Source organism: Acinetobacter sp. neg1, assembly GCF_000788125.1.
Lineage (GTDB): Bacteria > Pseudomonadota > Gammaproteobacteria > Pseudomonadales > Moraxellaceae > Acinetobacter > Acinetobacter vivianii.
The window spans coordinates 57,672-160,796 of the sequence record NZ_JSZD01000022.1; the positions used below are offsets into that span (position 1 = coordinate 57,672).

The 103,125-nt window shown below is 43.7% G+C and carries 101 protein-coding genes, 2 tRNA genes and 1 pseudogene (1 of these 104 cut by a window edge); 76 read left to right on the forward strand and 28 right to left on the reverse strand.

The genetic code is table 11. The annotated features are described in order from the left end of the window. On the reverse strand, nt 1-1,209 hold the 5' portion of the coding sequence (locus PJ15_RS17655) for a phosphomannomutase/phosphoglucomutase (RefSeq protein ID WP_047433176.1). The gene continues 162 nt to the left of window position 1, outside the view; only the first 1,209 of its 1,371 coding nucleotides appear in the window; its start codon is at nt 1,207-1,209; its stop codon lies off the left edge, out of view. Nucleotides 1,210-1,593: 384 nt separating this feature from the next. Here PJ15_RS17655 and lldP point away from each other — a divergent pair, with 384 nt between their 5' ends. The 4 genes from lldP to dld all read left to right on the forward strand — a co-directional run bounded on the left by lldP (nt 1,594) and on the right by dld (nt 7,143). Further along, on the forward strand, nt 1,594-3,261 hold the full coding sequence (gene lldP, locus PJ15_RS17660; protein WP_171067964.1) for an L-lactate permease: 1,668 nt from the start codon (nt 1,594-1,596) through the stop codon (nt 3,259-3,261). A 19-nt stretch (nt 3,262-3,280) separates the two neighbouring features. Beyond that, nucleotides 3,281-4,033, forward strand: coding sequence for a transcriptional regulator LldR (lldR, locus tag PJ15_RS17665; RefSeq protein ID WP_047433024.1), 753 nt, complete (start codon nt 3,281-3,283; stop codon nt 4,031-4,033). Continuing rightward, nucleotides 4,030-5,181, forward strand: a complete 1,152-nt coding sequence (gene lldD, locus PJ15_RS17670; RefSeq protein WP_047433027.1) for an FMN-dependent L-lactate dehydrogenase LldD — start codon at nt 4,030-4,032, stop codon at nt 5,179-5,181. The genes lldR and lldD overlap by 4 nt, the downstream gene beginning before the upstream one ends. Nucleotides 5,182-5,436: 255 nt before the next feature. Next, nucleotides 5,437-7,143 (forward strand): D-lactate dehydrogenase, encoded by a 1,707-nt coding sequence (gene dld / locus PJ15_RS17675; protein WP_047433030.1) that lies wholly within the window; start codon nt 5,437-5,439, stop codon nt 7,141-7,143. Between the two features lie 59 nt (nt 7,144-7,202). On the opposite strand, the gene PJ15_RS17680 is transcribed toward dld, so the two are convergent. Next, a complete protein-coding gene (locus tag PJ15_RS17680) occupies nt 7,203-8,417 on the reverse strand; it encodes an aromatic amino acid transaminase (RefSeq protein ID WP_005228320.1) in 1,215 nt (404 codons plus the stop codon). A 442-nt stretch (nt 8,418-8,859) separates the two neighbouring features. Between PJ15_RS17680 and PJ15_RS17685 the strand changes: the two genes are divergently transcribed. From PJ15_RS17685 to PJ15_RS17745, 15 genes are all read left to right on the forward strand, one after another. Next, nucleotides 8,860-9,570 (forward strand): GntR family transcriptional regulator, encoded by a 711-nt coding sequence (locus PJ15_RS17685; protein ID WP_005255772.1) that lies wholly within the window; start codon nt 8,860-8,862, stop codon nt 9,568-9,570. Beyond that, nucleotides 9,563-10,447 carry a methylisocitrate lyase gene (gene prpB / locus PJ15_RS17690; protein WP_047433033.1) on the forward strand — a complete coding sequence of 295 codons (885 nt, stop codon included), beginning with the start codon at nt 9,563-9,565 and terminating at the stop codon, nt 10,445-10,447. The genes PJ15_RS17685 and prpB overlap by 8 nt, the downstream gene beginning before the upstream one ends. A 62-nt stretch (nt 10,448-10,509) precedes the next feature. Then, on the forward strand, nt 10,510-10,650 hold the full coding sequence (locus PJ15_RS18555; RefSeq protein WP_155766468.1) for a hypothetical protein: 141 nt from the start codon (nt 10,510-10,512) through the stop codon (nt 10,648-10,650). Between the two features lie 66 nt (nt 10,651-10,716). Further along, nucleotides 10,717-11,874 (forward strand): 2-methylcitrate synthase, encoded by a 1,158-nt coding sequence (gene prpC, locus PJ15_RS17695; protein WP_004773356.1) that lies wholly within the window; start codon nt 10,717-10,719, stop codon nt 11,872-11,874. Next, on the forward strand, nt 11,874-14,480 hold the full coding sequence (gene acnD, locus PJ15_RS17700; protein ID WP_047433035.1) for a Fe/S-dependent 2-methylisocitrate dehydratase AcnD: 2,607 nt from the start codon (nt 11,874-11,876) through the stop codon (nt 14,478-14,480). The genes prpC and acnD overlap by 1 nt, the downstream gene beginning before the upstream one ends. Before the next feature lie 77 nt (nt 14,481-14,557). Further along, nucleotides 14,558-14,776, forward strand: coding sequence for a hypothetical protein (locus PJ15_RS17705; protein WP_047433037.1), 219 nt, complete (start codon nt 14,558-14,560; stop codon nt 14,774-14,776). A 73-nt stretch (nt 14,777-14,849) separates the two neighbouring features. Then, nucleotides 14,850-15,326 carry a hypothetical protein gene (locus PJ15_RS17710; protein WP_047433040.1) on the forward strand — a complete coding sequence of 159 codons (477 nt, stop codon included), beginning with the start codon at nt 14,850-14,852 and terminating at the stop codon, nt 15,324-15,326. A gap of 339 nt (nt 15,327-15,665) precedes the next feature. Further along, nucleotides 15,666-15,809: a zinc ribbon-containing protein gene (locus PJ15_RS18510; RefSeq protein ID WP_004637424.1), complete on the forward strand. Its 144-nt coding sequence runs from the start codon at nt 15,666-15,668 to the stop codon at nt 15,807-15,809. 127 nt (nt 15,810-15,936) lie between these two features. Then, nucleotides 15,937-16,512, forward strand: a complete 576-nt coding sequence (locus PJ15_RS17715) for a DUF4126 domain-containing protein (protein WP_047433042.1) — start codon at nt 15,937-15,939, stop codon at nt 16,510-16,512. 43 nt (nt 16,513-16,555) lie between these two features. Next, the gene (locus PJ15_RS17720; RefSeq protein ID WP_047433179.1) at nt 16,556-17,257 is read left to right on the forward strand and encodes a hypothetical protein; all 702 of its coding nucleotides are present in this window, start codon (nt 16,556-16,558) and stop codon (nt 17,255-17,257) included. Nucleotides 17,258-17,329: 72 nt separating this feature from the next. Next, on the forward strand, nt 17,330-18,217 hold the full coding sequence (locus tag PJ15_RS17725) for a DMT family transporter (RefSeq protein ID WP_047433044.1): 888 nt from the start codon (nt 17,330-17,332) through the stop codon (nt 18,215-18,217). A gap of 571 nt (nt 18,218-18,788) precedes the next feature. Next, nucleotides 18,789-19,241, forward strand: coding sequence for a hypothetical protein (locus tag PJ15_RS17730; protein WP_047433046.1), 453 nt, complete (start codon nt 18,789-18,791; stop codon nt 19,239-19,241). 102 nt (nt 19,242-19,343) lie between these two features. Further along, nucleotides 19,344-20,009 carry an RluA family pseudouridine synthase gene (locus PJ15_RS17735; RefSeq protein WP_047433049.1) on the forward strand — a complete coding sequence of 222 codons (666 nt, stop codon included), beginning with the start codon at nt 19,344-19,346 and terminating at the stop codon, nt 20,007-20,009. 25 nt (nt 20,010-20,034) lie between these two features. After that, nucleotides 20,035-20,517, forward strand: coding sequence for a GNAT family N-acetyltransferase (locus PJ15_RS17740; protein WP_047433052.1), 483 nt, complete (start codon nt 20,035-20,037; stop codon nt 20,515-20,517). 126 nt (nt 20,518-20,643) lie between these two features. Beyond that, nucleotides 20,644-21,012 (forward strand): ribonuclease E inhibitor RraB, encoded by a 369-nt coding sequence (locus tag PJ15_RS17745; protein WP_005255750.1) that lies wholly within the window; start codon nt 20,644-20,646, stop codon nt 21,010-21,012. A gap of 60 nt (nt 21,013-21,072) precedes the next feature. Here the strand turns inward: PJ15_RS17745 and PJ15_RS17750 are convergent, their stop codons facing one another. Next, on the reverse strand, nt 21,073-21,540 hold the full coding sequence (locus tag PJ15_RS17750; protein WP_004773316.1) for an Lrp/AsnC ligand binding domain-containing protein: 468 nt from the start codon (nt 21,538-21,540) through the stop codon (nt 21,073-21,075). Between the two features lie 139 nt (nt 21,541-21,679). Between PJ15_RS17750 and PJ15_RS17755 the strand changes: the two genes are divergently transcribed. From PJ15_RS17755 to PJ15_RS17770, 4 genes are all read left to right on the forward strand, one after another. Next, a complete protein-coding gene (locus PJ15_RS17755) occupies nt 21,680-22,936 on the forward strand; it encodes a D-amino acid dehydrogenase (RefSeq protein ID WP_047433055.1) in 1,257 nt (418 codons plus the stop codon). Between the two features lie 24 nt (nt 22,937-22,960). Next, the gene (alr, locus tag PJ15_RS17760) at nt 22,961-24,064 is read left to right on the forward strand and encodes an alanine racemase (protein ID WP_047433057.1); all 1,104 of its coding nucleotides are present in this window, start codon (nt 22,961-22,963) and stop codon (nt 24,062-24,064) included. Nucleotides 24,065-24,074: 10 nt separating this feature from the next. Then, nucleotides 24,075-24,434: a RidA family protein gene (locus PJ15_RS17765; RefSeq protein ID WP_005290913.1), complete on the forward strand. Its 360-nt coding sequence runs from the start codon at nt 24,075-24,077 to the stop codon at nt 24,432-24,434. 193 nt (nt 24,435-24,627) lie between these two features. Then, nucleotides 24,628-26,064: an amino acid permease gene (locus PJ15_RS17770; protein ID WP_005255738.1), complete on the forward strand. Its 1,437-nt coding sequence runs from the start codon at nt 24,628-24,630 to the stop codon at nt 26,062-26,064. A 66-nt stretch (nt 26,065-26,130) separates the two neighbouring features. On the opposite strand, the gene PJ15_RS17775 is transcribed toward PJ15_RS17770, so the two are convergent. Next, entirely contained in the window at nt 26,131-27,012 is an 882-nt protein-coding gene (locus tag PJ15_RS17775) for a LysR family transcriptional regulator (RefSeq protein WP_004773305.1), read from the reverse strand. 165 nt (nt 27,013-27,177) lie between these two features. Here PJ15_RS17775 and PJ15_RS17780 point away from each other — a divergent pair, with 165 nt between their 5' ends. From PJ15_RS17780 to PJ15_RS17810, 7 genes are all read left to right on the forward strand, one after another. Continuing rightward, nucleotides 27,178-28,695, forward strand: a complete 1,518-nt coding sequence (locus PJ15_RS17780) for a CoA-acylating methylmalonate-semialdehyde dehydrogenase (protein ID WP_047433061.1) — start codon at nt 27,178-27,180, stop codon at nt 28,693-28,695. Nucleotides 28,696-28,706: 11 nt separating this feature from the next. Next, nucleotides 28,707-29,597 carry a 3-hydroxyisobutyrate dehydrogenase gene (mmsB, locus tag PJ15_RS17785; RefSeq protein ID WP_047433064.1) on the forward strand — a complete coding sequence of 297 codons (891 nt, stop codon included), beginning with the start codon at nt 28,707-28,709 and terminating at the stop codon, nt 29,595-29,597. 81 nt (nt 29,598-29,678) lie between these two features. Further along, complete coding sequence (locus tag PJ15_RS17790) at nt 29,679-31,328, forward strand: AMP-binding protein (protein ID WP_047433068.1); 1,650 nt, start codon at nt 29,679-29,681, stop codon at nt 31,326-31,328. 10 nt (nt 31,329-31,338) lie between these two features. Next, nucleotides 31,339-32,466 (forward strand): acyl-CoA dehydrogenase family protein, encoded by a 1,128-nt coding sequence (locus PJ15_RS17795; protein ID WP_047433070.1) that lies wholly within the window; start codon nt 31,339-31,341, stop codon nt 32,464-32,466. Nucleotides 32,467-32,487: 21 nt separating this feature from the next. Next, complete coding sequence (locus PJ15_RS17800; RefSeq protein WP_047433072.1) at nt 32,488-33,261, forward strand: enoyl-CoA hydratase; 774 nt, start codon at nt 32,488-32,490, stop codon at nt 33,259-33,261. 12 nt (nt 33,262-33,273) lie between these two features. Then, a complete protein-coding gene (locus tag PJ15_RS17805; RefSeq protein ID WP_047433075.1) occupies nt 33,274-34,299 on the forward strand; it encodes an enoyl-CoA hydratase/isomerase family protein in 1,026 nt (341 codons plus the stop codon). 121 nt (nt 34,300-34,420) lie between these two features. Further along, nucleotides 34,421-35,776, forward strand: coding sequence for an MFS transporter (locus PJ15_RS17810; RefSeq protein ID WP_047433077.1), 1,356 nt, complete (start codon nt 34,421-34,423; stop codon nt 35,774-35,776). Between the two features lie 186 nt (nt 35,777-35,962). Here PJ15_RS17810 and PJ15_RS17815 read toward each other — a convergent pair. Both PJ15_RS17815 and PJ15_RS17820 read right to left on the reverse strand, forming a co-directional pair. Beyond that, nucleotides 35,963-36,038 (reverse strand) — tRNA-Gly (locus PJ15_RS17815). A 45-nt stretch (nt 36,039-36,083) separates the two neighbouring features. Then, nucleotides 36,084-36,159: transfer RNA gene (locus PJ15_RS17820), tRNA-Gly, on the reverse strand. 189 nt (nt 36,160-36,348) lie between these two features. On the opposite strand from PJ15_RS17820, the gene PJ15_RS17825 reads away from it, so the two are divergent. The 5 genes from PJ15_RS17825 to PJ15_RS17845 all read left to right on the forward strand — a co-directional run bounded on the left by PJ15_RS17825 (nt 36,349) and on the right by PJ15_RS17845 (nt 39,181). Then, the gene (locus PJ15_RS17825) at nt 36,349-36,657 is read left to right on the forward strand and encodes a BolA family protein (protein ID WP_004773293.1); all 309 of its coding nucleotides are present in this window, start codon (nt 36,349-36,351) and stop codon (nt 36,655-36,657) included. A gap of 9 nt (nt 36,658-36,666) precedes the next feature. After that, nucleotides 36,667-37,059 (forward strand): SirB2 family protein, encoded by a 393-nt coding sequence (locus PJ15_RS17830; RefSeq protein ID WP_047433080.1) that lies wholly within the window; start codon nt 36,667-36,669, stop codon nt 37,057-37,059. Nucleotides 37,060-37,139: 80 nt separating this feature from the next. Continuing rightward, nucleotides 37,140-37,982, forward strand: coding sequence for a ParA family protein (locus PJ15_RS17835; protein ID WP_004773290.1), 843 nt, complete (start codon nt 37,140-37,142; stop codon nt 37,980-37,982). Between the two features lie 9 nt (nt 37,983-37,991). Next, nucleotides 37,992-38,381: a hypothetical protein gene (locus tag PJ15_RS17840; protein ID WP_004773289.1), complete on the forward strand. Its 390-nt coding sequence runs from the start codon at nt 37,992-37,994 to the stop codon at nt 38,379-38,381. A gap of 209 nt (nt 38,382-38,590) precedes the next feature. Further along, on the forward strand, nt 38,591-39,181 hold the full coding sequence (locus PJ15_RS17845; RefSeq protein WP_047433081.1) for a LysE family translocator: 591 nt from the start codon (nt 38,591-38,593) through the stop codon (nt 39,179-39,181). A gap of 13 nt (nt 39,182-39,194) precedes the next feature. On the opposite strand, the gene PJ15_RS17850 is transcribed toward PJ15_RS17845, so the two are convergent. Continuing rightward, nucleotides 39,195-39,833, reverse strand: coding sequence for a DedA family protein (locus tag PJ15_RS17850; protein WP_004773285.1), 639 nt, complete (start codon nt 39,831-39,833; stop codon nt 39,195-39,197). Nucleotides 39,834-40,067: 234 nt separating this feature from the next. Between PJ15_RS17850 and PJ15_RS17855 the strand changes: the two genes are divergently transcribed. After that, nucleotides 40,068-40,484 (forward strand): DoxX family protein, encoded by a 417-nt coding sequence (locus PJ15_RS17855; protein ID WP_004773284.1) that lies wholly within the window; start codon nt 40,068-40,070, stop codon nt 40,482-40,484. Nucleotides 40,485-40,629: 145 nt separating this feature from the next. Next, on the forward strand, nt 40,630-40,998 hold the full coding sequence (locus PJ15_RS17860; protein ID WP_005255721.1) for a NirD/YgiW/YdeI family stress tolerance protein: 369 nt from the start codon (nt 40,630-40,632) through the stop codon (nt 40,996-40,998). Nucleotides 40,999-41,046: 48 nt separating this feature from the next. On the opposite strand, the gene PJ15_RS17865 is transcribed toward PJ15_RS17860, so the two are convergent. Further along, entirely contained in the window at nt 41,047-42,273 is a 1,227-nt protein-coding gene (locus PJ15_RS17865) for a DUF445 family protein (RefSeq protein ID WP_171062171.1), read from the reverse strand. 443 nt (nt 42,274-42,716) lie between these two features. Here PJ15_RS17865 and guaA point away from each other — a divergent pair, with 443 nt between their 5' ends. From guaA to PJ15_RS17885, 4 genes are all read left to right on the forward strand, one after another. Continuing rightward, nucleotides 42,717-44,285: a glutamine-hydrolyzing GMP synthase gene (gene guaA, locus PJ15_RS17870; protein WP_005255720.1), complete on the forward strand. Its 1,569-nt coding sequence runs from the start codon at nt 42,717-42,719 to the stop codon at nt 44,283-44,285. A gap of 71 nt (nt 44,286-44,356) precedes the next feature. After that, complete coding sequence (locus tag PJ15_RS17875) at nt 44,357-45,145, forward strand: ANT(3'')-II family aminoglycoside nucleotidyltransferase (RefSeq protein ID WP_047433083.1); 789 nt, start codon at nt 44,357-44,359, stop codon at nt 45,143-45,145. 120 nt (nt 45,146-45,265) lie between these two features. Next, nucleotides 45,266-46,195: a LysR family transcriptional regulator gene (locus PJ15_RS17880; protein ID WP_047433085.1), complete on the forward strand. Its 930-nt coding sequence runs from the start codon at nt 45,266-45,268 to the stop codon at nt 46,193-46,195. A gap of 296 nt (nt 46,196-46,491) precedes the next feature. Beyond that, nucleotides 46,492-47,949 carry an aldehyde dehydrogenase family protein gene (locus tag PJ15_RS17885; protein ID WP_047433087.1) on the forward strand — a complete coding sequence of 486 codons (1,458 nt, stop codon included), beginning with the start codon at nt 46,492-46,494 and terminating at the stop codon, nt 47,947-47,949. A 40-nt stretch (nt 47,950-47,989) separates the two neighbouring features. Here the strand turns inward: PJ15_RS17885 and PJ15_RS17890 are convergent, their stop codons facing one another. Further along, nucleotides 47,990-48,883, reverse strand: coding sequence for a LysR family transcriptional regulator (locus PJ15_RS17890; RefSeq protein WP_004773269.1), 894 nt, complete (start codon nt 48,881-48,883; stop codon nt 47,990-47,992). A gap of 154 nt (nt 48,884-49,037) precedes the next feature. Between PJ15_RS17890 and PJ15_RS17895 the strand changes: the two genes are divergently transcribed. The 11 genes and pseudogenes from PJ15_RS17895 to PJ15_RS17945 all read left to right on the forward strand — a co-directional run bounded on the left by PJ15_RS17895 (nt 49,038) and on the right by PJ15_RS17945 (nt 57,979). After that, nucleotides 49,038-50,129, forward strand: a complete 1,092-nt coding sequence (locus PJ15_RS17895) for a cupin domain-containing protein (RefSeq protein ID WP_047433091.1) — start codon at nt 49,038-49,040, stop codon at nt 50,127-50,129. Next, a complete protein-coding gene (gene maiA, locus PJ15_RS17900) occupies nt 50,126-50,761 on the forward strand; it encodes a maleylacetoacetate isomerase (RefSeq protein WP_047433095.1) in 636 nt (211 codons plus the stop codon). The genes PJ15_RS17895 and maiA overlap by 4 nt, the downstream gene beginning before the upstream one ends. A gap of 38 nt (nt 50,762-50,799) precedes the next feature. Beyond that, nucleotides 50,800-51,498, forward strand: a complete 699-nt coding sequence (locus PJ15_RS17905) for a fumarylacetoacetate hydrolase family protein (RefSeq protein WP_047433098.1) — start codon at nt 50,800-50,802, stop codon at nt 51,496-51,498. A 107-nt stretch (nt 51,499-51,605) separates the two neighbouring features. Then, nucleotides 51,606-52,949 carry an MFS transporter gene (locus PJ15_RS17910; protein ID WP_047433101.1) on the forward strand — a complete coding sequence of 448 codons (1,344 nt, stop codon included), beginning with the start codon at nt 51,606-51,608 and terminating at the stop codon, nt 52,947-52,949. 64 nt (nt 52,950-53,013) lie between these two features. Then, a pseudogene (locus tag PJ15_RS17915) lies at nt 53,014-54,282 on the forward strand (OprD family outer membrane porin). Nucleotides 54,283-54,476: 194 nt separating this feature from the next. Beyond that, nucleotides 54,477-55,004 carry a PadR family transcriptional regulator gene (locus tag PJ15_RS17920; RefSeq protein ID WP_005255696.1) on the forward strand — a complete coding sequence of 176 codons (528 nt, stop codon included), beginning with the start codon at nt 54,477-54,479 and terminating at the stop codon, nt 55,002-55,004. Between the two features lie 146 nt (nt 55,005-55,150). Further along, complete coding sequence (locus PJ15_RS17925) at nt 55,151-55,453, forward strand: DUF3861 domain-containing protein (protein WP_047433104.1); 303 nt, start codon at nt 55,151-55,153, stop codon at nt 55,451-55,453. Nucleotides 55,454-55,484: 31 nt separating this feature from the next. Beyond that, nucleotides 55,485-55,745: a DUF2798 domain-containing protein gene (locus PJ15_RS17930; protein ID WP_047433106.1), complete on the forward strand. Its 261-nt coding sequence runs from the start codon at nt 55,485-55,487 to the stop codon at nt 55,743-55,745. 139 nt (nt 55,746-55,884) lie between these two features. After that, entirely contained in the window at nt 55,885-56,832 is a 948-nt protein-coding gene (locus PJ15_RS17935; RefSeq protein WP_004773256.1) for a pirin family protein, read from the forward strand. After that, nucleotides 56,829-57,227 carry an OsmC family protein gene (locus tag PJ15_RS17940; protein WP_047433108.1) on the forward strand — a complete coding sequence of 133 codons (399 nt, stop codon included), beginning with the start codon at nt 56,829-56,831 and terminating at the stop codon, nt 57,225-57,227. The genes PJ15_RS17935 and PJ15_RS17940 overlap by 4 nt, the downstream gene beginning before the upstream one ends. A 98-nt stretch (nt 57,228-57,325) precedes the next feature. After that, nucleotides 57,326-57,979 carry a glutathione S-transferase family protein gene (locus PJ15_RS17945; RefSeq protein WP_047433111.1) on the forward strand — a complete coding sequence of 218 codons (654 nt, stop codon included), beginning with the start codon at nt 57,326-57,328 and terminating at the stop codon, nt 57,977-57,979. A gap of 53 nt (nt 57,980-58,032) precedes the next feature. Here PJ15_RS17945 and PJ15_RS17950 read toward each other — a convergent pair whose 3' ends face one another. The 3 genes from PJ15_RS17950 to PJ15_RS17960 all read right to left on the reverse strand — a co-directional run bounded on the left by PJ15_RS17950 (nt 58,033) and on the right by PJ15_RS17960 (nt 61,788). Then, the gene (locus tag PJ15_RS17950) at nt 58,033-58,641 is read right to left on the reverse strand and encodes an SPOR domain-containing protein (protein WP_047433113.1); all 609 of its coding nucleotides are present in this window, start codon (nt 58,639-58,641) and stop codon (nt 58,033-58,035) included. Nucleotides 58,642-58,902: 261 nt separating this feature from the next. Further along, nucleotides 58,903-60,693 (reverse strand): arginine--tRNA ligase, encoded by a 1,791-nt coding sequence (argS, locus tag PJ15_RS17955; protein ID WP_047433115.1) that lies wholly within the window; start codon nt 60,691-60,693, stop codon nt 58,903-58,905. A 174-nt stretch (nt 60,694-60,867) separates the two neighbouring features. Continuing rightward, on the reverse strand, nt 60,868-61,788 hold the full coding sequence (locus PJ15_RS17960) for a Dyp-type peroxidase (protein WP_004773248.1): 921 nt from the start codon (nt 61,786-61,788) through the stop codon (nt 60,868-60,870). Between the two features lie 157 nt (nt 61,789-61,945). Between PJ15_RS17960 and PJ15_RS17965 the strand changes: the two genes are divergently transcribed. Then, nucleotides 61,946-62,569 carry a LysE family transporter gene (locus PJ15_RS17965; RefSeq protein WP_047433118.1) on the forward strand — a complete coding sequence of 208 codons (624 nt, stop codon included), beginning with the start codon at nt 61,946-61,948 and terminating at the stop codon, nt 62,567-62,569. 7 nt (nt 62,570-62,576) lie between these two features. Here PJ15_RS17965 and znuB read toward each other — a convergent pair whose 3' ends face one another. The 3 genes from znuB to PJ15_RS17980 are packed head-to-tail and all read right to left on the reverse strand — an operon-like array spanning nt 62,577 to nt 64,648. Further along, on the reverse strand, nt 62,577-63,386 hold the full coding sequence (gene znuB / locus PJ15_RS17970; RefSeq protein ID WP_004773244.1) for a zinc ABC transporter permease subunit ZnuB: 810 nt from the start codon (nt 63,384-63,386) through the stop codon (nt 62,577-62,579). 3 nt (nt 63,387-63,389) lie between these two features. Then, nucleotides 63,390-64,178 carry a zinc ABC transporter ATP-binding protein ZnuC gene (znuC, locus tag PJ15_RS17975; RefSeq protein ID WP_004773242.1) on the reverse strand — a complete coding sequence of 263 codons (789 nt, stop codon included), beginning with the start codon at nt 64,176-64,178 and terminating at the stop codon, nt 63,390-63,392. Further along, nucleotides 64,151-64,648 (reverse strand): transcriptional repressor, encoded by a 498-nt coding sequence (locus tag PJ15_RS17980; RefSeq protein ID WP_004773240.1) that lies wholly within the window; start codon nt 64,646-64,648, stop codon nt 64,151-64,153. Before PJ15_RS17980 ends, znuC begins: the two co-directional genes overlap by 28 nt. Nucleotides 64,649-64,868: 220 nt before the next feature. Between PJ15_RS17980 and PJ15_RS17985 the strand changes: the two genes are divergently transcribed. From PJ15_RS17985 to PJ15_RS18035, 11 genes are all read left to right on the forward strand, one after another. Then, nucleotides 64,869-65,708, forward strand: coding sequence for a metal ABC transporter substrate-binding protein (locus PJ15_RS17985; protein ID WP_047433119.1), 840 nt, complete (start codon nt 64,869-64,871; stop codon nt 65,706-65,708). A 170-nt stretch (nt 65,709-65,878) separates the two neighbouring features. Further along, on the forward strand, nt 65,879-66,277 hold the full coding sequence (locus PJ15_RS17990; protein WP_004773236.1) for an ATP synthase subunit I: 399 nt from the start codon (nt 65,879-65,881) through the stop codon (nt 66,275-66,277). A gap of 99 nt (nt 66,278-66,376) precedes the next feature. Beyond that, a complete protein-coding gene (gene atpB, locus PJ15_RS17995; RefSeq protein ID WP_004773235.1) occupies nt 66,377-67,252 on the forward strand; it encodes a F0F1 ATP synthase subunit A in 876 nt (291 codons plus the stop codon). An 82-nt stretch (nt 67,253-67,334) separates the two neighbouring features. After that, entirely contained in the window at nt 67,335-67,580 is a 246-nt protein-coding gene (gene atpE / locus PJ15_RS18000) for a F0F1 ATP synthase subunit C (RefSeq protein ID WP_000424060.1), read from the forward strand. A gap of 39 nt (nt 67,581-67,619) precedes the next feature. Next, nucleotides 67,620-68,090 (forward strand): F0F1 ATP synthase subunit B, encoded by a 471-nt coding sequence (locus PJ15_RS18005; RefSeq protein WP_004773233.1) that lies wholly within the window; start codon nt 67,620-67,622, stop codon nt 68,088-68,090. A gap of 11 nt (nt 68,091-68,101) precedes the next feature. Next, entirely contained in the window at nt 68,102-68,638 is a 537-nt protein-coding gene (locus PJ15_RS18010; RefSeq protein WP_004773231.1) for a F0F1 ATP synthase subunit delta, read from the forward strand. 42 nt (nt 68,639-68,680) lie between these two features. Then, nucleotides 68,681-70,225: a F0F1 ATP synthase subunit alpha gene (gene atpA / locus PJ15_RS18015; protein WP_004773229.1), complete on the forward strand. Its 1,545-nt coding sequence runs from the start codon at nt 68,681-68,683 to the stop codon at nt 70,223-70,225. Nucleotides 70,226-70,302: 77 nt separating this feature from the next. Further along, on the forward strand, nt 70,303-71,172 hold the full coding sequence (gene atpG, locus PJ15_RS18020) for a F0F1 ATP synthase subunit gamma (RefSeq protein WP_004773227.1): 870 nt from the start codon (nt 70,303-70,305) through the stop codon (nt 71,170-71,172). Between the two features lie 30 nt (nt 71,173-71,202). Then, complete coding sequence (gene atpD, locus PJ15_RS18025; protein WP_004656517.1) at nt 71,203-72,597, forward strand: F0F1 ATP synthase subunit beta; 1,395 nt, start codon at nt 71,203-71,205, stop codon at nt 72,595-72,597. A 28-nt stretch (nt 72,598-72,625) separates the two neighbouring features. After that, nucleotides 72,626-73,045 carry a F0F1 ATP synthase subunit epsilon gene (locus PJ15_RS18030; RefSeq protein ID WP_004773226.1) on the forward strand — a complete coding sequence of 140 codons (420 nt, stop codon included), beginning with the start codon at nt 72,626-72,628 and terminating at the stop codon, nt 73,043-73,045. 132 nt (nt 73,046-73,177) lie between these two features. Next, on the forward strand, nt 73,178-73,663 hold the full coding sequence (locus tag PJ15_RS18035; protein ID WP_047433122.1) for a DUF2846 domain-containing protein: 486 nt from the start codon (nt 73,178-73,180) through the stop codon (nt 73,661-73,663). 62 nt (nt 73,664-73,725) lie between these two features. Here PJ15_RS18035 and PJ15_RS18040 read toward each other — a convergent pair whose 3' ends face one another. The 5 genes from PJ15_RS18040 to PJ15_RS18060 all read right to left on the reverse strand — a co-directional run bounded on the left by PJ15_RS18040 (nt 73,726) and on the right by PJ15_RS18060 (nt 78,705). Continuing rightward, on the reverse strand, nt 73,726-74,322 hold the full coding sequence (locus PJ15_RS18040; protein ID WP_047433125.1) for a hypothetical protein: 597 nt from the start codon (nt 74,320-74,322) through the stop codon (nt 73,726-73,728). Nucleotides 74,323-74,495: 173 nt separating this feature from the next. Further along, entirely contained in the window at nt 74,496-75,041 is a 546-nt protein-coding gene (locus PJ15_RS18045) for a glutathione peroxidase (RefSeq protein ID WP_005255677.1), read from the reverse strand. A gap of 117 nt (nt 75,042-75,158) precedes the next feature. Beyond that, on the reverse strand, nt 75,159-75,932 hold the full coding sequence (locus PJ15_RS18050) for an AraC family transcriptional regulator (protein WP_047433128.1): 774 nt from the start codon (nt 75,930-75,932) through the stop codon (nt 75,159-75,161). A gap of 16 nt (nt 75,933-75,948) precedes the next feature. Further along, a complete protein-coding gene (locus PJ15_RS18055) occupies nt 75,949-77,163 on the reverse strand; it encodes an MFS transporter (RefSeq protein ID WP_047433131.1) in 1,215 nt (404 codons plus the stop codon). 321 nt (nt 77,164-77,484) lie between these two features. Then, a complete protein-coding gene (locus PJ15_RS18060) occupies nt 77,485-78,705 on the reverse strand; it encodes an MFS transporter (protein ID WP_047433133.1) in 1,221 nt (406 codons plus the stop codon). A 136-nt stretch (nt 78,706-78,841) separates the two neighbouring features. On the opposite strand from PJ15_RS18060, the gene PJ15_RS18065 reads away from it, so the two are divergent. Both PJ15_RS18065 and PJ15_RS18070 read left to right on the forward strand, forming a co-directional pair. After that, nucleotides 78,842-79,495: a TetR/AcrR family transcriptional regulator gene (locus PJ15_RS18065; protein ID WP_171248630.1), complete on the forward strand. Its 654-nt coding sequence runs from the start codon at nt 78,842-78,844 to the stop codon at nt 79,493-79,495. Nucleotides 79,496-79,598: 103 nt separating this feature from the next. Then, nucleotides 79,599-80,519 (forward strand): DMT family transporter, encoded by a 921-nt coding sequence (locus tag PJ15_RS18070; RefSeq protein WP_047433140.1) that lies wholly within the window; start codon nt 79,599-79,601, stop codon nt 80,517-80,519. A 397-nt stretch (nt 80,520-80,916) separates the two neighbouring features. On the opposite strand, the gene PJ15_RS18075 is transcribed toward PJ15_RS18070, so the two are convergent. Genes PJ15_RS18075 through PJ15_RS18085 form a run of 3 tightly spaced genes read right to left on the reverse strand, consistent with a single transcriptional unit; the run spans nt 80,917 to nt 83,815 of the window. Further along, on the reverse strand, nt 80,917-81,486 hold the full coding sequence (locus PJ15_RS18075; protein WP_047433142.1) for an L-threonylcarbamoyladenylate synthase: 570 nt from the start codon (nt 81,484-81,486) through the stop codon (nt 80,917-80,919). Nucleotides 81,487-81,524: 38 nt separating this feature from the next. Beyond that, nucleotides 81,525-82,655 (reverse strand): DNA-processing protein DprA, encoded by a 1,131-nt coding sequence (gene dprA, locus PJ15_RS18080; RefSeq protein ID WP_047433145.1) that lies wholly within the window; start codon nt 82,653-82,655, stop codon nt 81,525-81,527. Between the two features lie 8 nt (nt 82,656-82,663). Next, on the reverse strand, nt 82,664-83,815 hold the full coding sequence (locus PJ15_RS18085; RefSeq protein WP_047433148.1) for a LysM peptidoglycan-binding domain-containing protein: 1,152 nt from the start codon (nt 83,813-83,815) through the stop codon (nt 82,664-82,666). Nucleotides 83,816-83,938: 123 nt separating this feature from the next. Between PJ15_RS18085 and def the strand changes: the two genes are divergently transcribed. The 3 genes from def to PJ15_RS18100 all read left to right on the forward strand — a co-directional run bounded on the left by def (nt 83,939) and on the right by PJ15_RS18100 (nt 87,119). Further along, nucleotides 83,939-84,469, forward strand: a complete 531-nt coding sequence (gene def, locus PJ15_RS18090) for a peptide deformylase (protein WP_004773212.1) — start codon at nt 83,939-83,941, stop codon at nt 84,467-84,469. Nucleotides 84,470-84,493: 24 nt separating this feature from the next. Continuing rightward, a complete protein-coding gene (locus PJ15_RS18095; protein WP_047433151.1) occupies nt 84,494-84,925 on the forward strand; it encodes a DUF2946 family protein in 432 nt (143 codons plus the stop codon). 73 nt (nt 84,926-84,998) lie between these two features. Further along, a complete protein-coding gene (locus tag PJ15_RS18100) occupies nt 84,999-87,119 on the forward strand; it encodes a TonB-dependent copper receptor (protein WP_047433154.1) in 2,121 nt (706 codons plus the stop codon). A 47-nt stretch (nt 87,120-87,166) separates the two neighbouring features. Here the strand turns inward: PJ15_RS18100 and PJ15_RS18105 are convergent, their stop codons facing one another. Continuing rightward, a complete protein-coding gene (locus PJ15_RS18105; protein ID WP_004773208.1) occupies nt 87,167-87,928 on the reverse strand; it encodes a hypothetical protein in 762 nt (253 codons plus the stop codon). Nucleotides 87,929-88,243: 315 nt separating this feature from the next. After that, nucleotides 88,244-91,738, reverse strand: a complete 3,495-nt coding sequence (locus PJ15_RS18110; protein ID WP_171248631.1) for a PAS domain-containing hybrid sensor histidine kinase/response regulator — start codon at nt 91,736-91,738, stop codon at nt 88,244-88,246. Nucleotides 91,739-91,922: 184 nt separating this feature from the next. Here PJ15_RS18110 and PJ15_RS18115 point away from each other — a divergent pair, with 184 nt between their 5' ends. Together PJ15_RS18115 and PJ15_RS18120 are read left to right on the forward strand one after the other, a co-directional pair. Continuing rightward, nucleotides 91,923-92,255 carry a DUF485 domain-containing protein gene (locus tag PJ15_RS18115; RefSeq protein ID WP_004773206.1) on the forward strand — a complete coding sequence of 111 codons (333 nt, stop codon included), beginning with the start codon at nt 91,923-91,925 and terminating at the stop codon, nt 92,253-92,255. Between the two features lies 1 nt (nt 92,256). Then, nucleotides 92,257-93,972, forward strand: coding sequence for a cation acetate symporter (locus PJ15_RS18120; RefSeq protein ID WP_047433161.1), 1,716 nt, complete (start codon nt 92,257-92,259; stop codon nt 93,970-93,972). A gap of 49 nt (nt 93,973-94,021) precedes the next feature. Here the strand turns inward: PJ15_RS18120 and PJ15_RS18125 are convergent, their stop codons facing one another. Continuing rightward, entirely contained in the window at nt 94,022-95,230 is a 1,209-nt protein-coding gene (locus PJ15_RS18125; RefSeq protein ID WP_047433164.1) for an oxygenase MpaB family protein, read from the reverse strand. A gap of 85 nt (nt 95,231-95,315) precedes the next feature. Here PJ15_RS18125 and PJ15_RS18130 point away from each other — a divergent pair, with 85 nt between their 5' ends. Next, nucleotides 95,316-95,912, forward strand: coding sequence for a TetR/AcrR family transcriptional regulator (locus tag PJ15_RS18130; RefSeq protein WP_004773202.1), 597 nt, complete (start codon nt 95,316-95,318; stop codon nt 95,910-95,912). 46 nt (nt 95,913-95,958) lie between these two features. After that, on the forward strand, nt 95,959-96,642 hold the full coding sequence (locus tag PJ15_RS18135) for an ion channel (protein ID WP_004773200.1): 684 nt from the start codon (nt 95,959-95,961) through the stop codon (nt 96,640-96,642). Here PJ15_RS18135 and PJ15_RS18140 read toward each other — a convergent pair. Then, the gene (locus tag PJ15_RS18140) at nt 96,636-97,592 is read right to left on the reverse strand and encodes a LysR substrate-binding domain-containing protein (RefSeq protein WP_047433167.1); all 957 of its coding nucleotides are present in this window, start codon (nt 97,590-97,592) and stop codon (nt 96,636-96,638) included. The genes PJ15_RS18135 and PJ15_RS18140 overlap by 7 nt on opposite strands. Before the next feature lie 227 nt (nt 97,593-97,819). On the opposite strand from PJ15_RS18140, the gene PJ15_RS18145 reads away from it, so the two are divergent. The 3 genes from PJ15_RS18145 to PJ15_RS18155 all read left to right on the forward strand — a co-directional run bounded on the left by PJ15_RS18145 (nt 97,820) and on the right by PJ15_RS18155 (nt 102,596). After that, nucleotides 97,820-99,028, forward strand: coding sequence for an acyl-CoA dehydrogenase (locus PJ15_RS18145; RefSeq protein ID WP_047433170.1), 1,209 nt, complete (start codon nt 97,820-97,822; stop codon nt 99,026-99,028). A gap of 135 nt (nt 99,029-99,163) precedes the next feature. Then, nucleotides 99,164-100,387 carry a CaiB/BaiF CoA transferase family protein gene (locus PJ15_RS18150; protein ID WP_047433172.1) on the forward strand — a complete coding sequence of 408 codons (1,224 nt, stop codon included), beginning with the start codon at nt 99,164-99,166 and terminating at the stop codon, nt 100,385-100,387. 232 nt (nt 100,388-100,619) lie between these two features. Further along, nucleotides 100,620-102,596 carry a BCCT family transporter gene (locus PJ15_RS18155; RefSeq protein WP_047433174.1) on the forward strand — a complete coding sequence of 659 codons (1,977 nt, stop codon included), beginning with the start codon at nt 100,620-100,622 and terminating at the stop codon, nt 102,594-102,596. A 334-nt stretch (nt 102,597-102,930) separates the two neighbouring features. Here PJ15_RS18155 and PJ15_RS18745 read toward each other — a convergent pair. Then, nucleotides 102,931-103,125, reverse strand: a 195-nt coding sequence (locus PJ15_RS18745; RefSeq protein ID WP_205620028.1) for a hypothetical protein, incomplete at its 5' end; no start/stop codon positions are given.

Below are 103,125 nucleotides of genomic sequence, written 5' to 3' on the forward strand. Positions count from 1 at the left end.
GTCTACCTGAGGATTCTGGTCAGCATAATGATCAAAGATTTTTTGTACTGTGGCTTGTGTGTCAGCCACTTTAAAGTTGATCTCGCCACTGCACGGGAATTTGGCAATCATGTTTTCAACCAGTGTTGAAAGCGATTGTCCTGTTTCTGAAAGCAATGCAATGGTGAGTAACCATGGAATCATACCGCTGTCACAATAGGCAAAATCGCGGAAATAATGGTGGGCGCTCATTTCACCGCCGTACACTGCATTGTGTTCACGCATCACGTCTTTAATGAAGGCGTGTCCTGATTTTGACTGTACTGCAATACCTTGATATTGATCGACGATATCAAAGGTATTCCAGACTAGACGTGGGTCATGCACGATTTTCTCACCTGATTGTTTGATCAGGAAGGCTTGTGCCAATAAACCGACGATGTAATAGCCCTCAATAAACTGACCTTTTTCATCAAACAAGAAGCAACGGTCAAAATCACCATCCCAGGCAATGCCCATATCAGCTTGATGTTGCAGTACTGCATCACGGGTACTGTCGCGGTTTTCAATTAAAATTGGGTTAGGAATACCATTTGGGAAGTTGCCATCAGCTTCATGATGAATTTTAATAAATTCCACAGGGATGTTGAGTTGCTGGAATTTTTGTTCAATGGCATCAATCACATGACCTGCTGCACCATTGCCCGCATTGACCACTAGCTTGAGCGGACGAATTTTTTGCGGATCGATATAAGTGAGTAGATGCTCGATGAACTCAGGCAAAATATTGTAGTTTTGCGTGGTGCCTTTATTCGCAACTTCAGTGAATTGCCCTGATTCAGCAAGTGCCTGAATTTCTTTTAAGCCTGTTTCCGCACTGATAGGACGAGCATTTTCACGCACCAGTTTCATGCCGTTGTAATCCATTGGATTGTGGCTGGCAGTCACTTCAATACCGCCTTGCACATCTAAGTGGAAGGCTGCGAAATAGACTTCTTCTGTGCCTGTCATACCCAAATCAAGCACATTGATGCCTGCATCATTCAAACCACGAATGGTTGCCTGTTTTAAGCCTTCGCTACTTAAACGGATATCACAACCAATCACTACAGTTTTAGGTTGATAGATCTGTCCATAGGCACGACCAATGTTATAAGCAATCTCTTCATTCAGTTCTGTGCCGAGTTTGCCGCGAATATCATAGGCTTTAAAACAAGTCAGTTGAGTCATATTGTTCAATTCATAGTGATGTGATTTGAGTTGTGAACACATTATACAGATATCGCCAAGAAGTCATATTTATAGTTCTTTATCGAGTGATTACGGTTGAGTTTAACTTCGTAGAGTTGCCGTAAAGACAACCCTTTCATAAGACTTTAGTCGAATGTGAAATAAGAAGATTGATAGAAAAGGGTTGATTTAGTTTAATTATTATTGGTCATACCAATTATTGTCGTTACAGTGGGGTTGATCCTGATAATTCATATAATTAAGATGCATAAAGATTGCAAATGGGTGGGATTTGCTTATTTATGGAATATTGGTCATACCAATATTGGAAAGATTCGTTAAATATCGAAGTGAAAACAAAATGACGCCCAGCATTTCAAGGAGATGAGAATGCTAAATGTGTGGCAACAAATTTATGACCCTTTAAATAATATCTGGCTATCCAGTGCGGTTGCGCTGATTCCGATTATTTTCTTCTTCTTAGCTTTGGCTGTATTTCGCTTAAAAGGCAGTGTTGCGGGAACCTGCACTGTGATTATTGCCATGCTGATTGCTTTATTCTTCTATCAAATGCCCGTTGAAATGGCATTTGCTTCTGTAGTTTATGGTTTTATTTACGGTTTATGGCCAATTTCCTGGATTATTATCGGTGCCGTTTTTCTGTATAAAATTTCAGTGAAAACAGGGCAGTTTGATGTCATTCGCTCCAGTATTTTATCGATTACTGAAGACCAGCGCTTACAAATGCTACTGGTCGGTTTCGCTTTTGGGACCTTCCTTGAAGGTGCGGCAGGTTTTGGTGCACCAGTTGCAATTACCGCGGCATTATTAGTCGGACTAGGCTTTAAACCACTTTATGCCGCAGGTCTTTGTTTGATTGTGAATACAGCACCTGTGGCCTTTGGGGCGATGGGGATTCCGATTATTGTGGCAGGGCAGGTATCTGGTGTAGATACCATGGAAATCAGCCAGATGGTGGGGCGCCAGTTGCCGTTTTTAACCATCATTGTGCTGTTCTGGATTATGGCGATCATGGATGGCTGGCGTGGCGTGAAAGAAACTTGGCCTGCGGTATTGGTCGGTGGTAGTGCTTTCGCCATTGCACAGTATCTAACCTCGAATTTTCTGGGGCCAGAACTGCCTGATATTACGGCTGCGATTGCCTCATTGGTCAGTCTCACCCTGTTATTCCGTGTCTGGAAGCCGAAGCATATTTTCCGTTTTGAGGGCGTAGATCCACAAAATACAAGCTCCGCAGAGCATACACCACAACGCTATAGCATTGCGCAGATTGCCAAAGCATGGTCTCCGTTTATGATTTTAACCGTGATGGTGACCATCTGGAGTATTCAACCGTTTAAAGCTTTGTTTGCTAAAGATGGTGCATTGGCGGACTGGATTTTTAAAATTGAAGTGCCGTATCTGCATAAGCTGGTAGAAAAAATGGCGCCGATCGTGCCAGAAACCACAGCCTATGAAGCGATCTATAAATTTGACTGGTTCTCTGCCACAGGTACAGCGATTTTTATTGCGGCCATCATTACCATCATTTTCCTGAAAATGAAAACGCGTGAGGCGGTCACTACCTTTGGCGAAACATTGAATGAATTAAAAACGCCAATTTATTCGATTGGGATGGTGTTGGCCTTTGCTTTTATTGCCAATTATTCAGGTCTTTCTGCGACTTTGGCTCTAGCATTATCACACACAGGTCATGCTTTTACTTTCTTCTCGCCATTCTTGGGTTGGCTGGGAGTATTCCTGACGGGTTCAGATACGTCATCAAATGCCTTGTTCTCGGCTTTACAAGCGACCACAGCCCAGCAAATTGGGATTCCAGAAGTATTGCTGGTGGCTGCCAATACCAGTGGCGGCGTAACGGGCAAGATGATTTCACCACAATCGATTGCGATTGCCTGTGCAGCAGTAGGTCTCGTTGGAAAAGAGTCAGACTTGTTCCGTTTCACGGTAAAACATAGCATCATATTTACTGTCTTTGTTGGCATCATCGTCACGGTTCAGGCTTATCTGGTGCCGTGGATGATTCCATAACTCGAGTAAAGGGAACGTGATGAGAATCTCCGATCAAGTGGTCATGAAATTACAGGCGCTCATTGAGCAGTGCCAGATGAAAAAAGGTGATCGTTTGCCAGCCGAGCGTCAGCTTGCAACCAGCTTGGGGGTGTCTCGTCCGTCCTTACGTGAAGCGATTCAGCAATTGAATAGTCAGGGCGTGCTCAGTAGCCGCCGTGGTGATGGGACCTATATTCAGCAATTGCCAGAACAATGGTCACAACAGTTGATTGTGAATCCGATTAGTAACCTGATTGAAGAAGATCCGCTGTACCGTTTTGATGTGCAAGAAGCCCGTTTGTTACTGGAAGGTGGAACAGCTTGGTATGCAGCATTGCGTTCAACGTCTGAAGATCGCGCCAAAATCCATCATTATTTTGATGAGATTAGCCGCCATCAAAATGCAGGGGATTCGGCTCAGGCCGCGGTTGCAGATGCAGAATTTCATTTGGCGATTGCTGAGGCCTCACACAATATTGTATTGATCCAGATGATGCGCGGCTTGTTTGACTTGTTGCAATACAACGTCTTACTGGGACGCAAGAAAGTTTATAACGATCCTGTTAATGGTGATTTGCTCAGTGAGCAGCATTTTCAGGTGATGGATGCGATTGATCGTAAAGATCCCGAAGCTGCACGCCAAGCGGTGTGTGGGCATATTGAATTTGTGATTAATCATGTACGTGCGCTGGACGAAGATGAAGCTCGCCAGAAACGTGCAACACGTTTAACAAGAGTTGACTCAAAATGATTATTTCTTCTGGCAATGATTATCGTGCTGCGGCACAACGTCGTTTACCGCCATTTTTATTTCATTACATCGACGGTGGTGCCTATTCGGAACATACCTTAAAACGCAATGTACAGGACCTTTCTGAAATTGCCTTGCGTCAACGGGTGCTGAACGATATGTCTACACTCAGTTTGGAAACCAAACTGTTTAATGAAACGCTTTCAATGCCGGTGGCTTTGGCACCTGTAGGTTTAACAGGTATGTATGCGCGTCGCGGTGAAGTTCAGGCGGCAGTGGCAGCGGATAAAAAGGGAATTCCATTTACTTTGTCGACGGTTTCGGTCTGTCCAATCGAAGAAGTGGCGCCTGCCATTAATCGTCCAATGTGGTTTCAGCTCTATGTTTTGCGTGACCGTGGCTTTATGCGTAATGCCTTGGAACGTGCCAAAGCCGCAGGGTGTTCAACACTGGTATTTACCGTGGATATGCCTGTGCCAGGGGCGCGTTATCGTGATGCTCATTCAGGCATGAGCGGTCCAAATGCGGCGATGCGTCGTTATATGCAATCAATGTTGCATCCGCATTGGGCATGGAATGTCGGCATGTGTGGCCGTCCCCATGATTTGGGCAATATCTCGAAATATCTGGGCAAACCGACAGGGCTTGAGGATTATATCGGCTGGCTAGGCTCTAACTTTGATCCGTCGATTTCTTGGAAAGATCTGGAGTGGATTCGTGAGTTCTGGGATGGCCCGATGGTGATTAAGGGGATTCTGGATCCTGAAGATGCCAAAGATGCAGTGCGCTTTGGTGCGGATGGCATTGTGGTATCCAATCATGGGGGGCGTCAACTGGATGGCGTGATGTCTTCTGCGCGAGCTTTGCCTGCGATTGCGGATGCGGTGAAGGGCGATCTGGCGATTCTGGCAGACTCTGGCATTCGTAATGGTTTGGATGTGGTACGGATGTTGGCACTTGGTGCGGATACGGTGTTATTGGGCCGTGCCTTTGTCTATGCCTTGGCGGCGGCAGGTGGGCAAGGGGTGTCGAATTTGCTGGATTTGATTGATAAGGAAATGCGGGTGGCGATGACGTTGACGGGTGCGAAGTCGATTCAGGAGATTAATGCAGATTGTTTGGTACAAGCCATTAAACAAGGTTTTTAAGAATTCTTTTCTAAGTTTAGTAGTAGGCACAGCCGCCAAGTTTGGTGACATGCTTATGTCTGAGGTAGAGGCATTTGTCACTTTTGAAGGATCAAAAGTAACCAAAAATCCTCTATTCCGATGACGGTACTTCCCTGCTACCGCATCGGAACAGGCGGCATCCTTGCCGCCAATCGCGATAGCAAAATGAGATGTTCTCAATTAGAAAAAGAGCGACCTAAGCTCTTGATAGTAAATTATGCCAAAGGAGCCATCATGCAAACATTTTCTCCCAAAGTGGTGATTGATCGTTTACAGCAGATTGTTGGACGTCAGCATGTACTGAGTGATGACCAAAGTACTCGCCAGTATCGTCAAGGTCATCGTTTTGGTGAGGGCAAAGTATTTGCAGTGGTCATCCCGGGTACCTTGCTGGAACAATGGCAGGTGCTGCAAGCGGCGATTGATGCAGATTGTATTGTCATTATGCAAGCCGCCAATACAGGACTAACGGGTGGTTCAACACCCTATGGCAATGATTATGATCGTCCTGTGTTGGTGATGAGTACGCGTCGTTTAAAGGGCATTCAGGTCATCCATGAGGGTAAGCAGGTGATTTGTTTGCCAGGGGCGACTTTGGACAATCTGGAACAATTGCTCAAAGGCTATGATCGGGAACCACATTCGGTGATTGGTTCTTCCTGTATTGGTGCTTCGGTATTGGGTGGGGTCTGTAATAACTCGGGTGGTGCACTGGTACGTCGTGGGCCTGCTTATACGGAACTAGCGCTGTATGCGCAGGTCAATGCACAAGGTCAGCTGGAATTGGTGAATCATCTCGGTGTGAACTTGGGCTCAACTCCTGAAGAAATCCTGACCCGTTTAGAGCAGCAGCAATACCAAGCGACAGATATTCTAGATGATGTTGAAAAGCAGGCATCCGATCAACGTTATGCGCAAGATGTCACACAAGTCGATGCCGATAGTCCTGCTCGTTTTAATGCTGATCCATCACGTTTGTTTGAAGCCTCAGGTTCAGCAGGAAAAGTCTGCGTGTTTGCGGTGCGTCTGGATACCTATGAGAAGGTAGAGAGCAGCGTTTTCTATATTGGTACAAATGATGCCAATGATCTAACCGCGATCCGTCGTTATTTACTCACGTCGTTGCCAAGCTTGCCAATTGCTGGGGAATATATTCATCGTGATGCTTACCATATTGGCGAAAAATACGGTAAAGATACCTTTCTATTTATTGAGAAATTTGGCACAGCCAATGTGCCGAAAGCCTTCGCGCTCAAGGATAAGGTCGATGGCTTTTTAGAAAGATTTAAAATCAAAGGGCTGACCGATCATATTTTACAAGCCATCACGTCCTTGTTACCGAGTCATCTACCGAAACGGATGACGGAATATCGCGATCGTTATGAGCATCATTTGATGTTACGCGTTGAAAATAACTGCAAAGCCCAGACCGAGCAATTTTTACAAGACTATTTTGCGGTGCATGCTTCGGGCAATTTCTTTCTCTGTGATGCGGATGAAGGGCGTAAAGCCTTTTTGCATCGTTTTGCGGTGGCAGGCGCAGCGATTCGTTATCGTGATACCCATCGGGATGAGGTTGAAGATATTGTGGCATTGGACATCGCTTTACGTCGCAATGACCGTGAATGGGTAGAGCAATTGCCTGCGGAGATGGAACAGCAAATCATTCATAAGCTTTATTATGGGCACTTTTTCTGTCATGTGTTTCATCAGGATTACATCATTAAAAAAGGCAATGATCCGTTAGCGATGGAACATCAAATGTGGCATTTGCTGGATGCACGCCGTGCTGAATATCCAGCCGAGCATAATGTCGGTCATCTGTATATTGCCAAGCCAGCATTGGCCAATTTCTATCAGAAACTTGATCCGAATAATTGTTTTAATGTCGGGATAGGGCAAACCTCTAAATTGAAGTATTGGGGCAGAGCCAAGCCCTAAATTCACATAAAACCAGCAATAAAAAAGGCGCTTTAAGCGCCTTTTTTATCTGTTACAACTTAAGCTGTTGCCGCAGATTTTGCTAAAACTTCAGCCACTGCTTTCGCAACTTTGTAAACATTATTCATGTTCAGACCCGCAACACAGATACGACCACTGCGTACCAAGTAGATTGCATATTCTTCACGAAGAATGTCCACTTGCTCAGCCGTTAAACCGGTGTAGCTAAACATGCCTTTTTGGTTCACAAGGTAGCTAAAGTCACGGTCAGGAAGGGCTTTAGTCAATTCATCTTTCAAGATGCTACGCATTTTGATAATACGCTCACGCATCTCTTTCACTTCGCCTTGCCATTGTTGATTGAGATCAGCGTCATTTAACACTTGATCAACCAACCATGCACCTGTTGTTGGTGGGCTAGAGTAGATACGACGTACTGTTGCTTTCAACTGACCGAATGTGCATTTTGCTGCTTCAGCATCGTCACATACGAAGGTCAAACCGCCAACACGCTCACCGTAAAGTGAGAAGATTTTAGAGAACGAGTTGCTGACAATAAAGTTCAGACCTGCTTGGTCTAAAGCACGAATTGCATAGGCATCCTGTTCCATACCATCGCCAAAACCTTGATACGCGATGTCGAGGAATGGAATGAGGTTACGTTCTTTTAATACCACAATCACTTGATCCCATTGTGCTGGGTTCAAGTCTGCACCTGTTGGGTTATGGCAGCATGGGTGTAATAACACAATGCTTTGTTCTGGCAATGTTTTTAAAGTAGACAACATACCGTCAAAATCAACGCCACGTGTTTCAGCATCGAAGTACGGGTAGAAGTTGCTCTTGATGCCTGCACCATTGAAGATCGCAACGTGGTTGTCCCAAGTTGGCTGACTTACCCAAACTTCTGAATTCGGGAAGTAGGTTTTTAAGAAGTCTGCCCCCACTTTTAACGCGCCAGAACCACCAAGCGTTTGAATTGTTGCAACACGACCTTGTTGAATTGCAGGGCTATTGGCACCAAACAATAACGCTTGAATCGCATCACGGTAAGGCTTGAAACCTTCCATTGGTAAATAAAGCTTGGTTTGCGTGTTTTTAGGAGCAATACGTTTTTGCGCTTCGATAATGGTATCAAGCTGAGGAACGATACTGTCTTCGTTATAGTACAAACCAATACTAAGGTTAACCTTTTCAGCACGCGAATCAGCATTGAACTGTTCCATTAATGAAAGGATCGGATCGCCTGCATAAGGTGGGATATGTTGAAACATTAACAATGTCCTTTTCTTCAACAAAGTGCATAGATGTCTGGGGAAGTTGCGCTTCATGAGCGGAACCTTCGATGCCCAATAATGTATCAATAAAGACTGCATGAAGCACGCTGTTATTTACATTTTGGTGCAGTATTTACTTACAAAATTTGTCGGGATTGCTCAATTATAAAGATTGTCTACAATCAAGCTGTCATACTATGGTCTTAGGATAAAAAGTAGCAGCTTTGAAAGGGCAGTGAAAAGACCTAAGATCTGATCCTGTATTTTGAATTTAAGTTATTGTTTTATATTTTATTTTAATAATTCTGCCAAGAGACAATATACGTGTGTCAAGGCCATTGGATTGACAGCATCAGTCTAATTTATTGTCGACAATCCTATTGCATTTTTTGTTATACCTCGTTATAAAATCATCAAAACTGTAGAGATTGTCGACAATATGCAAGATACCCTTGTTCCTCAAGCCATCAGCACCAGTCAGGGAATGACTCTGACGGAACACGTATTTAAGCAAATTCAGTCGGCAATTGTGTTGGGACAAATTCCTGCGGGCAGCAAGATTTCAGAACCTGAACTGGCACGTATTTATGGCATTAGCCGTGGCCCGCTACGTGAAGCCATTCACCGTCTGGAAGGGCAGAAACTGGTGGAGCGTACTGCCCATGTTGGTGCGCGTGTGGTGTCATTGTCACTGCAACAGTTTCAAGAGCTCTATCAAATTCGTGCATCATTAGAAGGCTTGGCCTGCAAACTAGCGGCCCAGCATATTGATAAAAAACAGATTCTGGCCCTGCGTGATGTATTGCGTATGCATGCCGAAGATGAAAATTTTAAAGCAGGTAAAGGCTATTATCTGCAAGAAGGTCAGGACGATTTCCATTACTGCATTATCAAAAGCAGTGGCAATAAAACCCTAGAAAAAATGTTATGCGATGAGCTGTATCACCTCATTCGTATGTATCGCATCCAGTTTTCAAATACCCCAGATCGTCCGAGCAAAGCTTGGGATGAACATATCCGCATTTTAGATGCGATTGCCGAAGGTGATGGTGAGCTGGCTGAAATGCTGATGCACCGTCATATCAATGCATCCTACAAAATTGTTGAGCAAACATTGCTACAAAATCAAGGAGAACAACAACATGGCTAAACAGTCTGCTGGTCAGCTATTCCGCGACGCGGTCGCAAATGAAAAACCATTACAAGTGGTGGGTGCGATCAATGCCAACCATGCTTTATTGGCAAAGCGTGCAGGTTATAAAGCGATCTACTTGTCTGGTGGTGGTGTTGCGGCAGGTTCTTTGGGTTTACCTGATTTGGGTATCAGTAACCTTGATGATGTATTGACCGATGTACGCCGTATTACCGATGTGTGTGATCTGCCATTGTTGGTCGATGTGGATACAGGTTTTGGGGCATCTGCGTTTAATATCGCACGTACCACCAAGTCGATGATCAAGTTCGGTGCTGCTGCGATGCATATCGAAGACCAGGTTGGCGCTAAACGTTGTGGTCATCGCCCAAATAAAGCCATCGTGACCCAGCAAGAAATGGTAGACCGTATCAAAGCCGCAGTCGATGCGCGTACCGACGACAGCTTTGTGATCATGGCACGTACCGATGCGCTTGCGGTTGAAGGCTTACAGGCTGCAATTGACCGTGCAGGTGCTTATATCGAAGCAGGTGCAGACATGCTGTTTCCAGAAGCAATCACTGAATTGGCAATGTATAAGCAATTTGCAAATGCGACCAAAGTGCCTGTTTTAGCCAATATCACTGAGTTTGGTTCTACGCCATTATTTACCACTGAAGAACTGGCTTCTGCCGATGTCAGCATTGCGCTCTATCCACTTTCTGCATTCCGTGCCATGAACAAGGCTGCAGAAAATGTCTATGAGACCTTGCGTAAAGAAGGCACGCAAAAGAATCTGGTCGATACCATGCAAACCCGCCAAGAATTGTATGAACGCATTAACTACCATGCGTTTGAGCAGTATCTTGATGGAACTTTTGCGAAGAATAAATAATTTTACCCCCTCCTAACCTCCCCCAGAGGGAGAGGGATTTCACGAATTTAAGACCTTCTTTTATGAAAGACTTAAGAATCGTGAAGGCGGCATGGATGCCGCCACGTTGGGCTGCGGTAGCAGGGACGTACCGTCAGGCCAACAAAGGATTTTTGCTTACTTTTGATCCATCAAAAGTAAGTCCAGCCGAAGGCTTATCCTAAAATAAGATGAGAGTTCGGTATGACACCGCTACGAAATTCACCTAAGGATATAAAAAGGACAATCTTATGAGCAGTAATGAAACAACAACAGGCTTCAAACCAAAAAAATCAGTTGCACTCAGCGGACAAGTGGCAGGCAACACTGCACTTTGTACCGTAGGACGCAGCGGCAACGACTTACACTACCGTGGCTATGACATTCTCGATCTTGCTGTCGGCAGCCAATTTGAAGAAGTGGCACACCTTCTGGTACACGGCAAACTTCCAAACAAAGCAGAACTCAAAGCCTATAAAGCAAAATTAAAAGCACTCCGTGGCTTACCAGCAGCATTGAAAACCGCACTTGAGCAACTCCCGCCGTCAGCACACCCAATGGATGTGATGCGTACAGGCGTATCTGTACTCGGTTGCTTAACACCAGAACATGAAGACCATAACGAAGCGGGCGCAAAAGACATTGCTGATAAATTAATGGCAAGCTTGGGCTCAATGCTGCTTTATTGGTACCACTTCAGCAACAACGGTCGTCGTATTGAAGTTGAAACCAATGACGATTCGATTGCTGCGCATTTCTTGCATTTACTGCATGGTGAAGCGCCATCGGAAGAGTGGATTCAAGCTATGCACACGTCTTTGATTCTGTATGCAGAGCATGAATTCAATGCCTCAACCTTTACCTCTCGTGTAGTCGCAGGGACAGGCTCAGACATGTACTCGGCAATTACGGGCGGTATCGGTGCGTTACGTGGCCCTAAACATGGTGGCGCGAACGAAGTTGCGTTTGTGATTCAACAACGTTATGACAACGCAGACGAAGCAGAAGCAGACATCCGTAGCCGTGTTGAGAAAAAAGAAGTGGTGATTGGTTTTGGTCACCCAGTCTATACCGTTTCTGATCCACGTAACGAAGTCATCAAGAAAGTGGCACACGACTTGGCGCAAGCACAAGACAACACCAAGATGTATTTGATCGCTGAGCGTTTAGAAGCCGTGATGAAAGAAGTGAAGAACATGTTCCCGAACCTCGACTGGTTCAGTGCGGTGAGCTATCACTTGATGGGCGTGCCAACAGCCATGTTTACGCCATTATTCGTGATTGCACGTACTGCGGGCTGGTCTGCGCACGTGATTGAACAACGTCAGGACGGCAAAATCATTCGTCCAAGTGCCAACTATACTGGCCCTGAAAATCTTGAATTTAAACCATTGGCGGAGCGTGGTTAATGAACACAAAATATCGTAAACCGCTGGCGGGTACCCAGCTCGAATACTATGACGTGCGTCAAGCCGTTGAAGATATTCAGCCAGGCGCATATGCAACTCTGCCGTACACATCGAAAGTGTTGGCTGAACAGCTGGTGCGTAAAGCTGATGCCGAGAATTTAACAGAATACTTAAAGCAATTGATCGAACGTCGCCAAGATACCGATTTTCCATGGTATCCAGCACGTGTAGTCTGTCACGACATCTTGGGTCAAACGGCACTGGTAGACCTTGCTGGTTTGCGTGATGCGATTGCCGATAAGGGCGGTGATCCTTCCAAAGTGAATCCTGTGGTGCCAACCCAGTTGATCGTCGATCACTCTTTGGCAGTGGAATACGGTGGTTTTGACCCTGATGCGTTTGAGAAAAACCGTGCAGTGGAAGACCGTCGTAATGAAGACCGTTTCCATTTTATTGAGTGGACCAAAACCGCTTTTAAAAATGTCGACGTGATTCCTGCGGGCAACGGCATCATGCATCAGATCAACTTGGAGAAAATGTCTCCAGTGATTCAAAATCGTGACGGCTTGGCATTCCCAGATACTTGTGTCGGTACAGATTCACATACGCCACATACCGATGCGCTTGGCGTGATTTCAGTCGGTGTCGGTGGCTTAGAAGCTGAAAATGTAATGCTCGGTCGTGCATCTTGGATGCGTTTACCTGACATCATTGGGGTTGAATTTGTTGGTCAACGTCAAGCAGGTATTACCGCAACCGATATCGTGTTGGCATTGACTGAGTTCTTACGTAAAGAGCGTGTTGTCGGTGCTTATTTAGAGTTCTTTGGTGAAGGCGCTGACAGCATGTCTGTGGGCGACCGTGCCACCATCTCAAATATGACCCCAGAATATGGCGCAACTGCTGCGATGTTCTATATCGACCAGAACACGATTGATTATTTACGTCTGACAGGTCGTGAAGATGCACAAGTGGCTTTGGTTGAACAATATGCCAAAGAAATTGGTCTTTGGGCATCAGATATGACCAAAGCTGAGTACCCACGTGTACTTCGCTTTGACCTTTCAACGGTGACTCGTAACATTGCAGGCCCATCAAATCCGCATGCGCGTGTGTCTACCGCTGACTTGAAAGAAAAAGGTATTGCGGGTGTAGTTGAGAACCGTACCGATGGTTTAATGCCAGATGGCGCGATTATCATTGCTGCCATCACCTCATGTACCAATACTTCAAACCCACGTAATACTGTTGCCGCAGGTCTGTTGGCACGTAAGGCCAATGAACTTGGCTTGGTGCGTAAACCTTGGGTGAAATCATCATTTGCACCAGGTTCAAAAGCGGCTGCGCTATATCTTGAAGAAGCGGGCGTACTTAAAGACCTTGAGAAACTTGGTTTTGGTATCGTGGCTTATGCATGTACTACGTGTAATGGTATGTCAGGTGCATTAGATCCCGTGATTCAACAAGAAATCATTGATCGTGACCTGTATGCGACTGCGGTACTTTCGGGTAACCGTAACTTCGATGGTCGTATCCATCCATATGCAAAACAGGCATTCCTTGCATCTCCGCCGTTGGTTGTGGCCTATGCAATTGCAGGAACCATTCGTTTTGATATCGAAAAAGATGCACTGGGTACAGACAAAGACGGTAACCCGATTTACCTGAAAGATATCTGGCCTTCAGATGCTGAAATTGATGCACTTGTGAAAGAAGTGGTGAAGCCTGAACAGTTCCGTAAAGTCTATATTCCAATGTTTGACTTGGGCGAATTTGAACAAGCTGAAAGTCCGTTATACGACTGGCGTCCGCAAAGTACCTATATCCGCCGCCCACCATACTGGGAAGGGGCACTGGCTGCACCACGTACCTTAGCCAATATGCGTCCGTTGGCAATCTTGGGTGACAACATCACCACCGATCACTTGTCGCCATCGAATGCGATTTTGATGGACTCGGCTGCGGGTGAATACCTACATAAAATGGGCGTACCTGAAGAAGACTTCAACTCTTACGCAACCCATCGTGGTGACCATTTGACGGCACAACGTGCAACCTTTGCGAATCCGAAACTGTTTAATGAAATGGTGGTTCGTTCAGACGGCAGCATTAAGCAAGGTTCAAAAGCGCGTGTCGAGCCTGAAGGCGAAGTGATGCGGATGTGGGAAGCGATTGAAACCTATATGAACCGTAAGCAACCGTTGATCATTGTGGCGGGTGCGGATTATGGTCAGGGTTCAAGCCGTGACTGGGCGGCGAAAGGTGTACGTCTTGCAGGTGTTGAAGCGATTGTGGCTGAAGGTTTTGAGCGTATTCACCGTACTAATTTAGTCGGTATGGGTGTTTTACCGCTTGAGTTTAAGCCAGGCGTTAACCGCAAAACTTTGAAGCTAGATGGTACTGAGCTATATAGCGTGATTGGTAATATTGCACCGCGTTCGACTTTAACGTTAGTGATTGAACGTGCCACAGCGGATGGTAAAGAAGAGATTGTTGAAGTGCCTGTGACCTGTCGTTTAGATACAGAAGAAGAAGTGTCTGTGTATGAAGCTGGTGGGGTATTACAGCGTTTTGCACAAGACTTTTTAGAAGGTCAGGTGGCGTAATACTTTGATCTGAAAATAATTGATTCTGTTTAATAAAAGCCCTACTTTAAAGTGGGGCTTTTATATTGAGAATAAGAATGGAAAAATATTTAGATTTAGATGGTGACTCTGGCATTTTTGCATATGAAATTGGTGATACGTATATAAGAGTGCAGTTTAATAGAACCTTTAAAATTTATACTTATAGTTATCGAAGTGCAGGAGCTAGCCGAGTTGAAGATATGAAACAACTAGCTAGAAATGGGGACGGTTTAAATCCTTATATTATGAGATATGCTAAAAATTTATATGAATAATTTAATTAATAGAATTCAATAAAATATTTAGGGTAATAGATTTTAAATATTAAATTTAATTTAAAGGTTAGCTATGTTAGATAAAAACATTTTTGAAAAAATTGAATTTTTAAATATGGCTGTAAGAGATTATTTTATAAAGCTAAATGAACATAGTATATGGTTATTTCTTTCAACTGTGGGATGGATAGGTATTCCTAATGACCAACATTCTATAAAGATATTAGCGTTAATAGGAATAGTTCTTTTCTTTTTTTACTATCTTTCAACTTCTAAGTTGTGGGAAGAGGCTGGGGGATTATGGGGAGATGGGGGAGGGAAATCATTTAAAGATGTGTTTTTAAAATATAAAAATGAAGTTGAGCAAACTGATCTGTCAGCAGATGATAAAAGTGAAGCCTTAAATAAGTTAGTTGAAATTGAAAATAGGTATTTCAATTTCAGGAAAAATGGAATTAAAATTATCTATAATAATTATTGTTTCTTTTTTACGATGGTTTTTTTTGCTTTAGTAGTTATTAATCAATATAGCGGGTTTCAAATATGGTAATACTAATACAATAAATACTTATAAGTAATAAAAAAGCCCAACATCCTGTTGGGCTTTTTCATATTTGGTTGCTAGATATGACTCCCGTCGTACCTCACGATCTGATGTTGGAACCTATTATTATTTTATGTCCCAGAACATCCTGTTCCTGTATGAACTCATCATAGGAAAAAAGTGGTAAGTGGCCAATCCGCATAATTCCTAACACGTGTATAGAAAAAATGTACACATTCCATTCTTCACCTTTCCGCCATCACCACTCGTCGGAAAGGTCAATAAATAATCAAAACTATCACGCTATAGTATATGTACCATTTCTAAAATCTATGGAGAGCAAAGATGGTAACTGCTGGCGAAAAACCTGGAACAGGCTTCTATTTTTGTGTTCAATGCGGACACCGCACCTATTTAGAAATTGGTACTGATCGTTTACCTCCGTGTACCAAATGCCTTGGCAATCAATTCAACAGTAAGAATGCCTAAGCCGCAAAATACCAAACAGTTACCCACTGTTTGAATAAAAGCCCTATCCCTTGATAGGGCTTTTTGTTACCTTAAAAATAAGATGTAAATAACAAGACCTGTCATAGGCATAGAAAGGTAATCCGTGATGGAAACAATTTTAGGACTCTGTATTGGCGTTGGACTTAGCGCAGCCTGTGGTTTTCGTGTTTTTGTTCCGCTATTGGCGATGAGCATTGCTACCCTCATGGGATGGTATCAACCTGCCCAAGGCTTTGAATGGCTGGCACTTCCATCGGTGTGTATGGCACTGGGTTTTGCCACGATCTGTGAAATTGCAGCTTACTATGTGCCTTGGGTAGATAACCTATTAGATACCATTGCGACACCTGCGGCTGTGGTGGCAGGTACGCTGACCACGATGGCGGTGAGCAGTGGTGAAATGTCCCAGTTTGCCACTTGGGCAGCGGCACTGATTGTCGGTGGTGGAACAGCAGGCGTGGTGCAAATGAGTACCGTAGCGGCACGGGGTGTCTCGACAGCAACCACAGGTGGACTGGGTAATTTTGTGGTTGCTACAGGTGAACTGATTGGCTCGATCTTATTGTCGATTCTGGCTTTTATCATGCCTGTGGTGATTACGGTTTTGGTGATTATTTTAGTGATCGTTACAGTACGCTGGATTCGTTCGAAACGCCAAGAGAAACTCAGCCATTCTATATAAATGTCATAACAGCAATAACAACCTGAATGAAGAATTAAAAATGATGATAAAAACACAATGCATTGCATTCATCTTGGCTTGTTCAAGCCTATCTGCACTGTCACAAGTCAGCTTTGCTCAACAACAACCAACAGCAGAAGAACTGAAACTGCGCAAAGATAAAGTCACCTATAAAGCCCATATCCCTGCGAAATATCAATTATTTCAAGCCATTGAAGGTGACCTCAATAAAGATGGTTTGAAGGATGTGGTGTTGATCGTCAAAGCCACTGATCCCAAAGCCTTTGTACATGATGAGTATCGTGGACATTTAGACCGCAACCGCCGTGGTGTAATCGTATTGCTGAATGAAAAAGGCAAATACAAAGCTATTGTCAGCAACCTCAGTTGTTTTAGCTCAGAAAATGAAGATGGTGGCGTCTATTTCCCACCTGAGTTATGGATGGAAATTAAAAATAATCTATTGAGTGTCTATTATTCGCATGGACGTTATGGTTATTGGCGTTATCTGTTTCGCTTAGAAGGCAATGATCTACGTCTGATTGGTTATGATGATTCAAGCAATCATGGTCCTCTCATTCAAAGCCAAACTAGTATTAACTTTTTAACAGGCAAAAAAGTGATACGGAAAAATATGAGTGAAGATGAAGAAGCGGAGCCAAGATTTAAAGAAACGTGGAGCAAAATCGATCAGGCACCGATCTATTTGTCCAAAGTGAAAGACTTTGATGATTTAAGTTTTTAAGAGCTGGCGACTATCGAAAAACCAGTCAGAACAGCGTAAATTAGCTTCACTTTTGATATTGCGTTCAAGCTTATGATGATCACTTGGATTCTGTTCACCCTGATGGCTGCATTTATGCAGGCTTGGCGCAATGCATTTCAAAAACAACTCAGTACCACCGTGGATGTCTATGGCACCACACTGGCCCGATTCATCTTTTCCCCCATCTTTGCCTTTAGTTATCTGGCCTTTCTCTATCTACATCAGCCCGTCACCGCATCCGTGCATTTTTCCGATAAATTCTGGTTCTATATCGTGATTGCAGGCATTAGCCAGATCTATGCGACTGCCTTGATGGTGAAACTGTTTCAACAAAAGAACTATGCGATTGGCGTGGGACTCGCCAAAAGTGAAGCGATCTTGGCTGCCTTGGTTGGGGTACTGTTCTTACAGGAACATCTCAGTACATGGGGCTGGGTCGGGGTCGTGATTGGGGCATTGGCAGTATTTTTACTTAGTAAAGGTAAGCAACAATCTGATTTGTCTTTAAAAACCTTGATGATTGGATTGGGCAGTGGGCTGTGCTTTGCCATTACTTCTTTATTGGTGCGTGAAGCCAGTTTAGAGTTGAGTATGTTGCCATTTCTACATCGTGCCGCTTGGGTGCTGTGCAGTCTGATCAGTTTTCAATGCATCGTATTACTGATCTATCTCGGATTTTTTAGTCGACCGACGCTGTATAAAATGTGGCAGCGTGTCGGGCTGACCTTGAGAGTGAGTATCTGTAGTTTTCTGGCTTCAGTCGGCTGGTTTAGTGCGATGAGTATGCAAACCGTGGCGATTGTCAAAACATTAGGGCAGGTGGAAATTCTATTCAGTCTATTGATTTCGGCCTTTTTCTTTAAAGAAAAGCTCGCCAAAACTGATCATTTGGGTCTGTGGCTGGTCATTGTCGCCGCGATAATGGTGATTTGGGCCTAAATTAGAAGTCTTATTTGAAAAAATACACATGTAAATTTGAATTTATCGAAATATAAATCGTAGTTTTTTACTGGAAGTGGGAAATATTTCAATATTTATCTTTTAGTATGCAAATTTATTTCATTGAGCGTTAAAAATAGCAGTTTTTAGGAAAACAATCCCACCGTGATCTGCCTAAACTATGTCTCAAGGGTGTGAAAGGGATCGAAAAGAGTAGCATGCACCGATGCTTACAAAGCAAGTGTGTACGTACCCAAAAGGTCTCGATTCGGCTTAGGACGCTATAGATCAAAAGTTTATAGGCAAAGGTTATGGCTTACAAAGTCATAGGTGTTGAAGTAAACAACCTCTGTTTTCCCTTGATACCCTAAAAAATTTAACCAAATAGAAAATAATAATTAGCGCTAAATAATAAAAACTGCATCAATAAAATCAAAAACGAATGTGACCTCCATCCTGTAATCCTGCCAATATGAAGATAAATCGATATTTTTATATTAAAAAACAAAATGATATAATTTTTCTATACCTAAAAATCAAAACATGATCACAGGAACAGGTCAATACAATAATGAATCAGTTTGAACTTAAAATTCGCTATCCACATCAGATGAATCGCAATGAAATTGATGCGCTAGGGACATTTGACCTGACCACGATTTTAAGCAAATTTGAAGAGATGAGCTGGCGTCAGCAACTGGTTCGTCAGTTACAGCTCAATGGTGCCGATACCAGTTTTATCGTGACCGATCTTGATACCGATCAAACCCTTGCAATTACGCTGGACGCTTATGCCAAATCACAACAACTGGAATTTAAGCTGGATAGTGATCTTGTGGTGATTGTCCCTAAAAAAGATGTCTTTGGATTGGTGACTCGTAAAACCAAAGATACCATTGCATTTAAACAGTTGAGTCTGGCGCGGGCAAAAGACTACCTGATTGCCTTTTTAAATCGGGACATTGCCATTCTGGAAGAGAAATATAAAGATAACTTAAGCAAAGGCATTAAAGCCCATTCTTAATTCCTCAACCGCCTTGCCTATAAAATAAGCCTGTTGCGAAACTGTTTTGCAGCACTATAATCGCTGCTCATTTTGTCCCTTTGTCTGCCTGCTTATTTTCTTATGCCTTTAAACGACAACTTTATTTATGCTCCTCCGCAACACGCTTTAGAAATCATTTATGAAGATGAGGACTTGATTGTGGTGAATAAGCCTGCGGGACTATTGTCAGTCATGGGGCGTTTACCCGAGCATCAAGACAGTGCCTATTTACGGGTTTTAGAACAGCATCCAGCTGCCAAAGTGACGCATCGTCTGGATATGGCGACCTCTGGGCTGTTGATGTTTGCCAAGCATCGAGAAGCAGAAGTGGCGGTCAGTAAAATGTTTCAGGCTCGAACCGTCAAAAAATACTATGAAGCACTGGTACAAGGTGAAATTCAGGCCGAGGGGAGTGTTGACGTTCCGCTAATTACCGATTGGGAAAACCGTCCACGTCAGATCGTCCATTTTGAGCTGGGCAAGCAAGCCAAAACCTTATTTCAACGCATCCACTATGATGCAGCAACTGATCAAAGCCGTGTTCGTTTGGAGCCAGTGACAGGTCGTTCACATCAACTGCGGGTGCATATGATGCACATTGGTCATCCGATCATGGGCGATAAGCTCTATCATCCTGAGCCTGCCAAGTTTCATTTAAAACGCATGGCACTACATGCTGCCTATCTAGCATTTCAGCATCCACTTAAGTTGCATGAAATTGAAATTCATTCTGAGGTAAAATTCTAAAAGACAACAATAAGTAGGCAGGCTGATGTATTCGATTCAACAGGTGCACTGGCAGACTTTGCTGCCTATGCAACAAGCACAACTCAAGACTTTGCTGCTCGAAGCCGATCCAGATTGGGCGCAAGTTTCAAGTTATCTGTTTCAATCGAATCTATTCCTCATGCTAGATGAGCAGGCACAGATCATTGCCCAGTTATGTTTACTGGAAACGAATGATCAAGCTGAAATTAAAAATCTGACTGTGGCTGAAAACCATCAAGGGCAGGGCTTGGCTAAAAGATTGATTCAACATGCAATTGAATCTGCCAAACAGATGCATATCCATACTTTATGGGTCAAGACGGGCAACTCCAGTCTGGATCAATTGGCACTTTATCAAAAATGTGGCTTTCGTATGTCGCACATAGAACGTGATGTGTTTAGAGATTATCCGGCGCCGATTTATGAAAATGGGATTCGTTGTTTAGATCAGGTGGTGTTGTGCTTGGACTGTATTGAAATACAGTAAGCCACGATATTTTGGGTTGATCATTTTTTGACTACAATATTCCTATTAACACGTATAAAAATTGAAATAAAAATCGGTTAACCTATAGCCAAATATCAACTCCAAAACACAACAAAGGATATGCATATGACACGTGACTATGACAAATTTCCAGATAATGATAACGGCAACGTACTGTGGCAAATGGTTGAAGATGGCAATGACCTGAATGAGCCACATGAAGTTGAATTTTCGATTGTTTTTGAGAAGCAGGAACAAATTGAAAAATGTGCTTTACACCTTTTGCATCAAGAACAGAAAATTTCCCTGTTTCAGGAAGAACAGCACTCGGACGGTTCTGATCTGTGGGTTCTGAATATTCACGTTAACATGACGCTGGAATACGAAGATATTGCGGATCTGGAAGAATGGATGACCCGTATCGCGCAGGAGTTTAATGGTGAATATGATGGCTGGGGTTGTATGAGCTATATTTATGATGAAGAAGATGAGTAATCTTACTGCTGTTTGAATAAAAGCCCTGAAAAGGGCTTTTTTATTGCTTATGGTTGGATGCTACACACCCATATCCAGATACAAAGATTCTTTCACTTCTTCCATCACCACATAGCTATGCGAAGAAGCAGAGGCTGGCAGTTTTTTCAGTAAATCCCCTAAGAGACGACGGTAGGCACTCATTTCTTTAAGACGCGCCTTCACCAGATAATCAAACTCCCCTGAAATCAGATGGCATTCCAATACTTCTGGGATATCCACCAAATCACGTGCGACCTGATCAAATACATCGCCTGATTTTGCTGACAGTTTAATTTCCAGAAACACTAACAGGTTACGATCGACATATTCAGGATTAAGTCGGGCGTAGTAGCCCATGATGATGCCTTCACGTTCTAAGCGCTTGACCCGTTCTGAACAAGGCGTGGTCGATAAGTTGACCCGTGAAGCCAGTTCACTAATCGCAATACGTCCTTCACGTTGCAAAATATCTAAAATCAGGCGATCAATACGGTCTAATTTACGCATCATATATTCCCTTTTATTTTAGTTTTTCCGTGACGAAAACATTAAATTACCTAGATTATACTCATAAAATCAGTGAAAAAAACTATTGATCCAAAAATATACTAGTTAAATAAACTAGTGTGTGCGTGAGGGAACGACAATGCGCGTAATCGTTTTAGGAAGTGGCGTCATTGGTGTGGCAAGTGCCTATTATCTTGCACAACAAGGTGCGCAAGTGACGGTGCTTGACCGTCAATCAGGACCTGCAAAAGAAACCAGCTTTGGTAACGCAGGCCAAATCTCCCCAGGATATTCAACGCCGTGGGCTGCTCCCGGTATTCCTTTTAAAGCCGTCAAGTGGATGTTCCAGCATCATGCACCGTTAGCCATTAATATTGATGGAAGCATGTGGCAGTTGCAGTGGATGGCACAGATGCTGAAAAACTGTAATCCACAAAGCTATGCGGTGAATAAAGAACGCATGATGCGTGTTGCAGAATATAGCCGTGACTGCTTACGTGACTTAAGAGCGAAAACAGGCATCAACTATGAAAACCGTGCCAAGGGTACGCTACAGGTGTTCCGTAGCGAAGCACAACTTGAAGCGGTGCAGCGTGATATTGAAGTACTCAAAGAGTGTGGCGTTGATTTCGATTTGTTGAACGCTCAAGAATTGGGTGCTGTCGAACCCGCTTTAGCCTTTACCGATAAACTGGTGGGTGGTTTACATTTGCCGAATGATGAAACAGGCGATTGTTACCTCTTTACCAATGCTTTAGCAAAATTGGCGCAAGACTTGGGCGTGGACTTCAAATTCGATCAAAATGTCGAGAATCTGGTTGTTGAAGGCGATCAGATCAAAGGTGTTGTGGTCAATGGTGAAGTCCTGACAGCCGATCGCTATGTCTTGGCATTTGGTAGTTATTCACGTGATTTCCTCAAGCCGCTTGAGCTGAATTTGCCTGTTTATCCAGTGAAAGGTTATTCACTGACTATTCCAATTGTAGAACCAAAATTTGCACCTCAATCAACGGTACTGGATGAAACCTATAAAGTTGCCTTAACGCGCTTTGACCAGCGTATCCGTGTCGGTGGTATGGCAGAACTGAGTGGTTTTAACCTAGGTCTGAAAGAAGATCGTCGTGCCACGCTGGAAATGGTGACTCAGGACTTGTTCCCGGGTGGCGACTTGACTCAGGCATCGTTCTGGACAGGCTTACGTCCGATGACCCCAGACAGTACCCCGATTATTGGTGCAACAAAATATAAGAATCTGTTCCTGAATACAGGTCACGGTACATTGGGTTGGACCATGGCATGTGGTTCTGGCAAATTGATCAGTGATCTGGTGATGAATCATCGCCCAGATATCAGTACAGATGGTTTATCTATTCAGCGTTATTCACACGCCGCATAAATATGGTTTACAAGGAAGTTTAGTATGCCTCGTCCGATTACTGCGGTGATCCATGCCCAAGCCTTACGCCAGAATCTGGCGGTGGTCAGGCAGTCTGTACCCGACAGCAAAGTCTTTGCTGTGGTCAAAGCCAATGCTTATGGGCATGGGATTGAACGGGTCTATGAATCTTTTAAAAGTGCCGATGGTTTTGCTTTACTCGATATCGAGGAAGCAAAACGTTTGCGCGCTTTAGGCTGGACAGGCCCGATTTTACTGCTTGAAGGAATTTTCTCTCCACAAGACCTGTTTGATTGTACACAGTACCAATTAAGTTTTACGGTGCATAGTGAGCAGCAAATGGTCTGGTTACAGCACCATCCGTATCCAGCGCAGTTTGATATTTTCCTGAAAATGAACAGTGGCATGAACCGTTTAGGTTTCAAGCCACAGCAATATCGTGAGATCTGGCAGCAACTTAGCCAATCAGACAAAATTGCCAGTATTACCCATATGATGCATTTCTCTGATGCGGATGGGGAGCGTTTTGGCCAGAAGGGCATTGACTATCAACTCAGCGAATTTGAAGCCACGATTCAGGATTTACCGGGCGAAAGGTCGGTCAGTAATAGTGCTGCAATCTTAAGATATCAGAATCAATTGCAATCGGATTACGTGCGTGGCGGCATCATGCTGTACGGCAGTTCTCCCGATTACCCCAAACACAGCATTCAGGACTGGGGCCTTGCACCGACCATGAGCTTGCGCAGCGAAATCATTGCTGTACAGCAGCTCAATGCCAATGAAAGTGTCGGTTATGGTTCCAGCTATGTGGCCGAACAACCAATCAGGATCGGTATTGTGGCGTGTGGTTATGCCGATGGTTACCAACGGATTTCAGCAACAGGTACGCCAGTACTGGTCAATGGAATTCGAACCCGAACCATTGGTCGTGTCAGCATGGATATGTTGGCGGTGGACTTGACCCCGATCAATGATGCGCAAGTGGGCAGTGAAGTAGTGCTATGGGGCCAATCCAGCACAGGAACAATTTTACCTATTGACGATGTCGCAGCGACCTCAGGCACGATCGGTTATGAACTGATGTGCGGCGTGACGGCACGTGTCAATTTTATCAATCAGGAATAAGGAAATAATCATGTCAAATTCAGATATTCAAAAGATCAATACCAATGAAGTGATGAGTGCTGTAACCGTATTCAATAAGGTGGTGTATTTGTCTGGTCAGGTGCCTAAAAATGCGGATCTGGATATTGAAGGACAAACCCGTGAAATCCTTGCAACGATCGAACAGTTACTTGCTTCAGCAGGGACAGATAAATCTCGCTTGCTATCTGCGCAACTGTTTTTAAAAGATCTTTCAGATTTCCCTGTGGTCAACACCATCTGGATTGACTGGTTAAAAGGTCATGTTGCGCCTTCACGTGCAACCATTCAGGCTGATCTGGTGAATCCAAAGTGGTTGATCGAAATTGCAGTTGTTGCAGCACAAAAATAAAGCGATCCGCTTTATTTTTGCTTAAAAAATATAAAAAAAGAAGAAAAGTAACGTATTTGCAGTAGATAAAACGTAGTGAGATACGTATTTTCTTGCAATTAAAAATGAGTCAGCCCGCAGGAATGGACGGCTAGCAATAGCACAACAATAACAGGCTGGCTCATGAGGGAATCGTAAAAAGGAACTTTTTGTTATGACGGTTACACATCAACAGTCAGAAGGCGAACAGTCGCCCCATGACTTGCAGCGCAAACTCTCTAACCGCCATTTGCAACTGATTGCAATTGGTGGTGCCATCGGTACGGGCCTGTTCATGGGCTCAGGAAAAACCATTTCACTTGCAGGCCCATCGATTCTGTTTATTTACATGATTATCGGTGGCATGTTTTTCTTTTTGATGCGTGCACTCGGCGAGTTGCTGCTGGCAAATTTACACTATAAATCTTTTGTGGACATGGCTCATGACCTGATTGGGCCTTGGGCTGGTTATTATCTAGGCTGGACTTACTGGTTGGGCTGGGTACTGGTCGGGATTGCCGATCTGGCCGCCGTGATCAATTATTTAACTTTCTGGTTGCCCGAAGGAACCATGTTTACCCCGATCGGGCAGGCCGCGATCAGTGCAGGCTGTGTCCTGTTTGTGCTGTTCTTAAACCTGCTGACGGTACGTTTGTTTGGTGAAGTTGAATTCTGGTTTGCCTTGATCAAGATTCTGGCGATCCTCGGTTTAATTGGCGTTGGCGGCTATATGATCTTTAGCCATTTTCAGGCTCCGCATGGGACGGTCGCATCGCTCAGTAATGTCTGGTCTCATGGCGGGATGTTCCCTAAAGGACTGGATGGTTTCTTGGCGGGTTTCCAGATCGCAGTCTTTGCCTTTGTCGGGGTAGAGCTGATTGGAACGACCGCGGCTGAAACCAAAGATCCGCATAAGAACTTGCCAAAAGCGATTAATGCGATTCCGATCCGTATTATTCTGTTTTACGTACTGGCTTTATTGGTGGTGATGTCGGTCACGCCATGGAATATTATTCGTGCGGACAAGAGTCCATTTGTGGAATTGTTCATGAATGCGGGGATTGTGACCTCGGCCATTATCATGAATCTGGTGGTGCTATCTTCGGTAATGTCTTCCATGAACAGTGGGGTATTCTCGACCAGCCGTATGTTGTTTGGTCTATCTAAAGATGGTCAGGCACCGAATGCATTTGGGCGATTATCAAAAAGTGCTGTACCTGCTAATGGTTTGATCTTTTCATGTGTGTTCATTATGGGTGGGGCAGTACTGCAATACTTTGTACCGAATACCCTTGAAGCCTTTACTTTGGCAAGCTCCCTCTGTGTGATTCTGTTCATTAGTGTCTGGAGTCTGATTATGGTGTGCTATATCCGCTACCGTAAGTTACGCCCAGAATTACATGCTCAATCGAAGTTTAAAATGCCAGGTGGTGTATTCATGTCCTATGTCGTGATTGCCTTCTTGCTGTTTGCACTGGTGATTTTGGCATTGGAACCAGATACTTTAAAAGCACTCTATGTCAGTCCATTATGGGTGATTTTGTTGGCGGTGACCTATCAGTTGCTGTATAAGCCAAGAATGAAAAAACTCGGTCGTGAACTGGTGCAATAAATCATAGCGAATTGATTAAAGGCCGATCTATAGAGATCGGCTTTTTTATGCTTTGCTTGAATGGGTTTAATCCACCAGTAACTGTTGGTATTGATCTGCCTGTTTGCGTAAATAATCCCAAACCAGCTTAATGCGCGGATCATGTTGTAGATCCACAAAAGTCAGCATCCAGAAGGTATGGGTAAAGCGCACTTGCTGTTCTAACACGGCTTCAAGCTCAGGTTTATCATCGGCCAGAAACTTGGGCAAAATGGCCAGTCCTGCGCCTGCACTCACTGCAATTTGTTGTGCCAGAATACTGCTGCTCCGGAAGTTGGCGGTTAGCTTCAAGGGTAAGCGTTCCAGACAATACAGCTCAGGGCTATACACCAGATCATCAATATAATTGACAAAACGATGTTGGGTTAAATCATCCAGCCCACGAATTGGCGGGTTTTGTGCCAGATAGTGCTGACTGCCATAAATCTTTAAACAATAATCAGAGAGTCTCGTAATAATATAAGGTCCCGATGTTGGACGCTCAATCGACACCACAATATCCGCTTCACGGTGCGACAACTTAATCATTTTCGGTACGGGAATCAGGTCAATGGTGAGCAATGGATATTGGATCGAAAACTCCGCCAGCAAACGGGCTAAAAATGCGGTACCAAAGCCTTCGGGTGTGCCAATTCGCACACGACCTTGTAAGGGCTGATGCGGTTTATCAATCTGTAGGAAGGCCTGTTCCATTTGCTCAACACGTGGGACTAGCGCCATACCTTCAAGGGTAAGCTCATACCCCGTTGCTTCACGTTTAAATAAAGTGGTGCCTAAAGCCTGTTCCAAAGCCTGAATGCGTCTGGCGACAGTACTATGTTCGACCCCAATCACGCGTGCTGCATTGGTCAAGGTCTTGGTTCTTGCCAAAACCAGAAAAAATTGTAGATGATCCCAATCCACTTTCATTGTTATTGTATTCCCTGTGCATATTTGCACAATAATCGTGCATGAATTTCCATTGGTGGTCAAAGCTTTCTTTGTTAGTCTCAGATAAAAGCCCAATCAGGAAAATACCACCAAAGTGTATTTCCGATGATTTAACACAATAAAAATACGACCTATGGAGAGGTTATGAATACAATCCAGAACATCCAGTTGGAAACCGCCAAATTACTCATTAACGGCAATTTTATCGAGTCTGAAACACAGCAATGGCAAGACATTGTCAACCCTGCGACTCAGGAAGTGATTGGTCGTGTACCCTTTGCAACGACTCAGGAAGTTGATGCGGCGATCCAGGCTGCACAAGACGCTTTTGCTTCATGGCGTCAAACCCCGATTCAGGCACGTATGCGTATCATGCTCAAACTGCAAGAACTGATTCGTGCCAACATGAAAGAAATTGCACAGGTACTGACTGCCGAACAAGGTAAAACGCTGGCGGATGCGGAAGGTGATATTCAACGCGGTTTAGAGGTGGTTGAACATGCCTGTTCAGTCGGAACCTTGCAAATGGGTGAATACGTCGAAGGTGTGGCGCGTGGTGTTGATACGTATACCTTGCAGCAGCCGTTGGGCGTGTGCGCGGGCATTACGCCGTTTAATTTCCCAGCCATGATTCCGTTGTGGATGTTCCCGATGGCGATCGTCTGTGGCAATACCTTTGTTTTAAAACCATCTGAACAAGATCCGCTGTCGACTATGATGCTGGTAGAACTGGCGATTCAGGCAGGCATTCCAGCGGGTGTGCTCAATGTTGTGCATGGCGGTAAAGAAGTGGTGGATCGCCTATGTACTCATACTGATATTAAAGCGATTTCATTTGTTGGTTCGACTGCGGTCGGCACACATGTCTATAACCTTGCAGGGCAACATGGCAAACGTGTGCAGTCGATGATGGGTGCCAAAAATCACGTCGCCGTGATGCCAGATGCCAATAAGGAACAAACCCTGAATGCTTTGGTCGGTGCGGCTTTTGGTGCAGCAGGGCAACGCTGTATGGCGTTGTCAGTTGCGGTGATGGTTGGTGATAGTAAACACTGGATTCCAGAATTGGTTGAAAAAGCCAAGACTTTAAAAGTGAATGCAGGGCATGAGCCAAATACCGATATTGGTCCAGTCATTTCAAAACGTGCCAAAGCCCGTGTACTGGATTTGATTCATAGCGGTGTCGAGCAAGGTGCAGAGCTGCTACTTGATGGTCGTGATGTTCAGGTGCAAGGCTATGAAGCCGGCAACTTTGTTGGGGCGACGATTTTTAGTGGCGTGAATACCGACATGCGTATTTATAAAGAAGAAATCTTTGGCCCAGTACTGTCGATTATTTGTGTTGATACGCTTGAAGAAGCAATTGCGTTGATCAATGCTAATCCATTTGGTAATGGCGTAGGATTATTCACGCAAAGTGGCGCGATTGCGCGTACTTTCCAGAACCTGATTGATATCGGTCAGGTCGGTATCAACATTCCAATTCCAGTGCCTGTACCCTTCTTTAGCTTTACCGGTTCCCGTGGTTCAAAACTTGGTGATTTGGGACCTTACGGCAAACAGGCAGTGCAGTTCTATACACAAACCAAAACCATTACCAGTCGCTGGTTTGAAGACAGCCACGAAGTGGGCACTGTAAACACGACCATTAGTTTACGTTAAGGGGATCACGGATGAATATCGCCTTTATCGGTCTAGGTAATATGGGCGGCAGAATGGCTCAAAACCTGCTCAAAGCCGGACTTACAGTATATGGTTATGACCTCAGCGAAGGGGCAATTCAGCACTTTGCCGAGGCGGGTGGTGTGGTTTGCGACAGCCCGCAAGCAGCAGCGAAACAAGCTGACGTGGTAATTAGCATGTTACCTGCGGCAAAGCATGTTAAAGAGGTGTATCTGGGCGAAGATGGCGTGCTGGAAGTGCTGAAAGCAGGCAGCTTATGCATTGATAGCAGTACCATTGACCCACAAACCATTAAAGACATTGCTGCCATTGCCCAAAGTAAAAATATTCATATTTGCGATGCGCCTGTTTCAGGTGGCACCATTGGTGCACAAGCGGGTACGCTGACCTTTATGGTCGGTGCAAATGATCAGACCTTTGATGAAGTGAAACCTGTACTCAGTCACATGGGCAAAAACGTGGTGCATTGTGGCGATGTCGGTGCAGGGCAGATTGCCAAAATCTGCAATAACCTGATTCTCGGGATTTCCATGGCTGCGGTGGCTGAAGGAATGGCATTGGGTGCCAAGCTTGGCATTGATCCACAAGCTTTGGCAGGCGTGATCAACACTTCAAGCGGTCGTTGCTGGAGTTCGGAAGTCTGTAACCCGTGGCCACATATCAGTGAAAATGCTCCTGCCTCTCGTGGCTATCAGGATGGTTTTGCCACGCAGTTAATGCTGAAAGATTTGGGGCTTGCAGTTGAAGCTGCAGGGCAGGTGAAGCAGCCTGTGGTATTAGGCGGAATGGTGCAGCAGCTGTATCAGCAAATGTGCATGCGTGGTCATGCGCATCTCGATTTTTCTAGCATTATTCAGCAATACCTGCCGCCAGAGGCATAAAAACTAAAGCCAAAGGATGGCTTTTATTCAGAAATTAAACCCTGTCATGAATAACAATGAATCCAGACTGAGGGAACACAGATGTTGAATTATAAAGAGACGGTACAGGCTTTCGATCTGGAAAGTACTGCAAAACAAATGCTATCAGGTTCAATGGATGCACTGAATGCCTGTTATGAATGTTGTGATCGACATGCGCAAGGCGACAAAATCGCGTTGTATTGGCAAGGCAAAGATGGTCGAAAAGAACAATATCCCTTTCGCCAGTTACAGCAATGGTCGAGTCAATTTGCCAACTTTTTAAAGTCGCAAGGTGTGGAAGCAGGTGATCGTATTTCAGGTCTATTGCCGAGAACGCCTGAACTGCTGGTGACGATTTTCGCGGCTTGGCGTATTGGCGCCGTATATCAGCCCTTATTTACAGCCTTTGGGCCCAAGGCAATTGAGCATCGTCTGCAACTGGCACAAAGTAAGCTGGTGGTAACCGATGTGGCGAACCGCAGCAAACTGGATGAGATCGAACATTGTCCAGCGATTGTCACGGTTGCTGATCCACAAGGTGCGCCGCTGAAGTCAGGTGATTTCAATTTTTGGGATGAAGTGAATCAGCAGTCTGATCAATGTGAATTGGTGATGCGAAGCATCCAGGATCCCTTTCTACTCATGTTTACCTCGGGCACCACAGGGCCTGCCAAACCGCTAGAAGTGCCGTTAAAAGCCTTGCTGGCTTTTGGTCGTTATATGCAAGATGCCATTGGTTTGAGAGAAGAAGATTCGTTTTGGAATATTGCCGATCCAGGTTGGGCTTATGGTTTGTATTACGCCATTACAGGGCCACTATTCTTGGGTCATGCCACCTTGTTCTACGAAGGGGGCTTTAGTACCGATAGCCTGTGTCAGATCGTAAAGGATTATCAGATTACCAATCTGGCTGGAGCGCCAACGGCTTATCGCATGATGATGGCGGCTGATCCTGCTCAGATGGCGCTGTTAAAAGGCCAGTTCCGTGTGGTTAGCAGTGCGGGCGAACCGTTGAATCCTGAAGTGATTCGCTGGTTTAAGCAGGTTCTGGATGCCCCAATTTATGACCATTATGGACAGACTGAGGTCGGCATGGTGGTGTGTAATCATCATGGTTTAACTCATGAGATTCGTGCAGGTTCGGCAGGTTTTGCGAGTGCGGGTTATCGCGTTGCGGTGGTCAATGAACAGGGTGAGGAGCTTCCAGCGGATACCCCAGGAATTCTAGCCGTGGATATTCGCCAGTCTCCAATGATGTGGTTTAGCGGCTATAAAGAAAGTCGTAAATCCCCTTTTGTTGGGCACTACTATCTCACAGGTGATACCGCCGAGTTACATGCGGATGGCAGCATGAGCTTTGTTGGTCGTAGTGATGACGTAATCACCACATCGGGTTATCGGATCGGGCCTTTTGATGTGGAAAGTGCTTTGCTGGAACATGATGCTGTAGTTGAAGCAGCCGTAATTGGTGTACCAGATCCTGACCGTACCGAAGTAGTGAAGGCTTTCGTGATTTTGGCTGCGGGTATTCAACCTTTGGAACAGTTGGCGGAAGAGCTGAGCCAATTTGTGAAAAAACGCTTATCAGCACATGCTTATCCACGATTGGTCGAGTTCGTGACTGAACTGCCGAAAACACCAAGTGGCAAAATTCAGCGCTTTTTATTACGTAATCAGGAAATTGCGAAACAGCAAGCAAAGGCAGGGTAAGGAACACAAGATGCAATTGACCGAAGAACAAGTCTTAATACGTGATATGGCGAAAAGTTTCGCCCAAGAACAGATTAAACCTAATGCCAGTGATTGGGATCGACATGGTACATTTCCAAAAGATGCACTTGCACAAATGGGGCAGCTCGGTTTTATGGGCATGTTGATTCCTGAGCAATGGGGCGGTTCTGACACAGGTAATTTGGCCTATGTGTTGGCACTTGAAGAAGTCGCTGCGGCAGATGGTGCGACCTCAACCATTATGAGTGTACATAACTCGGTGGGCTGTGTGCCGATTTTAAAATTTGGTACCGATGAGCAAAAAGAACGCTTTTTAAAACCATTGGCACAGGGTGAAATGATCGGTGCTTTTGCCCTGACTGAACCGCATACAGGTTCAGATGCGGCAGCCATTAAAACCCGCGCGGTGAAAGATGGCGATGACTACATTCTGAATGGTGCCAAGCAATTTATTACCTCGGGTGATAATGCAGGCGTGATTATCGTATTTGCCGTGACTGATCCAAGTGCGGGTAAAAAGGGCATCAGTGCCTTCCTTGTGCCACGCGAGACAGCGGGTTATGAAGTGATTCGGGTGGAAGAAAAACTTGGCTTACATGCTTCGGATACCTGCCAGATTGCCCTGACAGATGTACGTATTGATAAAAGCCTGATGCTGGGTAAAGAAGGTGAAGGTTTAAAAATCGCGCTTGCCAATCTGGAAGGTGGTCGTATTGGCATTGCCGCACAGGCAGTCGGTCTGGCACGGGCGGCATTGGAAGAAGCCACGCGCTATGCCAAAGAACGATTAACCTTTGGTAAACCAATTTTTGAGCATCAGGCACTGGCATTCCGTCTTGCCAGTATGGCGACCGAGATCGAAGCGGCCCGACAACTGGTGCATTACGCTGCACGGCTCAAAGAAGCAGGGCAACCCTGTCTCAATGAAGCGTCAATGGCCAAGCTATTTGCCTCAGAAATGACAGAGCGCGTCTGTTCAAACGCATTACAGGTATTTGGTGGCTATGGCTATCTGAAAGACTTCCCGATTGAACGGATCTACCGTGATGCACGTATTTGTCAGATTTATGAAGGCACTAGCGATATCCAGCGTTTAGTGATCGCACGTAGTCTATAAAAGCAAAGCAAGGAATAAAGCATGCAGTGGAACAGTATTTTATTAGAAAAGCGTAATGGTGTTGGACTGATTACTCTCAATCGTCCGCAAGCCTTGAATGCGCTGAATAGTGAATCGATTAGTGAAATCAATCAGGCGTTGGATGCGTTAGAGAAAGATCGTGAGATTGGCTGCATCGTATTGGCAGGTTCTGAAAAGGCTTTTGCTGCAGGTGCAGATATTAAGGAAATGGCTGATCTGGCATTTCCAGATATTTACTTCGACGACTTTTTCCATCTGGCAGATCGTATCGCGCAACGCCGTAAACCGCTTATTGCTGCAGTGAGTGGCTATGCTCTGGGTGGTGGTTGTGAACTGGCATTGATGTGTGACTTTATCTATTGTGCAGACAATGCCAAGTTTGGTTTACCCGAAGTGACTTTAGGTGTTATCCCAGGCATTGGCGGTACACAGCGTTTAACCCATGCGATTGGGAAAGCCAAAGCCATGGAAATGTGCTTTACCGCACGGCAAATGGGTGCAGTAGAGGCAGAGCAAAGTGGTCTGGTGGCACGTGTGTTTGGCAAAGAAGAATTACTGGAACAAACCTTGCAAGCCGCAGAAAAAATTGCAGCACGCTCTTTGACTGCCAATATGATGCTGAAAGAAACCATCAATCGTGCCTTCGAGGTCAATCTCACTGAAGGTTTGCGTTTTGAACGTCGTATGTTCCATTCGATTTTTGCAACTTCGGATCAAAAAGAGGGGATGCAGGCCTTTGTGGAAAAACGGCAGGCAAACTTTAAAAATCAATAAGGGATCAAGAAAATGAATACAGAAAATCACTTAATGATTGAGCAACAAGGTAGCTTAGGCGTCATCAGTCTGGATCGGGTCAAGCATTTGAATGCGTTATCGCTCGATATGATTGAGGGCATCTGCACACAACTGGAACTGTGGCGCAATGATGCTGCCATTCAGGCGGTTTTGTTCAAATCAAATAGTCCCAAAGCCTTTTGTGCGGGTGGCGATATCCGTTATCTGTATGACAGTTATAAGAATGAAACGGCTGATTATAAAGGCTATTTCAGCGCCGAATATAAAATGCTGAATCTGCTACGCGAATATCAAAAGCCTGTGATCGTGATACTTGATGGCTATGTGCTGGGTGGCGGTTTTGGCTTGGCTCAAGCGTGTCATATTGTGGTGAGTAGTGAGAAGTCCAGATTCGCCATGCCTGAAACTGCGATTGGATTTTTCCCTGATGTCGGTGCGACTCATTTCCTGTCTCGGCTGGATGATATCGGCGTGTATATGGCGATTACGGGAGAGCAGATCAGCAGCAGTGATGCGCTCTATCTTGATCTGATTGATTACCATGTGCCGAGTGAGCAATTGTCTTCCTTACAAGAGGCATTGATTGCAGCATCGAACCTGAGCAAAGCCAATATTGAACAGATCATTGCCCGTTTTATTACCCGTCCTGCTGAAAGTGAACTCAAGCAACTCATTGAACCGATCCGTAAACATTTCGGTTTTCAATATCTGGATGAGATCGAGTATAGCCTTGAACATGAACAGGAAGAACAGTTCAAAGCTTGGGCCAGCAAGATGCTGGATATTTTGCAGCAACGTTCCTTTATCGCCAAACAAACCAGCCTGAAATTACAGTATTTGGGGCGTGGATTATCTTTACAGCAGTGTATGCAACTGGAACGGGACTTACAGGATATCTGGTTTGAACATGGTGATTTTATTGAAGGTGTGCGCGCCTTAATTGTCGATAAAGACAAACAGCCAAAATGGCAACAGCGGAATCCTGAACTGGAACAGATTCTGGAAAAACTAAGCTAAATTCACTCTCCCTTCTATCTACATACATCAAGGAGTATCAACCATCTGAACATGCTGGTGATCAGGATTGAGCATCAGCACAAAAATATAAAACAAGAATATCCAAGAAAGGAAAATGACGATGCAAACAACACATGGAAACGGTTCATCTCCTAAAAAGTCATCTCATCGACTGGCAGGTATCTCCAGTATGGTCGGGACCACCATTGAGTGGTATGACTTTTTTATTTACGGTGCAGCAGCAGCTTTAATTTTCAATAAATTATTTTTTCCGAATCTTGATCCACTGACGGGCGTACTCGCTGCCTTTGCAACCTATGCGGTGGGATTCATTGGCCGACCTCTGGGCGGTCTGGTATTTGGGCATTTTGGTGACAAGATTGGCCGCAAATCGATGTTACTGTTGACCTTGATGCTGATGGGAATACCCACAGTGCTGATCGGTCTGTTACCGACCTATGAGTCAATTGGTTACTGGGCTGCAATCGGCTTGGTGATCTTGCGATTTATCCAAGGTATGGCGATGGGTGGCGAGTGGGGCGGTGCAGTTTTGATGGCGGTTGAACACGCGCCAGAAGGCAAAAAAGGCTTCTGGGGCAGCCTTCCCCAAGCCAGTACCGGTGGCGGTTTGATGTTGGCTTCTATCGCGCTTGGGCTGGTATCTTTATTACCTGAACAAGCCCTGTTTAGCTGGGGCTGGCGGATTCCCTTTCTAGCGAGCATTATTTTACTGGCAGTTGGTTGGTATATTCGGGTGAAAGTACCAGAGTCGCCAGACTTTGAAAAAGTGAAACAACAAGCTGAAGAAGTTAAAGTCCCTGCCTTACAGGTATTTAAGCAACACCCTAAGCAATTGATTAGCATTATTGTGGCACGTGCGGCAGAGAATGCATGGTTTTATATTGCCTCTACCTTTACTTTGGCCTACACCACCACACAACTGGGCATCGCCAGACAGGAAATTCTATTTGCCACCATTTGTGGTGCCGCCGTGATTTTAGTGATGACACCATTATGTGGACATTTGTCTGATAAAGTCGGACAGCGCAATATGTTCATGTTTGGTCTGTGCGTGCTGGCACTGTATTGTTATCCCTTCTTTAGTATGCTTAATACCAAAGATCCTGTGCTGGTCTGGACGGCAATTGTATTGGCAATCGGTGTGGTTTTTCCGATTATGTATGCGCCTCAGGCACAACTTTTTGCCCGACAGTTTCCCGCAGAAATTCGCTATAGCGGTATCTCGATTTCGGTACAGCTGGCAGGTGTAGTCGGTGGTGGTCTTGCACCGCTGATTGCGACAAAATTATTGAGCGTTGGCGGTGGAAATCCTTACTTGATCATGTTGTATATCGGTTCGATGGCAGTTGTTGCCATTATTGCCACTTCATTTATGCCACGAGATCACAGTCAGCAGGCATTGGCAATGGAGAATAACAAGCAAGACGTCAAACTGCAAGCCAAGATGACAGAATAGCTGTTTGTTCAAAATGAAATGAAAAGGTGTTGCTCGATGCTGAGGAACGCCTTTTTATTTTTAAGGATTTATAAGCAAAGAAGAGAGATCCAATATTTGCGCTTCATTATTTTTGATGTTCCACGTGGAGCAGAATATTGAGACAAAGAAAAAAGCCCTAATCTTTCGACTAGGGCCTTTTAAATTTGGAGCGGGAAACGAGACTCGAACTCGCGACCCCAACCTTGGCAAGGTTATGCTCTACCAACTGAGCTATTCCCGCATATTGAGCAGTTTTTACTAAAACTTACACTTAAAAAAACCAATCTGGAGCGGGAAACGAGACTCGAACTCGCGACCCCAACCTTGGCAAGGTTATGCTCTACCAACTGAGCTATTCCCGCGTGCCAGCTATAATACATTAAGCAAAATGAGGGTCAACAACTTTATGCAAAGAAATTGTTTAATTGCATAAAATAAAAGCATTTTCATGGAAAAAACAGCTTGAAAGCAAAAAAATGGATAAAAGTTTCGCTTCAAGTGAGGTCATGTATACTAATGAGCTATCTCAATCTGACCGGACAGCCTGACTCATGAACTTAGAACAACAGTTGATTGAACGTTTACAAACACTGGCACCCACCCATCTCGAAGTGCTCAATGAGTCAGCAGGGCATGGTGGTTATTTCCCAGGTAAAGAATCACATTTCAAAGTGATTGTGGTGAGTGATGAATTTAAAGGCTTGCGTCTGGTACAGCGTCATCAAAAAATTTATGCCGTTGCAGCGGAATTAATGAGTCCGGGCCGCATCCATGCTTTGGCAATTCATGCTTATGTACCAGATGAATGGCAAGGTGAAGCACCTGCTAGCCCTGAATGTGCACATGCACCAAAAGGTTAAGGACGGATCATGGACCTACATTTCATCACTAAAATGATTCATATGATTGCAATGAGCTTGTTGATTATTGCTTTTGTATTACGCGGTTCAACATTATTTGTGGGTGTACAGGATCAGCAGCCTAATCTAAAGGCCCGTAAAGCGATGGTCGGCTTACAGCATTTATCTTTAACCCTGATTATTGTTACGGGTGTGATCTTACTGGCGATGAAGAACTTTGATGTACAGCCGTGGTTCTATGCCAAAGTCATCCTGTTCTTTGTGTTGTGGTCGTCATTGATCAAAACCTATAAGCAAGACAGCAGTATCTTATTGGAACAACGCCGTGCAGGTTTGTTGATTGGTACAGTGGCTATGGTCGGGATTCTCGGTCTTGTAATGATTAAACCGGTTTTTGCCTGATTGTTGGACATTGTTTTAGAAATTGTTTTTGCACTAGGTTAAACTGCGTGCAGTTTAAAAAAATAGGGTAGAGGGAAATCATGTTAACGCGTGTGGTGTTTAACCAGAAAGGTGGTGTGGGGAAATCAAGTATTACCGTCAATCTGGCTGCAATTAGTGCAAAACAGGGCCTGAGAACACTGGTCATTGATCTTGATCCACAAGCAAATTCGAGCCAGTACCTGTTAGGTGAAGATGCAACCTATTCTGCGGACAAAGCAGCGTTAGAACCCAATATTGAAAATTTCTTTGATGATGTTTTAGGTACCACACAGCAAAAAGGCCTGATTGGCAATGCCATTGGTTCAATTTTAAAAGCACCTCGTGGCAAAGGTCTGGATAGTTTTGTTCACCGCTCATCATTTGAAAATCTGGATGTCATTCCTGCCAGTCCAAGTCTTGGCAGTCTAGAGCATGCACTGGAAAGTAAACATAAAATTTATAAATTACGTGATTCAATTCAGTCACTCAGCGCGCGTTATGACCGTATCTTTATTGATACACCACCTGCCTTTAACTTCTTTACTTTATCTGCGCTGATTTCAGCAGATCGTGTGTTGATTCCATTTGATTGTGATGTGTTCTCAAAACGTGCGTTACAAACTTTGATTGAAAATGTCCTCGAAACCCAAGATGATCATAATGATCGCCTTGAGATTGAGGGAATTGTGGTCAATCAGTTCCAGTCTCAGGCAAAATTACCTCGAGAAGTGGTTCAACAATTAAAAGATGAAGGCTTGCCTGTGCTCGATAGCATGTTGCCGCCCTCGATCTTGATGAAAGAATCACATCAAAAGAATTTACCACTGGTTCATTTGGCATCTGAACATAAATTGACGCTTGCTTATGTCACGCTGTTCAATGAGATTGAATCTAAGAAATAAGAGAACACTATGAAACGCTTATATTGGATGCCTGTTTTGGCTGCAAGTATGCTCTTGGGTGCTTGTGCATCAACGGTTAAGCCAGCTTATGTTTCACCTACGCAATATCAGACCTTGAACTGCCAGCAACTACAAGCCGAATACAACCGTATTCAGCTCTATATTGAAAATGGTGTGGAAACACCAAAACGTACCGGTATGGGCGTGGGTGTTGGACTTGGTGGTGGCTGGGGTCGTGGCGGTTGGGGCTTTGGACCATCTATCTCTGTAAATATGGGCCAGTCGATGAATACCAAGAATACCGAGCTTGCCAAAGTGATGGGTCAGCAAGATGCGATCGTGCAGGCTGCGAAGTTTAAAGGCTGCCCAATTATCGTAAAACAACGTCCAAAATCATAATTTTTGCCTCCTTATCACCATAATTCGTTATGGTGATAAGTAACTAAATTATCGCAAAATGTTTCAAAAAATAATGATAAAAATTAAACGCTTAAAAATTTATCTATCCTGAAATTCTGTATTTTACCTGCTGTTTTTATTACCGAAATTTGTATTTTTGCCCTAAATTCGTTTAAGGTGGCGCCCATGTATAGTCGTTCGGTATGTGTATGATTGAGAGTTGGTTTTTTGTTTTGGCGATGTTGGCAGTGTTACTGATTCCTGGTCCGACCAACGCTTTACTTGCCAGTGCAACCCACCAACAAGGTGTACCTAAAACCATGAAATTTATTCCAATCGAATGGTTGGGATATTTGTACGGCATTAGTTTATGGGCGCTGTTCATTCATCTTTTTGATCCGATCTGGCCTGCTTTAGGCGCGATTTTACATACAGCCAGTTTGCTCTATGTGCTTTGGATGGCTTTTCATCTCTGGAAAAGTTCACATCTACAAAAACACGATCAGCATCATCCGCATATCCGTAAAAGACAACTGTTTATGTCGACCTTAAAGAACCCGAAAACGGTTTTGTTGGCAGCAGGAATTTTCCCAAGTGAAACCTGGAATTCACTCGAAAATGCAGCCATCGTTTTTGCAGTGTTTAGTCTGGTACTTTTGCCCGTCAGTATTTTCTGGATGTTATTTGGACGTGCTTTATTGGCAGGAAGCTTGATTGGAATTAAAGCCGATCATTTATATAAAGGATCGGCTGTGTTATTGCTGATTTGTATGTTACCAATGATCTTTCGTTTGTTTTAAACCGAAATTTGATTTATTGGCCTTTGCGGTTACTCAGTTTTTGACGAATAAAACCAATCACACCCGGTAACACACTAATAATAATAATACCGAAAATTAAGTGAGTGAAATTATCCTTCACGATTGGCATGTTGCCAAATAAATAACCCAGTGTAATAAACGATGCAATCCAGCAGAATGCGCCAATCACGTTATAGGTCAGGAAATACTTATAGTTCATGCTGCCTGCACCTGCCACGAATGGAGCAAAAGTACGGGCAAAGGGTACAAAACGGGCAAAAATAATCGTTTTACCGCCATGACGTTCAAAGAAATGCTGGGTTTTGATCAGATGTTGTTTATTGATAAAACGAGAATTGGTTTCAAAAACGCGCGGGCCAATGTAGCGACCAATGTGGTAATTGACGGTATCGCCGAGTACCGCTGCGATAAATAATAAAATACCTAAAACCCATGGATCCATTGCACCTGTTGAAGCAGCCAATGCACCTGCTGCAAATAACAGACTGTCACCTGGTAAAAATGGCATCACCACCAAACCAGTTTCAACAAAAATAATTAAAAATAAAATGGCATAAATCCACACGCCATAATTGGTAATAAATTCTAAAAGGTGTTCGTCAACGTGCAGAATAAAATCAATGAGTTCCATGAAGATGTTAACACTATAAATGTGGACTAAATCCTAGCAGTGCATCATTAGAATGTCAGTATAAAAAGCTAATTAATTAGTAACTTTGCAAGGGAAACATTTGATAGGAAAGCTGATTTAATCTTTTTATTGTTGCAAATAAAGAACGATATGTTAACTAATATGGTGTTTATTGCATAAACAAAGATACATAAACTGGCTCCATGTTAAAAAACAAACAGTGTGGAACCAACCATGTTTAATCCGAATGTTGTTGTAAAAAATATCGTAACGCAATCTGGCGTAGCAAATGGTGTCATTTTAGTTGCACGTTTATTACTGGCTTATATCTTTCTTGTTGCTGGTTGGGGCAAGATTGTAGGTTATGCAGGTACTGCTGGCTATATGGAATCAATGGGCGTACCAGCTGCGTTACTTCCGCTTGTGATTCTGATGGAGTTCGGTGGTGGTTTGGCTTTACTGTTTGGCTTCCAGACACGTTTTGCATCGCTGGGCTTGGGTATCTTTAGCATTCTCACTGCATTTATCTTTCATAATGGTGCCGAAGATGCGATTAACTTTATGAAGAACTTTGCGATGGCAGGTGGTTTCTTCGCGCTCATGTTGTATGGTGCAGGCCGTTTTAGCCTTGATCACCTAATTGAAAAATAATAAGTGCAACACATTGCCCCGCTTTCATCAGCGGGGCTAAGCCTCTATATGACTTACATGAATTACGCTTGATTACAAACTTAAGCCGACATGAGCGACTATTTCTGTTTAGATCATAAGACTTTAGAACAAAACAGGAAATGAAATGAAAAAAATCATCGCAAGTTGTGGGATTGTGGTTTTAGCGGGATTATCAACAGCGACTTGGGCAGGTAAAGATGACCATGTCATTGTGCAGGAGGCGGCGAAGAATGTCGTAACCGTCAGTCAGGTGGCAAAACTTGCTGATGAAACTGGCATTACGTTGACAGGCCAGATCACTAAACATCTGAAAGGTGATCATTATGAGTTTAAAGACAAGAGCGGGACGATTGGTGTCGAAATTGATGATGATATCTGGCGTCAAGCAAACCTAAAAGTCGGTGACCATGTGCGTCTCGTCGGTGAAGTTGATACACATCGTTATAAGCCGACTGATATCGAAGTTGTCAAAATTGAAAAACATGCCCATTAATTAAAAAAAGGAAGCTGAAGCTTCCTTTTTTTATTGGGTATCATATTTTTAAAGCATAAAGTGAATCTGCATTTCCCCGACAAGGAAACCAAGCACCGCACCGACAATAATCAAAGACCATTCGTCTTCTTTAAAGGCTGGACGCAGCATTCCTTCGAATTCTTCAGGGCTTAGTTTCTGCATGCGCTCAACTAAGGTATTGCGTACATTCATCGCGTCTTCAGCATAAGATTCAACGTAGCGCATGGTGTCTGGAAGCTGTTTTAAAATACGTTCAGCCACATCAGCTTTCAGGTTTTGATATTTCTCACCGCCGATTGCATAGACTACCAGTGGGCGAACAATACCTGCCTGTAAATCAATTTCCTGTTTGACCTGACGGCTGACCAGTTCAATGACTTTGTCTGAATGTGTACCCGAAAATAGTTCTTCCATCATGTTGCGAGAGGTGAGTAACTGTTTTGAAATCAACGCAGCATAATCAGCCGCCACTTCATTCTGACGTTTAATGAATAAACCTTGCCACGTATAGCCCATAATTTTTTTCGGATATAACGGGCGGAACATCATTTGCAGGGCCATCCAGTCACTAAAGAAACCGACGAAGCCGCCAAACATCGGCAACATCCATGGATATTTACCTTGCGTGACGATCCAGCACAGCATTTGCACCACACCAATCGCGAAACCAAATACAAAACCGACATTACTAAAGAATTTGAATTCCTGTTTGCCGACTTTTTTAAAGATTTCATTCAGGAGACGCTTATCTTTGAGTAGGTTGTTGACCACCATATGCTTGATATCGAAGTACTTGGCAACATCCTTCTGTACTTCACTCATAATGTGTTCAACAATTTCAGGGGCTTTGGCCTGAACCCGCTTAATCAGTCTTTGACGGGCAAACTCTGGCATGCCTTCCCATAAACCGGGCTGATATTGCTGTGCGACTTCACGAGTAATATCCTCGGCAGCCGCCATTAACGGTTTTTCAATTTCCTGTGCAATACGTTTGGGGTCGAGTCTGGCAAAGATTTCTTCAGGTTTGATGAGCTTGGAGGTCATTAGCTCAACGGCTGTGGTCGCCATTTTTTCAGCTTTGCGTGGCACAATCCCTTGCCATCCGAGTGGGAGTCCAAATAATCTCAACCCTTTAAATTCGAGGGGAGAAAACATCATTTGAATCGCAATGACTTTGGTCACATAACCAATAAAGCCGCTGATAAATGGAATGGAAATATATAGCCAGAAATTTTGGTGAAAATCCGCAATCATTTCTTGAAACATTATTTTATTGGTCCTTCAAGTCCTAATTGTTGCTCGTGGTCGGGCAAGCGCTAGATGATAGTAAAATATTTTAGGACATTGGTGATCTACCAAGACCTTGAGATGCTGTATTACCTTTTTATTTTTCCTTTAATTAAGGACATCACAATCGCATAAAAAGGCAACGATGCTGTCGATTGAATACCTTTCCATGGTAATCCCTATTTCGAGCCATCATCTTAGCACCAATTTTTGTTTTGTGTTGAGCAGAATCGGTGAGTTTTGTTGATTTAAATCGCTTAAATAAGGGGCTTGTGGAGAAATTTTAGTTTAAATATCAGGGCTGATGGCAAGGCCGGATTAAAATGCAAGATAGATGATGAATTGCGGTGCGTCAAAGCGTGAAAAATGTTAGAATGTGGCGCTTAATTCATTTGCCTTTAAGATGAACCATGACGACCAATACTCAAATTACTGAAGATCGTATCCTTATTCTGGATTTCGGCTCTCAATATAGCCAGCTCATTGCACGTCGTGTACGTGAAGCAGGTGTCTATTCTGAAATGTATGCATTCGATATGTCTGAAGAAGACATTCGTGCGTTTAATCCGAACGGGATTATTTTATCAGGTGGCCCTGAGAGCGTACATGAAGAAGGAAGCCCACGCGCACCGCAAGTTGTATTTGAACTTGGTGTACCAGTGTTGGGTATTTGCTATGGTTTACAAACCATGTCTGAACAGCTTGGCGGTAAAGTAGAGCCAGGTACAGTACATGAGTTTGGTTATGCAGAAGTTGATATTCTGGTACGTGACAATCTGATTGGTAACTTGCAAGATCGCGAGAACCAGCTTCACGTATGGATGAGTCATGGCGATAAAGTAAGTGCGATTCCTGAAGGTTTCCAAGTTACTGCAAGCACTCCAAGCTGCCCATTTGCTGCGGTGAGTGATGAAACTCGTCGTTTCTATGGCGTACAGTTCCATCCAGAAGTAACACACACTGCCAAAGGTGCTGAGTTACTGTCTAACTTTGTACACAAGATTTGTGGTTGCCGTGGTCTGTGGACACCTGAACACATCATCGATTTACGTGTAGAACAGTTACGCGCACAAATTGGTGATGAAAAAGTTCTATTAGGTTTATCTGGTGGTGTGGATTCATCAGTCGTTGCTGCGTTATTACACAAAGCGATTGGCGACCAGTTAACTTGCGTATTTGTAGACAATGGTTTACTTCGTTTAAACGAAGGTGATCAAGTGATGCAAATGTTTGCAGACAACATGGGTATCCGTGTGATCCGTGCAGATGCTGAACAACGCTTCTTGTCTGCATTGGCGGGTGAAGTTGATCCTGAGAAAAAACGTAAAATCATTGGTCGTGAATTTATCGAAGTATTTGCAGAAGAAGCACGTAAACTTGATGGCGTGAAATTCTTGGCACAAGGTACGATTTACCCAGACGTGATCGAATCTGCTGCAAGCAAACAAGGTAAGGCGCACGTGATCAAATCACATCACAACGTGGGTGGTTTACCAGAAGATCTAGCGTTTGATCTGGTTGAGCCATTACGTGACTTGTTCAAAGATGAAGTACGTAAATTAGGTACAACACTTGGTTTACCGCACAGCATGATTTACCGTCATCCATTCCCAGGTCCAGGTTTGGGCGTGCGTATCTTGGGTGAAGTGAAGAAAGAATATGCTGATATTCTTCGTCTTGCTGATGATATCTTTATGCAAGAACTTCGTGACAGCGGCTGGTACGACAAAACTGCACAAGCATTTGCAGTATTCCAACCTGTGAAATCAGTAGGTGTTGTCGGTGATGGTCGTCGTTATGCATGGGTGATTGCACTTCGTGCGGTTGAAACGGTTGACTTTATGACAGCGCGTTTTGCTCACTTGCCATACGAATTGGTTGATAAAATCTCAACCCGTATCATGAATGAAATTAAAGATGTTTCACGTGTTGTATATGACGTGTCATCTAAACCACCAGCAACGATTGAGTGGGAATAATGAAATGAAAAGGCAGGATTAAATCCTGCCTTTTTTTATGTCAGTTGCTCGGCTGTTCAGGAGATTGAAAAATGTCAGAAAAATTTCAGCTTCAGCAGTTACAAGAATATTTACATGCTCTATTTGCAGAATCATTATTTGCGATTTACTTGTATGGTTCGGCTGTTGATGGCGGTTTAGGCCCGGAAAGTGATCTGGATCTTCTGGTGGTGGTTACTCAACCTCTAACACACGTTCAGCGACAGCAGCTTGCACAAGCTTTATTAACGCTTTCACATCCAATTGGTGGATTGCAACGAGCACTTGAAGTAACTGTCTTGCTCAAAGAAGAAGTGATTTCAGGCAGATATCCTTTAAGTTATGAATTACAGTTTGGGGAATGGTTGCGTGAGGAACTCATCGATGGAGGGCAGCTGTCAGCACAAAATGATCCAGACATCAGTATCTTGTTAAAGAAAGCGCACATGCATCACCGAACGTTGTTTGGGCCTGATTTAACAAGTTGGTCAGATGAGATTCCAGATCAGCAACTTTGGCAAGCGATGGCAGACCTTTATCCATCAATAATGGCACATTGGGATGAAGATGGTGATGAACGTAACCAGATTTTAGCGTTATGCCGAATCTATTTTAGTTTGAGTTTAGGTGAGATTGTTTCTAAGTCGCATGCTGCCCAATGGGTGATCGCTCAACTCGAGGAAAAAGATCAGCCCGTCTTACAACGAATGGTGCAAGAGTATAAAGGCGAGATGACAAAACAGGACTGGCCAAGTCAGCATCAAGCTTTACAGCCTATCGTTGATTTTCTGAGTCAGCACATAGAGACTCTTTTTGATAAAAAGGGCCTGAAAATAAAATAATAAAGGATATTTTTCAGGTCGTTTCAGGAATAAGACTGAGTATTGCAATAACAGACTATTCAAATTGGCTTGCTTAGACCTAATATCTGTCTTAAATAAAACCCGCTTTGGGGGGTGTGTTTGAATCAGATTATAGAAATGCAGACCTATATTGCTGTCATTGAAGCAGGAAGCATTACCAATGCTGCAAAGCGTTTAGGTATTACGAAATCTGTCGTGAGCCAGCGGATTCAACAACTCGAACAACGTTTGGCTACGGCACTTATTCATCGTGGCAGAACCATGCAATGTACAGATGCGGGACAGGAGTTTTATCAGCAGTCTATCAAGATTTTGGCTGAGCTCAGTCATCTCGAAGAGTCAATCAGCGCTCACCATGATCATTTAAGAGGTAACTTCCGCTTATCTGTACCTCAGGGGTTTAGCATTCGGTATTTGGCTGCTGATCTGGCAGAATTCATGAAAATGTATCCTGATCTGAAACTGGATATAGAGTCGTCTGATTATTTTGTGAATTTGAATAATGGAAATTATGATGTAGCCATTCGTATGGGAGAGTTGCCTGACTCTAACTTGATCAGCCAAACCATTGCTGAAAATCGTCATTATATTTGTGCGAGCCCAGATTATTTACAGACCCATGGTACTCCAACACATCCAAATGAGCTTTTCCGTCATCGTGGTTTGCTTTACTTGCCGCGTGAACCTCATGGGATGTGGCAATTGCCAGTAGATGGGGAAAGGGCGTTTTTCCGGATTTCTCCTTATATGCGCAGTGACAGTGGTCATCAATTACTGGAGGCCGCAAAACTGGGGTTAGGGATTGCGATTTTGCCCGGTTTTTTGGCAGCTGATGCAATTTGCCAGCAACAACTCAAAGTCATCTTGCCCGCATTTTCTCCATCGGGAGGTAATATATCCGTCGTTTATCGCGTATCAAATCGAGCTTCACCAAAGATTCAGGCTCTGGTTCAATTTCTATCAAAAAAAATCGGGCATACCCCAAGTTGGGATATCGCCATTCAAAAAACCATACAGCAGTCGGTTTAAGTGGTCGTTCGAAAAAAACGAATCCAGCTTTTGTTGATTGTGGTCTAGTGGATAAAAAACGTCATTTGTTAGGGTATTTTTCTCTCTTTGAAATCGACCTGCTTATCAGTTGGCGTCAGAGAAGATTGGGATTTCAGTTGTCAGATTTTACCGAATCAATGCAATGACTCATCCAGTGACTCATAAAGTTCCTAAGTTGAGGCTAGCCAGAAGGCAGAGTTAAGTACGGTAAGAATAAGAATATTAGATGGAATATCTAAGCTGATCCTCTCTTGTTTTCATTTTAGGATGTACAAATGGATAGACTCGCGAAGAACTGGATTAATGGTGAATGGATTGACTCTCAACAGTACGTACAGTCCATCAATCCTGCAACATATGAGGTAATTGGGCAGTATGCAGATGTCACTACAGAACAGGTAGAACATGCCATAGCTGCTGCTAAAACCGTATTTAAGAAGTCAGGCTGGAAGCGTGATCGTCATTTGAGAGCAAAAGTCCTGAATGAGATGGCAGATGCGTTTGAGCGATATGCTGATGAGCTGATTGAGATTCTTGCAACTGAAAATGGAAAAATTAAGCCTGAAGCAACTTTTGAAGTCACGATGATTCCTGCCAAGTTACGTTACTATGCTGCTGTGACGTTGACAGAGTATGGACGCGCACTGGAACCAAAGCCAGGAAGCTACTCAATGGTTTTACGTGAACCGATGGGGGTGGCAGGCATTATTGTGCCATGGAATTCTCCTGTTGTGTTGATGGTTCGTTCACTCGCGCCAGCTTTAGCCGCAGGGGTGACAGCGGTCATTAAGATGCCTGGTCAAACTGGACAAACAAATGCACTCATTGCCCGAATTTTTTCGGAACTACCCGCTCTGCCAAAAGGGGTGATTCATTTATTTAGTGAATCTAAAAGTCTTGGAGCTCGCCTTCTGGTCGACTCGCCAGATGTCCCTGTGATCAGTTTTACAGGGAGTACCGCAACAGGCAAGGCCATTTCAGCAGCAGGTGCCCAACATTTGAAGCGGTTTGGACTGGAATTAGGCGGTAAAACACCAATGATCGTATTCAAGGATGCAGATCTGGATCTGGTTTTGCCGAAGCTAGAAAAAGCCGTGACGATTTTTGCAGGACAATTTTGTATGACAGGTTCACGTTTGCTGGTACAGCGTGAAATTGCAGAGGAGTTGAAACAAAAACTGGCGCAACGTTTAAGTGCAGTCAGTGTTGGCCCAGCCGCCGATCCAAATAGTGATATGGGGCCATTAATCGATAAGAATAATGTGGAACGCGTGAATGCCACTGTCGAAAAGGCGATTGCGGAAGGCGCTAAAGTTATTGTTCGTGGTGGGCCAGTCATGGAAGGTGAATTGGCAAAAGGTGCTTTTTATCGACCTACCTTTCTAGAAGTGCATGACAATTCACTTCAAATTATTCAGGAAGAAACCTTTGGGCCTGTTTTGACTGTACAGGTATTTGATACTGAAGAGGAAGCGATTGAGCTGGCAAATGACAATCAATATGGATTAGCTGCGTCGGTCTGGAGTCGAGATGTCAATTTGCCATTGCGAGTGGCGGCTGAACTTGAAGCTGGAACCGTTTGGATTAACGACTGGGCTGTTGTTTATGACGAGTTTGAAGAAGGTGGTTTTAAAAATTCGGGCTTAGGACGAATGAATGGAATGGCTGCGATGGATGATTTTATCGAGTACAAACATATCACCATTTCAACAGGCATCGCTGGATCTGAATAAAGTGTGAGGGGACGGCTAGCATCTGCCTGATGCGCTTTATTTATGATGAGAACAGCTTAAAACAAACTTGTCTTAGCCATTGGTTACTTGGTGTCTGGTGTACACGCGAGTGCCAATGCTGTTTTACACTGAACTGAGGAAATTGATAAGGAGGATCAAAACTTTTGAATCCTCCTTGTGACATTAATACCTGAGCCAGATAATTTGGGATCGTCGCAATCGCATCTGTATCTCTGACGATAAGCCCCACGCCAAGATAGCTGGGTAAACGCACCAGAATATTTCGATTCACGCCATGTTTTTGTAGTTCATGCTCAACCACAAAATGGCCTCCAGTTGCCAGAATGTCAACATGTAACTCCTGACAAAAATCCTCGGATGAAAGGTGTGTACCTGTAAGCCTTGGATGTTGTTGGCTGGCAATACAAGTGTAATGTTGCTGAAAAAAGGTCTGCTGATAAAAACCCGCTTCGAGCTGTGGTAGGAAACCAATGGCGAGGTCAATATCTCCATTCGACATCATGAGTGCGGTCTGGCTATCAATGGGTAGAATTTCCAGACGAATTGAAGGTGCATGCTGACGTAAATAATTAATCAGACGAGGTAAAAACACCAGATGACTGATATCGGTCATGCTAATGCGAAATTGATAGGCTGAGGTCTGCGGGTCAAAATCAATATTGTAATTTTCTACCAGTTTTAAGCGGTTCAAGATTTCTACGATCATTGGGTAGAGTTGTTGAGCCAATTCGGTGGGCTGCATTTTATTTCCAATGCGTACAAACAATGGATCATGAAAATGTGCTCTCAGTTTATTCAGGGCAATGCTTAAGGTCGGCTGCCCAATTTCAAGTTGTTCAGCTGCTTTGGAAATACTTTTGTATTGATAGATTTCAAAGAAAATTTTGAGCAGTCGTGTATCCAGATCAAACATATCAATGAATCGCCGTATTGATTTTATCAATACAGCCTATTGTTTTTTGTGCATAGATTCAACACATCTTGATTGTTACATTGATCCAATACCAGATTTTGATGAAATTATGGGCATTTGGATTGCACTTAATGCAACAAGAAAGGAATGACAGATGGAACAGTTAGGCACATTAGAAGAACTACCTGAACGTTATCGTGAACAACTTGAGGCATCTAATCTGGTGCCATTATGGCCTAATTTAAGAAACTTTATCCCCCCTCATGCTCCACAGCCCCATACTCTCGCAACTGCTTGGTATTTCCACCAGATTAAACCTTTGTTGTTACAGGCGGGTGAGCTAACCCCGATTGAAAAGGCTGAGCGCCGAGTTTTGGCTCTCGCAAATCCGGGGCATGGTTTGGACAATATGAAAGTCAGTCCCGCCATGTATTTGGGGATGCAATTATTACTTCCTAAGGAGTGGGCACCAGCGCATAGACATACACCGAATGCGGTGAGATTAATTATCGAAGGTGAGGGGGCTTATACCACGGTTGAAGGACAAAAATGCCTCATGGAGCATGGTGATATGATCCTGACGCCTTCCGGGCTGTGGCATGAACATGGGCATGACGGGGATCAGCCAGTCATCTGGATGGATATTCTGGATCTCCCTCTGGTTTATTACATGGAGGCTTCTTTTGTAGAAGAAGGACGCCGTCAAGAAGTTGATCGGATTAATCAGGGAAGCACCCATAATTATGCGGCAGGGATTGTCCCAACCCCTCATTTCATTCGTGAAGACGCTGTTTATCCAATGTTGCGTTATGCATGGAAGGATACCAAAAAAGTGCTAGAGGCTTTAGCCGCAGGCACAACGCGGCAAGAGGTAATACAGGTCGCATATGTTAATCCTGAAACTGGCCGTGATTGTCAAAATATTTTGGGCTATTCCGCTTTATTGTTACGTGCCAAAGAGACGGTATCTTTACCTTTGCGTTCTACTGCACAGGTCTTTCATGTCATTGAAGGTGAGCTAAAGGTCAATATAGATCAGCAACATTTTAGTTTGACCAAAGCGGATACCGCATGTGCCCCTTGTTTTGCTGCTATTGATTTAATCAATACATCTGAGCAGCCATGTTATGTCTTTATTGCAGATGAAGCCCCTTTGCAACGTAAGTTAGGACTTTATTCAGTACGTGAGCGTCAGTTGAGCCATGAACGCTTTACAAAGATTGCGGTTGAGGAGGCTGGAATATGAAACTTTATAGTTTTTTCCGCAGCGGGACATCGCATCGTACCCGTATCATCCTGAATCTAAAAGGATTGAATTATGAGATGGAATATGTCTCTCTGGCCAAAAATGAACATCATCAATCGGAATTTAAGGCGCTGAATCCACAAGGTTTTGTGCCAGTACTGGATACAGGATCCGAGAGATTATTACAAAGTCCCGCGATCATTGAATGGCTTGAGGAGCAATACCCTGAGCCGGCCTTGTTGCCTAAAGATGCGCTTGCTAAAGAAAAGGTACGTGCTATTGCGGCCTTGATAGGCTGCGATATTCATCCTCTAAACAATAAGCGTGTACTAGAACATCTACGCCAACTTGGTCTGGATGAGAGTCAGGTAAATGCGTGGTGTACCAGATGGATTCAGGATGGATTTGCTGCTTTAGAGCATATTTTGGAACAAGACCAGAATCGCGGAAAGTTCTGCTATGGCAATCAACCGACCATTGCAGATGCCTATTTAGTTCCACAAGTTGTATCTGCCCAGCGTTTCAACCTCGACCTTTCAGCCTATCCACTGATTCATGAAGTTTATCAGCATTGTATGACGCTTGAAGCGTTTCAAAAAGCTGCACCTGAACAGCAGGCAGATGCTTTTTAAGTCTCGTGTGTGAATCTATTATCAAAAAGGAACAAGCCATGTCATTTATTTTCCAGCCAATGACACCAGCGGGCCTATTTATTCATGGCTCAGAACTGCAATTTCCCGTACGTCGTGTTTACTGTGTGGGCCGTAATTATGCAGCACATGCCCGTGAAATGGGCTTTGATCATCGTGATCCTCCCTTCTTTTTCTGTAAGCCAAACGATCTGGAATCCATTGTACCTGTTCAACAGGAAGCGGTAGATATTCCATATCCAACTGAAACGTCTAACTATCACTATGAAATTGAGCTTGTGGTTGCGATTGGACAAGATGCCAAGAATGTCTCGGTAGAGGATGCAGCAAAATATATTTATGGCTACGCAGTAGGCTTGGACATGACGCGCCGTGATTTGCAAATGAATATGCGTGAACAGGGACGGCCATGGGAAGTTGGAAAGGCTTTTGATTTTTCTGCGCCGATTGGCCCAATTCATCCAATTTCGGAAGTCGGTGAACTCAATCAGGCGGATATTCATTTAACCGTTAACGGTAAAACTGAACAGCGTAGTGATATTAGTCATTTGATTTGGTCTGTTTCTGAAACCATTGCCAACCTGTCAACTTTATTTGAACTTAAAGCTGGTGATTTGATTTTTACAGGGACACCTGAAGGCGTAGGTGCTGTGGTTCGTGGTGATGTGATGCGTGCCGAAATTACAGGGCTGACGGGGATCACTGTAAACGTCAAGTAATCGACCTAGTTTGAGGAGATAACCAGATGTTCAGATCAAAGAATAAATAAAACTGGACATCTTCGCTAAGGATTGCAAGTGCCATGGTATTGGCAAAAGGAGTAAATATGTCTAGGCAAAGCATGGATGTACAACATTTTATTGATGAAATGCCGTTATCAACCCTACAGAAACTTATTACCTGTTTATGCTTTCTCATTGTTGCAATTGACGGTTTTGATACCGCAGCAGTAGGTTTTATTGCACCTGCATTAAAGGCAGAGTGGGGATTGCAAACCACTGAACTCGCGCCGTTATTTGGCGCAGGTTTATTTGGACTGATGGCGGGCGCACTTATTTTTGGCCCTTTATCTGACAAATTAGGACGTAAACCGATTTTGATTGGCTCGGTGATCATGTTTGGTTGTGCCAGTATTTTTGCAGCCTTTTCATCCGACCTTCAAACGCTGATTATTTGGCGATTTGTGACTGGATTAGGTCTAGGGGGAGCGCTGCCGAATGCGATTACCTTAACCTCAGAATATGCGCCTACTTCTCGCCGTTCTAATTTGGTCACCATGATGTTTTGTGGATTTACGATTGGTTCAGCACTGGGCGGGATTTTTTCTGCTCAACTTTTACCGCAGATGGGTTGGCAGGGCATTTTATTGATCGGGGGGGTTGCGCCGTTATGTATGGTTCCATTTTTGTATTTTCTATTACCTGAATCGCTTCGCTTTTTAGTTTTGAAAAAGAAAAGTATAAAGAAAATTGAAAGTATCATGCACCGTATTGCGCCGCACGCCAGCAACATCCCAGCTTTGGTAGCCCCTGTAAATGAAGTGGAAAAATCGAGTTTAAAAGACTTGTTCGTTAAAGGGCTAGCTTTGGGTACTTTTCTGATCTGGTTCACCTTTTTTATGAGCTTGCTGATTATTTATATGATCTCAAGTTGGATGCCAACTTTACTGACCAATGCAGGTTTTAATTTGTCTCATGCATCGTGGCTCACTTCTATCTTTCAGGTGGGTGGAACCATAGGAGCCATCGTATTGGGTTTACTCATGGATAAGTCTGATGCTACCAGAATCCTCAGCAGTGCTTATGTTTTAGGCGGGATGTTCCTCATCTGTTTAGGTTTTGGGATTGAACATGCAAATACCTTTTTATTGATGCTTGCCATGTTTGGGGTGGGTGTAGGGATTAGTGGTTCACAAGTGGGTGCGAATGCTTTTTCATCTGGTTTTTATCCAACCCATTGCCGTGCTACAGGGGTAAGTTGGGCCAATGCGGCTGGACGGGCAGGCTCTGTCGTCGGATCAATCATGGGGGGCTGGTTAATGTCATTAGATCTATCCAGTTTTACGATTTTGAGCCTTCTTGCGATCCCTGCATTTTGTGCCGCTATCTCAATGCTATTGATTAAACGCCTTAAAAAAGACCAGCCTAAGATTGCAGCGGCTTTAGGCTAAGGTCAAATAATCACCCTAAAAATAAATTGCTGTCTCAAAGGATGATACAGCGTCTTTGCTATGGATGACCTATCTTATGTACACGCTAAAAAGACATACGCTAACGTTTGGTTTATGCACATTGATTTCTGGTGTAAGCCCGACATTGTGGGCTTTTGATCCAAATCAGCCTATTCAAGATGAATGGAAATTTACTTTAAAGAATGCGCTGATCAATCGAGATTATCAGAATCCAGAGGTCAAAGATTTTGGAAGCTGGTCCCAAGGGGCTTCATTGTTTTATACCTCAAATTTGCGCGATACCCCTTTACATATTTTAGATCAGCTGATTCGGATTGGGGCAGATGCTTCGGTTCAATATGCTGTCCGTTTAAGTGCTGATAAGCATGTCTCTGATACAGTTTTACCTTTTGATAGACAAACCCAGTCGCAGGCAAGTGACTATCTAAAATATGGAGCGACTTTAAAACTCGCTTATGACAAAACGCTGCTGAGTGTGGGTGAATTATGGCTAGATTTACCTGTAACCACTTCAGATGCTAGCCGTCAGTTAATTACATCTTACTGGGGAACAAATTTAAAGTCGCAGCTTTCTGATCAGTTGTATGCTGAAATTGGACGGATAGAAAAAGTTTCTCCACGTAATGAAGAGGACTTTCGCCGCTTCTCCTTTACCTCGAATGGTCGAACTGAATACTCTGATGGCTTGAATTATCTCGATCTGCGTTATCAGTTCACACCTAGTCTAAAAGGGGAGTACTATTTTGGAAATCTGGAAGATTTATATAACAAACAGTATGTTGGTCTAGAGCATATATGGAAACAGCCAAGTTTTTCGCTTAATTCCAAGCTTAAATATTTTAATGCCAAAAATGATGGCAATCACTTCAAGATTGATGCCCAAAATCTTGGGGTGCTGGAAATGCTAAAAGTGAATAACCAGAGCTTTGGCGTGGGTTACCAGCAAATTATTGGTGAATCAGCTTATCCTTTGCCTGATGGTTTTTTGCCTGAACTGTATTTTATTAACTGGAATACCACAGGATTCTTTAAAAAGGATGAAAAATCATATCATGTGATGTACGGTTATGATTTTAAAGATTATGTTCCGGGTCTGAATGCTTTAGTGAAGTATGTGTATGGACATGATTTTAAAACGGCCAATGGCGAAAAAAACCATGAAACTGAATCAAATGTTATTTTAAATTATGCATTTTAACAGCCCTCTTTAAAAGGCTTTGCACTTCAGTACTTACGTATTGATTATGATGTAAAACATGGAAATGACTTTAGTGAAAATCGTTTTTTTGTGAACTATACAAAGCGGTTTTAATCGAGTATGTATGTTGTTAAAAGAGTGCTTATGCACTCTTTTTTATGACTTAAACTTTCTAAAGCTCTATCTTTAAAATAAATAACTCATTCAATATCAGAATCTTAAAAATTAAAGATATATCTTAACTTGTTTTAAGATAAATTAAGATATATCTTAATATTTATAATTTGAGCAATACGAGAAAAATAAAGATGAAACACGCATCCGATCATCACGAAAGCGAACGTGATCTCCAGCATAGAGAACATCACCGTTCTGGTCGTCGTGGGCGTCTATTCGAATCTGGCAGAATGAAACTGTTGGTGCTGCATCTTATTCAGCAAAGCCCAAAGCATGGTTATGAAATTATTAAAGAAATTAGCGATCTGGTCGGCGATGGTTATTCACCCAGTGCAGGCACGATTTATCCAACCTTGACTGCATTGGAAGAAATGAATTGCATCTCATTACTCGATGCTGAACGTAAGCAATATCAAGTCACCGAATATGGCGAAACTTATCTAAAAGAACAGCAAGAGATGCTGCTGGCGCTCCTGCAAAAATTACGCTTGAGACGTGAAATTCATAACAATGATCAACTGATTGATATCCATCGTGCTATGGAGAACCTTAAAACTGCATTGCGTTTAAAGCTGAATGTTGCTGATCTAAAGCCTGAGCAAATTCATCAAATTGCAGAACATATTGATCAGGCCGCGATTGCCATTGGGCGGTTATAAGGCGGGAGCGAAAGCTGTTAGCGCGACAGCAGAAAATCAAAAGGGCGCAATTGCTGCATTCATTAGACGTTGTATTTAACCAAGATCAAGTTGACCTGATGCAGGTCGGAATTAAAGAGAGTGCTTAAGCATTCTGGAGCATAGCGATGAAACAACATCAATATCATGTGACAGTCCAACACTTAAAAGATAACAAAGGGCAAGCCTCAACCTATACCGAACGTCTGGAATTCTATACAGGCAATCATGATGACATTTTCGAGATTGTTGAGCGTTTAAAGAAGGGCGAGTTCTTTGATGATCAAACCACTAAGTCATTTGCAGTTGGCTTAAAACTGTTTAGTGAAGTCATGCTAGAACATCGAGATCATCCACTATTTGAAGATTTCTGTCCGCACTTTGGTCAATTTATGAAGAACCTAAAACAGCAAGTGAAAAATTCAGCATGAATATTTCCAGCTTTGAATTGAGTCTGATCTATTGAAAACGTCCAAACCATTCATCCGTAAATTACCTGCTCAATATGCGGCATGGATTATCCCGCTCATCTTGTCTTGCCTGATGAGTGGCACTTTATCTTTTGCAAATCTGTTGATGAACTTCGGTTTTTCAACAGCATTGATCAATCAATGGCTGAGCACATGGATGGTTTCATGGGTGATTGCCTATCCGCTGGTTTTGATTTTCTTGCCTTTGGTGAGGCGATTGACCAGCCTGATTGTGGAAATGCCACCTCATTAATACTTGAATAAACATGCGGTGGGATTGTCTCATGAATGGCACTCTGCGTATTACCAAAAGACTATATTGAATGAGGTGGGTGTTGTTAAGATCAATAAAACAACTCATTGCAATAGCATAGGTAAAAGAGAGCAAAATCATGAGCAATAATAATGACTACGATATTTCTGACTCAAAAGACTGCGAAACGTATATCAATCAATTTATTCAGGAATTTACCATTCGCTCAGCGGAAATTGGCAAAGGAACTGTCATCAAACGTGCGTTACCCAGCCGTCATAAGCGCCTAGTTGGCGCATGGTGTTTCCTTGATCATGCAGGGCCTGTGAGCTTTCCTGCTGGCGATGGGCTTGATGTTGGGCCACATCCACATATTGGTTTACAGACCTTTACGTGGATGATTGAAGGCACCATGATGCATACCGATAGTCTGGGTTCAAAACAGTTGATTCGTCCAAAACAAGTCAACTTGATGACTGCGGGTCGAGGTATTTCGCATACTGAAGTAGCACCTGATAGTGAAACTAAAATGCATGCGGCGCAGCTCTGGATTGCCTTGCCAGATGATAAGCTCAATATTGACCCTAAGTTTGAGCATTATCCAGAATTACCTGTGGTCAGCAAAGATCAGGTTGAATTTACGGTATTGGTCGGCGATTTCTTGGAAACAACATCACCTGTCCAAGTGCATACACCGTTAGTCGGTGTCGATTTAACGGCACAAGCCGATACCAAAACCCGTATTCCATTGAATCCAAATTTTGAATATGCCTTTATGGCTTTGGAGGGAACAGCGCGTGTGAATGGGCATGAACTTACAGCCGATAACATGGTGGTGCTTGAAACTGGATTGACTGAAATTGAGGTTGAGTTAACTCAAGGTCATCGTTTGCTGTTAATTGGAGGTGAACCATTTGAGTCTCCAATCTTGCTGTGGTGGAATTTTGTCGGACGTACCATGCAAGACTTGCAGCAGGCACGAGAAGACTGGATTAATCATGATGCACGTTTTGGTGAAATTCCTGATTATCAAGGCAAGCGCTTAGAAGCTCCAGTATTACCAGACCAGATGAGGGCTTCAAAATGAGCATCATTGCCAGTAGCAAAGTCCTGACCTTAGCTGAACCTTGGAAGGGTGAGGTGAGTAGTGGTACACATCAGTTCCTCACTGATAAGCCTGAGCAGTTTGGGGGACATGATACAGGCCCAGCGCCGTATGATTTCCTGACCGCGAGTCTGGCTTCATGTACCATGATCACCTTGCGTATGTATGCGCAGCATAAGGGAATCGATCTGGGTGAATTTACAGTTGAGGTTGATTTTCATACCAATCGCGAGCAGCAGGAGCGTATAGAACGTCGAGTTGTGTTCAAACAAACTGTTGCACAAGACTTGCAAGAAAAACTTCTCAATGTCTGTAGCAAAACACCAGTAACTAAAACTTTGTTACGTAGTTTAGACATTCACACCATGATTCTTTAAGACTAAAGTGCTATTGTGCTGGGGCAAAACATAATTCTAAGTGCAATTGTGAGAGGGACCTAAAATCGCAATTGCACAGCAAAAAAGCAGGCACAAAAATGATTACCTTACATTATCTACAATGCTCACGTTCGTTCCGCATCCTGTGGGCATTAGAAGAACTTGGGATTGATTATCAGGTTGAGTATTATCAAAGGTTGCCGAGTTATGGCGCACCTGAGAGCCTCAAGAATATTCATCCTTTAGGTAAAGCCCCGATTTTGGTAGATGATCAAGAGGTGATTGTTGAGTCTGCTGTGATTCTGGATTATTTGCAGCAAGAATATGATTCACAACAGCTATTCAAACCACAATCAGCCAAAGAACAGCGGCAATATGCTTACTGGATGCACTATGCAGAAGGCTCTTTAATGCCTTTATTGGTCATGACTTTGGTGATGAATAGTGTCAGCAAACATGTACCTTGGGTGATTCGTCCGATTGCCGAAAAAATTACAGGTGGTGTAAAAGCAGGTTTTGTTCGTCCACGGGTGAAAGAACATATTCTGTACCTTGAGCAATATTTATCAGAACATGATTATTTTGCGGGAGATTTTTCCTTCGCAGATATTCAAATGGCATTTCCATTAATTGCGATTCAAAACCGTTTGCATGGCAAATATCCGAATATTCAGGCCTTCGTACAACGTGTACAGCAACGTTCTGCATTTCAAAAGGCAGAGCAGAAAAGCTTGCATTCGCAGTGTGCCTAAATCTGAATAATAAAAAAGGGAGCAACTCGCTCCCTTTTTTATTAGATATCCAGTTAGTGTTTGATCACGATTGAATCAATGCCACTATGTTGTAAAGTTTGTTGAGCTGCAAGCGCCGACTCTTGGCTATCATAAGGGCCAGAGAAAACGCGATACCATGTCTGCCCATTTTCAACACTTTTCACCACATCCGCAGACAAGCCATTCAAGATGATTTCTGCACGACGTGCATCGGCACTATCAGGATCAGGATAGCTGCGTACTTGTAAAATGTAGGTTGCGCGTGTGGGTGCAACAGGTTCACTTGGGGTGAGGCCCGCTGGATCTTCTGCTGTGGTGGTTTCAGGTTTTGGTGACTCAATAATTACAACATTACCTTGTTGCTTGGTCTCTGGCACCGCCTGTTCAGGAATCGGTGTGACTTGTTGCTGAGGGAGCAAATCATAGAAACGGTAGTCTTTATTGGTATTTTCTTCTTGGTAATGCTCGGAAGTAACCTGATTTTTGGTTGGGACAGGTTGCCAAGGCTGCCAAAGCATCAGCATGACAGCCGCACATAGGATCGCAAGAATAGCGACAAGCATTCCTAACCACTTCGGAATGAGCGGTTTTTTAGGCTTGTTTGGTCGTTCAGATACACCACGTTGCGTTTTTCCAAACACCGGAAATTCCTCTTGATCCTATTCGTTTATTTGTAACTTGAATTTACTTAAAAACAAAGCATTATGTTTAAAAATAATGCTTTGTTTACCATATTGTTTAACAATGATGGCTTAAGTTTACATGGCTTTAAGCTTTGCTGATTAAGGTTCACCTCAGGTATAGCCTAGCCATGTGTGAAGCTATCATTTCACTTATATTGCATGACTACTTCGGGCATAGCCCTCCGTCTTGCGACGATGTGCAAAGCGATGCTTTGCTGATTACATCGTCTCAGGAGCGGATACACCGAGCAATTCTAAGCCATTGCGTAACACTTGCTGTACGTTGATTGAAAGTAATAAACGCGCTTGTGTCAGTGCAACATCATCGCCCAATACTTTATGTTCATTGTACCAAGCATGGAACAGGGCAGCTAACTCTTTGAGGTAGTTACCAATCTGATGCGGTTCATAGGCATTGGCTGCACGTACCAGAATATCTGGATAAGCGGCAAGTTTAGACAAGATCTCGGTTTCAGCATCGAGTTCTAAACGGTTGGCATGTTCGCGTGCTGCGCTTAGGTCTAAATTAAGACCTGTTGTCGCTGCTTTTTCTAACATACGGCAAATACGTGCATGGGCATATTGGATGTAATACACCGCATTGTCTTTGCTTTGAGAAACTGCAAGATCAAGGTCAAAGTCAATGTGTTGCTCAGATTTACGCATCACATAGTAGAAACGGGCAGCATCGTTACCCACTTCCTTACGCAAGTCACGTAAAGTCACGAACTGACCTGAACGAGATGACATTTGAACCATCTCACCGCCACGCCATAAGCTCACGAACTGAACTAAAAGTACAGTTAGTTTCTTCGAGTCATAACCCATTGCATCAATGGCAGCTTTTACACGTGAAATATAACCGTGGTGGTCTGAGCCCCAGATATCAATCAGGTCAGTATAGCCACGTTGTAACTTATTCAGATGGTAAGCAATGTCAGATGCAAAGTAAGTGGTTTGACCATTACGACGTTTTACAACACGGTCTTTTTCATCACCAAATTCAGTTGATTTAAACCAGATATTGCCATCTTTTTCGTAGAGGTAACCACGTTGATCTAGCGTTTCAAGTGCTTCATCAATCTTGTCAGTTAATGAATCTTCGCTGAACCATTTGTCGAAGGTTACACCAAAGTCAGCAAGGTCATCTTTAATATCATCCAGAATGGCATGTAAAGCTGCCTGATGGAACACGCGATAAGCTGCGCCCAAGTGTTGTTGCGAGTTCGCAATCAAACCATCAATGTGCTTTTCTTTATCGCCTGAAAGCACAACTTTATTGCCTTCAGCATCAAGTTCTTCAGCATATTGCACATCTTCTGGTACATCTTTATAGATGTCAGCAACGGCACGAACGTGTGCATCGCCATCTTTATCAATAATTTCTTGTGCGATTTCTTTAACGTAGTCGCCTTGATAAGCATTTTTAGGGAAAACCAGTGTTTGCCCAGTCAATTCTAAATAACGTAAATAAGTTGAAGTCGCCAAGATATCCATCTGACGGCCAGCATCGTTGACATAGTATTCGCGATCAACTTTTGCACCCGTTGCTTCGAGTAAGTTCGCAACGGTCATGCCATACGCTGCACCACGGCCATGACCGACATGCAGGCTAGAAGTTGGGTTTGCAGAAACGAATTCGACCTGAATTTTTTTAGTCGCATTGGCTTGGCTACGACCATATTCATTTTTTTGTGCCTGAATCTGGTCGAGCACTGCATAACGTTGGTCTGCATTTAAAAAGAAGTTAATAAAACCAGGACCTGCAATTTCTGCTTTGGTAATGTCAGCGACTTCTGGAAGTGCTGCCAGAATTTTTTCAGCAAGATCACGTGGTTTCATGCCTGCGGCTTTAGAACCGATCATGGCAATATTTGAAGCAAAGTCTCCGTGACTTCGGTCTTTGGTACGGGTTAAATGGCTCGTGTTGGTCCAATCTGAAGGGAGTACACCTTGCTGTTGCAGGGTTTGTACCGCATGATCAAGAGCTGCTTGTATTGCCGTATTCATAGTTACCGAAAATAAATGTCGCGGAAAAACGTCAAATATAGCAAACTTTGCAGGCTTAAGGGGAGAGTGATTTAGCTGGAATTCACATATTCCGGTAAATCTTTTGTCAGTTCTTGTTTTTGTGGTTTTGGGATGGATGCTATGCCATTGAATAACATAGCATCTTTCGATTTTTTAATCTTCTAAAACCTGTTCCAGCAATTCATCGCTTGGCGCAAAATAATAAGCGCCGTCGATTGCAGTGGTAAAATGCAATAAGCGGTCATGGATGCCATCTCCAGCTGTTCCAAACATGCGCTTAAGCATTTCATCAATGATGCTTAAATTGTTGGTATAAGCCACAAAGAAAAGTCCTTGTTCGCCTTTACCATCTCCATAAGGTAGGCTGTGACGCAAGATTTCCATTTCTTCGCCTTCATCATCTTCAACGACTGTACGCGCGACATGTGAGTTTTCTGGTTTTACGTCATCATCGAGTTCAATCGATTCAAGTTTGGTACGACCAAATACATGTTCTTGCGCATCCACTTTGAGCTGGCGCCATTTGACTAGGTCATGCGTATAGCGCTGAGCAAAGATAAAACTGCCATCTGCAAAAGCACCCGCTTCTTCAGGAAGTAAGGCTGCCTCAGCACGATCATCAGGGAATTGTGGATTCTCTGTTCCATCAATAAAGCCTGTCATGTCGCGACCGTCAAAGAAACGGAAGCAGGCACGCTCATCCAGCACTTCAACTTTATCCTGAATGCCAGTAAAGAAGGCCTGACTCATGGCAAAGCAGATATCTGCACGCGCACTGGCAATATGAATAAAGACATCAGCTGGCACCACTGGCATGTTAAATGCGCCACTTTGAGGGTCAAGTTGCTTAAACCCTTCAGGTGTTTGTGCATAAAGTTTTGCCCAAAGTTCAGGACCAAAGGCGATTGCTGTTTTGATCTGGTCATTGGGATGTTGAGTGATTAAACGATCACGCGTTGAAAGTAGAGCTTCAATCTGTTGTTTTAATTCGGCAATGCTTAGGTCTTTTAAACGTAACACAATAAAGCGTGCATGATCAGAAGGTAATGGAAGAATGACAGATTGCGCAGTCATTAAAATCTCCTTAGTGTTTAAGGGATAAAAAAAGAATTATTGTGCCTGATGTTAGGAGAGCTGAGTAGCTTATTTATGCAATTTTGTTGCCTAAAAAAGCATCGTAACTTGCCAATAAAACAGTATAATTCACCTTTTCGTTTTTGATGCTGTGGTTATGTCTTTGCAGGTTTGGTTTGCTTTTATGTTGGCGTGTTGGGTGATTAGCATCTCGCCGGGCGCAGGCGCAATTGCATCTATGTCGAGTGGTCTCAATTATGGTTTTCGGCATGGCTACTGGAATGTGATTGGCTTACAGATCGCATTGATGATTCAATTCTTGATCGTGGCCGCAGGGGTAGGGGTACTGTTTGCGACAACACCGTGGGCTTTTCAGGCGGTGAAATGGTTTGGTGTCGCTTATCTGATCTATCTGGCCTATAAGCAGTGGACAGCACCCATTCAAACGATTGAGATTCAGCAGGAACAATATCAATCGGCTTTCGCCTTAATCTTGAAAGGCTTTGTGGTGAATATGAGTAATCCGAAAGCAATTGTCTTTTTGCTCGCTGTTTTGCCTCAGTTCCTAGATCTGAACCGACCACAGTGGCTGCAATACCTGATTATGGCGATCACGATGGTGAGCATCGATCTGATTGTGATGGCGGGATATACAGGACTGGCATCGAAAGTACTCAGGCTGTTGCGCTCACCCTCACAGCAAAAGTATTTAAATCGTGGTTTTGCTGTGATGTTTAGTGGCGCGGCACTGTTATTAAGTGCGATTCAACAGTCAAGCTAATGGCTGATTAGGCAGATTGAGCTTGGCTTTTTAATTTTTGTACCAGGAAAATAGTGGCAAAGCAGAGTGCCATACATAAAACAATGCTTAAGCCCGTCGAAATATTGAGCGCCGCACTCGACCAGAGACCGACCGTCACACCGAATTGAGCCAGTACAAAGGCCCAGATCACCATTTGTTTTGGAGAATGGGCCAGTAGGCGAGCGCTCAGCGCTGGAATCACCAGCAAAGCACCCATCAATAATGAACCCACCGCACGTAATGCCAGTACCGTAAATAATGCCAGTAGCAACATAAAGATTAAACGTTGCCAGTTGGCGCTGACGCCTTCACTCATGGCAATATCTGGATCAATGGCAATTTGAATCTGCGCTGACCATGAACGATAGAGTACGATCAATGCTGCCGCAATGACGACCGCAAACATAGGTAAATCAGTCCATTCAATGCTGAGCAGATCACCAAACAAATAGCTAAGCAACTCTGGACGCAAGCTTGGTACCTGTTGAATCAACAGTAGGCCAGAACAGAGCAGGGTGGCAGAGCTTAAAGCCAGCAATGCATCATTCGGCAAGCGCGAGTCGTGTAATACCCAGAGAATCGCCACCAATAATAATGCCAGACAGGCGACACCTAACCAGAACGGTAAATTGAGAATTCCAGCAATTGCGACGCCGAGCAGGGTGCCATGTGCCATGGTATCGGCAAAGAAAGACATTCTGCGCCAAAGCATTAGGCAACCGAGTGGTGCGGTCAGGAAAACCAGCAGTGAACCCATGATCCAAGCAGGTAAGAGGAGTTGTAACCATTCCATCATGGCTTAGACCTTCGGCTCAGGGTGAATATGTGGGCGTGGATCATGTGTGCAAGGCTCGGCATGATCGCTGTGACCGCAGTGGTTGTGATGATGCTGATAGAACATCCGTTGCGTACCAAAAATGGCCTGATACTCGGGGTGTTGCTGAATACTTTCAGGTAAACCGCTACAGCAAATGTGTTTGTTCAGACAGACGACACGATGAGTTCCTTGCATGACCCATTGCAAATCATGCGAGACCATCAAGACGGCACAGCCATAACGTTCTGGCAGGCTACGTACATATTCGTATAGTTCTGCTTCGGACTGGATGTCCAGACCTTGCATGGGTTCATCCAGCACCAGAATATCTGGTTGACGTAATAAGGCTCTCGCAAGTAAAACCCGTTGCCGTTCGCCACCAGATAGTTGCTGTACTTTAGATGACTGTAACTTCTGGATGCCCGTATCGCGAATGATTTCTGCACGAAGCGATGCTTCGCAAACTTCCAGATCCAGTAAGTCCTGTACACGCAAGGGTAGACTAGCAGAAGGATTAAACTTCTGTGGTACGTAAGCCAGCTTTAATTTTTTTGAGAAATGTATTTTGCCTTTAGTCGGTGACATGATCCCGAGCAGGACTTTAATTAAAGTTGATTTACCTGCACCATTGGGACCGATCAGCGTCACAATCTCTTTTGCTTGTAGCGAAAAATCGACATTTCTCAAAATATCCCGTTCATCAAGTCGAACCGAGATACCCTCCAGTTGAATAAGTGGAGTGCTTATTGAAGTGTGCTGCACTGATGACATTTTCCAGAAATTTCAATAATGCTATGTTGAGCAGAAAACTGGTCTGAGGCAGCAAGTTGATCAAGTTGTTGGATCAGTCCCTGAGCGGAGGCTTCTTTTACAGAATGACATTCAGTGCAAATCAAAAATGCAGCCTGATGTCCTTCGCGTGGGTGGCAACATGGAATATAGGCATTAATAGATGTTAAGCGGTGAATCAGACCTTTTTCTAACAAGAAATCTAAAGTGCGGTACACCGTGGGTGGCGCAGCAGGTCGATCTGCCTGACCTTTTATTTTAGCCAGCAAGTCATAAGCACCCATTGGTGCAGAGGCATTCAAAATGAGTTCAAGGACTTCTTTACGTAAAGGTGTTAGGCGTGCGCCAGTCGCAGTACATAAAATTTCTGCTTCAGCAAGTCGCGCTTTAATATCGTGATGACCGTGAACACCATGTAAAGCATTGTCATGTTCATGTGAACAAGAACTCATAGATTGACCTCATTGTTTTTGTAGAGTCTATTGATTCTTCACTGGCACAGAATGGCTCGCTGATGTCTCAATAGCCCTGCTATCATAACATGCAATTTATGATAACTATCTATATAAGTGAAGCGCACGACGGATAGTGCGGCAAATCTGAAAATAGACATAGGTATTTTGCAACTTTTGTTATATTATAACATGCTTCGCCAAATTGAGTAATATTGTGATGTCCCGCCTAATTGTTCTCGTCTTGTTTTCAATGTTAAGCACATGGGGCTGGACACAAAGCTTGGTGGTTTCAACACATCCAATTTACCTGATTGCGAAAGAAGTCACGGAAGGGGTGGAAGAACCTGTTCTTTTGTTGAAAGACCAAAGTGGTCATGATGTACAACTAACACCTGCACACCGTAAGGCGATTCAGGATGCCTCTCTCGTTATCTGGTTAGGCAAGTCGCATGAAGCGCCTCTCGAAAAGATGTTGAACCAGAACCGTAAAGCGATTGCGCTATTAGACTCGGGTATTTTAACCGTCTTGCCACAGCGTAACCTGCGTGGTGCATCTTTGGCGAACACAGTGGATAGCCATGTCTGGTTAGAACCAAATAATGCCGTACGTATTGCCTTCTTTATTGCAACTTTACGTTCACAACAACATCCAGAAAATAAAGCCAAATATCTTGCCAATGCCAAAGCATTCTCACAACAAATGTTGCAGGCATCACAACAATATGAAAGCTCAAGCAAGGCCAAAAACTATTGGTCTTATCACGATGCCTATCAGTATCTAGAAAGAGCGTTAAATTTAAAATTTGCGGGCGCTTTGACCGATGATCCACATATTGCCTCGACAGCAGCGCAAATTAAGTACTTAAGAGACAATCGTCCGCAGAATAAAATGTGCTTATTGGCCGAAACGACAGCAAGTTCGAGTCAGTACCAAAAAATGAACCCAGTAGTTTTCCAACCCGTCGATGAAAGCATGCGTGGTGAAGACGATTTTGTAACAGCGTGGAAAAAATTGGCTTCAAAAACCGATAAATGCGTAATAAGTGCACAAAATTGATGAAAAAAATAAAAATCAATTGACTCTAGCGTCAAAAAATATGGTAACGAAAAAACCAGACTTAAGTCGAGAAAAGATTGCATGTTCAGGGGTGTAACTCTATAATGCCTGCGATTCGAAACGATCATGATTAAAACTTGTCAAGCAGTTCTGCTGTAAGTGGGTAAAAAATGAGCCAAACTAGTCGCATGATTGACCGACGATTAGCAAAAGCTTTGGTCTTCTTACAAGCATGTATGATTCCCGTTGCCGCTTTACTGGCATGGGCAATGAAAGACACAACTGCTGCTTTGAGTGCTGCGCTTGGGGCTTTGGTATGTTGGTTGGCACATTGTTATTTTGCTTGGCAGTCGTTTAGAACGGCAGGCGCAAGAGCATCAAAACAAGTCATGCTGAATATGTACCGAGGGATGCTCGGTAAGTTTGCGATTGTGATCGTGGGTTTTATATTAATTTTGAGCAATGTTAAACCGCTGTCACCGGTTGCATTGTTTTGTGGATTTATTCTCGTACAAGCGATGTCGTGGGTCGCGCCATTTTGGGTGGCACGTCTACAAAAACGAGTTTAAGACACATTTTAAGATTTTTGGAAGTAGAAGCGGAATCATTGCCATCCGCACGATTCGTTTCTCTTCTTTTTAATGATTGACATTGACCAGGTGTGATTTATGGCTGCTGAAGAACATGCCCTGACTTCGACCGAGTATATCAAGCATCACTTGACCAATATGACCTATGGCAAAATGCCTGACGGTACATGGAAATTGGCTGAGACTGCTGAAGAAGCTCAATCGATGGGGTTCACTGCAATTCACTTGGATTCAATGGGTTGGTCTATCGGACTTGGTGTGATTTTCTGTTTGATGTTCTGGATCGTTGCGAAAGCTGCTAACGCAGGTGTTCCAACGAAATTCCAGTCAGCAATCGAAATGATTATCGAGTTTGTTGACTCAAGTGTTCGTGATACTTTCCACGGCAAATCACGCTTAATTGCGCCATTGGCATTAACCATTTTCGTGTGGATTTTCCTCATGAACTTAATGGACTTAATCCCTGTTGACTGGGTTCCGTATCTAGCTCAACAAATTGGTGCAAGTGTGTTTGGTATGGACCCTCACCACGTGTATTTCAAGATTGTTCCATCTACTGACCCTAACATTACTTTAGGTATGTCTTTGTCAGTATTTGCCTTGATCTTGTTCTACAGTATTCGTGAGAAAGGGATCGGCGGTTTCGTCGGTGAATTGGCACTTAACCCATTCAACCCAAGTAACAAATTTGCAAAAGCGTTATTGATTCCAGTGAACTTAGTTTTGGAATTAGTAACTTTCCTTGCTCGTCCAGTTTCGTTGGCTCTACGACTGTTCGGTAACATGTATGCGGGTGAGTTGATCTTCATCTTGATCGCATTATTGCCGTTCTGGATCCAGTGGGCGTTATCTGTGCCTTGGGCTATCTTCCACATTCTCGTAATCACGCTGCAAGCATTTATCTTTATGATGCTGACCATCGTTTACTTGAGCATGGCAAGCGAAAAGCATTAATGGTATTGCCTAACTGTCACCTGATGGTTGGGCTTAAATTTTAGTTTAATTTGGTAATAACCTAACCTCTGAGGAATTTTTCATGGAACTCACTTTAGGTCTAGTTGCAATTGCATCTGCTATCTTGATCGCTTTCGGTGCTTTAGGTACTGCGATTGGTTTCGGTCTTTTAGGTGGTCGCTTCTTAGAAGCTGTTGCTCGTCAACCAGAATTGGCTCCACAACTTCAAACTCGTATGTTCTTAATTGCGGGTCTTCTTGATGCTGTGCCTATGATCGGTGTTGGTATTGGCTTGTTCTTCATCTTCGCTAATCCATTTGTAGGTTAATAGCTTAATTCCTAAATCCACATATTGAGGAATAGCGAAATGAATATCAACCTCACATTGATTGGCCAAGCGATTGCATTTGCGTTTTTTGTCGCATTCTGCATGAAGTTTGTTTGGCCACCACTAATCAATGCGATTAGTGAGCGTCAGCGTAAAATCGCTGATGGCTTAAATGCTGCTGAAAAAGCAAAAGCTGACCTTGCTGATGCGCAAGCACAAGTTAAGGCAGAATTAGACGCAGCAAAAGCACAAGCGGCTCAATTGATCGAACAAGCGAACCGTCGTGCAGCACAATTGGTCGAAGAAGCGCGTACCCAGGCATCTGCTGAAGGTGAGCGTATTCGTCAACAGGCGAAAGAAACTGTTGATCAAGACATCAATTCTGCTCGCGAAGAATTACGTCAACAAGTTGCTGCTTTGGCAGTTGCTGGCGCAGAAAAAATTCTGAACCAACAAGTTGACGCAGAAGCTCATAATGCCATGCTGAATCAGCTGGCTGCTAAACTTTAAGCGAGGCGAATATGGCTGAACTCTTGACGTTAGCACGCCCGTACGCCAAAGCAGCATTTGCTTATGCATCTGAGCAGAATGCAACTGACGCTTGGTCAAATGCGTTACAACTGCTCGGTGCTGCGGTGCAAGACGAAGCATTTTCCGCTTATTTAAATCGCCCTGAGCTGACTCCTGCGGAACAAGTAGGTCTTTTTGCAAAGGTTTTAGGTGAAGATCAATCACAATCAGTGTCTAACTTTTTGACATTGCTTGCGGATAACGATCGTTTGGTTTTATTGCCTGAAATCGCTGCAGAATACGAATTACTTAAATCGCAGAACAACAACACGTTGGAAGTAGAGATTGAATCTGCTTTCCCAATGGATGCGACACAAGAGCACATTTTGGCTCATGCGCTTGAAAAACGTTTTAACAGAACCGTTCAGGTTACTGTCAACGTTAATCCAGCGTTAATCGCAGGTGTTGTGATTCGTGCAGGCGACCAAGTGATAGATGACTCTGCGCTTAACAAGCTTGAAAAAATGCGGACTCGTCTTCTTGCCTAACAGCAAAAAGACTGAACTTAAAAAAGATTGAGGAATAGCGCAATGCAACAACTGAATCCATCCGAGATCAGTGCGCTCATTAAACAGCGTATCGGCGATCTGGACACCAGCGCGACCGCTAAGAATGAAGGTACCATCGTCATGGTATCTGACGGTATCGTGCGTATTCACGGTCTTGCGGATGCAATGTACGGTGAAATGATCGAATTCGACGGCGGCTTATTTGGTATGGCACTGAACCTAGAACAGGATTCAGTGGGTGCCGTTGTTTTAGGTAACTACCTAAGCCTTCAAGAAGGTCAAAAAGCTCGTTGTACAGGTCGTGTATTAGAAGTTCCGGTTGGTCCTGAACTTCTTGGCCGTGTCGTAGACGCTTTGGGTAACCCGATTGATGGTAAAGGCCCTATTGATGCAAAACTTACTGATGCTGTTGAAAAAGTAGCACCAGGTGTAATTTGGCGTCAGTCTGTCGACGAACCTGTTCAAACTGGTTATAAATCAGTTGATACCATGATCCCTGTAGGTCGTGGTCAGCGTGAGTTGATTATTGGTGACCGTCAAACTGGTAAAACAGCAATGGCGATCGATGCGATCATCGCTCAGAAAAACTCTGGCATTAAATGTGTATACGTTGCGATTGGTCAAAAACAATCAACAATTGCAAACGTAGTACGCAAGCTAGAAGAAACTGGCGCTATGGCGTATACAACTGTTGTCGCAGCTGCGGCCGCTGATCCTGCAGCAATGCAGTATTTAGCTCCGTACTCTGGCTGTACAATGGGTGAATACTTCCGTGATCGTGGTGAAGACGCGTTAATCATTTATGATGATTTGTCTAAGCAAGCTGTTGCTTACCGTCAAATTTCATTACTTTTACGTCGTCCACCAGGTCGTGAAGCGTATCCAGGTGACGTATTCTATCTTCACTCGCGTCTTCTTGAGCGTGCTTCGCGCGTTTCAGCTGATTATGTTGAGAAATTCACGAACGGTGCAGTAACTGGTCAAACTGGTTCTTTAACTGCATTACCGATCATTGAAACTCAAGCTGGTGACGTATCTGCATTCGTACCAACGAACGTAATTTCGATTACTGACGGTCAGATCTTCTTAGAAACATCATTATTCAACGCAGGTATTCGTCCTGCTGTGAACGCAGGTATCTCGGTATCTCGTGTTGGTGGTTCTGCGCAAACTAAGATCATCAAAAAATTGTCTGGTGGTATCCGTACCGCTCTAGCGCAATACCGTGAATTGGCTGCGTTTGCTCAGTTTGCTTCTGACCTTGATGAAGCAACTCGTAAGCAACTTGAGCATGGTCAACGTGTAACTGAGTTAATGAAGCAAAAACAATATGCTCCTTACTCAATCGCTGACCAGGCTGTATCTGTTTATGCATCTAACGAAGGCTATATGGCTGACGTAGAAGTGAAGAAAATCGTAGACTTTGATGCTGCGTTAATCTCTTACTTCCGTTCTGAATATGCTGCGTTAATGCAACAGATCGATGAAACTGGTGATTACAACAAAGACATCGAAGCAGCAATCAAATCAGGTATTGAGAGCTTCAAAGCGACTCAAACTTACTAAGTTTATCTTTAGTTAAGTTTGGTTCACGGATCAACCTTCGGAAGCTCGAAAGAGCTTTCGAATACTAGGTTAAGCGTATGGCAAATTTAAAAGAAATTCGCGCCAAAGTAGCTAGTATCAAGAGCACGCAAAAGATTACTCGCGCGATGCAAATGGTAGCTGCTTCGAAAATGCGTCGTGCGCAAGAGCGCATGGCTCAGGGCCGTCCGTATGCCGATAATATGCGCCGTGTAATTGCTCACTTGGTACAAGCAAACCCTGAATACAAACATCGTTATATGGTTGAACGCCCAGTTAAGCGCGTTGGCTATATCGTTGTATCTTCAGATCGTGGCTTGGCGGGTGGCTTGAACATTAACTTGTTCAAGAAAGTTGTGCAGCATGTCAAAGCACAACAACAGCAGTCAATTGAAGTTGAATTTGCTTTGATTGGTCAAAAAGCGGTTTCGTTTTTTAAGAATTACGGCGGTAAAGTGCTTGGTGCAACGACCCAACTTGGCGATGCGCCGAGTTTGGAACAGTTAACAGGCTCAGTACAAGTAATGCTTGATGCATTTGATAAAGGCGAACTAGATCGTATCTATCTCGTTTCAAATGGCTTCATCAATGCAATGACTCAGCAGCCTAAAGTAGAACAACTTGTTCCTTTAGCACCGGCAGAAGAAGGCGATGACCTCAACCGTACTTATGGTTGGGACTATATCTACGAACCAGAAGCAGAAGAATTGTTAAATGGTTTGTTGGTTCGCTATATCGAGTCTATGGTTTATCAAGGTGTGATTGAAAACGTTGCATGTGAGCAGTCAGCTCGTATGGTCGCGATGAAAGCAGCGACAGACAACGCAGGACAACTGATTAAAGACCTACAACTCATTTACAACAAGCTGCGTCAAGCCGCGATTACTCAGGAAATTTCCGAGATCGTTGGCGGTGCCGCTGCCGTTTAACATTATTAAGTTTGAATTGAGGAGACAGCAATGAGTAGCGGTCGTATCATTCAGATCATCGGCGCGGTTATCGACGTCGAGTTTGAGCGCAATAGCGTTCCTAAGATCTATGACGCTCTCCAAGTTGACGGTACTGAAACTACTTTAGAAGTTCAGCAACAGCTTGGCGATGGTGTTGTTCGTACCATCGCAATGGGTTCTACAGAAGGTCTTAAACGTGGCCTTAATGTAACTAGCACAAATGCACCGATTTCTGTTCCAGTAGGTCCAGCGACACTTGGTCGTATCATGGACGTATTGGGTCGCCCTATCGATGAAGCAGGTCCTGTAGCGACTGAAGAGCGTTTGCCGATTCACCGTCAAGCACCTTCTTATGCTGAACAAGCAGCTTCGACTGACCTTTTAGAAACTGGTATTAAAGTCATCGACTTACTTTGCCCGTTCGCGAAAGGTGGTAAAGTTGGTCTGTTCGGTGGTGCCGGTGTTGGTAAAACCGTTAACATGATGGAGTTGATCAACAACATCGCGAAAGCTCACTCAGGTTTATCTGTGTTTGCTGGTGTTGGTGAGCGTACTCGTGAAGGTAACGACTTCTATCACGAAATGAAAGATTCTAACGTTCTTGACAAAGTAGCAATGGTCTACGGTCAGATGAACGAGCCACCAGGTAACCGTTTACGCGTAGCGTTAACTGGTTTGACTATGGCTGAATACTTCCGTGATCAAAAAGACGAAAATGGTAAAGGTCGTGACGTATTATTATTCGTCGACAACATCTACCGTTATACACTTGCGGGTACTGAAGTATCAGCATTGTTAGGTCGTATGCCATCTGCAGTAGGTTACCAACCGACACTTGCAGAAGAAATGGGTGTTCTTCAAGAGCGTATTACGTCGACTAAATCTGGTTCGATCACATCGATCCAAGCAGTATACGTACCTGCCGATGACTTAACAGATCCATCGCCTGCAACAACGTTTGCTCACTTGGATGCTACAGTTGTATTGAGCCGTGACATCGCATCTTCTGGTATTTACCCAGCGATCGATCCACTTGACTCGACTTCACGTCAGTTAGACCCATTAGTGGTTGGTGCTGAGCATTATGAAATTGCACGTTCTGTACAGAACGTATTGCAACGTTATAAAGAGCTTAAAGACATCATCGCAATCTTGGGTATGGACGAGTTAGCAGAAGAAGATAAATTGGTTGTTTACCGTGCGCGTAAAATCCAACGTTTCTTCTCTCAACCGTTCCACGTAGCTGAAGTCTTTACTGGTGCACCTGGTAAATTAGTACCACTTAAAGAAACGATTCGTGGCTTTAAAGGTCTATTAGCTGGTGAATACGATCACATCCCAGAACAAGCGTTCTATATGGTTGGTGGTATTGACGAAGTGATTGCTAAAGCCGAGAAACTTTAATTAGCAACTCTAATTTAAGGAGATTCTCATGGCGACTATGCAATGTGATGTTGTAAGTGTTAAAGAGTCGATTTACTCTGGACAAGTTACGATGTTAATCGCAAAAGGTGCGGGCGGTGAGCTTGGTATTTTACCAGGACATGCGCCACTCGTAACTTTGCTCCAACCGGGCCCGATTCGTGTTCAGTTGGAAAATGGTACAGAAGAAATCGTTTATGTATCAGGCGGTGTGTTAGAAGTTCAACCTCACGTTGTGACCGTGCTTGCAGATACTGCAATTCGCGCTGACAACTTGGATGAAGCTGCAATTATGGAAGCTCGTAAACAAGCTGAAGCATTGTTAGCCAACCAAAAGAGTGATTTGGACTCAGCTGCGGCATTGGCATCTCTTTCAGAGATTTCAGGCCAGCTTGAAACAATTCGTAAAATCAAAAACCGCGCGCTTTAATTATTGCAGGTTCGAGATTGAAAAAAGCCACCGTCAGGTGGCTTTTTTTATTTTGATGTCTTGAATAATTATAAATTTTCTATAAATTACCACGCATATTTAGAATTATTAAACCAAAGAGTAAAAATCATCATGAAAATGATAAAAAGTCTTCCATTATTCATCGCTATGGCTTTTGTGGGGTGTGCATCGGTACCACCAGCGAACAATCAACTGAACGAACAAGCCAAGAAACTTGCAGCCCCTTCTGAGGGTAATGCCGCAATTTATGTTTATCGTTCAAATAGTGTTGTGGGTGCGGCACTCAAGAAAGATGTATGGGTAGATGGGGAGTGTTTAGGTGAAACTGCTCGTGGCACATTTTTCTTAAAGGAAGTTTTAGGAAATCAAGAGCATACAATCTCGACTGAATCAGAATTTTCACCTAATCATTTGGTACTTAAAACAGAACCAGGTAAAAATTACTTTGTTCAACAATCGATCAAAATGGGTGCATTTGTTGGTGGTGCAAATGTGAAACAGGTTGATGATGAAACTGGGAAAAAAGCAGTGAGTGAATATAAACTTGCACAATCTGGTAAATGCAGCAAACCAACGATTACGCTCGATAAAAAGTAAAAAATAAAGCCACCGTCAGGTGGCTTTATTTATGGGGAATCGAAAATTAAAATAAACGGACTTTAAGCGTTTGAATCATCTTTATTGCCGAGTACTAAGGTTGCCAGTTTCACCATATCCATTTGAATGGTATTGAACTGTTTTTCAATCTTGGCAAAATCAATTTTTGAAAGATCGGTTTGACCATGCAATAACGGCATATTTAACAGTTTTTGATTTGCAGTTAATAAGTTTTGGCGGATCTGATCCACTTCATTGCTTCTTAAATTTAACGATAATAAAGCATCATGCAAGCCATGTAGCTCTTGGTTTAAATCGCCTGTTGTATGCTGTAATTTCTGGACATTTTTATCTTGAATGGCTTGTTCAAGATTGCTTTGTGATTGCTTGAGTAGCGTTACATAGTCATCAGTTTCAATTTGCAACTTGGCAATATCGCGGGCGATATTCAGCATATTACCTTTGCTCAGATTTTGAGTGTCCTGAGCAATGCTTGCTTCACGTTCTGTATCTTCAAAGGTTGTTATTGATTGTTCAATCTCAGTGTTTTGCTCAGCTTGCTCATTGTCATGAGGAACCTGATCGCAACCTGCCAGCGTTAAGAGACTAACCAAGGTGGTTACTGAGAGAATGGCTTTGATAGAGAAATGTTCCATCATGGCTGAACTGCACCAGATTATGAGAAGAGCGTCACTATAATGAGAAAATGTGGAGAAAAAAGTGATTTTTGCAATTCAGCAACAGTTTGATGTAGGAAAATGGTAGAAGGAACTGTCTAGGAGTTTAAAAGAAAAGAATAGATAAGCTATTCTTTTCTCTACATTTCTCATGCTTATTTTGCTAACTCGGCTTCAATCGCGCTGACAATGCGCTCATCATCTGCCGTAATATCAGGTGCAAAACGGGCAACCACTTCACCGTTCTTATTGATGAGGAATTTTTCAAAATTCCATAAAACTTCAGGTGGGTTGTTTGGTGTTAAGCCATAATCAACCAGATCTTTCCACCAAGGGCCTTCACCTGTACGCTCAGGAATTGCCTGAGTCAATGTCTCATATAAAGCATGTTTATCATCACCCGCAACCGAGATCTTGGCGAATAGCGGAAAATGCACGTCATAATTCAGTGAACAGAATTGTTGGATTTCATCGTTGCTACCCGGTTCCTGTTCCAGAAAATTGTTAGCAGGGAAGCCGAGAATTTCCAGACCTTGATCTTTCTTGGCTTGATACAGTTTCTCTAGGCCTTCGTATTGTGGGGTTAAGCCACATTTAGAGGCAACATTTACGATCAAAAGCACTTTGCCTTGATATTGATCAAGATCAACATCCTGACCTTTGATGTCCTTAACAGGGATGTGATAAACCGACTGGCTCATGGAATACGTCCTAATTTGTTGTTGTGACAAGACCTGTTTGTTTTAACTGCTATTGAAGCTGAGTGCAATCCTCTTGTTTGCAATACATACAAATAATAAGCAAAACCAAGGATTTGTTTAGCTTGCCGCATTTTTAAGCTGGATCGGCGTTTGTCCAGTATAGCGTTTAAAGAATTCAATAAAGCTGGAACTATGATGATAACCCAGCGTAAATGCCAGTTGCTTTATGGTCATGCCTTGCCGAATCTGATTGATGGCAAAAATGATTTTGGCCCGATTACGCCATTCAGATAGTGACAGTTGCAGTTCTTGCTGGCTGAGACGTAATACATGACGCTCACTGACCGCAAAGTTTTGTAAGACTTTCTGTAGGCTGAGATGAAATAAATCTGGGTCTGCAAGCTGTTCCAGAATTGGGGAAAGAACGGGATGTGTGCTTTGCGGAAGATAATGTGAATAAGCGGGTGCCTGTTTCAGCTGATCATATAAAACCTGAAACAGGTGTTCGAGATACTCAGGTGCTGCCGCCTGTTTTTGCTGTTCCAGAATATGAATGACCAGCGCGCGGAAAAAAGGTTCAATACTAAAACAACGGCAAACTTCGCCCAAAAATGCGCCGAGCCGCGGATGTAATCGAATACAGATATAGTGGATTTCATGCTCAACAGGAAGTGACTGGTGCTCAGTGCGAGGCGGCAGCCACAGTCCATAGCTGGGAGGCGAGAGGTAATATTGCCCTTCAATATCAAACTCTAAAGTTCCGTTCAAACTGAAATTAAAATCCCCCCAGAGCGAAGAATGCGGGCTGACAATATCATCCTTTTGATATAGAAATTCATGGATTTCTATATCGCGTAGCAAGGGAAATTGTTCAGCAAGGTTATGCTTCATTCAGGGAGGCTCTCTCTTAATTTTCGCATGTCATTTTAGGATTATTCAAGCCTTTGGCTAAAGTGAAGATACTAATTAATGCCAAAGCCACAAAACTGATGACGCCATAAATTAGAATATTTTCATTGAAATGATCAACCACATAACCGCCAAGTAATGAACCAGTTGCAATCATGACCTGAAACATGCCGACGAACAAAGGCATGCCTTTTTCTACCGCATGCGGTGCATGGACAAACATCCAGATATTGGCCGAGGTTGGAAATGCGCCGAAGGCAAAGCCCCAGAGTGCGGTTAATACAATCGCGCCAAACTCATGAATCGCAAAGATCGGGAAGCCAAAGAACACAATCGCAAAACAGATCCCGACAAAGGCGAGGGTATAGCGTACATTCAGATTACCACTATAGCCTGCAAATGCATTGCCGAAAATACCCGCAATCCCATAGAGCAATAACAAGGAACTGATAGTGGTGCCGTTGAATCCAGCAATGTTCTTAAAGAATGGTGCCAGATAGCTATATGCACAGAAATGGGCGAGACCGATGAGCAAGACGATTAACATACCGCTACGTGCTTTGGGGGTACGTAACAATGCAGGTAAATCACGAATATGAATGGCTGAATCAGGTTTTAGTTCAGGCAAGAAAATCAGTTGTACCACCAAGACAATCAAGCCAATGCCAGCGGTAATACCAAATGCACTGCGCCACCCGTAAAACTCGCTAAGCCAGGTTCCGATCGGAACACCGAGTACAGTGGCAAAGGTCACACCTGCCATGACGATGGCGGTTGCTTTGGCGATGGGTAAATGAGGCGGTGCCAGTTTGCCACTCAAGGCAATCGCAGTTGCCCAGAAACCACCAATCGAAATGCCTAACACCAAACGGCTCAACAATAGAACATTGAAGTTCTCTGCAAAGGCGGTAATGGTATTGGCAATCACCATAATTGCGGTCAGCAAGATCAATACATAGCGTCGATCAAGCTGCTTCACAGAAACGGGCAATAGTGGCGCTGCAATTGCAGCCATCACCCCCGGCAAGGTAATGATCAAGCCTGCTGTGCCCACTGAGATATTCAGGTCGGCTGCGACACTGTTGAGCACGCCGACAGGTAAAAATTCACTGGTGACCAGTGCAAAGGCTGCGATGGCAACCGCTAAAATGGCATACCAACTTCCTTGTGTGGTTTGCGTGGGTCGTACGTCTGAAGATGTAGATTGTTGCATGGGATTTTCCTGAGGTGTCAGCACAAGGACAAAAGCTAAAGATGAAGTTTTATTTTATAACGATCACTATGAAATAAAATAAAGAATAAAAAGAGAGACGTCAATTAATTTTATAATGATCGTTATAAAAATATATGTGGCATTTATAAGAATTATGCATGAGCTGTCATCATGAGTACGCAGGCGATTGTTCAAGAAAAATACAGTCGCCCTGAATCATGGGAGTGGGCGAACTGTATAAGAGGAAAAGCAAATTTCTGGATTTTTCTCTCAAATCAAACAGAAGTCGTTTAATCTCCTGTTTGATCTGTAGGCTAAAGACTAATTTTTATAAGTGACTTTAGGATTATTTAAGCCGCGTGCCAGTGTAAAGATCAGGATAAGTGAACAAAGCACCAGCGGAAGCATCGCGAAGAATAAGATTGAACCATCAAAATGGTCAACGATAATGCCACCGAACATGCTGCCCAGCGCAATCAGGATTAAAAAGGTCAATGTCACCATTGGCATACCTTTTTCAACCGCTTCAGGTGCATGCGTAAACATCCAGATATTCACAGCAGTTGGAATAATCCCGTAGGCAAAGCCCCATAAAGCCGTTAATACAATGGCAAGCATGACATTTGCCCCGACTAGCGGAAGAGCTAAAAATGCAAGCAAGAACGCAACACCACTCACTGCAAAGGTATAACGGATATTGATCTGACCGAGGTAGCCTGCAAAAACATTACCAAAAATCCCTGCAATCCCGTAGACCAACAGTAAACGGCTGATCAGGCTATCGGAAAAATCGACCTGATGTTTAAAGAAGGCAGAAAAGTAGCTATAAGCTGCAAAGTGGGCGAACCCCATGAATAGAAAAATGATCAGACCTTTGCGGGCAGCAGGATGTTGCACCAAGATAGGCAGCTCTTTCCAGCGCAAAGATGAAGATGGCTTTAATTGAGGCAGATAGAGATACTGGAAGATCAAAAGCAATACGCCCATGAGCGAAATCGCCGTGAAAGAGGTTTGCCAGCCATTATATTGAGCAAGCCATGTGCCCATTGGGACACCTAACACGCTGGCTAAGGTTACCCCGAAAGCCACACATGCAGTCGCTTTGGCAATGGGTAAATGAGGGGGTGCCAGACGACCACTTAATGCAACAGCAGTTGCCCAGAATCCTCCAACTGCAACGCCTAAGATGATTCGTCCGAACAATAAAATCATGAAATTAGGCGCAAATGCGGTGAGCAGATTGGCAATGATCATCAACAGGGTGAGCATTAATAAGAGCGAACGTCGATCCATTGTTTTGGCTGAGATCGGAATCAGAACCGCAGCAAACATGCCCACGATTGCGGTTAAAGAAACGGTGAGACCTGCTGTTCCGACTGAGATTTGAAAGTCACGCGCGATGTCATTGAGTACACCAATGGCAAGGAATTCGCCAGTGACTAAGGCAAAAGCGCTAAAGGTGACAGACAGTAAGGCAAACCAGTTACCTTGAGATGGATTAGATTCAAGTGTACTTAGCTCAGCGGGCGTGGAGTTTTCCATAATAATTCCCTTTATTGTTATAGAGATAACAATAAAATTGAAAAAACATTCGTTTTTATAACGATCGATATAAAATAAAATAGTTGATTAAAGTGAGTGCGTCAATTAATTTAATAGTGATCGTTATGAAATATTTGTGACAGTTATGACAAATGCACATGAGCCAACAGTAGCACCCTGTGATGACAGCTTAAAAAAGAAGCGTGGTCGTCCGAAGTGTTTTGACGAGCAGCAGGCGCTGGAAAAAGCCATGTTGCTGTTCTGGGCGAATGGCTATGAAGCGACGTCGATCAGTGATTTGACTCAGGCTTTGGAACTGACTGCACCGAGTCTATACAGTAGTTTTGGTGATAAAGCCGGACTGTTTTATAAATGCATCGATTATTATCTGGCACATGAAGCATGTCCAATTGTCCCTATTTTCTTAGAAGCCAAAACTGCCAAAGTTGCATTTGAGCTGTATCTATATGACAACGTCAAACGTTTGGCGCAACCCAATAAACCAGCAGGCTGTATGCTGGTGGTGGCAACCATGAACTGCTCGGATAATGCGCAGGCAGTGCAACATAATATTCTGGAAAAACGTTTGCAAACCAAGCAGAAACTGTTTGAACGTTTAGAGCAGGGCGTGGCGAACGGTGATTTGGTAGCAACCGCTCCTTTGCAGGAAATGACAGACTTCTATGCCACCGTGGTACAAGGTTTAACCATTCAGGCTCGAGATGGCGCAACGGTTGAGCAACTGCATAAAGTTGTAGAACATGCCATGCGTGCTTGGGAGCTGTTCTAGGCAGGGATGTCGTAAGCGCGATATAAATGTCTGAAATACGATATTTCAATTATTTTGGACATCTTCCACAATACATCCATTGCTGAGATATTGTGAGAAAATGATGGGTCAGTTAACGAAATACCAAAAATGGGCATTTGTATTGCCTTTGATTGCCGTGTTGATTTGGTCACTCAATATTGCGGTAACTCGCTATGTGGCAGACTATATTTCCCCAGTCAGTATCAGCTTTTATCGCTGGTTTGTTGCCTTCCTGATCTTGACCCCTTTTATGTTGCCAAAAGTCTGGAAGCAACGTGCTCTAATTCGTCCGTTCATTCCTAAACTGGCGGTACTCAGTGCATTTGGGATGGTGTTGTATCAAGGGCTGTCTTATACCGCAGCGCACTATACCACCGCGACGAATATGGGAATCGTAAATGCCTTTGTGCCTATTTTTACCATTTTCATCTCTTACATTATTTTAAAAGATGCACCGAATCGCTATGCCATTTTCGGGAGTTTATTGTCTTTTGCTGGCTTGATTTATGTCATGAGTCAGGGGCGTATTTCTAGCCTGTTTGAGCAGGGTGGTCATTGGGGCGATGCGGTCATGGTATTGGCCGTGGGATTCTATGCCTTCTATGGTGTGTTCCTGAAAAAATGGCAAGTTCAGTTGCCATTGATGACCAGTTTATATGTGCAGATTGCCTTTGCCCTGATTTATCACTTGCCATTCTTATTGTGGTTGGGACTGGATGGGATCAATGCTGAAAATGCGGCCAGTGTGCTTTATGCAGGGATGTTCCCGTCATTGATTGCACCATTGTTATGGATGGTCGCCGTGCAAGCGATTGGGCCAAACCGTACCAGTATTTTCATGAACTTGATGCCGGTATTCACCGCGATTATTGCCAGTCTGTGGTTATCGGAACACTGGACTATTTACCATACCATTGGTGGTGTCATGATTCTGGTGGGGATCATCATGGCACAAAAGAAAACCCTTAAAGCACCAGCCAAATTGGCAGAGTCTGCCTCATAAAGATGAAAGTCATAGGTGTGTTTGTTTAAAAAATAGACAAACGCACCAATTTATTTTTTGAATGATTCTCCTTTCTATCTGATTTGCAACTATATTTTTTAAGATAGGGAAAGTTTAGGCTCAAAAAAAGCTGAATAAAAATAAAAATATAATTTTATTAAAAAGGTTAAAGTGACAAAAAAGGTACGCTTTTCACATTTTTTGTTAGATAAATAATATATTTGTATAAATGAAATGATTGGCTCATAATACCAGCCACAGCAAAATGATTCATTTTAGAATGAATAAGTTGCTTACCGAATTGATGAACCCTCTGGATGTGATTATACACATCCTTTTTATGCTCAGTTATCCCTATATAACTGAGCTTTTTTTTGTCCGCTATTCATCTAAATCATCAAGCCCGAACAATTTCACCCGTTAGTGCATTGAGGATACGACTCGGCTCCCGACTCAATCCCAGATCACCTTCTAGATAATGTAATGCGTCGCCAAAATACGCTTGAGCATCTGCCAGACTATGAGCAGGTGTTTGGCCTGCGGGATTAGCGCTGGTCGAGACAATGAATCCATTAAAATGCTGGCACAGTTGTACGCATAAAGGATGGGTGGTGACACGCACCGCCACCAGAGGATGCTGACCTTTGATCCATGTTGGAATATGTTGGTCAGCAGGTAATAGCCAAGTTGTGGCCCGTTCAGTTGGCTGGCGATTTGACCAGCTGTGAATCACTTGCTGACGAATGTCGTTATTTAAACCTTGCAGTAAATGTGCTACCTGATCTAAATGACCTGCTAATAAAATGACGCCTTTTTCAACGGGACGATGTTTGAGTTCCAGAATCTCCTGAAAAGCCTGTTCATTGTAGGGATCACAGCCCAATCCCCAAACCGCCTCGGTTGGGTAAGCCAGAACCTGTCCTTGTTTTAAAAGTTGTGCTGCTTCAGAAATAGAAGAGGTGATCATGCGAGGTCAATACAATAGCAGAGGGAGAGGTGACTAGTTTAATGCATTGGGCGGCAACGTAAATAGCGTCCTGCCTGTTGCATGCTTAAACCGAGTAATTCCAGTTCCATTAATTGGGCCGTTAATTCAGCAATAGGTGCAGAATAGCGTTGCGCCAGTTGATCGAGATCTTGTCCAACCCAGTCTAAAACCTGATAGAGCTCAATTAAATGGGCGGGTAGCGTTGGTGGTGTTGAGGCAATGTCTGTCGCTGCTTGTTGCTGGGCTTGCCATTGTGTAGGTAAAGCCAGATCTTCAATCACCTGTTCAGGATGATCTACCAGAATTGCACCTTCGCGGATCAACTGATGACAGCCCTGATGATGTTCACTATAAATATGTCCCGGAATGGCGAATACCATTTTCCCTTGACTGGCGGCTTCATTAGCAGTAATTAATGAACCGCTTTTAAGTGCAGCTTCGACCACCAATACACCCAGACTCAAGCCACTGACAATACGATTCCGTCGTGGAAAATGTTGTTGTAAAGGCATGGTCGTGGGTAGAAATTCAGTCACTACTGCGCCTGACTGGGTAATTTGTTGTGCCAGTTGTTTATGTTGGGCAGGGTAGACGGTGTCTAGTCCTGTACCTGTCACTGCGATAGTGCGCTGATGAACTAGACCACCTTGATGGGCTGCTTGATCAATGCCATGAGCCAAACCGCTACTAATATAGAAACCTTTTTCACTTAAATAGTAAGCAAAATCATAGGCAACTTGTCGCCCGTGAGGGCTCGGTTTTCGACTGCCGACCATGGCAATTTGAGGTTGTAACAGCGCTTGCGCCTGACCTTGCCCAAATAGAATAGGTGGACGATCTGTATAAGGCAGCAGCTGCGTCGGATAGCCAATATCTTCAGGCGTTAAAATAAAGTCACTATGGCGGCAAATCAGTTGAACCAGTTGTTCAAACTGTTGCTGGCCTTGTGCTGTCTGGAATTCCGCTAAACGTTTTAAATGGTTGGCATGCAGGCCAAGTTGAGACCATTCTGAAAAATGATGACTTTGTGTGGCCTGTTCACAGCTACCGAAATGCTGTTGGATTTTTTGGAAGCTGGAAAGCGAATGTTGAACCAAGTACCACACCAGCACAGTATGGTAGTGATGAGGCGATAATTGATTCAACATCTTAGGCCTTAATCGTCAAGACGTGGTGGTTTGATATCTGAGCCAAGCTTAATTGGTAACTCGCTTTCGAGTACATAGGCATAGCTGATACGGTCAAAACTCTTGAAGATCATGACACTGCCCAAATATTGTCCAGGTAGTTTCACTTGTTCTTTGGTTTTTGGGTCACGAACAGTTTCACCATCTTGATAGATACTAAATACCTGACCGACCTCAACACCATCAACCGTTCCACGATCCACGGTTACGACACCATTTTTTGCGGCTGTACCGATAGAACCCATCACACGGATAATTTTACCGCCATCTTTGACCTGATTGGCGTCGGTTGGATAGAACAGGGTCGGCAGCATGGCATCTTGTTCAGTCATAACACGGTCGCCACGACGCACTTCACCATTATAGCTATCGGTCAGTTCAACCGTAGTAATGTCATTTTCACTACGAATCGCCACACCTGAGGCAACTTGAGTCAGTTCAACGCCAAGATTCTGTTTTTTACCATTCTGATCCAGTACTACATAGGGTTCACCTTCACGGAATACGCCGTAGCGTTGGCCATTTTCAAGGCCTTGGCCGCGCACATAAACACTTTGGCCTTTACCTGCCATAACACGGTTATCAGCAGTGCCTAGAATATAAGGTGTATTGGCAATCGCATCTGCTGGCAGCACAGAAGTGCGCTCTAACCATTGCTGAATATGTGTCAATGGAATAACAGGTACGCTATTGTTCAGTGCTTCAACACGGACTTGCGGGCGCAGGGTAGACGTATTGCCTGTATAGCGGCGAATAATACCGTCACAGCCATCACCTTCATCTTTACCAATCAACGGCTTACCGTTCAGGCTACAGAGTAATAGACGATCACCTGGATAAATCCAGTGTGGATTTTTGACATGTTTATTGCTTGCCCAGATTTCAGGCCAGCGCCAAGGCTTCTTTAAAAATTTACCCGAGATATCCCAGAGCGTATCGCCTTTTTTCACCACATAGACATGCGGAGCACCTACTTTCACCGCAGGTGGGCTAACATTCGGGCTGGCTGCATGCGCAAAATTGATACTCATCCCCAATCCTGCACAAATTGCAGCTGCAATCAGTTGTTTTTTTAACCCCAAGGCATGAAATGATGGTATGCCGTTTAAAACCTTTTTCATTATCATAATTCCTAAAAATTATGTGTGTAGTTGCGCTATAATAACGACTTTACACACAATTTTTTTGATCAAGCATTCCCTTCAGTTGGTTTTTTGATCAATGGCATAAGTGAGGACGACAGTATGGCCTTATTACCTATTTTAAGTTTTCCTGATCCCCGCCTTCGTACCATTGCCAAGCCAGTCGAAGAAGTCACTGATGAAATTCGTCAGCTTGCAGCAGATATGTTTGAAACCATGTATGAAGCACCAGGTATCGGTTTGGCGGCAACTCAGGTTGATCATCATATTCAGCTTATTGTTATGGACATCTCGGAAGAGAAAAACCAACCGATGGTGTTCATTAACCCCAAAGTCATTCCACTGACCGAAGATACTCAGCCTTATGAAGAAGGCTGTCTCTCTGTGCCTCAAATATACGACAAAGTTGAGCGTCCGTCACGCGTAAAAATCGAGGCAATTAACCTTGAAGGTCAAGCATTTGAGTTAGAAGCTGACGAACTTCTCGCTGTTTGTATCCAACATGAAATGGATCACTTAAATGGCAAACTTTTTGTCGATTATTTATCGCCTTTAAAACGTCAGCGTGCCCGCGAAAAAGTGGAAAAAGTGGTGCGCCAACGCGATAAAGAGAAAGTTGCAGTTAAACGCTAAACTGTAGCGACGATGAATTAACAGATGTTGTCCTTGTTTCGTTGTGGGTTGTTGCTGGCTTTAACCGCGGTCTGTTTACAGATTGCGGTTTTCTTGCAGCCACTCCTTCCGAAGCAATATCAGATTGCGCCTGTGTGTGAAACCATCACCCAAGCGCTTCTGTTACCTAAACTACAAAGTACTCAGAGCCATTCGGCACAACATCCTCATGAACATCAGCTTGAGCATGCTCAGGTTTCGATGCTGCATCATGACCATCATGATCCTAATCACCAATGTCAGTACTGTACGGTCTATGCCAATCTGGTCTTGCCGCCTGAATTTGGTGTGAAAGAAGTGTTGGTTCGGATTCAAATCCGTTTAGTTGCTTATCAGCAAGCGTTTAAGCATGTCTATTTTGCACTACAACGGTTATTTCTGTTGCCCCAAGGGCGAGCCCCGCCACTCTTTGCATAAATTAAAACGTCATTTTCATTAGGGTTTTCAAAACTCTAGCCTAGTTTTACTTATGTTTTAAGAGAGACCTATCATGGCTCAACCTAAATTTTTATTACAACCGCTCACGGTTGCGATCCTTGCTGCCTCAAATACGGTAACGGTTTGGGCAAACCCAGCTGACCAGTCTGCATCTGAACATGCTCATGTTTCGCTTGCGCCGATTGTGGTAACCGCCCAACAACCAAATGAGAGCAATGGTTTGGTGGTACAAGCCGATCCAAAACAGCCGATTCAGCCAATCCCAGCAACGGATGGGGCAGATTATTTACAAAGTATTATGGGCTTTAATGCGATACAGAGTGGCGGTACCAATAGTGACGTGACTTTCCGTGGCATGTTTGGTTCACGTATCAAAATTCTGACCGATGGTACGGAAAATCTGGGGGCATGTCCGAGCCGTATGGATGCACCGACCTCGTATATTTCACCCGAAAGCTATGATCGTATTTCGGTGATTAAAGGCCCACAAACGGTTCAATATGCCAATACAGGTTCTGCTGCAACCGTGATTTTTGAACGTCAACCTGAGAAGTTAACCCAAGCTAAACCTTATCGTGGACAAGCAAGTGTACTGTGGGGTTCATTTGGGCGTTTAGACCAAAATGTTGAAGCCGCGGTTGGGGACGAGAAAAAATATATCCGTTTGAATGCCAATCGTTCTGAGTCGAATAGCTATCAGGATGGTGACGGTAAAACCGTGCCTTCTTCATGGGAGCGCTGGAATGCAGACGTCGCTTTAGGCTGGACACCTGACGAAAATACCTGGTTGGAATTGACGGGCGGCAAGGCTGATGGCGAGGCTGAATATGCGGGTCGTGGTATGGATGGTGCCCAATTCGCACGTGAGAGTTTAGGCCTGCGCTTTGAAAAGAAAAATGTCACCGATGTGATCAAGAAAATTGAAGGTCAGGTGAATTATAGCTACAACGACCATATTATGGATAACTATAGTTTGCGCACACCGCCCATGGTTGAAATGCAGCATGGTGATCACAGCATGCTGATGCCAAACCCAATGGCAATGCAAGTGACGCGCCGTACCTTGAACTCACGCTTGGCGATGACCTCTGAATGGGATCAGTGGAGCTTAATCACGGGAGTGGATTCTCAGTTTAATAAACATGGTGGCAGCATGTCATCACCGATCATGCCATCTATGAATGTTCCATTCCGTCAGGATATGCGCTTCCAGTCTTATGGTGCTTTTGGTGAGTTAACTTATCAGTTGAATCCGCAGAACAAGATTGTAACAGGCGCTCGTGTCGATCAGGTCAAGGTTGATGATGAGCGTGCTGACTCTAAGGCCAAAGGATTCAATACCCAGCTTGAAAAAACCTTACCAAGTGCGTTTGTTCGTTTGGAAAATCAAAATGCCGAGCATGGCCTCAATAGCTATGTTGGACTGGGTTATGTAGAACGTATGCCTGATTATTGGGAGCTATTCAGTCCTGAACATGGTAATGCAGGTTCGAGCAATACCTTTAACGGCGTCCGTCCAGAAAAAACCTTACAGCTAGATCTTGGTTTTACCCAGCAACAGGGTGCATTTAACTCATGGGTGTCTGCTTATGCAGGACTGATTGATGATTATATTCTGATGAGTTATCACGATCATAGCCACTTACATGAAGGTGGACATGGTGGGCATGGAGGTGGTGGAATCACCGCAGGTGCCAAGAATGTTGATGCCACCATTGCAGGGGCTGAGGCTGGAATCGGGTATCAGTTTACCGATCATATTCAGGCGGACGTGAGTGCGATGTATGCATGGGGTAAAAATACCAGCGACAATACGCCGTTGCCACAAATTGCACCTTTAGAAGGTCGTGTGAATTTACGTTATGTTGCTGATAAATACACGCTTGGTATGTTGTGGCGTGTTGTCGATCAGCAAAACCGTGTGAGTTTGCACCAAGGGAATATCGTGGGGTATGACCTTAAGCCAAGTGCTGGTTTCTCAACGATTTCATTGAATGGTAGTTATAGTCTGAGTAAAGATGTCGATCTTTCAGTTGGTGTCGATAACTTGCTCGATAAAACTTATACCGAACACCTCAATAAAGCGGGCAGTTCAGGTTTTGGTTTTGCCAGTGAAGAGCAGTTCAATAATACTGGACGCAACTACTGGATGCGTATGAGCATGAAGTTCTAAGCCATACAAAAACAAGGTGGATCAGTCCACCTTGTTTTATTTTAGCACTAAGCCAGACAATCCTGTTTTGGCATCAGGCTATCGCAATACAATGGATTTAATGCACATTGCAAATCATCAATTTGTTCTTGAGTGACGTAACCTTTACTCTTGAGATATTCCGCCACGCGGTCATCACGCAGGCTTAAAAATGCCGCATCGTAAACGCCTAAATCAACAAATAAAGCGGCTGTTTCCAGACTATTAAAATGATCGAGGAAGACATCATTATCATGCATCAGGAAAATATGTGTGAACGGTGCATTGCTATCGACTTTTAAAAGCTGTGCCAATTGTTCAGGACGCGTTTTGATAAACAATAAGTCGGAAAGTTCATCAAACTGGCTTTTGTCCAGTTGGTTTTCATCACCTTTGACATGACTTAACCACGCTTTAAAGACCAGAACTGCGCCGCCGCGTAACAGCATGCTCCAAATTTGATGGCGTGTTTCATGGCCGAGATGAGCAGATTCTGCTTCAAGTGCATCTAAAAATTTCTGCTCTTGCTGTGCCAACTTTTCAAATAATCCCAAACCTTGTGGATGGTAGGCGGCAGGAGCAAATACATCAAAATTCAGTTCATGGAATACATTCAACGCCAGTGGAACTGCCGCCTGATAGAGGGTATCTAGTGCATGTAAATGTGTCTCTTCGAGTTTGCTATGCGCAAAAATCTGTTGCCAGTCTAATTGCGGTAATAAGGCATTCGCGCTGTATTGGCGATAAAACTGTTGTGACGTATGGTCTGTTGTGGGGTGGCTATTATTCATGATCAATGTCCTTTTCGACAGTCTGTTGCTAGAAACCCAACACGATGAGACCTAGGTTTCCATTAATTTGATCAATTTATGCGGTATCAAGAAAGCAAGTAGAATACGACTAAAGTTGTAGAATGGTTTTTTAGGGTAAAATTATAAAATAAAAACAATAACTTAATTAATTGTAAGTAAGTGTACAAACGTTCACTAATGTAAGTGAACGTTTTTGCCATAGCCAATTATCATTTGAGCACTTTGGTCAATTTATCATCGCTCAAAATACTGTTTTTTGATGGTTTTTGCCTATATTGCAAAATATTTGGTCATTTATTGCATAGGCATGATTTTTAAACCAGATAACCACGCACGTAAACCAGCGGGTTTAAGCGGCTTTTTCAGCAATACAATATTCTGCTGTTTTAAATATTGAGGCAGTTCTGGATCGGAGTCTGCAGTAATCAACGCGACTGGAATATGCGCAGGACGATATTGTTCAATAAAGTCCAAACCACGTTGATCATGATTCAAATGCTGATCAATCAGCCAGACCTGAATCTCTTCCTGCTCAATGAGTTGGAGTGCTTCTTCAGGTTCTGTTGCAGTGAAGATTTGATAGCCCCATTTGCTCAACAGTGTTCGCATCCCTTCCAGAATGGTTTCATCATTATCCAGACACAGGACTTTATAGGCCGTATGCTGTAATGCCGTCACATGCGGTGTCGCCGTTTGAATTTTAGGTGCTTCCACTAAAGGGACTTCGATCATGAAGCAGGAGCCTTTACCCAGTTCAGAATAAACATGTACGGGGAAATCCAGCAGGCTGGTCATCCGTTGTACAATCGCAAGCCCCAGTCCAAGACCTTGTTCGCCCCAAGGTGAAGTATGCCCACAACGCTCAAACTCTTGGAACAGTTTAAGGCGCTGTTGTTCATTAATCCCTGGCCCTGTATCCCAAACACCAATACGAATATGGTTTGCTCGCTGTGCGGAACGCAACACACCAACCACCACACGTCCTTGCGCTGTATAACGTAAAGCATTGCTGACAAAGTTCTGGATAATTCGTCGCATCCATTGAGGGTCGGTATCTACCCAAAACTTGGTATCGTGGACGGAGAGTTGAATATCGCGCTGGGCCGCAATGGATTTGAACTGTAATTCCAGATCGTTCAATAAATCATGCAATGAATAGGCTTGGCGTTTGGGTTGAATAGTACCGCCTTCTAAACGGGCAATATCCAGTAGGGCAGAGAGCATACTTTCTGCACCGTAAAGTGCCCGATCCAGCTGTTGTAAGGTCTGCTGATCTTCTGCGGAATGGACACTTTGTTCTAAAGCGGTACTAAATAGACGTGCTGCATGCATCGGTTGAAGTAAATCATGACTGGCTGCGGCCAAGAAACGGCTTTTCGATTGATTGGCTTTATCGGCTTGTTCCAGCGCCAATTGCTGTTCGGTCAACGCATTCGCAAGCTGCTGGGTTCGGTCACTGACACGTTCTTCCAGTACCGCTTCATTTTCACGGAATGCCGTAATATCGGCAAAAGTGGTGACAAAACCACCGCCTTCAATTGGATTGCCGCGCATTTGAATAACCAAACCATCTTTACGAATCCGTTCGAACTCATGGGCACTGCCAACTTTCATCCAGTGCAGTCGTTTACGCACATGTTCTTCAACTGGGCCTGGCCCACATTCACCACGTTCCGCGTTATAGCGAATCAAGTCTGCAATTGGGCAGCCGACGTAGACTAGATCTTTTGGATAATCAAATAGCTTCAGGTATTGATTGTTCCATGCCACCAGACACATATTTTTATCCACCACACTGACCCCTTGTGTCATGTGATCGATCATGGTCATTAATAAATTTTGGTTAAAACGCTGCCATTGCGAGGCTTGGTCAAGAATGTTCGCGACTTGACCCAGCGCCAGACCATTATTAATCATGGCAGTGGTCAATAAGGTACGGGCAGATGCAGCTCCAATAATCCCTGCCAGATATTGCTCGGTAAAGCGCCACCACATGCCATTCGCCACATGATTTTCATTTAAAACCACATGATTTTGTTCACAAAATTGCTGAAAAGCTTGTAGCGTTGGTTTATCACCTGTGACACGCTTGGCCAATGCCAGTAAATCACCGACTTTAAGTCGTGCAGCATTCAGATGCAGATCTGTCAGGTCAGTATTGGACTGGGCTGAAGGCAATGGTTTGCTTTCATAATAGAAAAAACTTTCCGCCTGAATTTGTTCGGCCACACTTGGACGGTAAAGGCGCGATACCCAAATATAAAGCACCACGTTCAAACCTAAAGACCACAACACACCATGGGTGAGTGGGGCAAACGATTCAAATCCGAGTAAGGCTTCGGGACGTAAGCCATTAATATTAAAAGGCCCAAACAATAAAATATGTTGTGCAAAATCTTGATAGTGATCAGGCAGGCTACGCAGTACAGTCGGGAACAGTAAGGTGTAGCTCCACATAGCAAAGCCCATTAACAGGCCGACGTAGACACCCTGACGACTTGCACCACGCCAGTATAAGCCGCCAATCAAGGCAGGAGAAAATTGTGCGACCGCACTAAAAGCCAGTAGGCCAAAAACAGATAATTGATTGATATCATTAAAGAAATGGAAAAACAAAAAGCCCAGTAACATCACGCTAATGATACTAATGCGGCGGGTGAGTTTGAGTACCCGAGGCAAATGCTGATCATGACGGGAAATAATTTTAAAACGCCACAGGGCAGGCATAATCAGGTCATTACTGAGCATAATTGACAATGCCACAGAGGCAACCAAAAGCATTCCGGTCGAAGCTGAAAAGCCTCCCAGAAAAGCCAAAAGTGCTAACCAATCTTGCTGATAGCTCATCGGTAAGGCCAGTACGGCAATGTCTGGTGTCCCCAACGATTCGGGTAAAGAATGCAGCGCCCAACTGGCAATTGGAATGATCGCAATCACGGTCAGAATCAGATAGGCAGCGAACCAGCGACGCGCCCCACGAATATGTTTTTCATCTCGTAATTCCACCACCGCCACATGGAACTGGCGTGGCAGGCAGATCATGGCTAGACCTGCCAGTAATGTTTGCACCCAGAAAGTTTCAGGGACACCGAGTTGTTGCAGGTCATGAAAATGCTGATGAACATCAGTACTGACCTGTTTAATATTGTCAGGAGATTGTAATAAGAAAAATGCTGCCACACAGAGCAGGGCAAAGAGCTTAACAAAGGACTCAAAGGCAACAGCCAGCATTAAACCGCCGTGCTGTTCGGTATGCGCAATATGCCGTGTCCCAAAAATCATGGCCAAAATCGCCAGTACAGCCGTCAGCACCAGAACACTATTGGTGGTGGTATGGATATGTGCGTTCTGTTCCAGAATCACCGAAGCGCTAAGTGCAATAGCGCGAAGTTGCAAAGCCAGATAGGGCACAATCGCAATGACGGCAAGAATCGTGACCAGTGCTGCCAGACTTCCGCTTTTGCCGTAACGGGCAGCCACAAAATCGGCAATTGACGAAATAGCATGGTGCTGACGGATGCGGCCTAAGCGCTTCCAGATGTCATAACCAAACCAGATAAATAGCAATGGCCCAAGATAAATCGGCAGAAAGATCACGCCTTGGCGAACCGCGGCGCCTGTTGCGCCATAAAAGGTCCATGAAGAGCAATATACGCCCAAAGTTAAGCTGAACAGCAGCATCCGACCACGCGTACTTAAACGGCTGGCGTGCTTTTCACCAAAAAAAGCACAGCCGAATAACAGCACGATGTACAGGGCCAATACCCCAAGAATAAGCCAACTGTTCATATTGCTCACGTGATCAAATTCCATTTTTTATCATACCCGAAGCGCGGGTATAGCAAGGAGTAGAGATTTGCATTTAGAGACCAAAGTCTAAGTTACGAGTCAATCATAATCTTGTTAAGTTGGATAATGAAAAATCCCACGTAAAAAGGGGTCCACGGTTGGACACAAAAATAAGGAGTTGATTATGGATGATTCTCAGGTAGATCGAATTCTACATAATCCAAAGTTTCAAGAAATGGTCAGCAAAAAGCGTACATTAAGTTGGACATTAACAGCAATTATGCTGTTTATCTACGTTGGATTTATGCTTTTGGTTGGCTATAACAAAGAATTTTTAGCAAGTTCATTTAGCGGTGGTGTAACCACTTGGGGTATTCCCCTCGGTTTAGGCATTATTGTGTTGTCATTTATTTTATGTGGGGTGTATTCCTACATTGCCAATAATAAGCTTGACCAGTTGAATGAAGAAGCCCTCAAGGAAGTTGAGGCCATTGCACATGAAAAAGGGATGCACTGAGATGAAAGGGACATCATTCAAAGCGATACTGTTCACACTGCTCAGCTTTTGCTGCACAAGTATTGCATTCGCCAGTCCAGATTTAGGTACAGCTGAACAGCAAGCGACCAACTGGCATGCGATCATTATGTTTACGATCTTTGTCGGTTTTACATTGTTCATTACCAAATGGGCAGCGAAGCAAACCCAGTCTGCACAAGATTTCTATACCGCTGGTGGCGGGATTAGTGGTTTCCAAAATGGTTTGGCGATTGCCGGTGACTATATGTCAGCCGCATCGTTCTTGGGTATTTCTGCATTGGTGTTCAGTTCGGGCTTTGATGGCTTGCTCTATTCACTCGGTTTCATGGTCGGTTGGCCAATCGTTTTGTTCCTTGTGGCAGAGCGTTTACGTAACTTGGGTAAATATAACTTATCCGATGTGGTGTCGTTCCGTCTGGAAGAAAAGCCAGTACGTACCTTGGCAGCATTTAGTTCATTAGTTGTCGTGGCGTTCTACCTGATTGCACAGATGGTGGGTGCAGGTCAGCTCATCAAATTACTCTTTGGTTTGAACTACAACATCGCAGTTGTGATCGTAGGCCTCTTGATGATGGCGTATGTGATCTTCGGTGGCATGTTGGCAACCACGTGGGTGCAAATCATTAAAGCCGTGATGTTGCTCAGTGGCGCGACTTTCATGGCATTTATGGTAATGAAAGCAGTTGGTTTTAGCTTCACCAATATGTTCAATCAAGCGATTGAGGTGTATAGCCAGGCGCACAGCATGAGCTGGGATGAAGCCGCTAAAATCATGGGGCCAGGTTCATTAACGGCTAACCCGATTGATGCGCTTTCACTTGGTCTTGCCTTGATGTTTGGTACTGCTGGTTTACCGCATATCTTGATGCGTTTCTTCACAGTAAAAGATGCCAAAGAAGCACGTAAATCAGTTGTGGTGGCAACGGGCTTTATTGGTTACTTCTATCTTTTAACTTTCATTATCGGTTTCGGTGCGATCCTGTTTGTTGCAAATAACCCGCAATTCCTTGATCTTGCGAAAGCAGCAGTGACAGGCAAATTAGAGCTGGTGGGCGGTAACAACATGGCGGCAGTTCACTTGAGTGATGCTGTGGGCGGTGACTTGTTCATGGGCTTCATTTCAGCGGTCGCATTCGCAACAATCCTTGCGGTGGTTGCAGGTTTAACGCTGTCAGGTGCATCTGCAATTTCACATGACCTTTATGCCAACGTATTCAAGAAAGGCAAAACAACACCTGAATCTGAATTGAAAATGTCAAAAATCGCAACTTTAGGTTTAGCGATCTTCGCCATGATTTTGGGTATCTTGTTTGAGAAACAAAACGTTGCCTTTATGGTTGGCTTGGCATTCTCGGTGGCATGTTGTGCAAACTTCCCGGTACTCGTGTTATCAATGTTCTGGAAAGGCTTAACAACGCGTGGTGCAGTGATTGGTGGTGTCGTAGGTTTAGTTGGTGCGGTGAGCCTGATCATTCTATCTAAAGCGGTTTGGGTAGATACCTTGGCTATTTCTGAAACTGCGCCAAACCCATTCAATGGCCCAGCATTATTTGCAATGCCACTTTCATTCTTCTGCTGCTGGTTCTTCTCTGTCACTGACAAGTCAGCACGTGCAGAGAAAGAGCGTAAAGCCTTTGATGCTCAGTTTGTTCGCTCAATGACAGGGGTCGGTGCTTCTGGCGCGTCAGATCACTAATTCGCTTGAGCTAAAAAAAGCCCTCATTGATTGAGGGCTTTTTTATGGCTTATTGATGCATGCTCGCCAGTTGCTGTGACTGATTGCGATAGAGCGACAAGCCAATGCGTTGTAAATGACGCCCATTTTGTTCAAGAAAACGGTTTAATTTTGGAATATGTTTGGCACTGGTATACAGCGCTAAATTTCGACCAATCAGATAATAAGCAAACCAAGCTGCTGATTGCGGAGCCAAACCCAATTTTTGCATCTTCTTGCGACCAATAAAAAACTGGGTAATTTCTAAATGCTGTTTATATGCCAGTTTTTGCTGGAAAGTCCTTAGATAGCGATATTTGCGTTCGAATGGTTCTTTGGAAAGACTGGAACCTAGTGAGATGCTACTGGCATCGGATTGCGGATGGGCAAATTGCATCCAGTAAATCAGTTTCCAGCCGTCTGCTTCATGATCGACCAACCATTTTTCTTCAACACCCATTAACCAGCCTGCATATTTCCAGAAATGTAAAAAGCTATCGACTTCCTGCTTGCTCGGAAAAATCCCCAAAGCACGAATACCAATCAGCACCACACCACTAAAGGCAATATTGGTCATGGCCTGATCATATTGGTTGATCGGTAGACCCCAAGTCTCGGCATCCCATTTCTCTGATTTTTGCAGTTGATAACGTACTAAGGCATGAATGAATCGCACAAAAATGGTGGATGTAAAGCCTTTACTAAAACGTGAAAAACCATCTGCTTCGGTGATATCGACCCACCATTTGGTGGTTTCAGCGAGACGAGTTCCTGCCTGTTTCTTTAATGCACCGGTCAGGATCAGAGGTTGGTTAAATCCCGGATACATATAGCCGGTCATTAAGGACAAATCCCGTAGGATCAGTCCATTATTAACGCCTAAACGATAAGTAAACTTAAGTGCTTCATCGACTTTGGCTTGCTCATACCAATCAGGTTTTCGTTCCACCAGTTGGAAGAAATTGGTGAGTTCAGGAATTTCATGCGGTAATTTATCTAAACCTTCATATAGTGCCGTTTCAAAGTATTTACGATGCACTTTAGGATTTTGTAGCACCCAAAGCAGCACCTGATCCATTGGTTCATCACCACTTTGCAGGGCTGTATTCAAGTCAAGATATTCCTGATAACTCGGTTGAACTTCCTGTCGGGTCATATAACTGAGAATTTTCGTTTTGATATTGCGCTGAATCATGTCTTCAAACGCCGCCAAGCGTTTAGGTTTAACGATGCTTTGCATTGCATAAAGTCCCTGATTGTTATTTAATCAAAGCTTAATATGAATAATTATTCACATTCAATTCGCATTTCAATTGAGGCTGAGCATGAGAAAACGACCGCAGCAGCAACGCGCCAAAATGATCGTTGAAAGTATTTTGGAAGGGGCACAGAAATGTATTTCTGAATATGGGGTTTTGCAGGTAACCACCCCTAAAATCTCTGAAAAATCAGGGGTGAGTGTCGGATCGATTTATCAGTATTTTGAAAATAAAGAGCAAATCATTGCGGAATTATTGCTACGTAAAAGTGAAAATTTGGGACAGGCAGTCAAGCAACTGGTGATGCTACAACAGCAAACTTCTATTCAGGACATCATCACATTAAGTATTGCCTTTGGCTTTGAATCGCTAAAGTCTGATCAAGGCTTTTTTATCGAAATCTTAAAAAACTGGCATGCTTATAGTGATTCGGAAGCGGCACAAGTTTTAGAGCAGCACTTTTTAGAAGTCGGCATGTATTTATTCGGGCGTTATTATCCACACTGGGATTTTGAGACCTTAAAACATAAGTCTTTTGTGATTATTAACAGTACCTTATTTACCATGATGCGTTATGCCAGTAAAAATACTTTTCTTATTGAAGAACAACGCCTGCAACAAGAACTGTCTAAAATGATCGTTTCTTTTTTAGATGCAGTATGATGCACTCAACAAAAATGAAAACCATAACAAGATTCAGGAATACCACATGCAAAGCTTAAAACAATTCTGGAGTACGTTTCGTTTGTTGCCATCTGCATGGTTGCTGCTGGTTCAACTGGCTTTATTGGTTCTCTATATGCTGACCTATGGTGATAGTGAATATCGTGCCTTAACTTGGTCAATGGGCGTTTTGGCGCTTCTGATTATTGCCAAGGTGATTCGACAAACACCTGTATTTACCTTTTGGGGCTTGGTTTTTGTCAGTGGTGCCTTCCTATTTTCGATTATGCTCTTTATTGGTTATGCCACGCCGACCATTCAAATTATGGCCTATAGTTTTGAGGCTCTGGCCTATTTCTATGCGGCTTATGGCTTGTTGCGCTATATGTTTGCCGACCGTTATCTGACCAAGGATGAGCTATTTGCCGCAGGTGCTGTATTTACCTTGATCGCTTGGGCCTTTGCTTTTTTATACAGTATTTGTCAGCTACTTTTGCCGAACAGTTTCCTGAATCCCAATCAGCCACAAGCCTTACAAAGTTGGCTGGATCTGCTGTTCTTAAGTTTTAGTCTGCAATCGGCAACAGGTTTATCTGACTTGATGCCGATGAGCCCAGCCGCCAGAGTCCTAGCAATGTTACAAATGTTTGGTGGGGTGATGTACCTCGCCGTGGTGGTCTCCCGTTTGATTGCATTGCAATATATTGCGCATTTACCCAAAAATCAGTGATCCGATGTTGAAATGGAGCGGGTTGCAGTTTCCTGTTCCAGCCATTCGATGAATTTCAGCATAATTGGGTTATGCGGCTGTTCGGCATAAACAAAATAATAGCAACGCGAACCGCTGAGTTTGTGCGATGACACGATGATCAATTCTCCTCGATTCAGTTCTTTTTCAATCAGCATTTGTGGAATCAGTGCCACACCAAGATGGTGTGTAGCGGCAACGGACAGCATGGAAAATAGCTCATGGCGCTGACCTTCCATGGCATAGGGGGCGTTATAGCCCAGACTGTCGAACCATTCTTTCCAGATTCCAGGGCGAGTGGTCTGTTGTAATAAGGGCAGTTGAGAGAGTTGTGCCGCAGTCAGATCAAGCGCTGGTGGTGATTCATCTTGAATCAGATCAGGGAAGAACTTTCTGATCAGCGTTGGTGAGCAAACGGCAACGACTTCTTCTTGCATCAAAAAATGTGCGGTGGTTCCGGGCCAATTTTCAATTTGAGCGGGCGTACCTGCATAGATGGCGGCATCAAAAATCTGTTCACTGAATAAAAACGGCTTGGTGCTGGTTTCAAGATGAATGGTGATTTCGGGATAGACTTCATTAAAACGATGTAGGCGTGGTAGCAGCCAGCGCGTTGCAAAGGTCGGCACCACCCCGAGTTTGAGCGTGCCACCTAAACCTTGATGTGACATCAGGTCGAGCGTGCTGTGTTCCAGTCCGAGCAAATGTGTCTTGATATTTTTGAGATATTGTTCCCCCGCAATCGTCAGTTCCACCCCATGTCGTACCCGATGAAACAAGGGCAGATTGAGAAACTCTTCCAGTTGCTGAATCTGTCTGGAAACCGCACTTTGGGTCATGCTGAGTTCCTGTGCGGCATGGGTATAGGTCTTATGTTTGGCAGCGGCTTCAAAGCAAATCAATGACTGGAGTGAAGGAATCATACGTCGCATAACAGCGTCCTTGTGTTACCTGCAAAAAGAACCATGAGGTTGGGATAATTCAAGTGTTATACATTATTCTCTGCTGTATTTTTAACAGAATAATGGAGTCCGTTTCAATTGAGCTATGCATAAAACGCATAGCTGTATGAAAAAACATCGTTTGCCTGAAGCTTTAATCTGGCCTAGCATCAAGTACATCACTGATATTCAAATTGCTCAAAAGGAAGATAAAAGTCATGGCAAATCAAGGAAAGCGTGTCTCTTTTAACTGGCAAGATCCATTTTTACTCGAACAGCAACTTAGCTCAGAAGAACGCATGATTCGGGATAGCGCTCACGCCTATTGTCAAGACAAACTCATGCCACGCGTACTGGAGCAATTCCGCCATGAAAAAACAGATCCAAGTATTTTTCGGGAAATGGGTGAGCTAGGTCTATTAGGTCCAACTATTTCAGAGCAATACGGTGGAGCAGGATTGAACTATGTCAGTTATGGTTTGATTGCACGCGAGATTGAACGCGTAGATTCTGGCTATCGCTCTATGGCCAGCGTGCAAAGTTCGTTGGTGATGGTGCCAATTGATGAATTTGGTACAGAGGCACAAAAACAGAAATACCTGCCTAAATTGGCGTCAGGCGAGTACATTGGCTGTTTTGGATTGACTGAGCCTGACCACGGTTCTGATCCGGGAAGCATGCTGTGCCGTGCCAAAAAAGTTGCAGGCGGTTATCGTCTCAGTGGCAGTAAAATGTGGATTACCAACAGTCCAATCGCAGATGTCTTTGTGGTTTGGGCCAAAGAAGTTTCTGAAGCAGGCAATGTCGGGGAGATCCGCGGATTTATTTTGGAAAAAGGCTGGGAAGGACTCTCTGCACCTGCCATTCATGGCAAGGTCGGACTACGTGCATCAATTACCGGTGAAATCGTGATGGATCAAGTGTTTGTACCAGAAGAAAATGCGTTTCCTGAGGTACGCGGTCTGAAAGGGCCATTTACTTGCTTGAACAGTGCCCGTTACGGTATTGCATGGGGTGCGATGGGCGCTGCTGAATTCTGTTGGCATACCGCACATCAATACACCATGGATCGTAAACAGTTCGGGCGACCTCTGGCAGCCAATCAACTCATTCAGAAAAAACTGGCAGATATGCAAACTGAAATTGCTCTGGGCCTACAAGTCGCCTTACGTTTTGGGCAAATGAAAGATGCAGGCATTGCTTCAGTCGAAGGCACATCGCTGATCAAACGCAATAACTGTGGTAAAGCGCTGGAAATTGCCCGACTGGCACGTGACATGATGGGCGGCAATGGCATCAGTGATGAATTTGGTGTGGCACGTCATCTGGTCAACTTAGAAGTGGTGAATACCTATGAAGGAACTCATGATGTGCATGCCTTGATTCTTGGTCGTGCACAAACAGGCATCGCTGCATTTTCTAACTAAAAATTCATCACTTGTTGAACACAAAGATACGCTTTCGGGCGTGTCTTTAGGCAAATTCATGCCTAAAAAATATCGACCAAGGCTGTGAAGCAGGGTTGTCAATACGATCCACAAAAATCATAAGGAAGGAACAGGATGGGTGCATTAACAGGTTTACGTGTACTGGATCTTAGCCGAGTGTTGGCAGGACCTTGGTGTAGTCAGATTCTGGCCGATTTAGGCGCTGAAGTGATCAAGATTGAACGTCCTCAAACAGGTGATGATACTCGTATGTGGGGACCGCCGTGGATGAAAGATGATGCAGGACAACCTACACGCGAAGCGGGGTATTATCAGTCTGCCAATCGGAATAAATACTCTGTCGCCATTGATATTGCATCCAAGGAAGGCCAAGCCTTGCTCAGAGAAATGGTCAAGGACAGTGATGTGCTGATTGAAAACTATAAGGTCGGTTCATTAGGCAAATACGGGCTGGACTATGCCAGCCTGAGTGAAATCAATCCGAGATTGGTCTATTGCTCCATTACGGGCTTTGGGCAAACAGGGCCGCGTGCATCTGAACCTGGTTATGATTTTGTGATTCAGGGTATGGCGGGATTGATGAGCATTACTGGTGAAAAGGATGATCTGGCAGGAGGCGGCCCACAAAAAGTTGGCGTTGCAGTCACAGATTTACAAACAGGGTTGTATGCCACCATTGCGATTCAGGCGGCGCTTTGGACGCGTCAAGCGACAGGAAAAGGACAGCATATTGATTTGTCCTTACTCGATGTGCAGGTCGCAGGCTTAGCCAATCATGGCATGAACTATTTGATCACAGGTCAGGCACCGAAACGTTGGGGGAATGCCCATGCCAATATTGTCCCTTATCAAACTTTTAAGGCAAAAGATAAGGACTTTATTATTGCGTGCGGCAATGATGCCCAGTTTAAAGCCTTGTGTCAGGCCATCGGTCAAGCTGAATGGGCAGCGCATCCCAAGTTTCGATTCAATCAGGATCGGATTGCGCATCGTGGAGAATTGACCACTTTAATGGATCAGCATTTTCTTACGCAATCTGCACAATACTGGGTAGAGCGGATTCATGCCGTTAAAGTACCTGTAGGTATGATCAATAATGTGGATGAGGCCTTACAAGAACCGCAAGTACAAGCACGGGAAATGGTGGTGTCGATTCCACATCCACAATATCGTCAGTTTAAAATGATTGCATCACCGTTGAAGTTGTCTGCAACACCTGTGGAATATCGTCTTGCACCGCCCCGTTTGGGAGAGCATACCCAACAGGTTTTAGCAAAATATTGTTCAACAGAGGTCTTGGCCGCGTTGACTGAGCAAGGCGTGGTAGGGCATTTGTAGAGAATGCCCTGTGTCGTTTAGATTGCTGAAATTTTAGCTTTATCTATATAAAATCAAAATCTTACTGTTGAGTTTTATATTCTGTTACAGCATTACAACTGCGTTATTCTTGATATTTTTTATACTAGAGCACGAGTTTTACATTACATGAACTCGCTTTTATTCACGTTGTGAATGTCTTATTTTGGCTGTTATGGCCTGTCCATTATCATTAGAATAACGTGGGGGAATTATGCCTTCCAAGCCATCTTCGCTGTTTGCGAATGTGAATCCAAACGTGTTTTTAAGCACGGTGATCATTATTGCGATTTTTCTCGCAATCGTCATTGTTGCACCGAGTTCCTTTGAACTTCTTACACAGCAGCTTAAACAATGGATCACCGATTCATTTAGCTGGTTTTATGTTTTATCAGTCGCCGTCTTTTTGATTCTACTGATTTATATTGCCTGTTCCGCCAGCGGAAAAATCAAATTAGGACCTGATCACAGTCAGCCTGAATATAGCAATGGCTCATGGTTTGCCATGCTATTTACGGCTGGGATGGGGATCGGTCTGATGTTCTTTGGCGTGGCGGAGCCCGTCATGCACTATATCAGTCCACCGAGCGGTGATCCTGAAAGTGTAGAGTCGGCGCAGCAAGCCTTACGCATTACCTTTTTCCATTGGGGCTTACATGCCTGGGCAATTTATGCAGTTGTCGGGTTGGCACTTGCTTATTTTGCCTATCGCCATAATCTCCCGTTAAAAACCCGTTCCGCTTTATATCCAATTATTGGTAAAAAGATTTATGGTCCTTTGGGCGATAGCATCGATATTTTTGCCACCATTGGTACGGTATTTGGTGTTGCGACCTCTTTAGGTTTTGGTGTTACCCAGATTAACTCCGGTTTACATTATCTCTTTGGTATCGAGCAAAGTAGCAATGTTCAGGTTGTTCTGATTATCTTTGTGAGTGCCTTGGCATCTTTATCTGTGTTCTTAGGACTGGATAAAGGCGTAAAGCGTCTTTCTGAGCTGAATCTGATCTTGGCTTTAGTGCTGTTGGCCTTTGTCTTTATTGCAGGGCCAAGTATCTACTTATTGCAAACAACCATTCAAAACACAGGTTCTTATATTTCCAATCTGTTTAGCATGACGTTTAACTTATATGCCTACCAACCGAATGGCTGGATTGGTGGCTGGACGATCATGTATTGGGCATGGTGGATTTCTTGGTCGCCATTTGTCGGGATGTTCATTGCACGGGTTTCACGTGGTCGAACCATCCGTGAGTTTATCGTCGGTGTATTACTGATTCCAACGGGCTTTACCATCATCTGGATGGGCTTCTTAGGAAATGCTGCACTGTTCAGCATTTTGCAAGAACACAATGTCACTCTGATTCAAGCTGTACAAAATGATTCTTCAGTTGCCTTATTTGAATTCCTGAATCATTTACCGTTTTCGGGTGCGATGAGTTTACTGGCAACAGTACTGGTGATGCTGTTCTTCGTGACTTCTGCGGACTCTGGTGCATTAGTGACGGATTATCTGACCGCTAAAACAGAAAACTCGCCGGCTTGGCAAAGACTGTTCTGGACCGTATTGATGGCGGCTCTGGCAATTATTTTGCTTCTGGTGGGGGGGCTCGCTGCGTTGCAAGCGTCAATCATTATGAGTGCCTTGCCGTTTACTTTAGTGATGTTATTGATGAGTTGGGGTTTATTAAAGGCCTTAAAAATCGATGTGACCAAAATGCAAGCTATTCAGGAAGCACGTATTACACCACGGGCAATTCATAATCCTCGTAGTTGGCAGCAACGTTTAGGTCTGATTATGCATTACCCGCATACTGAAGCTGAGGTAAGAAACTATATTGATACTCAGGTGAGAAAAGCGTTTGAAAGTATTCAGAAAGAATTTAAACGCCGTCATCTTGAAGTGAATATTCAAAATACTGAACAAGGCTTGCAATTGCGTGTTGATCATCATCATGAGATTAACTTCATCTATACGGTATATGCCCATGAGACCGTACCGCCAAGTTTTATGCTTGGACAAGGTGATGCTGACGAAGCTCAATATTACCAGGCAGAAGTCTTCTTGAGAGAAGGTGGTCAAAACTACGATGTCATGGATTGGACCCAAGAAGATTTAATTCAGGACATTATTGATCAGTATGAACGTCATCTTTACTTCTTGAACATTGTACGAGGTACAAATTCTTAATCAAAGATTCGTACTGATACAATATAAACAACGGTTTTGAGCATTTCAAAACCGTTGTTTTCTTTTTGGAGCATCTTTTTTAAAGCTAATTTTTAGCTGAAAGCGCTTTTATAAATAAAAAATAAAATGAATCTGCTAAAGAAATGATCAACTTTAAGAAATTTTTGATGTTAATTAAAACGATTTTAATTAAAAGTCATTAAATAATAATTGGTTATACGTTTTCTTGTATTTTTAAATTACCTTTTAAGATAATGAATAAATTTTAAATTATATAAATCAGTGAATTAGATAAGTTAAAGTTTAAAAATAGAACAACCGAATAATTTAATTTTCAAAAATGCTTGCGTGTGACCTGAAATGCTGTAGAATGCACATCCATCGGCGGTGATGCAGATAAAAACTTGTTGAGAAACAAGGATTTGGCTAAATAGGTTGGATTCTTGGGTTGATTGATAAGTTTTAAAAATATCGAAATTACCTGTTGACTTTGAAGAAATTTAGAGTAATATAGCCGACCTAGCTTGAT

Bases quoted from the DNA above. Each gene is read 5' to 3' on its own strand.
- lldP (WP_171067964.1), top strand. From the start codon at position 1,594: ATGAGAATGCTAAATGTGTGGCAACAAATTTATGACCCTTTAAATAAT.
- lldR (WP_047433024.1), top strand. From the start codon at position 3,281: ATGAGAATCTCCGATCAAGTGGTCATGAAATTACAGGCGCTCATTGAG.
- lldD (WP_047433027.1), top strand. From the start codon at position 4,030: ATGATTATTTCTTCTGGCAATGATTATCGTGCTGCGGCACAACGTCGT.
- dld (WP_047433030.1), top strand. From the start codon at position 5,437: ATGCAAACATTTTCTCCCAAAGTGGTGATTGATCGTTTACAGCAGATT.
- PJ15_RS17680 (WP_005228320.1), bottom strand. From the start codon at position 8,417: ATGTTTCAACATATCCCACCTTATGCAGGCGATCCGATCCTTTCATTA.
- PJ15_RS17685 (WP_005255772.1), top strand. From the start codon at position 8,860: ATGCAAGATACCCTTGTTCCTCAAGCCATCAGCACCAGTCAGGGAATG.
- prpB (WP_047433033.1), top strand. From the start codon at position 9,563: ATGGCTAAACAGTCTGCTGGTCAGCTATTCCGCGACGCGGTCGCAAAT.
- PJ15_RS18555 (WP_155766468.1), top strand. From the start codon at position 10,510: ATGAAAGACTTAAGAATCGTGAAGGCGGCATGGATGCCGCCACGTTGG.
- prpC (WP_004773356.1), top strand. From the start codon at position 10,717: ATGAGCAGTAATGAAACAACAACAGGCTTCAAACCAAAAAAATCAGTT.
- acnD (WP_047433035.1), top strand. From the start codon at position 11,874: ATGAACACAAAATATCGTAAACCGCTGGCGGGTACCCAGCTCGAATAC.
- PJ15_RS17705 (WP_047433037.1), top strand. From the start codon at position 14,558: ATGGAAAAATATTTAGATTTAGATGGTGACTCTGGCATTTTTGCATAT.
- PJ15_RS17710 (WP_047433040.1), top strand. From the start codon at position 14,850: ATGTTAGATAAAAACATTTTTGAAAAAATTGAATTTTTAAATATGGCT.
- PJ15_RS18510 (WP_004637424.1), top strand. From the start codon at position 15,666: ATGGTAACTGCTGGCGAAAAACCTGGAACAGGCTTCTATTTTTGTGTT.
- PJ15_RS17715 (WP_047433042.1), top strand. From the start codon at position 15,937: ATGGAAACAATTTTAGGACTCTGTATTGGCGTTGGACTTAGCGCAGCC.
- PJ15_RS17720 (WP_047433179.1), top strand. From the start codon at position 16,556: ATGATAAAAACACAATGCATTGCATTCATCTTGGCTTGTTCAAGCCTA.
- PJ15_RS17725 (WP_047433044.1), top strand. From the start codon at position 17,330: ATGATGATCACTTGGATTCTGTTCACCCTGATGGCTGCATTTATGCAG.
- PJ15_RS17730 (WP_047433046.1), top strand. From the start codon at position 18,789: ATGAATCAGTTTGAACTTAAAATTCGCTATCCACATCAGATGAATCGC.
- PJ15_RS17735 (WP_047433049.1), top strand. From the start codon at position 19,344: ATGCCTTTAAACGACAACTTTATTTATGCTCCTCCGCAACACGCTTTA.
- PJ15_RS17740 (WP_047433052.1), top strand. From the start codon at position 20,035: ATGTATTCGATTCAACAGGTGCACTGGCAGACTTTGCTGCCTATGCAA.
- PJ15_RS17745 (WP_005255750.1), top strand. From the start codon at position 20,644: ATGACACGTGACTATGACAAATTTCCAGATAATGATAACGGCAACGTA.
- PJ15_RS17750 (WP_004773316.1), bottom strand. From the start codon at position 21,540: ATGCGTAAATTAGACCGTATTGATCGCCTGATTTTAGATATTTTGCAA.
- PJ15_RS17755 (WP_047433055.1), top strand. From the start codon at position 21,680: ATGCGCGTAATCGTTTTAGGAAGTGGCGTCATTGGTGTGGCAAGTGCC.
- alr (WP_047433057.1), top strand. From the start codon at position 22,961: ATGCCTCGTCCGATTACTGCGGTGATCCATGCCCAAGCCTTACGCCAG.
- PJ15_RS17765 (WP_005290913.1), top strand. From the start codon at position 24,075: ATGTCAAATTCAGATATTCAAAAGATCAATACCAATGAAGTGATGAGT.
- PJ15_RS17770 (WP_005255738.1), top strand. From the start codon at position 24,628: ATGACGGTTACACATCAACAGTCAGAAGGCGAACAGTCGCCCCATGAC.
- PJ15_RS17775 (WP_004773305.1), bottom strand. From the start codon at position 27,012: ATGAAAGTGGATTGGGATCATCTACAATTTTTTCTGGTTTTGGCAAGA.
- PJ15_RS17780 (WP_047433061.1), top strand. From the start codon at position 27,178: ATGAATACAATCCAGAACATCCAGTTGGAAACCGCCAAATTACTCATT.
- mmsB (WP_047433064.1), top strand. From the start codon at position 28,707: ATGAATATCGCCTTTATCGGTCTAGGTAATATGGGCGGCAGAATGGCT.
- PJ15_RS17790 (WP_047433068.1), top strand. From the start codon at position 29,679: ATGTTGAATTATAAAGAGACGGTACAGGCTTTCGATCTGGAAAGTACT.
- PJ15_RS17795 (WP_047433070.1), top strand. From the start codon at position 31,339: ATGCAATTGACCGAAGAACAAGTCTTAATACGTGATATGGCGAAAAGT.
- PJ15_RS17800 (WP_047433072.1), top strand. From the start codon at position 32,488: ATGCAGTGGAACAGTATTTTATTAGAAAAGCGTAATGGTGTTGGACTG.
- PJ15_RS17805 (WP_047433075.1), top strand. From the start codon at position 33,274: ATGAATACAGAAAATCACTTAATGATTGAGCAACAAGGTAGCTTAGGC.
- PJ15_RS17810 (WP_047433077.1), top strand. From the start codon at position 34,421: ATGCAAACAACACATGGAAACGGTTCATCTCCTAAAAAGTCATCTCAT.
- PJ15_RS17825 (WP_004773293.1), top strand. From the start codon at position 36,349: ATGAACTTAGAACAACAGTTGATTGAACGTTTACAAACACTGGCACCC.
- PJ15_RS17830 (WP_047433080.1), top strand. From the start codon at position 36,667: ATGGACCTACATTTCATCACTAAAATGATTCATATGATTGCAATGAGC.
- PJ15_RS17835 (WP_004773290.1), top strand. From the start codon at position 37,140: ATGTTAACGCGTGTGGTGTTTAACCAGAAAGGTGGTGTGGGGAAATCA.
- PJ15_RS17840 (WP_004773289.1), top strand. From the start codon at position 37,992: ATGAAACGCTTATATTGGATGCCTGTTTTGGCTGCAAGTATGCTCTTG.
- PJ15_RS17845 (WP_047433081.1), top strand. From the start codon at position 38,591: ATGATTGAGAGTTGGTTTTTTGTTTTGGCGATGTTGGCAGTGTTACTG.
- PJ15_RS17850 (WP_004773285.1), bottom strand. From the start codon at position 39,833: ATGGAACTCATTGATTTTATTCTGCACGTTGACGAACACCTTTTAGAA.
- PJ15_RS17855 (WP_004773284.1), top strand. From the start codon at position 40,068: ATGTTTAATCCGAATGTTGTTGTAAAAAATATCGTAACGCAATCTGGC.
- PJ15_RS17860 (WP_005255721.1), top strand. From the start codon at position 40,630: ATGAAAAAAATCATCGCAAGTTGTGGGATTGTGGTTTTAGCGGGATTA.
- PJ15_RS17865 (WP_171062171.1), bottom strand. From the start codon at position 42,273: ATGATTGCGGATTTTCACCAAAATTTCTGGCTATATATTTCCATTCCA.
- guaA (WP_005255720.1), top strand. From the start codon at position 42,717: ATGACGACCAATACTCAAATTACTGAAGATCGTATCCTTATTCTGGAT.
- PJ15_RS17875 (WP_047433083.1), top strand. From the start codon at position 44,357: ATGTCAGAAAAATTTCAGCTTCAGCAGTTACAAGAATATTTACATGCT.
- PJ15_RS17885 (WP_047433087.1), top strand. From the start codon at position 46,492: ATGGATAGACTCGCGAAGAACTGGATTAATGGTGAATGGATTGACTCT.
- PJ15_RS17890 (WP_004773269.1), bottom strand. From the start codon at position 48,883: ATGTTTGATCTGGATACACGACTGCTCAAAATTTTCTTTGAAATCTAT.
- PJ15_RS17895 (WP_047433091.1), top strand. From the start codon at position 49,038: ATGGAACAGTTAGGCACATTAGAAGAACTACCTGAACGTTATCGTGAA.
- maiA (WP_047433095.1), top strand. From the start codon at position 50,126: ATGAAACTTTATAGTTTTTTCCGCAGCGGGACATCGCATCGTACCCGT.
- PJ15_RS17905 (WP_047433098.1), top strand. From the start codon at position 50,800: ATGTCATTTATTTTCCAGCCAATGACACCAGCGGGCCTATTTATTCAT.
- PJ15_RS17910 (WP_047433101.1), top strand. From the start codon at position 51,606: ATGTCTAGGCAAAGCATGGATGTACAACATTTTATTGATGAAATGCCG.
- PJ15_RS17920 (WP_005255696.1), top strand. From the start codon at position 54,477: ATGAAACACGCATCCGATCATCACGAAAGCGAACGTGATCTCCAGCAT.
- PJ15_RS17925 (WP_047433104.1), top strand. From the start codon at position 55,151: ATGAAACAACATCAATATCATGTGACAGTCCAACACTTAAAAGATAAC.
- PJ15_RS17935 (WP_004773256.1), top strand. From the start codon at position 55,885: ATGAGCAATAATAATGACTACGATATTTCTGACTCAAAAGACTGCGAA.
- PJ15_RS17940 (WP_047433108.1), top strand. From the start codon at position 56,829: ATGAGCATCATTGCCAGTAGCAAAGTCCTGACCTTAGCTGAACCTTGG.
- PJ15_RS17945 (WP_047433111.1), top strand. From the start codon at position 57,326: ATGATTACCTTACATTATCTACAATGCTCACGTTCGTTCCGCATCCTG.
- argS (WP_047433115.1), bottom strand. From the start codon at position 60,693: ATGAATACGGCAATACAAGCAGCTCTTGATCATGCGGTACAAACCCTG.
- PJ15_RS17960 (WP_004773248.1), bottom strand. From the start codon at position 61,788: ATGACTGCGCAATCTGTCATTCTTCCATTACCTTCTGATCATGCACGC.
- PJ15_RS17965 (WP_047433118.1), top strand. From the start codon at position 61,946: ATGTCTTTGCAGGTTTGGTTTGCTTTTATGTTGGCGTGTTGGGTGATT.
- znuB (WP_004773244.1), bottom strand. From the start codon at position 63,386: ATGATGGAATGGTTACAACTCCTCTTACCTGCTTGGATCATGGGTTCA.
- znuC (WP_004773242.1), bottom strand. From the start codon at position 64,178: ATGTCATCAGTGCAGCACACTTCAATAAGCACTCCACTTATTCAACTG.
- PJ15_RS17980 (WP_004773240.1), bottom strand. From the start codon at position 64,648: ATGAGTTCTTGTTCACATGAACATGACAATGCTTTACATGGTGTTCAC.
- PJ15_RS17985 (WP_047433119.1), top strand. From the start codon at position 64,869: ATGTCCCGCCTAATTGTTCTCGTCTTGTTTTCAATGTTAAGCACATGG.
- PJ15_RS17990 (WP_004773236.1), top strand. From the start codon at position 65,879: ATGAGCCAAACTAGTCGCATGATTGACCGACGATTAGCAAAAGCTTTG.
- atpB (WP_004773235.1), top strand. From the start codon at position 66,377: ATGGCTGCTGAAGAACATGCCCTGACTTCGACCGAGTATATCAAGCAT.
- atpE (WP_000424060.1), top strand. From the start codon at position 67,335: ATGGAACTCACTTTAGGTCTAGTTGCAATTGCATCTGCTATCTTGATC.
- PJ15_RS18005 (WP_004773233.1), top strand. From the start codon at position 67,620: ATGAATATCAACCTCACATTGATTGGCCAAGCGATTGCATTTGCGTTT.
- PJ15_RS18010 (WP_004773231.1), top strand. From the start codon at position 68,102: ATGGCTGAACTCTTGACGTTAGCACGCCCGTACGCCAAAGCAGCATTT.
- atpA (WP_004773229.1), top strand. From the start codon at position 68,681: ATGCAACAACTGAATCCATCCGAGATCAGTGCGCTCATTAAACAGCGT.
- atpG (WP_004773227.1), top strand. From the start codon at position 70,303: ATGGCAAATTTAAAAGAAATTCGCGCCAAAGTAGCTAGTATCAAGAGC.
- atpD (WP_004656517.1), top strand. From the start codon at position 71,203: ATGAGTAGCGGTCGTATCATTCAGATCATCGGCGCGGTTATCGACGTC.
- PJ15_RS18030 (WP_004773226.1), top strand. From the start codon at position 72,626: ATGGCGACTATGCAATGTGATGTTGTAAGTGTTAAAGAGTCGATTTAC.
- PJ15_RS18035 (WP_047433122.1), top strand. From the start codon at position 73,178: ATGAAAATGATAAAAAGTCTTCCATTATTCATCGCTATGGCTTTTGTG.
- PJ15_RS18040 (WP_047433125.1), bottom strand. From the start codon at position 74,322: ATGATGGAACATTTCTCTATCAAAGCCATTCTCTCAGTAACCACCTTG.
- PJ15_RS18045 (WP_005255677.1), bottom strand. From the start codon at position 75,041: ATGAGCCAGTCGGTTTATCACATCCCTGTTAAGGACATCAAAGGTCAG.
- PJ15_RS18050 (WP_047433128.1), bottom strand. From the start codon at position 75,932: ATGAAGCATAACCTTGCTGAACAATTTCCCTTGCTACGCGATATAGAA.
- PJ15_RS18055 (WP_047433131.1), bottom strand. From the start codon at position 77,163: ATGCAACAATCTACATCTTCAGACGTACGACCCACGCAAACCACACAA.
- PJ15_RS18060 (WP_047433133.1), bottom strand. From the start codon at position 78,705: ATGGAAAACTCCACGCCCGCTGAGCTAAGTACACTTGAATCTAATCCA.
- PJ15_RS18070 (WP_047433140.1), top strand. From the start codon at position 79,599: ATGGGTCAGTTAACGAAATACCAAAAATGGGCATTTGTATTGCCTTTG.
- PJ15_RS18075 (WP_047433142.1), bottom strand. From the start codon at position 81,486: ATGATCACCTCTTCTATTTCTGAAGCAGCACAACTTTTAAAACAAGGA.
- dprA (WP_047433145.1), bottom strand. From the start codon at position 82,655: ATGTTGAATCAATTATCGCCTCATCACTACCATACTGTGCTGGTGTGG.
- PJ15_RS18085 (WP_047433148.1), bottom strand. From the start codon at position 83,815: ATGAAAAAGGTTTTAAACGGCATACCATCATTTCATGCCTTGGGGTTA.
- def (WP_004773212.1), top strand. From the start codon at position 83,939: ATGGCCTTATTACCTATTTTAAGTTTTCCTGATCCCCGCCTTCGTACC.
- PJ15_RS18095 (WP_047433151.1), top strand. From the start codon at position 84,494: ATGTTGTCCTTGTTTCGTTGTGGGTTGTTGCTGGCTTTAACCGCGGTC.
- PJ15_RS18100 (WP_047433154.1), top strand. From the start codon at position 84,999: ATGGCTCAACCTAAATTTTTATTACAACCGCTCACGGTTGCGATCCTT.
- PJ15_RS18105 (WP_004773208.1), bottom strand. From the start codon at position 87,928: ATGAATAATAGCCACCCCACAACAGACCATACGTCACAACAGTTTTAT.
- PJ15_RS18110 (WP_171248631.1), bottom strand. From the start codon at position 91,738: ATGAACAGTTGGCTTATTCTTGGGGTATTGGCCCTGTACATCGTGCTG.
- PJ15_RS18115 (WP_004773206.1), top strand. From the start codon at position 91,923: ATGGATGATTCTCAGGTAGATCGAATTCTACATAATCCAAAGTTTCAA.
- PJ15_RS18120 (WP_047433161.1), top strand. From the start codon at position 92,257: ATGAAAGGGACATCATTCAAAGCGATACTGTTCACACTGCTCAGCTTT.
- PJ15_RS18125 (WP_047433164.1), bottom strand. From the start codon at position 95,230: ATGCAAAGCATCGTTAAACCTAAACGCTTGGCGGCGTTTGAAGACATG.
- PJ15_RS18130 (WP_004773202.1), top strand. From the start codon at position 95,316: ATGAGAAAACGACCGCAGCAGCAACGCGCCAAAATGATCGTTGAAAGT.
- PJ15_RS18135 (WP_004773200.1), top strand. From the start codon at position 95,959: ATGCAAAGCTTAAAACAATTCTGGAGTACGTTTCGTTTGTTGCCATCT.
- PJ15_RS18140 (WP_047433167.1), bottom strand. From the start codon at position 97,592: ATGCGACGTATGATTCCTTCACTCCAGTCATTGATTTGCTTTGAAGCC.
- PJ15_RS18145 (WP_047433170.1), top strand. From the start codon at position 97,820: ATGGCAAATCAAGGAAAGCGTGTCTCTTTTAACTGGCAAGATCCATTT.
- PJ15_RS18150 (WP_047433172.1), top strand. From the start codon at position 99,164: ATGGGTGCATTAACAGGTTTACGTGTACTGGATCTTAGCCGAGTGTTG.
- PJ15_RS18155 (WP_047433174.1), top strand. From the start codon at position 100,620: ATGCCTTCCAAGCCATCTTCGCTGTTTGCGAATGTGAATCCAAACGTG.